Below are 110936 nucleotides of genomic sequence, written 5' to 3'. Positions count from 1 at the left end.
CAGTCGCGACATCTCGGAGACCGTATTGTTCCCCATGCTGCCCAGCCAGCGTCAGGGCATCGAGGATTTGCGCCTCGTCCGTTTCACCGACGATGACGGCGGCATCACCTATTACGGCACCTATACCGCGTTCAGCGGCGCGGCGGCGCGGCCCGAACTGCTCTCGGGCACCGATTTCCGCAGCTTCCGCATGTGTGCGCTCACCGGCGACGCGGCGGGCGCCAAGGGCATGGCGCTGTTTCCGCGCCGGATCGACGGACGCTATGTCATGCTCGGCCGGCAGGACAGCGAGAGCATCTGGCTGCATATATCCGACGATATCCTCCACTGGGAGGGCGGCGGGAAGGTCGTCTCGCCCCGCTACCCATGGGAATTCGTCCAGATGGGCAATTGCGGATCGCCGATCGAGATCGACGAGGGCTGGCTGGTGCTGACTCACGGCGTCGGCACGGTGCGCAACTATTGCATCGGCGCCTGCCTGCTCGACAAGGCGGACCCGTCGAAACTGATTGCCCGCACGCCCGAGCCGATCCTGACGCCGAGCCCGGACGAGCGCGACGGTTATGTCCCGAATGTCGTCTATAGCTGCGGCGCGATGATCCATGGGCGCGACCTGATGATCCCGTACGGCGTGGCCGACAATTTCGCGGCCTTCGCGACGACCACGGTCGACCGGCTGCTACGCTGCATGGAATAGGCTGGAGCGTCGATTCGAGAGGTTGGCTGCTGTGGGCGGCCCTCACGCCATCGGGATCTCACGCACGAGAAAAAATTTGCGGAACGATGTCGATTCCCGACAAGGTCGTTCGTCGTCCCGATGAGACGCCAAATGGGGCCGGCTCAAACAAGGAGACAGACGATGCGGGTTATGGTGTTCATGATCGCCACCGAGGACAGCGAAACGGGCCTGGCCCCCACGCCCGAGGCGCTGGAGGCGTGGGAGGCGATGGACCGGTTCACCGAGGAACTGGTCAATGCCGGCGTCATGGTGGCCGGCGCCGGTCTCAAGCCCACCGCCGAGGGCAAGCGCATCGTCTGCGATGGTCCCGGCCGCACGGTCAGGGACGGGCCGTTCGCCGAGAGCCGCGAGATGGTCGCAGGCTTCTCGATCTGGGAGGTCAAGGACATGGACGAGGCGGTCGCCTGGGCGAAGCGCTGCCCCAATCCCATGCCGGGCCGGAGCGAGATCGAACTCCGGCCGTTCTACGAGGCAGCGGATCTGGCCGATTTTCTGACGCCCGAGGAGTTCTCGACGCCTCGCGACGGAGAGCGCGGGAGGCTCGGCGTCGCCTGATGCCGCCGGCTGGAGCCGGTCGGAGAGCCAGCGTTTCTCCCCTGCGGTCATGGCCGAAAAGGCGGTGTGACCGGAGGGGAGATGCGCCCAGGCGATTTCGCATCGAACGGGCCTGGCCCATCACGGGCCTGGCCCATATGGTGCGGATGTCGACCTTGCTGGGGAACTGGCGCAGGACCCGCTGGTCACGGCCCTAGCCGAGAGGCCCATGACCGGCGTCTGACCTTGCGGGTGGGGCGCAGATACCGCGTGTCGCGGGCCGAACGCGGGCAGCGATCCCCAGCGCCTCGAAATCCGGTTGATCGGGCAGCCCGAGCATGTGGTCCCGCGACACGCCGGATGGAAATCGCCGCTGAAGTCCGATCAGGCCACATCACGCTACCGTGCCGAGCGCCACCCGGGCGCACCACGGCATAGACAGCATCTATGAGATATATACCAAAATGGCATCTGGCATGATGGGAGCATTCTCACGATGCTGAACCGATTGCGGACATCATCCTCGTCCTTGGCGTGCCGGACAAAACCGCAAGATGCAGGGCGAGCATTGCGAGGGCAGGCATATGGGCGGAGTTCGCGTAGGTAAGAGGCTGATAGGCGCCCAGGCGCCGGTCACCATTGGGTGGGAAAACATACCCCGGGTGGAAGGCGGCCCGCTGAAGCAGTTCATCTTCACCTGGTTCCAGCCCACAATGCTGTTCGCGCTGATCGCGTTCTGGTATTACGCGCCCAATTCCATCGCCAAGGCATCGACCGCCATCGGCATCGGCATCGGCTTCAAGGTTCTGCTGCTGGCGCTCGAATGGGTCAACCCGCGCTACGAGAGCTGGCGCCTGACCTGGAAGGAACTGGTCACCGACCTGTTCTATGTCGGGCTCGGCTATACCCTGCTCAACCTGGTCGAAAGCTATATCGGCAGCGACGCCGTGATCGAGGCCGTCCAGCACAGTTTCAACTGGGACAAGCTGGCGTGGTTCATGGGCTTGCCGCTGCTGGTGCAGGCCTTCCTGATCTCGTTCACCTTCGATTTCGGGCAATATTGGATGCACCGCGGGATGCATAACTGGTACCCGCTATGGCTGCCCCATTCGGTGCATCACTACATCACCCAATTGAACATCAACAAGGGCGCGGTCGGCAATCCGGTGGAGCTCTTTCTGATCGGGCTCGGCATCGGAGGCTTCTTCGATTTCCTGCCGCGCGCCGCCCTGCTCGCCGGCGCGATAGGCCTGGCGGTCGGGACCTACCAGCACATCAATGTTCGCTTCAACACGCCGCGCTGGTGGCGCTTCCTGTTCAACACCACCGAGCATCACAGCCTGCATCATTCGCAGGACTATGAAGCCACCCGCAGCAATTATTCCGGCACCTATATCTTCATCGATCGCATGTTCGGCACCTGCGTGGACGGCGAGGCGGAACTGCTGGGCATGGAAGGCGGGCGCCGCATGTCGATCCGCGAGCAGATGACCTATCCCTTTGCCGAGGGCTGGAAGACGATCAAGGAACGATTTGGCCGGCCGCTGGCGGTGCCGGCCGAGTGATGGAACTGCTCCGCTTGCACAGGCTTCCTCCATCTATTCGTCATGCCCGGACCGGGGCTGCCACGAGCGGCCCGGCTTGAGCCTCGCCACCCAGGGCGGCGTCGAAAAGCTCTCTCGACAGGAGATCATGTGAACCCGCGTTTCATCGACTGGATCTGGCACGTCAGGGGCAGCCTGGCGCTTGCCCCCGAGCAATCGAGCGATGAAGCCTTTGCCAGGCTCGGCCCCCTGTTCCGCCAGGCCGGTACCAGCCACGATCGGACCAAAGACACGCTGACGTTCCGCAAGAAGGACCAGGCGGCCCAAGACAAGATGTCCATTTTCGATGGTGGCGTCTTGCAGATCAAAAAAGGCGTGGCCGGGTCCATACTGCACTATCATCTGACCAGCCGGGCATTGCTGTTCTGCTTTCTGGCACCATTGCTGTTTCTGGGCTTCGCTCAGCTTACCATCACCGTTGTCAATCTCGAAAAATCGTCGACCGAAGCCGCGGGCAAGTCCGGGAAAGGTTCGGATACGTCGAAAAAGCCCGAAAAAAAGCATGCGGAACTGCCGCAGAACCCGATCGACAAAGCCCTGGGCGCACCTGCACCCGAAAAGCCTAAAAAAGAAGGCGCCGGCAAGTCCGAAGGGAAAGACAAGAAACCTTCGCCCACGTCCGCCTATGTCTTTGCGGCGATCTTCGCTGCTCTCTATCTCGTCGGGCGAATCCTCGAAGACAGGTTGGTCAAGGCGCTGTTCAAAAAGAGCCTGCTGGGTTCATAACCCTGTTCGAGCCGCTTTGCGGCCTAGCCGTTAGCCCTCTTCCCGCCTCCGTCTTGCGCCGGCGCCATGTCCGGCGCCCCAGTCGTGTCGCCGTCGTCACTCGGCCCGTGGCGCTACCGGGTAGATAATGAAGCGATCATGGACCTGGGGCTGCTCCGGGACATCCAGCACTGCCTTCAAACCCGTTTGCAGTTCGCCGATGCTCTCGACCGGCAATTCGAGGCGGTGCTCGTCGGGGTGCGTCGCTGCCTCGTGCGGATAATCGCGCCCGGGCGTGCGCGTCATCTCGATATGCGCGCCGAGCACTGCGGCAATGGGATGCGTGGCGGCGAAGGCTGCCAGGCGGTCGATGCTGGCGCGTTCGTCCGGCATGAAATTGACCGGCACGTACAGGCGGCCGGGATAGAGGACGTCGCCCGACAGCAGGATCTTCAATCTGGGATCGTAGATCATGATCGAGGCCGCCTGGTGTCCCGGCGTCGGCACGATGTCGAGAACGCGGCCGCCAAGGTCGAACCGGGCTATCTCGTTCGGCCAGTTCCCGATGCCGAAGAACCCCGCCACGTCCGCCGGCTTGAGCCCGATGACGATGGTATCGGGGCGATCGCGAAACGCGGCATCGCCCGCGATATGATCGCCGTGGCTGTGACTGTGCGCGACCACGAGGGGGATACTGGTGCGATGATGCGCAGCCAGCCACTCTTTCACGAGGCGGTCGACAACCGGTCTGATCCGGCCGCCTTCGGCGCCGGTATCGACCAGCAGCACCTTGTCGCGCCCGAAGATCAGATACAGGAATGGCGCCTCGAAGTTGGTCTTGATCGATTGCCGGATGACGAACGTGTCGCGATCGAGCGACTGGACCTGGGCATCCGGCTCGTTCGGCTGCGTACCGTCGATCCAGCTTTCATGGAACAGCTCGGGCAACGGAGCGCTGTGGGCGCTCACGGCCGAAGCGAACAGCGAACCGGCTGCCAGGCACGCTTTGGCTGCCATGCCCAGTTGGTGAAATGCCAGGCCGGATGCCATCCTGTCGGAGACCTTTCACGATACGCGTTTGCCGATGGTCTCACCCTGGAGGGCCCGCCCGTGGCGAGCCCTCCAGGGTGATGACCTTCGTCAGTAATGGAAGCGGAAGTCGATGCCGACCCGCCGCGGCGACAGCACGCCAAAGGCATAATAGCGCTCGACGACGTCAGTCCGGACCTGATTATAGGAGCTGACGTCGTTCTCGACCGAGGTGACGGCATATTTGTCGAAGATGTTGTCCGCGAAGATGCCGATATCGACCAGTTTCGAATGATAGGTGATCGATGCGCGGTGCGTGGTATAGTCCGGGATGATCTCGCCGTTGCCGGCAAGGCCGATGCGCGAATAGATGTCGCCCGTATAGGTTGCGGTCCAGTTGAACTCCAGGTCACGATCGTCGGCCAGTGGCTGGGTATAGGTGATCCCGGCGCTGCCCGCGTGCTTGGTCGATCCGGGCAGGCGGCCGCCGTTCGGGGCGTCATATTGGACACCCTGGCTGACGACCACGCCCGGCGCGGTCTCGGTCAGGTGCGCGTCGGTATAGGAATAGGTGCCCTGCACCAGGAGCCGCGGTGTGATCTTGAACTGGCCGGTGAATTCCACGCCCTGCGACACGGCCTTGCCGCCGTTCACGGTAATGCCCACGGCACCGTTCACCGTCTGGCTCGCGACCTGGATGTCGTTCCAGGCGACGTGGAAGCCGTCCAGGCTGAACTGAAGGCGTTTGTCGAACAGCGAGGCGCGGACACCGATTTCAATGTTGCGTGTCTTGTCCGGGCCATAGGCCAGCTCGCCGGGAAGCGCGCAGACGTTCTGGCCCGGCGGCAACGGCAATACACAAGGCGCGACGCGGTTCACATTGCCGGTGCGATAGCCGGTGCTGTAGGTGAAATAGGCCAGTAGGTCGTTGCTGAACTTGTACGACGTGTTCGCCTTCCAGACGACGCCGTCATCACCCGTGCTGCCCGACTTGATACGGCTCGGTGCGAACTGGATCAGCGGATAGGGCGTGCGGGTCAGACCGCCACCGAACAGCGGCGTGTCGGTGCCTCCGATCGCGAACGCATCATATTTGAAATAACGGATACCGCCGGTCACCTGCCACGCATCGGTGATATGGAAGGTACCCTCACCATAGACCGCCTTCTCCTTGGTGCGGGTGTTGACGAAGGAGATATATTCGAGGTCGTCCGGTCGGTTGACTCCGGCGAAGGCCGCGAAGCCGGGCGTGTGCTCCTGGTAGTTATTATAGTATCTCAAATTGTTGTAAAAACCGCCGATCACCCAGCTGAACGGGCCGCCATGCGTTGAAACCAGGCGAACCTCTTCGTTGAACTGGCGATAATAGGCGGTCGAGTCGTTGTAGGACGAGAAAGCCGGGAAAGCCTCATAGCCATAATCAAGATCGAGCAGCAGGTCGGTATTGTCGCGGTGCGTGACGATCTTCTGGTTCGTGAAGGCGGTCGTGCTGACGAGCTGCGCGAAATCGAACAGGTTGACGTTGAACTCAGCCGCGTAGAGATCGGCCTTGCGGCTCGTGGGCTCGAGGTAGCGCCACGGACCCTCATATTCGCCGGTGCCCAGCACCCCGGCGCCATTGGCCTGACGACCGCCCGTCGTGGTTTCCTGATGGGCATAGGTCAGGTAGAGTTTGATGTCCGGATTGGCCTCCAAAAGGAGCTGGTTGCGTGTCGTGAACGTCTGTTCGTAGTTCACGTCCTTCTTGCTGTAGAAGTTGGCTGCTTGCTGCGCCGCCGTGCCGAACGAGCCCCCCGCGCCGGTCGCGCTGCGGCCCGGCTGCGGGTCCGATATGCCCGGCTTCTGCAGCAGATAATTGTAATCGATGAAGCCGGGGCTGTCGAAATAGCCGGTAGCGGTGCGGAACGCGATGTGATCCGTCACGATCGGCACGTTGACCGCCACGTCGCCATTGAAGCCGAAGCTGCCGCTATGCGACATGCCGAACAGGCGGCCATGCGCGTCGACGGACCAGTCGTCCGTGTCCGGACGGTTGGGCATGTAGCGCACCGCACCCGCAAGCGTGCCGAGCCCGTAAAGCGTGCCCTGCGGACCCTGCAGCACTTCGACGCGGGCGATGTCGATCAACTTGAAGTCGTAATAAAGCGGGACTTCTCCGAGATAGACGCCCACCGCGCTCTCGCGCTGCGAGCCGGTGACGCTCGTGTCGCTTGAGTTGATGCCGCGCATGATGATCGTGCCGGTCGACGCCGGCCCGGTGTCCACCACCGTCAGGCCCGGCGTGAAGACGGCCAGCGACCTGATATCATCGATGCGCTGTTTGGAGAGCTGCTCCGAGCTGACCGCGCTGATGTTGATCGGCGCGTCCTGCAGCGTCGTCTGGCGACGGCTGCCGGTCACGACGATCTCATTGGGGTCGCCCTCGGCGCCGCTGTTCGCGGGAGCATCCTGCGCGAACGCAGATGTGGTTCCGACGCCCATCAGCATGGTCGCGCAAAGCAATGTGTTGCGAATCAATGTCATAGTCACTTCGACCCCTTGCGATTGAGCCCGTCGAAAAGTGACATCCCTCCCATTGGCGCTCTGGCTAAGCCGGCGCCTTTTCGGTCGATTTGAGTCTTGTCGTCTTCAATATTCCGCGGCCCTTGCCGCTGCGTGCGACGGGCTTGCCGAGGCTCCGCGAATCCCCCAAAAACAGGTCGTGCATGCCTGGACGGCAGCGTGACGAACCAAGCCGGCCTGCACCCCGCGTATCGCCGACGACCGGCGACACCTTGCCCATAAGAACAGCATTGCAGACCAGCTTCCGATCCACGAACCCCCACTTTCAGCCGGCGATGACCGGCGTTGCCGAACCCTTTCTTTTCCGCCGCCTCACGGAGCAACGATGGAAAGGTATGGATATTACGGAATACGTCAAGCGTAATAATTTTGCAGTTGCTCAGTATGAAGACAGGATGCGCTGCGCTGCACAAAACTGTCATATTTCAAACGACACGACCTGGTCGCCAGTGGCGTTGCCGTGCGCGCACCGCCCCCGAGCTGTCCTTCGAATCGCTGTCCTGCTCTCCGATTCCCGAATCATCGCAAAGCCGAGTCGCCCGGGATGGTGCTATCCGCGTAAATTGGCGGAGGTGACCTGAACGGGCGCCGCGCCGGGCATCTCATACCCGTCCGGCTCGATGGGTCAGGAGCCCTCGTTGCGACAGCTTGCTTCCATCGGCAGGGTATTACCTATACCGCAGTGCGTAATATTTTTAATGGACAAACCGGTCGATTGCAGAGATGCTGCAATGCGAAAGGGGATCGAATCATGATCAAGAGGTTTGGCAGGATGGGCGGAATGGCGCTGATGGCCGGAGCGCTTCTGGTCGCGTCGTGTTCCCAGGCGCCGGGTGACAAATCCGAGCCGCGCCACGAGTTCAATATCGGGTGGTCGATCTACGCCGGCTGGATGCCCTGGCCCTATGCCCAGCAGGCCGGCATCGTGAAGAAGTGGGAGGACAAATACGGGATCAAGATCCACATCGTTCAGGTGAACGACTATGTGGAATCGGTGAACCAGTACACCGCCGGCAAGTTCGACGGCGTGACCGTCGCCAACATGGATGCCCTCACCATCCCCGCCGCGGGCGGCAAGGACACCAGCGCCATCATCGTCGGGGACTATTCGAACGGCAACGACGGCATCCTGCTCAAGGGCGCTGACCGGCTCAGTGCGATCAAGGGCAGGCAAGTCTATCTGGTCGAGCTGTCGGTTTCCCACTATTTGCTGGCGCGGGGACTGGAATCGGTCGGCATGAAGGCCACCGACGTCAAGACCGTGAACACGTCCGATGCCGACATCGTCGGCGCCTTCGGCAGCCCGGACGTCAAGGCGGCTGTCGCATGGAACCCGCAGCTTTCGGTGATGAAGGCAGAACCTGGCGTAAAGCAGGTTTTCAGTTCCGCCGACATTCCCGGCGAAATCCTCGACCTGCTGGTGGTCGATACCGCCACGCTCAAGGCCAATCCGAACCTCGGCAAGGCGCTCGCCGGAATCTGGTATGAGACGACGGCCCTGATGAACCGTCAGGACGCCAAGGGCAAGGAAGCGCGCGCGGCCATGGCGAAGCTGGCCGGCACGAGTCCCGAGGCGTTCGACAGCCAGCTGGCGACGACCTACCTCTATTCCGATCCCAAGGCCGCGGTGGCGGCGACATCGGCTCCGTCGCTCGTGACGACCATGACATCGGTGCGGGATTTCAGCTTTTCCAAGGGGCTGTTCAAGGGCGCGTCGTCCGCCGGCGCGGTCGGCATGGCTTTCCCGGGCGGAAAGACCCTCGGCGATCCCCAGCATGTGACGCTTCGGTTCGACGAGAGCTTCATGAAGCTGGCGGCCGACGGGAAGCTCTGATCGTCCTTGCTCGGTTTTATCGCCCCCTGCTCATCGAAGGTGATGTGACGACATGCGTTGGGTGAATCGTCAAGTTCGCCGGAGCGACCGCATCCTTCTGGGGGCGCTGCCGATCCTGCTTCTGGTGCTGCTTTATCTTTTCATGGCAGCCCAGCGCCACGCCGCGAATCCGGCAGACAAGATCCTCCCGTTGCCCAGCGGCATGGCCCGGGGCATGGCCGCGCTTCTTTTCCAGCCGGACCAGCTTTCCGGTCAGCTGCTCTTCTGGGCCGATACGCTGGCCAGCCTTCAGCGGCTGGGTATCGGGCTCGGGATCGCGACCCTGGCGGCGCTCGTCATTGGGCTCGTGCTGGGCGTTCTGCCGCCGGTACGCGCCACGCTGGGGCCATTGGTGACGGCCATCGCCGTGATCCCGCCGATCGCCCTGCTGCCGATCCTCTTCATCGCCCTGGGACTGGGCGAAACGGCAAAGATCGCCCTGATCGTCATCGGAATAGCGCCCGTCATGGTGCGCGACATCGCCGCCCATGTCGGCGCCTTGCCGAGGGAGCAAATCGTCAAGGCCCAGACATTGGGTGCAAGCAGCTGGCAGATCATGATCCGCGTCGCGCTGCCGCAGGCCATGCCGCGTCTTCTCCACGCGGTGCGCCTGTCGCTCGGTCCGGCTTGGGTGTTCCTCATCTCCGCGGAGGCGATCGCGTCCGATGTGGGCCTGGGCTACCGGATCTTCCTCGTTCGCCGCTATCTCGCCATGGACGTCATCATCCCCTATGTCGCCTGGATCGCCGTCCTGGCGATCCTGCTGGACGTGGCGCTGGTCTTTCTGAGCGAGCGCCTGTTTCCCTGGGCGCATGGAGCGAGCCATTGAGCGCGCTCCTCGGCCTTCGCAACATCTGGGTCGAATATGGCGACAAGATCGTCCTCGAGAGGGTGGACCTCGACGTCGAGGCCGGTTCCTTCGTCTCGATCATCGGGCCTTCGGGGGCGGGCAAGAGCAGCCTTTTGCGCATCATTCTCGGTCAGGAAGTCCCGACCCGCGGAACCATCCTCCTTGATGGGATGCCGCTCACGCCGGAGTGCGGCCCGGATCGGGGCGTCGTTTTCCAGCGCTACTCGGTGTTTCCGCACCTGTCGGTAGTGCGCAACACGGTGTTCGGGCTCGAATGCGCAAAGGCGCCGTTTTCGGCGCGACTGTTCGGCGCGGCGCGGCGCGCGGCGATGGACGAAGCGGTCGAGATGCTGAACGCGGTCGGCCTGGGCGACAGCCTCCACCTCTATCCAGCGCAGATGTCCGGCGGCATGCAGCAGCGGCTGGCAATCGCCCAGGCCCTGATCAAGCGCCCGCGCATCCTCCTGCTCGACGAGCCGTTCGGCGCGCTTGACCCCGGTATTCGCGCGGACATGCACGCGCTCATCACCCGGCTTTGGCGCGACTATGCGCTGACGATCATCATGGTGACCCACGACATCCATGAGGCCTTCGCCCTCGGAACGCGCGTGATCGCGCTCGACAAGCGCCGTCACGATCCGCACGCGCCCCACCGGTTCGGCGCGACGGCCGTCTACGACCTTCCGCTCCGGAACAGGGCCGGCCGCGCGGCCGATGAAGAGCCCGGCATTCCAGCAAATGAAATATTATCAATCAGTTGAGGATTGGACATGAGTACCGAACCCGCCGGCCTGGCCAGGCTCAGCATGAGCCTTCCCGGGGATTTGTTTCGCCAGCTGGATATGATGGTGGAGGAGCGTGGACTGCCGTCGCGCTCCCAGCTCATGGCGGAACTGATCCGTCAGGCCCTCGCCCAGCACGAGGCGTTCACCCGGCCCGACGACATGCTCGCCGGCACCATCACGATGGTCTATCGCGGCGATCGCGGCCGTGTTCGGCATCAGCTGGCCCAGACGCAGGCCCGTTACCTCAAGGAGGTCATCTCCTCCCAGCACGTGTTTCTGGAGGATGACCAGTCGCTCGAGGTTCTGCTGGTGCAGGGCCCGGCCGTGAGGCTGAAGGAATTGTGCGACGCGCTCCGGCGCGTCCGCGGCGTGCAGCAACTCGAACTCGTCGCGACCACCGCTCTCCTGCCGCCCCTGCATGAACAGGAAGCCGAAAACGCCAAGGCTGCAGGAGCCGCCGCATGACCGATATTCTGGCGAATCCGCTGGCTGCGCGCGATCATGCCCGCGGCATGGCGGGCATATTGGTGGAAGCGATGCCGGTGCTGCCGCCGGTTGCCGACGACCTGCCGGACGGCGTGCCCGCGGACGCATTGCTGTGGGAAGAAACGATCGCGGCGGGCGGCTATGCCACGCGGCGCCTCGCACGCGGCGCGCGTTTGCGACTGATCGACCTCAAGGGCGACGCCTGCGCTTCGCTGCTCCTCTTCAACGCCGAGATGCCGACCGAACGGCTCAACGTCGCGGACACGGTGAAGGTGCAATGGAACGCGTATCTCGGCCAGGGCAAGCTGCTGCTGTCGGACATGGGCCGCGTCCTCATGAGCATTCTGCAAGACGATGCCGGCACCCATGACAGCTTTTGCGGGGTCTCCAACGCCGCGGCCAACGCCGCCAGATATGGCAACGGAAACAATAGCGGCCCCTGTCCCAGCGGACGCGACCGGTTCCTCCTCGGCGTGGCCAAGCATGGACTTCAGCGCCGGGACGTCCATCCCTGCGTGACTCTGTTCAAGGGTACCAGGATCGAAGCCGACGGGGCGATCGTGCCACAGATCGGGCCGTTTCCGCCGGGCCGGACCATGGTCCTGCGCGCGGAAATGGACGTGATCGTCGTGATGGCGAACTGCCCGCATGTTCTTGATCCGCGGAGTGACTGGACGGTGACGCCGTTGCGCGCGACCGCCTGGCGTGGCCCCGTCACGCCCGCCGACGATCCCATCCGCAGCGCGACGCCGGAGGGCCTGCGCGCCTTCGAGAACGTCGAAGACTATTTCCGCCGCTAACAAGGAACAGGCCTGAATGAGCGTTGATCCCCATTTGTCCGGTCTCTCCGGCACCGTCGTCCACGACGTCGTCGTGCCCGCGCGGGCGCCTTGGCTGCATCATGTCGCGGCCGGCCAGACCCTCCGAATCGTCGACCTGGAGGGCAACCAGGCAGTCGATTTTCTCCTCTACGCCGCCGCCGACGATGCGGAACGCTACAGCGCGCAGGATACGGTCGCGGCGCAGGGCAATCTGTTCCTTCGCCAGGGCACGGTGCTGCGATCGAACGAGGGCCGGCGGATGATGACCATCGCCGCCACGTCCGTCGACTATCACGACACTATCGGTGGCGCATGCTCCTGCGAATCCAACACGCTGCGCTATGGTCATCACACCAAGGCCGAGCATGCCTGTGTGGAAAACTTCCTCGAAGCGAACCTCTCCGAAGGGAGAGGCAAGCGCGACATCGTCTCCAACATCAATTTCTTCATGAACGTGCCGGTCGAAGAGGACGGCTCGCTCGGGATCGTCGATGGAATCTCCGCGCCCGGGCTGACCGTGGACCTGCGCGCGGAGATGGATGTCGTCGTCGTCGTCTCCAACTGCCCGCAGATCAACAATCCCTGCAACGGGTTCAACCCCACCCCCGTCCGCATGATCGTGACCGCATGACCTTCGATACTGTTCTGATCGCCAACCGGGGCGCGATCGCTACCCGCATCATCCGCACGCTCCGGCGCATGGGCCTGCGCTCGGTCGCGGTATATTCCGAAGCGGACGAGGGCTCGCTTCACGTTTCCCAGGCGGACGAGGCTGTCTGCATCGGCGGCGCGCGTCCATCGGAAAGCTATCTCAACATCGCCGCGATCCTGGACGCGGCGCGCCGAACCGGCGCCGGCGCCATCCATCCGGGATACGGCTTCCTCGCGGAGAATGTGGACTTCGCGGAGGCTTGCGCCGCCGCCGGCATCGTCTTCATCGGCCCCACGCCGGACAATATCCGCACCTTCGGCCTGAAGCACAGCGCGCGCGCGCTCGCCGCCGCCCATGACGTTCCGCTGGCGCCCGGCACGGACCTGCTTACGGATGAAGCCGAAGCGGTGCTGGCCGCGCAGCATATCGGTTTCCCGGTGATCCTGAAGGCGACCGCCGGCGGCGGCGGCATCGGCATGCGCATCTGCGAGGACCAGGAGGCCGTCCGCGAAGGATTTGCCGCCGTGGCGCGTCAGGGCCTGGGCAATTTCGGCGACGCGGGTGTCTTCCTCGAACGCTATGTCAGGCGGGCCCGGCATATCGAGGTGCAGATATTCGGCGACGGCAAGGGCCGGATCATGCCACTCGGCGAACGCGATTGCTCGCTTCAGCGCCGCAACCAGAAAGTCGTCGAGGAGGCTCCGGCCCCGCTGCTGCCCGATACCGTGCGCCGAGACCTCATCGCGGCCGCGGTCCGGCTTGGCGCGGCGGCGCGATACCGGTCGGCGGGCACGGTCGAGTTCCTCTACGACGCCGGGCGTGAGCAGTTCTTCTTCCTGGAGATGAACACCCGCCTCCAGGTCGAGCACGGCGTCACCGAGGAGGTGATGGGCATCGATCTCGTCGAATGGATGATCCGCGGCGGAGCCGGGGATTTCGCCTTTCTCGATGCCGAGCCGCCCAGGCCGCAGGGTCACTCCGTCCAGGTTCGCCTCTACGCGGAGGATCCGGCGCTCGACTATCGCCCCACGTCCGGCACGCTGACCGCTGTCGAATTTCCCGCTGATATCCGCGTCGAGACATGGTGCATGGCGGGCAGCACGGTCAGTGCCTGGTACGATCCGATGCTGGCGAAGCTGATCGTGCACGCGCCGACCCGCGCGGAAGCGGTTCTGGCCGCGCAGGCGGCCGTCGAGCACAGCCGCGTGGACGGGATGGAGACGAACCTGCGATGGCTCCGCGACGTGGTGCGATCCCCGGCATTCGTCAGTGGCGAGGTTTCGACTCGCGTCCTCGACGATATCGCCTACACCCCCCGCAGCATCCGGGTGATCAGCGGCGGCACGGCGACCACCGTGCAGGACTGGCCGGGCCGGCAAAGGCTCTGGGCGGTCGGAGTTCCCCCGTCCGGGCCGATGGACGACCAATCCTTCCGTCTCGGCAACCGGCTGCTCGGAAACCCGGAAGGAACGGCGGGCCTGGAGGTCACTTTCACGGGGCCGACGCTGTCCTTCACCGCGCCCGCGCGCATCTGCCTGACAGGCGCTGACTTCGGCGCGACGCTCGACGGCGTTCCGCTTCCGCGCGGCGAGGCGATCACCGTCGGCACCGGCCAGACGCTGGTTCTTGGCCGCGCCTCGGGCGGCGGCATGCGGGGCTATCTGCTCGTCGCGGGCGGGTTCGACATCGCGCCCTATCTCGGCAGCCGCAGCACGTTCGAACTCGGCCAGTTCGGCGGCCATGCCGCCCGCCGGCTGCTGGCCGGCGATACGCTGCATCTGGCTGGCGAGGCCACCGGGGAGCCGCTCTCCTCGGTGCAACTCCCCGATCTGTCGACCAACTGGACCATAAGAGTACTCTATGGCCCGCACGGCGCGCCCGACTTCTTCACGGACGATGATATCGACGTGATCGTGGCTGCCGAATGGCAGGTCCATTACAACAGCAATCGCACTGGTGTCCGCCTAGTCGGGCCCAAGCCGCGATGGGCCCGCGCGGACGGCGGCGAGGCGGGCCTGCACCCCTCCAACATCCACGACAATCCCTATGCGATCGGCGCCGTCGACTTTACCGGCGACATGCCGATCATCCTCGGCCCGGACGGCCCATCTCTCGGCGGCTTCGTCTGCCCCTTCGTGATCATCGCCGCCGATCGCTGGAAGATCGGGCAGTTGGTCCCCGACGACAGGATCCGCTTCGAGCCGGTCAACATCGATGACGCGACCATGGCGGACACCTTGCAGCGCAAGCTGATCGCCACGGGCACGATGCCCGGCTCGGGTCCCGCCCGGCCGCTGGACACGCTCTCTCCCGTGCTTGCCGAGATCGCCGAACGGCCGCGCTGCCCGCGCACCGTCTATCGTCAGCAGGGCGACCGGAACATTCTCGTCGAATATGGGCCGATCGTGCTGGACATCGAGCTGCGCATCCGGGTGCACGCCCTGATGACGGAGCTGGAGCGGCTCGCGCTGCCCGGCATCGTCGATATCGTGCCAGGCATCCGCTCGCTGCAAGTCCATTTCGACGGTGCGGTGATGAACCAGCGCGCAGCGCTGGCCGCACTGATCGCCGCGGAGGAGCGGCTGGGGGACCTTGAGGACTTCACCATCCCCTCCCGCATCGTCCATCTGCCGCTGAGCTGGCGCGATCCGGCGACGATCGAGACGATCGAGAAATATATGGGCGCGGTCCGCGCCGACGCACCCTGGTGCCCGGACAATATCGAATTCATCCGGCGGATCAACGGGCTGCCCGACGTCGCGGCGGTGGAGAATTTGATCTTCGAGGCGAACTACCTCGTCCTGGGCCTGGGCGACGTCTATCTTGGTGCGCCCGTGGCGACCCCGGTCGATCCGCGGCACCGGCTCGTCACGACCAAATACAATCCGGCGCGCACCTGGACGCCACCCAATGTCGTGGGCATCGGCGGCGCCTATATGTGCATCTACGGCATGGAAGGTCCGGGCGGCTATCAGCTCTTCGGCCGAACCATCCAGGTCTGGAATACCCATCGCCAGACCGATGCCTTCATCGAAGGAAAACCGTGGCTGCTGCGGTTCTTCGATCAGATCCGTTTCTATCCCGTGAGCGCGGAAGAACTCACCGACTGGCGCCGGGACTTTCCAACCGGCAGGCGCTCGATCCGCATCGAGGAATCGGAATTCCGTCTCGCCGACTACCGCGCTTTCCTTGCGCGGAATGCGGCGCCGATCGCAAGTTTCGAGGCACAACGACAGGTCGCGTTCGAGGAGGAGCGCAGCGAGTGGCAGCGGCGTGGCGAGTTCGACCGGATCACCGACCTGGCGGAGGTCGAGGCACCCCAGGCCGGTCGCGTCGACATCCCCGATGGTGCCGACCTGGTCGAGGCGCCCTTCGGCGGGAGCGTCTGGAAGCTGCTCGTTGCGGTCGGAGACGAAGTGAAGGCCGGTGATACGATCGCTGTACTCGAAGCCATGAAGATGGAATGCGCCGTCGGCAGCCCCACCGCGGGAACGGTCGCGGCGCTGTACGTCCGGGAAACCCAGTCGCTCCAACCCGGCGCCCCGATGGTGGCGCTCACGAGGCATGGATGACCATGATGGATCGTCGTAGCGCGGCCGGAATCGCCGCCGCCGTCAAGACAGGACGGGCGAGCGCCGTCGCGGTGGCCGAAGAGACGATGGCGCGCATCGCCGCCTATGATGCGGTCCAGCCGCAGATCTGGATCAGCCGCGCGACACAAGAAGAGTTCGTTGCGGCCGCCCGCGCCGTCGACGCGCGCGTGGCCGCCGGAGAAGTCCTGCCGCTGGCCGGCGTCCCGTTCGCGGTGAAGGACAATATCGACGTCGCGGGGTTCGAGACCACGGCGGCCTGCCCTGCCTTCGCCTATCGCCCACAAGCCTCCGCCACGGTGGTAGAGCACCTGCTGGCGGCCGGGGCCCTGTGCGTCGGCAAGACCAATCTCGACCAGTTCGCCACCGGGCTGAACGGAACGCGCAGCCCCTATGGCAGTCCTCGCAACGCCTATAACCTCGCCTATGTCAGCGGCGGATCGAGCTCTGGCTCCTCGGTCGCCGTGGCGGCCGGGCTGGTGCCTTTCGCGCTTGGGACCGATACTGCGGGTTCGGGCCGCGTGCCGGCCGCCTTCCAGCATTTGATCGGGTTCAAGCCGAGCAAGGGGCGGTGGAGCACGCGCGGCCTGGTGCCGGCATGCCGCACGCTCGACTGCATCACTGTCTTCACCGACGATATAGCGGACGCACGCCTCGTCGATCAGGTGATAGCGGCCTTCGATCCGACCGATCCCTGGTCCAGGGCGCTGGCGAACCGGCCGCTCGGACGCAAGACCATCGGCGTCCCGCGCCGCGACCAGCGCGTCTGGTTCGGCGATGTCGAATCCGACTATCTCTACGACCGCGCGCTGGAGAAGCTCGCGGGGCTGGCGGAAATCGTCGAGATCGACCTCGCGCCGCTCAAGGAAACCGCGCAGCTCCTGTACAGCGGCCCCTGGGTGGCCGAACGGACCGCCGCGATGGCGGGCATCCTGGCCGACAATCCCGATGCCGTCGATGCGACTGTCCGCGCCGTGGTCGAGCCGGGCGCGGCGATGAGCGCGGTCGACCTGTTCAACGGCATCTACCGCCTGGCCGAACTCAAGCGCCATGCGGACACGCTCTGGACGGACATCGACATGCTGGCGTTCCCGACCACTGGCACGACCTACCGAGTCACGGAACTCCTGGCGGCGCCGGTCGCGCTCAACAGCAATCTCGGCTTCTACACCAACTTCGTGAACCTGCTGGACATGGCCGCTATCGCCGTGCCCGCCGGAATTCGCGCCAATGCCACCGGCTTCGGCATCACGCTGATCGGCCCGGCGGACAGCGACGTCGCGCTGCTGGACGCGGCGGATGCGTACATCTCCGCGGCCGATCTTCCGTCACCACCACCACTAGACCTGGAGGGCAAAATGCAGACCGTGAAACTCGCCGTTGTCGGCGCCCATCTCAAGGACATGCCCCTTCATTGGCAGCTCACCTCCCGGGAGGCCGGGTTCGTCGGGGCCTTCGAAACCGCGCCGACCTACCGGCTCTACGCCATGGCGGACAGCGTGCCGCCCAAACCCGCGCTGGTCCACAGCGAGGATGGCGGGCCAATCGCGGTCGAGGTCTATGAGCTGGGCGTTGCCGAATTCGGCAGCTTCGTCGTCGAGGTGCCGGCACCGCTCGCCATCGGCACGGTGACGCTGGCCGACGGCAGCAGCGTGAAGGGCTTCGTCGCCGAGCCGCGCGCGCTGACGAATGCCGAGGACATCACCAGCCTCGGTGGGTGGCGCGCCTATATCGCGCAGCGCGGCTGACGGCACACCGAAGGCAGTCACCAGGATGAAAGGGCAAGATATGCGCAAGCTTAGGGGAATGGTCATGGCAGTGGTGGCGGGCTGTGCTTCGATTGCGTCTGCTGCGGGAGCGCAGACTGAGCACGTCATCACGGTGCCGGGCTTCGCGGACTTCCTGGCGGTCGATGGAGACACGGTCTGGGCGACGAACCATGGACGGGTCGAGCGCTGGTCCAGGCAGGGCAAGCTTGCCGAGGTCGCCATGTCGAAGCCCTGCGGCGCCATGACCATATTCCGCCATGCCCTGTGGGTCGCCGACTGCAAGGACGGTACGATCGTTCGGATCGACACACGCACGGCGCAGAAGACCGCCACGATCCCCACAGGCATCGCCAATCCCGCCGGGGAGCTCAACGTGGTCGCAGGGGCGGGATCCATCTGGGTCGCAAGCGACGAGAAAGGCGTGGTGGCCCGCATCGATCCCCGGAGCAACCGTGTGACGGCGTCGATCACGGTGGATCCCGGAACCTATTATCTCGCGTTCGGCCATGGATCGCTCTGGGCAGTCAGCAGCAAAGGCCAGTCCGTTCAGCGCATCGATCCGCGGACGAACACCGTCGTCAAACGCACGAGCCTGGGCAAGGAACCCGGCTTCCTCGCCGCGGGCGCGGGCGCGGTCTGGGTCCAGGAGCAGGGCGACGGCACCGTCGCTCGCATCGATCCGCGGAGCGGCGACGTATCCGGCCGAGTCAAGGTCGGCGCGGCGCTGAAATATGGGGACATCGACACGGGTGGCCGAATGGTGTGGCTGCGCACCACCGAGGATCAGACCTTCGCCGTGATCGATCCGAAAACCCTGACGGTTCGTGCCCGTGTGGGAAAGCCGGAAGGTAGCGGAGCGCTACGCTATACGCGTACGGGCCTGTGGACATCGGCCCATGACGTCCACACCCTGACCTGGTGGCCCAAGCCGGCCCAGTTCAAAAAATGATTGGGTCCGCAGCCCGGAGACCGGGCCGCGGAACTAGGTTGAAAGCTTAGCGGGCGGACGCCAGGTGGACCGGCGAAGCAATCGCGGCATGCGCCGTGCGGGTTTCGATCTGGGCGCGGACATCCGCAATCACCGCGGTGCGGCAGTCTTGCGCCTGACGTTCGAGAGCGAGATGCACGCTCGCAAGACGCTCGCCGCATACTGCGCGCGCGGCCTGGTCCATGCGGATGGCGAGGCGCTGCTGCCCGTCGGCGGTCGAGAGATCGAGCCCTTTGAGATTGAGCGTCGCCTTGTCCCGGGCGAAAGGGTTGTCGGTGGCGGATGCCGAGGTCGCGAAGGCGACTGCGGCCAGGGCGATGAGGCCAGTTTTCATCATCTTCTCCTATGCGTAACGGGCGTCGCTCTCCGGCGACTGCGGCCCACATAGTGCCAGGCAATGAAAGTTACAATACTGATCGAAGATTTGTGGTTTTATTACTTAGCTTGAGGCTGGGTATTACTTGGCGCTCACAACCAGCATGGCAAGTTGCTCGACCTGTCCAAGCAACCCGATCGGCAGATCAACCTCGGCCGTGGCGTTGGCCTGGGTTTCGGCGTCGACCACTGAAACAATGATCGTTCGCGCAAAGGGGGCGGACCATGCACGTACGGTATCGACCGGCACGCGAACGCGCCATTTGCGCGTGCCGTTGGCGGGAACCGCGCGCCCGTTGATGCTCACCGCCGATGCCGCGTTCGCGCGGTACCCCGTCACGAGCAGGCAATTCCCGGCCTCGCAGGCTACCAGCCGCGTCCTGGGTTCGGTTGCGGCATAGGCCGGCGAAGAGAAGCCGGCGACAAGCCCAGCGACTGGGATTGCGGCCAGCCCCAATATCCGCGCGCGAGAATAGGACGGCATGGGCATGGCGTGTTCTCCTGTTCAGTCGAGATCGATGCCGGCTTCTTCGAAGAAGCGTTGGACGGGCTCCAGGATCGCTGCGTGCTGCTTCCACCGCGCAACCGAGTCCCGGTAGATCGGTCGGCGGACCTGCGCGGCGCTGGGGGTCGAAACCGGGGCATGGTTGGTGTGGAACGACAGGCAGTCGTCCGACCATGCGAGTCCGCAATGGGCCAGGAGCCGCCGGGTTTCCCCTTCCTGGTCGGCGACCAGATCCTCGTAGCGCACTTCGATCACGCGGCCCGGCAGGGCCTCGCGCCACAGGCTCATCAGCCGATCGAAGCGGACATAATAGGCGGCGATGTCGAGGAGATCGTAGCTATAGTCGTAATAGCGCGAGCTGACCGCGAACAGATTGCGGAAATTGCTGAGCACGGTGTCCATGGGATGGCGGCGCAGGCAGACGATCCTGGCCGAGGGCAGCGCCTGCGCGATGAACCCCGCATACAGAAAATTGCCCGGAAACTTGTCCGTGAACCGGAGGGCGGGGTCGCGTCGGTGATGACGTGCGCGCTGCAGGTAATCGCGCCCGACCGCCCCCATGTCGCTGATCGTGGCCGCGGCGATCGTTTCGGGGTCGATTACCATGGGGCTGCGCGTGCCCGCCCCCTTCTTCACCGCGAGGGGCATGGCCTGTAGCTCGCCCGCGCTTTCGACGTCCGGATGCGACGAGAGGATACGGTCGACCAGAGTGGTGCCGGTGCGCGGCATGCCGATGATGAAGATCGGCGCGTCCGCGGGCACCTGGGTCGCAGGCGCCGCCGCCTGCTTCGGCCAGTTCGCTTCGATTGCGTCGAAGACTGCGGCGTCGCGCGCGAAGCTATAGGGTAGCGTCCTGCGATGTTCGGCATTCGCCGCGCAAAGCCTGTCCAGCGCCTCGCCCGGCCGGCCGATATCCTCCAGCTCCTTCGCCAGCGCATAGCCGAGCAGCAGTCTCCCGCGCCCGTCCCGCGACCCGGCATGTGTCCGAACGAGCCGCTCGACGTGATTTCGCGCCGGCGTCTGCTTGCGCAGCCCGGCGAGGAGGTGATGGGCGCGGGCATCCCCCGGCGCCAGGGCGATCAACGCCTCCAGCGCTGCGTCGGCCTCGTCGGTCCGGCCCAGAAAATTGAGGGTCGCCGCCAGATTGTAGCGATATTCGGTGTTTCGGGGCTCGAGCCCCACCGCTTCGGTAAAATGGGTGAGCGCCGCCAGATGGTCGCCAAGGCGGGCATAGACGCAGCCCATCGTATCGCGGCTGAGCGCATCGCTGGGCAGCGCCTGTTCGGCATCGTGGAGCGTCGCTGCCGCATCGCCGTCCCGGCGAACGAGCGTGAAGAGCTTGGCCAGTTGCGCGCGATATTCGCCCTGCGGATCGAGGGCTACCGCCCTGCCGACATGCTGGATGCCGGCCTGAACGCGACCGGCGCTCGATTCCGCGATGCCCAGGAGAAAGTGCCCTTCGGCATCCTTGGGATCTTCGGCCACCAGCGTCGCGGCAAACTGGTGGGTCGCATTGAGGTCACCCCGGGAAAGCGCGCGGCGCGCCGCGCTGATCTGTCCCGGGCGCGCGGCCGTCATGCGGTCGCCGTGCCTCCCACGCTATCCCGGGCCTCGCTGCCAGGGACATCGCCGGGCGCCAGCGGTCCGCTCGCAGGCAGCCCGCCGGCAGACCCGGATGCTGCCCGCCAGGCCTTGTAGGCATCGATCATCGGCTGGAAGGGGAACAGCGTCTGCTCCCAGATCGACAGGCGCCTGCGGTCGTCCTGGCCCACAAGCACGCCTTCGCCGTCGCGATAGGTGCCGAATATGCGATCGAGCAGGATCAGCGAATTGCCGAAGTTGGACCGGGTGCTGTCATAGTCGGTCGAATGATGCAGGCTGTGGTGCCGGATCGTCGTGAAGAAGAACGAATACCAGATCGGCGGGTCGGAGCGGACATTGGCGTGGGCGAAGGTCGACACCACATTCATCGTACCGAATGCAGCGAACATGGCCGTTTTATCCAGGTCGAACAGCGCAACCACGCTGAGGCTGATCAGAAACAGCTCGATGGGATTGCCGACGGCGCCCTTTGCCGCATTCAACTGCGTGATGTGATGATGCGGCGCGTGGGTCAGCCAGAACGGATGCCAATTATGCATCAGCCGGTGCATCCAATATTGGCCGAACTCGATGAGGAAGATCACCAGCATGACCTGCACGAGCCATGGCAGGTGCATGGCCCATTCGGTGGAAATGCCCAGCGATGCCTTGGCGGCCTTCAACGGGTCTTCGGCCACTTTCTCGGCGATCCACGCAATCACGGTCGCATACAGGACGGAATAAAAAAGGTCGGTGAAGAACTCCTGCTTGTTCATGCGCCAGCCGGCATGCCGCTCATTGACCAGCTCGAGCAGCAGGACGGTTATCGTGATGAGGGGCGACACCATGATGAGCGTCCAGGGATTCTTGAGCAACGCCTCGGGGCCGAATGCCCAGAATATCAGCACCATGGCGATCATCGCGGGCGGGATCAGGTTGAAGACCTTGTTCTTCATGCTTTGCATCGCCGCAGCTCCGGTCAGAGCCTCCAGTCTGCGCTGCGATGCGTCATGAGGGCAGGCACAAACTTACGATGAAAGGCATAGATGGATTCTATGACCTCTGCTGTGCGCGGATGCGCCTGATCACCTCATCCCAAAAAAGCTGCGTGGCGGTGTCCCGCGCCGGCTGGGAGCGAGCGAGGAGAAAAATGTCGTAGAATGGCTCGAAGTCGGCATGGAGCATCGGCCAGAGCTTTCCCTTGGCCACGTCATTCTCGGCAACATAGATCGGGAGGAATCCGATGCCGACCCCGTGGACGATCAGGCGCCGCGCCTCGTTTATGTCCTCCGCCAGTCCGTTCACTTCCGTGCCCAGCCGATAGCGGCGGCGCAGCTGGGTGATCAATTCGATCTCGTCGTCGCCGGTCAGCACGAACCCCTCATCCTTGAGCTCGTTGAACCGGCTCACACGGTGGCCGAAATAGGGGTGGCTTCGTGCGCAATAGAGCTGTTGGCGCTCCACCAGCAACGGTTCGTACATCAGGCTTCCGCGAACGCTGTTGTCATAGCCGACGCCGATCTCCACTTCGCCCCGCTCGAGCGCATCGAGCACCTGGCGCCATGGCGAGACCCGGATCTCGATGTGGATCTCGGGATTGCGCCGGTGGAAGCTGGCAATGGCCTCGTCGAACTCGAGCGACACGAGTCCCGACACGATCTGGATGCGGACGATGCCTTCGACGCGCTTCGTCGCTTGCGCGATCTGGTGCGGCACCATCCTGGCCGATTCCAGCATGTCCTCGCACAGCGCCATCATCGCCTTCCCGGCCGCGGTCATCTCCACGCCGTTGGCGGTGCGGCGCAGCAGGCTGGCGCCGACATGCTCCTCGAGCCGTTTGAGCGCGGCGCTGATGCTAGGCTGCTGTCGATTGAGTTGCCGCGCGGCCGCCCCGATGCCGCCGGCCCGAACGATGTCCACGAAAGTCCGCATCAGGTTCCAGTCGACACGGCTCGCGAACTTCTTGTCAGTCAACGGCGTCGGATCGCTCATGCATCGCCTTCCCTTACCCGGCCGACCTGCCGCCCAGCTGTGCCTGCGCCATCACGGATCGCACGGGTCGCCGCCTGGTCATAGATCAGATTGATGCAAAACATAATATCAACGTGTCTGCCGCTATGCCCGTTCGGGCCTGTTACCTGTTATCGGCGGAGGAAATGACCGAGTCCTACCTCCTCCCAGTCGTCGACATCTCGATGCTCGACAGCGACCGCTTCGAGGCCGGCTGGCCGTTGCCCGCGACCTCCAGGATTCCCCAAGGGGACCGAATTGGGACCGTCAAGCAGTCATTCGGTTAAGAACCTGACTTCGCAATGGAAATTTCAGATGTTGGCGGAGCGGGAGGGATTCGAACCCTCGATACGCTTTTGACGTATACTCACTTTCCAGGCGAGCGCCTTCGACCACTCGGCCACCGCTCCGCATTCCCTGGAACGCAGCCCCCTAGAGGGTGACGGGCGGGCGCGCAAGCCGCGGGCGATTGCGCGGGCGCGGGGCTTCATGCCAGGATGGTGCCATGCTGATCCCCCTCCTCGCGCTGCTCGCCGGCGCCCAGGCCGCGCCCGCACCGCCGGCGCCGCCGCTTCCCTCCGATGCGATCGCCGCCGACTGGCGCCCGATCCCCGATGACGAGCTGATGGTCGTGACCCTGGGCGGCAACCGCGTCGTCATGATCCGGCTCGCCCCGCGCTTCGCGCCCGAGCATGTCGCCAATGTCCGCAAGCTCGCGCTGGCGCATTGGTGGGACGATACCAGCGTCTACCGGGTGCAGGAAAACTGGGTGACCCAATGGGGCGACGCGACCGAGAAGAAGCCGCTCGCCCCCGGCGTGGTCGAACCGCTGGCGACGGAATTCGATATCCCGGCGTTCGACGCGGCGCAGCGGCTGAGCCGCGGCGACGCCTATTCGACCGCCTCCGGCGTCACCGCCGACGGCTGGCCGATCGCGACCGACGGCAAGGCCGCCTGGATGCCGCATTGCTACGGCACGGTCGGCGTGGCGCGCGACGCCCTGCCCAAGACCGGCAGCGGGGCCGAGCTGTTCACCCCGATCAGCGGCGCGGCGCGGCGGCTCGACCGCAACTACACCATTGTCGGCCGCATCATCGAGGGCATGAAATACATGTCGGCCATGCCGCGCAGCGACGCCGCGATGGGCGTCTATGCGACCGAGCCCGAGCGGACGACGATCGTCTCGGTACGGCTGGCGAGCGAGATGCCGGCGGACGAGCGGCCGAAATTCGAATATCGCTCGACCGACAATGCGCGCTTCGCGGCTTACATCAAGCTTCGGGAGAACCCGGCGGCCCCGACGGTCGGGTTGGGCGGTATCGACATCTGCGACCTGCCGCTGGCGACTCGCCGCGTTGGGGCAAAATAGCGCGTTCGGAATAATCGGCCGTTCGATTCAAAACCCGTCGAATCGCCGCTAGGGTCCTGCTCGACTCGTGCCGCACTGTGCGGTCCGTGTCGGCTCTTTCAACCTGTTAATCGCGGAATCGCACCTGTTTATTCACCTGTTCCCCGCCTGTTAATCGAATAACAGGTGGATCGGTTCAAGTCACTGATTCAGAACAGGAAAATAGGACGCAAAATCCAACATAACAGGTGCAGAAAAAATAAATGCCAAAAAACAGGCGGAACAGGTCCGCCCTGTTGGAGAAATTGCCGTCAGCGGCCGATCCAGTCGGCAACCTCCGCCGCGACCTGGTTGGCCGCCTGGTTGATCGCGACGCCCGCCGGGCCCGGCTCGATCGCCGAAACCGCCACACGCGCCTCGAACCGGCGCTTCTCGACGACATTGCCGTCCTTGCGGGTCAGCGCCGCGTCATAGGTCACCACCGCCTGGCGCGATCCCGCCTCGATACCAAAGGCGCGGAGCTCGCCGGACAGGCGCGCGCCGGGATCGGCCATCGACTGGGCGCCGAGCACCACGCGGCCGGTCTTTGCGCTCACCGTGTCGGACAGCAGCCGGGCGAACAGCCGGGCGGGCGGCTCCACCCACTGCGCGTTGACGATATAGGCAAGGTCGGTCGCGCTGGTCTGTACCGGTACACGCTGGGTGGCGAGCGCCTGGGAGACGGCCGGCACCAGGATGATGATCGTCCCCGCCGTCGCGGACGACTGGGTCTGGCCTGCCGGGATCGACGCAGCCGACGTGATGGTCAGCAGCGAGGGCGGCGGCTTGGCGCCGAAGCTGATGCAGCCGGCAAGCGGTGCCGTTGCCAGCAGCGCGAGCGCGGGCCTGAGGGTGCGCCAGAGGGCGTTGGTGCGCATCATGGACCTCATTTCGTCTTACCCTTGTAATCCGGAAGCTTCGGTCCGCCGACCAGCGAGCCGGCGCCGCCCTGATCGATCTTCTCGGCGACCGAGGTGAGCGCGGCCGACATCACGCGCAGATCGCGGACGAGCTGCCCGACCTCCGGCATGGTCTGTTTGGAGAAGGACTGGATGCCGGGCCGCGCATCGTTGAGCACCGTGTCGAGCGTCTCCATGCTGTGCTGTGCGGACGCGACCGCCTTGTTGAGGTTCTGCATCGCCGGCTTCACATCGCCGGCCATCACCCCATTGGTCGTGTCCGCAAGCTTGCCGATCTGCTGCGCTGCGTCGCCGGCCTTCTGGATCGCGACTCGGGTCTCGGCGATCGTCGCCGCGATCTCCGGTCCGCGATCGGCCAGTGCACCGGTCAGCCTGTTGGTATTGGCCAGGATGCCGGTGATCGAAGCCTGGTTCTTGTCCGACAGCATCTCGGTCAGGCGTTCGGTCAGGGTCGACAGCCGCTCGAGCAGCTTCGGCGCCGAGTTGAGCAGTGCGCCCAGTCCGCCCTGCTTGGGCGGAATGACCGGCACGCCGAACGGACAGTCATTCTCGGGCTTGATCTCGGGGCAGCTGATCGGCGGCATGCCCTTGATCGCACCGTCGAGCTGGATCTCGCTGACGCCGGTGAAGCCGACGCCCTGGATCGTCGCGGTGGTGCCCTGCAGCACCGGCGTCTCGTCGTTCACGCTGATGCGCACGCGGACGAACTGCGGATCGGGCTTCCACAGCGCGATCTCCTTCACCTGGCCCGAGGGCACGCCCGAAAAGGCGACCGTCGATCCCTTGTTCAGCCCGTCGACCGACTGCTTGAAGAAAATGTCATACTCCTTCTCGGAGCTGCCACTCAGCCGCGCGATCCACACGGTGAAGATGGCGAGCACGGCGAGCAGGATCAGCACGACGGCGCCCACCAGGACATGGTTCGATCGGGTTTCCATCAGTCCTTAGCCCCTGTATGTTCGGTCGCCCTTTTGGCCGCCTGTTCCGCATGCTGCTTGTGCTCAAGCGTTGCGGTGGCCGCCCGGCCGCGCGGGCCCCTGAAATATGCCTGGATCCACGGATGGTCCAACGCGAGAAGCTCGTCGATCGTGCCGACCGCGATCACCTTCTGGTCCGCGAGCACCGCGACACGGTCGCAGATCGCGTACAGCGTATCGAGATCATGCGTGATCAGGAAGACCGTCAGCCCCATGGTCTGCTGGAGCGAGGCGATCAGCTCGTCGAATGCCGCGGCGCCGATCGGGTCGAGCCCGGCGGTCGGCTCGTCGAGGAACAGCAGTTCCGGGTCGAGCGCCAGGGCACGCGCCAGGCCGGCGCGCTTGCGCATGCCGCCCGACAGCTCGGCGGGGAATTTCGGGCCGGCATCGGCCGGCAGGCCGGTCATCACCACCTTGTAGGCGGCGATCTCGTCGAGCAGCGCCTGGTCGAGCTTGGGATAGAATTCGCGCAGCGGCACCTGGGTGTTCTCGGCCACGGTCAGCGTGGAGAACAGCGCGCCACCCTGGAACAGCACGCCCCAGCGCTTGCGGATATTGACCGCTTCATTCTCGTCGAGGTTGACCGTGTTTTCGCCGAACACCGTGATCTCGCCCTCGTCGGGCACCTGCAGGCCGATGATCGACCGCATCAGCACCGACTTGCCGGTGCCGGAGCCGCCGACCACGCCGAAGATCTCGCCGCGCTTCACGTCCAGGTCGAGCCCGTCATGCACGATCTGTTCGCCGAAGCTGTTCTTCAGTCCCCGCACGCAGATGACGGTCTCGCCGCTCGCGCCCGGGCTCATGTCCAGCCGATCCAGGTGAAGAAGACGGCGAAGAAAGCGTCGAGCACGATCACCAGGAAGATCGCCTGGACGACCGCGGAGGTGGTGCGCAGGCCGACCTGCTCGGCATCGGCCTCGACCTGCATGCCCTGGAAGCAGCCGGCGATGGCGATGATCGCGCCGAACACCGGCGCCTTGACCAGCCCGACCCACAGATCGGTGATCGGCACGACCTCGCGGATGCGCTGGACGAAGGTGATCGGCGGGATGCCGAGCGAGATCCAGCAGAACAGCCCGCCGCCGATGATCGAGATGAGCGAGGCGTAGAAACCGAGCAGTGGCATCATCACCACCGCCGCGATGACGCGCGGCAGCACCAGCGCCTCCATCGGCGACACGCCGATCGTGCGCATCGCGTCGATTTCCTCGGTCAGCTTCATCGTGCCGATCTGCGCGGCGAAGGCGGAGCCCGAGCGGCCGGCGACCATGATCGCGGTCATCAGCACACCGAGCTCGCGCAGGGTGATCCGGCCGATCAGGTTGATCGTGAAGACTTCGGCGCCGAACTGGCGCAGCTGGACGGCGCCCTGCTGACCGATGACGATGCCGATCAGGAAGCTCATCAGCCCGATGATGCCGAGCGCGGTGACGCCGACCACCTCGAAGCGCTGGACCGTCGCGTTGAAGCGGAAGCGGCGATAGCGGATGACGTTGCCGAACGCGATCACCGTCGCGCCGAGAAAACCGAGCAGGCCGTACAGCGTTCTCAGCCCTATCACGATCGCGTCGCCGACCTCGCCGACCACGCGGACGAAGCCGGACTCGACGGCCGGCCGCATCGCGACGTGCTGGTCCGCTGCCTCGACCTGCTGGAGGAGGTGCATGCTGTCGGGGTTCAGCCCTTCGATCCGGGCGCCGTGCTGGGCGGCGAAGCGGTGGATCAGCCAGGCGCCGATCGTGTCGATCCGGTCGATTCCGCTCAGGTCGATCACCCCGACCGGGCCGCTATGGCTGCGCAGCCGCTCGGGCAGGTCGCCGATCTGCGCCAGCGAGAGATTGCCGGTGAAACGCAGGACGCCGCCGTCAGCGGCGCTGTCGTTCGAGAAGGCGGCCATCTCGTTCATCGCGGGCACCATTGGTGCAATCGCGCTGGATCGGCAAGCCGCACCGTGCATAGGGTGAGGCGATGCCGATACCCGCCCCGCACAAGCTTGCCATCTACGACATGGACAAGACGATCACGCACGCGCCGACCTGGACGTCGTTCCTTATCCGTACGGCGCGGCATCTGGCCCCGTGGCGGCTGGCCCTGCTGCCGCTCGCCGGCGCGGCGGCCGGTGCCTATGCGGTGAAGGCGATCGATCGCGCGCGGCTGAAACAGATCACGCAGCGCCTGCTGCTCGGCCACAGGATGCGCGACACCGACGCAAGGCGGGCGGCCGAGCGGTTCGCTGATTCGGTCGTTGCCTCCGGCATCTTCGCCGGCGCCCGCGCGCAGATCGCCGCGGACAAGGCGGCGGGATACCGGCTGGTGATGGCGACGGCTTCCTACCGCTTCTATGCCAGCGCGATCGCGCAGCGGCTCGGCTTTGACGACGTGATCGGCACCGAGGTGGAGCGCGCCGGCGACCGGCTGCGCGCGCGGATCGCGGGGGAGAATTGCTACGGCCCCGCCAAGCTCCGCATGATCCAGGCCTGGATGGCGGCGAACGCTATCGACCGGGCCGATGCGGCGATCCGTTTCTATTCCGATCACGTGTCGGACGCGCCCGTGCTCGACTGGGCCGACGAACCGTTCGCGGTTAACGCGCATGGGCCGCTCAGGGCGCTCGCCCGGGAAAAGGGCTGGCCGATTATCGACTGGGAGCGATAGTGGCCCAGAATCTGTTCCAAAATTCGCGGAAGGGCGAATTTTGGAGGCGGTACCGCAAAAATGCGCTTACGGCGCATTTTCAAACAGACTCTCATAGCAGCATATCCACGCTGTGGATGATCAGGCCGACCAGCCCGCCGACCAGCGTGCCGTTGACCCGGATATATTGCAGGTCCTTGCCGACCGCATTCTCCAACCGGCGCGTGATGGTACGCGCATCCCAGCCCCGTACCGTCTCGGAGACGAGCCGGACGATGCCGTCGCCATAGTCGGCGGCCATGCCGACCGCGGTGCGGCGGACGAAGCGGTTGATCGTCGCGCGCAGCATCGCATCGCGCTGGACCGTCTCGCCAAGCTGGCGCAGCGCGTCGCCGAGCTGCCCGGTCAGCGCTGCATCGGGGTCGCGGGCGATGCGCAGCATGGCGGCGCGCGCCTGCTCCCACAGCCCGTCGAGCCAGCGCTGCATGGCGGGGTTGTCGATGATCTCGGCCTTCAGCGCCTCGACCCGGGCGCGCATCTTCTCGTCATGCTGCAGGTCATAAGCGAGCGCGGCGAGGCCTTCCTCGGCCTTGGCGCGGAGCGGATGGCCGGGGTCCTCGGCCATGTCGTGGATCAGATTGTCCAGGCCATCGATGATCTTGTTGGCAAGCGTCTCGTCGAGCCCGGTCCAGCGCATCACCGATCCGGCGCGCTCATGCACCATCGCGCGGATCATATGCTCGTTCGCCGCCAGCACCTTGGCCGCCCAGCGGATGATGCCGTCGAGCAGGGGCGCGTGCCGTCCCTCGGCGATCGCCGCGGTCAGCGCCTGGCCGAGCAAGGGCGACATGTCGAGCGCGCGCAGGCGCTGGCCGATCGTGGTCTTGACCATGCCGCCCAGCCTTTGCTGGTCGAACGCGTCGAGCATGTCGGCGGCGAGGCGCGAGGCGCCCTTGCGCAAGCGCCCTTGCGTCCCAGCGGGGCTCGCCAGCCAGCGGCCCGCCGCGCCGGCGACATCGACCTGGCGCATGCGCCGCGCAACGACGCCGGGCACGAGGAAATTATCGCGCAGAAAGGCGGCGAGCGTTTCGCCGATGCGATCCTTGTTGCGCGGGATGATCGCGGTGTGCGGGATCGGCAGGCCGAGCGGATGGCGGAACAAGGCGGTGACCGCGAACCAGTCGGCCAGGCCGCCGACCATCGCCGCCTCGGCAAAGGCCCGGATGAAACCGATGGCGGGATGGACGGGGCCGATCGCGCGGGCAGCGAGGAAGGTTCCCGCCATCAGCACGAGCAGCCCGGTGGCGATCCAGCGCATCCGGCGCAGGCCCGTAGGGGTCGGTTCCCCGTTACGAGGTACGCGGGCGAGCAGCTTCATGTCCGAAACAATCCCCGAAAGCCGGGATTGTTCAAGTGCGGAGTCGATTCGGCATCCGGCCCCGACGAGTCACGGGGCCGGATCCACGCCTCATTCGGCGGGCTGGGGTTCGTCGTCACCGGAACGATGGACGATCGTCGCCGGCTTCCGGCCGATCTGCGGAGTCGGTTCATGGTCGATCACCGGCCGCCCATCGTCGCCCGGACGATAGGTGAGCAGGCGGCGGCCGAGCTTCGGCCCGATCCAGCGTTCGATGCCCACCGCCAGGCTGAAGCTCGCCGGAACGATCAGCAGGGTCAGCACGGTCGAGAGGGTGAGGCCGCCGATCACGACGATGCCCATCGGCGCGCGCCACGATCCGTCACCGCTCAGCGACAGCGCGGTCGGTACCATGCCCGCGACCATCGCGACCGTGGTCATGACGATCGGCTGGGCGCGCTTGTGCCCGGCGTCGATGATCGCGACCGCGGTATCGACGCCCTTGCCCATTTCCTCCAGCGCGAAGTCGATCAGCAGGATCGAATTCTTGGCGACGATGCCGAGCAGCATGAGGATGCCGATATAGACCGGCATCGACACCGGATTGCCCGTCACCAGCAGCCCGAGCAGGCCGCCGAGCGGCGCCACCAGCAGCGACAGCATGTTGACGAAGGGCGGCAACAGGCGGCGGTACAGCAGCACCAGCACGGCGAAGACGAGGAAGATGCCCGCCACCACCGCGACGATGAAGTTGTTGATCATCTCCTGCTGCCACTTGGCCTGGCCCAGGGTCAGCTCGCTGATGCCGACCGGCAGGTTCTTCATCGCCGGCAGGGCATGGATCTGCTTCATCGCTTCGCTTGAGACGATCTGCTTGCCATTGGGGCCGTTGCCGCGGTCGGCGCCGATGGTGATCTGACGCTGCTGCGCGACTCGGTCGATCTTGGTCGGGCCGGCGCCGAAGCCGATCTCGGCGACGAGGCTCAGCGGGACCGAACTCCCGGTCGAGGTCTGCACCGGCAGGTTCTGGATCGTCGACAGTCGCTGACGCGCATTCTGGTCGAGCGCGACGCGGATCGGGATCTGGCGATCGGACAGCGAGAATTTCGCGCTGTTCTGGTCGATGTCGCCCAAGGTCGCGATGCGGATCGCCGAGGACAAAGCCTGGGTCGTCACGCCGAGATTGGCGGCCAGGTCCATGCGCGGCGAGATGACGATCTCGGGCCGCTTCAGGTCGCCGGTGATGCGCGGCGCGACCAGCGAGGGGAGCTTGCCCATCTGCTCGACGATCTTCACCGCGGTCGCGGTCAGCTGCGCGGGGTCGTCGCCGCCGAGCGTGATGGTCAGGTCGCGGCCGCTGCCGCCCCAGCCATTGTTCGACCGGAACGAAACCCGGGCATCGGGGATCTTCGCCAGCTCCGGTGCGAGCGACCGCTCGAACTCGGTGCTCTTCATCGTCTTCTTCTCTTTGAAGATGGCGGTGACTCGGCCGTTGCCGACAAAGGCGCGCGAATAGACCGATTCGACGTCGGGCTGCTTCTGCATGAAGTCGGCGACGCGTCGCACGACAAGCTTGGTTTCGTCGAGCGTGGTGCCGGGCACCATCTCGACGTTCACGGTGCTGGCGTCCTGGTCCTGGTCGGGCTGGAAGGTCATCGGCAAGGTGCCGAACAGCACGATGGTCAGCGCGAACGAGGCGACGCCGCCGACGATCGCCGACCAGCGATGCCGCAGCGTCCATTTCAGCGTGGACATGTACATGTCCATCATGCGGCCTTCGCCATGCTTGGCCTGTCCATGCGCCTTCAGGAAATAGGCGGCGATCATCGGCGTCACGAGGCGCGCGACGGCAAGGCTCATCAGCACCGAGACGACGACGGTCAGGCCGAAATTCTTGAAGAACTGGCCCGAGACGCCCGGCATCAGGCCGACCGGCAGGAACACCGCGACGATCGACATGGTGGTGGCCAGCACCGCCAGGCCGATCTCGTCCGCGGCATCGATCGATGCCTGATAGGCCGTCTTGCCCATGCGCATATGTCTGACGATGTTCTCGATCTCGACGATCGCATCGTCGACCAACACACCCGCTACCAGGCTGAGCGCGAGCAGGGTCATCTGGTTCAGGTTGAAGCCGAGCAGATCCATGAACCAGAAGGTCGGGATCGCCGACAGCGGGATGGCAAGCGCCGAGATGATCGTCGAGCGCCAGTCACGCAGGAACAGGAACACGACGAGCACGGCGAGTACCGCGCCCTCGATCATCGCCTCCATCGCCGAGTGATATTGCTGCTCGGCATATTTCACTTCGTTGAAGATCAGCTGGAAATGGACCTTCGGATTGCGCTTCTCGAGCGCGGCCAGCTTTTCCTTGGCGCCCTTGTACACCGACACGTCCGACGCGCCCTTGGAGCGTTGGAAGTCGAAGCTCAGCACCTGGCGGCCGTTCATCTCGGAGGCGGAGCGCTGCTCGGCATAGAGATCGCGAACTTGGGCGATGTCCGCCAGCTTGACCGTGCGGCCGCCGCCGACCGCGATCTGGGTCTGGCCGAGATCATAGGCGTTCCTGGCGTTGCCGAGCACGCGGACCGACTGTTCGGAACCCGCGATCTCGGCGCGGCCGCCGGCGGCGTTGAGGTTCACCTGGCGCAGCTGCTGGTTGACCTGGCTCGCGGTCAGGCCCTGCGACTGGAGCTTGGCGGGATCGAGGATGATGCGGATCTCGCGCGATACGCCGCCATTGCGGCTGACCGTCGCCATGCCGGGAACCGACAGCAGCTCCTTCGCGACATTATTGTCGATGTACCAGCTCAGCTGCTCGATCGTCATGTCGGTGCCGACCGCGGCATAGCTGGCCAGGTCGTCGCCCGAGGTGTTGGCGCGCGACACCTGCGGCTCGAGGATACCGTCGGGCAGGTCGGATCGGATCTGCTGCACGGCGCTGCGCACATCCTCGACCGCGCGGTCGATCGGCGTGCCGATGTTGAGCTGGACGACGGTCACCGAGCTGCCCTCGGTCACCGTCGAGTTGATCTCGTCGATGCCCTGCAGGCTGCGGACCGCGGCTTCGACCTTCTGGGTGACCTGGTTCTCCAGTTCGGTCGGCGCCGCGCCCGGCTGGCTGATCTGGACGATCACCACCGGGAAATCGATGTCCGGATTGTTGTTCACCTCCATCGTGCTGAAACTGACGATGCCGGCGACCGTCAGCATGAAGAACAGCACGATCGACGGAACGGGGTTCCGGATCGACCAGGCGGAGATGTTGCGAAAGCTCATGGCGGTCAGCCTTGCGTTTTCTGGAGGACTGGCTTGATCTTCTGCCCGGCGTTCAGGAACGCGCCGGCCGAGAGCACGACGCGCTCGGTGCCGGTCAGGCCTTCGGCGATCGCGACGCCGTTGTCGGAGACCTCACCGAGCTTCACCGAACGCCGGGTGACCTTGTTGTCGTTCCCGACGACGTACACGAAATTGCCCTTCGTATCGCTTTGGATCGCCGAGTTGGGCAGCTGCGGCAAGTCGGTGGAACCGCGGCGGATCGTCGCCGAGGCGAAGCCGCCGGGTTTGAGCGCGGGGTTGTAGCTCAGCGCGATGCGGGCGATGCCCTGGCGGGTCTGCGGGTCGATGACCGGCGAAACCTGCCAGACCTGGCCCGAAAAGGCGGTGTCGCCGCCGACGGGCACGACCTCGGCGCTCACGCCGAGCGGAAGGCCGACCAGATCGGCCTCGCTGAGCTGAGCGCGCATTTCCATCTCGCCGCCTTTGGCCATGCGGAACAACGTGCCGGAGCCCGAGCTGATCACCATGCCAGGCTCCACGCTGCGGGTCAGCACCAGGCCGGCGGCGGGGGCGCGGATGTCGAGGCGGCCGGTGCGGGCATTCTGCTCGGCGAGCTGCGCCTGGGCGACACGCACGCGCGCCACCGCGGCGTCGCGGGTGGCGGCCTTGCGCTCGAGATCGGCCTTGGAGATGAAGCCGCGATTGACCAGCGCCTGGGCGCGGTCGAGTTCCGACTGGGCGATCGCCGCGTCGGAACGCGCGACATTGACCTGCGCGGCGAGCGACGCGCCGGTCTGGGTCTGCACGGCGCGGTCGACCGTCGCGAGCACCTGGCCCGCGCCGACCCACTGGCCCGGCTCGACCAATACCCGCGTGACCATGCCGCCTTCGCCGGCGACGCCGATCGGCATCTCGCGCTTCGCCGCGAGCGATCCCGTGGCCGAGATGATCCGCGCCGATGCCTGGCGGCCCGGAATCGCGACCGAGACGGTCGGCAACTGCTCGGTCTTGCCGCCGGCCGCGGCGGCGGCCGTGGCCGCGCCGTCGGCCTTGCCGCCCGACATGGCGAAATAGACGCCGATGACGATCAGGACCGCCAGGATCGCCGCGCCGATGATCCACCAACGGCGATTCGACCGACCCTCGCCCGGCAACGCCAGGTGATCGTCAGAACCGAAGGTCGGCTGCCCGTAATTCATGTGCGTCACTTTCCCCGTCCCGCCCCAATGGCGTCGTCATTATCGTCAGACTGTATTATAGAAATAAGTCACCGACCTCAAGGGGTCGTTTTCCGCGAGAGCGCCCATGGCCGTTTCGGGCCATTTTCGCAAGAGTCCGGCTTTATCCTGGTAAAGAAACAGTTGCATCTCGGCAGCATGAGAGCGACGTTCGCCGCGGCGACGCGTCAGCGCGCCGCAATCTAGGGGAGTAAGCGATGCCAAACTCTTTTTTGGGCTGGATTCTGATTGGTCTGGTAGCCGGGATTCTCGGCAAGGTGATCATGCCGGGTAAGGATCCTGGAGGATTCATCGTTACGATACTGATCGGCATCGCAGGTGCGTTACTCGCCGGCTATCTTGCGCCGATGATGGGTCTGAACATCAATGGCGTCTGGTGGCATACATATCTTGCCGCCACGGTGGGGGCGATCGTCCTGCTGGCGCTCTACCGCGTGGTGATGACGCGCAGGGCGCGCTGACCGGCCGGCCCGTTCAGCTCAGGTTGGCCCGCGTCGCCATATGAAGGGCGCGCGGGCCAATCGGCCCGGTCTGATTCGGGAGTATTATCGATGCGTTATCTTGCGACCGCCATGGCGCTCGCCGCCCTGCCGCTCACCCTGTCGCCCGCCGCGGCGCAGGTGACCCCCACCATCGTCGCCGACGGTGCGATTCTCGACGTCACCGCCCAGGGCGAAACGACCCGCGTGCCCGATGTCGCGACGATTCGCGCCGGGGTGGTGACCCAGGGTGCGACGGCAGCGGTGGCGCTGGCCGAGAATGCCAAGCGCATGGCGGCCGTGCTCGACGCGCTGAAGCGCGCCGGCGTCGCGCCGCGCGACAACCGCACGGCGAGCGTGTCGCTCAGCCCGCAATATCGCTATACCGACGGGCAGCCGCCGGTGGTCACCGGCTATCAGGCGAGCAACAGCGTCTCGATCCGCTTCCGCGACATCGCCAAGGCGGGTGCGATCCTCGATGCGCTGGTGACCGAGGGCGCGAATCAGATCGATGGCCCGACTCTGTCGATCGACCAGCCCGAGGCGGCGCTCGACGAAGCGCGCGCCGATGCGGTGAAGCGTGCCCGCACCCGCGCCGAACTCTATGCGCGTGCCGCCGGCCTCACCGTCTCGCGGATCCTGTCGATTTCCGAAGCGGGCCAGAATGACGGCAGCACGCCGCAGCCGATCATGTTCAGCAATCGCGCGATGGCGGCGGGCATGGACGCCTCGACCCGGGTCGTGCCCGGCGAAACCGAGGTGACGGTCTCGGTCAACGTCCGCTTCCTGCTCAAATAAACGAAACGGGCCGCCCGGTTGCCCGGGCGGCCCTTCTTTCACGCTGGCCTGGTGTTTAGCGGACGCTGCCGCGGCGAACCAGATTGACGATCGCGAGCAGGATGATCGCGCCGATCAGCGAATAGACGAAGGTCGTCACGGTGATGACCTGGTTGATTCCGCCTCCGAAGAGGAAGGATGCGATCACCGAACCGATGATGCCGACCACGACGTTCAGGATAACACCCTGTTGCCCGTCGGTGCGCATGACCATGCTGGCGAGCCAGCCGACGACGCCACCAACTACGAGCCAAACAATAAGACCCACCATGTTTCCCTCCGTTGTTCCCGGCTAGTCCGGGTTCGGACTGGAAAGACTCACGACCGCTTGCATTTGTTCCGCGTGCGTTTCGCTCGATTGAACGACGACGCCCCCGCAACCATTCCGGAAGAATGGCGCGGGGGCGCGGGACTTCAGCGATTCCGACGCGACGGCGTCAGTATTTCTGCTGGCGCTCGTACAGCGACCGGTAATGCTGGATGCGCGTCACGCGCAGGCCCGGCATGCCCGAACGGTCGATCGCGCGCTGCCAGCCGGCGAATTCCTCGACGGTCAGGCCGTACCGGTCGCACACCTCGTCGACCGACAGCAGCCCGCCATTCACGGCGGCCACGACCTCGGCCTTGCGGCGCACGACCCAGCGGGTCGTCTCGGGCGGGGGCAGCGTGTCCAGGGTCAGCGGCTCGCCGAGCGGGCCGATGACTTTGGCGGGGCGTATCTTCTGGTTTTCGATCATTCTCAACCTCGATCGGGGCGGGGGGCCCCCTCTCTTCTTCTACAACGTCATTACGCGGGCGGACTTGAACACCGGCTAAAGCGGCTCGGTAAACGCCGGGTTCATTCCTTCCTGTTCCCGAGTCAGCATTTCGGCGACCGGCAGGTTGAACGCGCCATGTTCCGGCGCGAACCAGCTGCGATGGCTGAACGCCGGCACCAGATGGGCGTGGCGCAACGCGGTCGGGCTCGCTGCCTGACGCGCGGCGATCCCCACCATCAGCACCGCCAGGTCGGGCGGGAGGACGGTGACGCTGGCGTCAGCCTCGAACCGGGAAAAACTCAGATCCATAGCGCCCTTTCCGGCGACAGAGACTCGATCGAGACCGGTTTAGGGGAAGGGTCTGAAATTCCGGTAAAGCCCATCTAAAGAGCTTGGAAAGGCGTGCGGCTTTGCATCGCGGGCCGCGCGCGCCTATCTGGCGCGCATGATGACCGAGGGCGATTTCCAGCTTGGGCCGGACCTGACCGGCAAGCGCATCGTCGTCGCGATGTCGGGCGGCGTCGACAGCTCGGTGGTCGCGGCGCTCGCCGCGCGCAGTGGTGCCGAGACGATCGGCGTGACGCTCCAGCTCTACGATCACGGTGAGGCGGTGGGCCGCGCCGGCAGCTGCTGCGCCGGTCGCGACATCCGCGACGCGCGCGCCGTGTGCGACCGGCTGGGCATCGCGCATTATGTGTTCGACCATGAATCGAGCTTCCGCGATCAGGTGATCGACGGGTTCGCCGACGAATATCTGCGCGGCCGCACGCCGATCCCCTGCGTCCGCTGCAACATGGGCCCGAAATTCACTGACCTGTTCCAGGTCGCGCGCGACCTCGGGGCGGACTGCCTGGCGACCGGCCATTATGTCCGCCGGGTCGAAGGAGCCGCGGGCGCCGAACTGCACCGCGCAGTCGATCCGGCACGGGACCAGAGCTATTTCCTGTTCGCGACGACTCGGGATCAGCTCGATTATCTGCGCTTCCCGCTTGGCGGGCTGCCCAAGACCCGGGTGCGCGAACTCGCGGCCGAACTTGGGCTCGGCGTCGCGGCCAAGCCCGACAGCCAGGACATCTGTTTCGTGCCCGATGGCGACTATGCCTCATTGGTCAAGAAGCTCCGGCCCGAGGCCGATACAAGCGGCGAGATCGTCGACGAGGGCGGGCGGACGCTGGGGAAGCATCGCGGACTGATCCACTTCACCGTTGGCCAGCGGCGCGGGCTCGAGATCGGCGGAACTCCCGAGCCGCTCTACGTCGTGCGGCTCGAGCCGGAGAGCCGCCGGGTGGTGGTCGGGCCGAAGACGGCATTGGCGGTCGAGGCGGCGCGGCTGTCGGAAATCAACTGGATCGGCGGCGACCATCACGGACCGCTGACCGCCAAGGTGCGATCGCTGGCCAAGCCGGTAGCGGCGCGGCTGATCGGCGACCGGGTGGTGTTCGATGCGCCGGAATACGGCGTCGCGCCGGGGCAGGCGGCGGTGCTGTATGCTGGCGAGCGCGTGCTCGGCGGTGGGTGGATCGAGGAAACCGAGCGGGCTGTCATCGCAGTGGCTGCTTAGTCCCTTCTCCCAGCGGGAGAAGGTGGCGCGTAGCGCCGGATGAGGGCGAGTAAGGAAGCGGGCGGTCACCCTCACCCTCCCAAGCTTCGCTTGGGCCCCTCCCTCTCCCGATGGGAGAGGGGTTTTTAGCGCAGCTTGAGCGGCGTGCCTTTGAATGGCTCGGCCTGGCAGCCGAGCACCGGATCGTACGTCGCCGAACGGCTGGCGATCAGCGGCACATAGGCGGTCACCGTCTTCGTCGCGGGATCGTCCGACAGGCGGATCGCTTCCATGCCGGGTTCGAAATCGGCGCGGCAGCTCTTCAGGTCGCGGTTGCCGATATAGCGGCAGGCGCAGGCGACTCGGGCGGCATAGCCGGTGCCGAGCTCGAGCTGCGGGGTGAGCGAGCGGGCATAGAGGAATGCGGCGGCGAGCAGCGTCAGCAGCACCACTCCCAGACCGACCGCGATGCGCCTTGCCTTCATGGGCGTGCACCCTATCGTGGCGGCGATGCTGCGCAAGGCCGCCTTTCTCGCGCTGGTGCCGGTGCTCCTGGCGAGCGCCGATACCGCGCCGCCCGCGCGGCCGACCTACACCGTCACGGTCTGCCCCGGCGCCGACCTGGCCAGGTCGATGGCACCGATCCGATTGTTGTTTTCAGGCCACCCCGAAACACGCGCCGTGCTGGTGACTGCTGACGGGTGCCCGGCGCTCAAGGCCTATGCGCCGGGTTATTCGGACAGGAATCGCTTCATCAGCTGGTCGATGGCCAAGACGGTGACCGGCATGCTGGTCGGCGCGCTGGTGACCGACGGGCGGTTGAAGCTCGACGCGCCGGCACCGATCGCCGAATGGCATAAGTCCGGCGATCCGCGCGCGGCGATCACGCTGCGGCATCTGCTGCAGATGTCGCCGGGCCTCCAGCATATCGAGGTGGGCGATCCGGTCGAGAAATCGGATACCAACCAGACGCTGTTCGTGAGCCATACCGCCGCCATGGCCTCGGCGGCGATCGACCATCCGCTCGAAACCAGGCCGGGCGCCAAATTCCGCTACAGCTCGTTGACCAGCATCATCCTCGCCGAGATCGTCGCGCGGACCTTGACCGACAGCCGCGATCCCCGGGTGCGCGCCAGAATCTATACCGAGTTCGCCGAGGCCCGGCTGTTCCGGCCCGCGGGCATCACCAGCGCGGTGCTCGAATATGACGGCGCCGGTACGCAGGTCGGCGGGTCGCTCCTGCACATGACACTCGACGATTGGGGACGGATCGGCAGTCTGCTGCTCGACGGCAAAGCGAACGGGCGGCAGGTGATCGATCCGGCCTGGCTCGCCTTCATGAAGACGCCCTCGCCGACCAATGCCGAATATGGCGCGCAGACCTGGCTCAACCGGCCGGGCGGGGCGGAGGGCAAGGCGACCTTGTTCCCCGGCAAGGGCCCGGCGAGCGCGGTCGCGGCGGACGGGCATCTCGGCCAACTGGTGATCGCCAGCCCGGAGAGCGGGCCGGGCCGCGGGATCGTCGTGGTGCGGCTGGGCAATACGCCCGACAAGCGCAACGCCGCGCTGATGCAGACGCTCGGCGATGTCGTGGCAGGATTCGACCGGCCGGTGGGGGCGCAATGATCGGGGCGATAATGGCGGCGATGGCGCTTCAGGCCGGGGCGCCGTCAGCCGAGGCAGAGCTGCTTGGCCGCCGGCTCGCCGATGCCGGAACGCTGGCGGCGCTGGTGCCGCTGATCGCCGCCAAGGAGACCGAGGAGCTGGTCGCCGAGCACAAGGAGCTGAGCGACGACGAGAAGGCCGAGCTGCGCGCGACCGCGCAGGCGGTCGCGGCCAGGGACAAGGGCCGGCTGCTCGACGCCGAAGGCCATGCCTATGCCGCAGCGCTCTCGGTCGAGGATCTGCGGGCGCTGGTCGCGGCGGCCGAAACCAGCGCGGCCATCCATCAGCGCGCGGCGATGCCCGGGGTGATCGCCGCGACGATGAAGTCGGTGGGCACGATCGACTTCAAGCGCGACGTGCTCAAGCTCTTCTGCGCGAACACGGGCAAGGTCTGCGCTCCGATCGAGTAGGATTCTCCAACAAAAAGAGCGGAATCGCGCATTCTTTTTTTCTTCCGCTGTTATGTTGGATTTTGGGCCAGAATTTCTGCCTGTTACCAAAGGCTTGCCTGGCTTTTCCCTGTTATCGGATAACAGCGGAAAACAGGGGCGTGTTTGCGTGAAAATGCCGCTGTTTTACCGCTGATGACGTCCAAAAATCGTCCAACAGGTTCGACAATAAGAAAGAGCGGTCCCGGCCGATGCCCGAACCGCGCTTCGCTGCCACGGCCGCGCCGCGATGTGAATCGATGTCAGGCCTTGCCGGCGCGCAGGAACTCGACCGCATGGTGCGCACCGCGCGCCGACATCGCCATATAGGTGAGCGACGGGTTCTGGCAGCCGGACGAAGCCATGCACGACCCGTCGGTGATGAACAGGTTCGGCACGTCATGCGCCTGGTTATAGCCGTTGAGCACCGAGGTCTTCGGATCCTTGCCCATGCGCGCCGTGCCCATTTCATGGATGCCGAGGCCGAGGCCGCCATAATGCTCGCGCTGGGTGATGTCGGTGCAGCCGGCCAGTTCGAGCATCGCCCGGGCATCACGATTGCACTGGTCGATCATCTTCAGGTCCTGGGCCCCGAGCGCCGCGTCGATATGCGGGATGGGAATGCCCCATGTGTCGGTGCGGGTCGGGTGAAGCGTGACGCGATTCTCCGGGCGAGGCAGCATCTCGCCGAAGCCGCTGAGCGTGAGCGACCAGGGCCCCGGCTTGCGCAGCTTCGCCTTCAGCGCCGCACCGGTGCCGGGCTCGTCGATACCGCGCTGCCAGCTGGTGCGCAGCCCGCGCCCCTGGAAGCCGTAGCCGCGGGTATAGCCGTCGCCCGGCTCGGTCAGGTTGCGATAGCGCGGCACGTAGAAGCCGTTGGGGCGGCGGCCATGATGATAGATGTCGTCGAAGCCGGGATAGGTGCCGGTCGCGCCCATCCCGCTGATATGATCGGTCAGGTTGCGCCCGACCATGTCGGAGCGGTTGGCGAGGCCGGTCGGAAAGGCTTCCGAGGTCGAGGTCAGCAGGATCTGCGCTGTGCCGATGGTCGAGGCGCAGAGGAAGACCAGCTTCGCCTCATGGACGGTGCCGACCTTCGTGTTCCGGTCGATCACGCGCACGCCCGATGCCTTGCCGGTCTTCGGGTCGTAGACGATGCTGTGCGCGATCGCGTCGGTGACGATGGTCAGGTTCCCGGTGTTCTTCGCGGCCGGCAAGGTCGCGCTGAGGCTGGAGAAATAGGCGCCGTACGAACAGCCGCGTTCGCACAGCGACCGGTATTGGCAGGCGCCGCGGCCGAGCGCTTCATGCTCGGGTGTCGGCGCGGTGAGATGAGCGCAGCGGCCGGTGATCAGCTTCCGCGTAGGGAAAGCCGCCTCGATCTTGCGGCCGAATTCCGCCTCGACCGGGGTCAGCGCCATCGGCGGGAGATATTTGCCGTCCGGCAGTTGCGACAGCCCCTCCAGCGACCCGGAGATGCCGGCAAAGGTCTCCACATGGTCGTACCATTTCGCCATGTCGGCATAGCGGATCGGCCAGTCGGTACCATAGCCGTCCTTCGCGTTGGATTCGAAATCCATCTCGCTCAGCCGATAGGACTGCCGCGCCCACATCAGCGAGCGGCCGCCGAGATGATAGCCGCGAATCCAGTAGAAGGGCCTGTCCTCGGGCGTCGAATAGGGGTGGTCGCTGTCCTTCGCCCAGAAATGCTTGTTGGCGGTGGAGAAGGCATAGCATTTGCTCTGCACCTCATAGTCCGCCTCGATCTCGGATTCCGAGACCTGGCCGTAATTGTCGAGCTCCCAGGGCGAGAGCGAGTCGGTGTAGTCGCTGCCATGCTCGATATGCTGGCCGCGCTCGATCACCAGCGTCTTGAGTCCGCGTTCGGTCAGTTCCTTGGCGGCCCAGCCGCCGCTCATGCCCGATCCGATGACGATCGCGTCGAAGCTCATGCCCTTTCCCCGATGACCATATCAGACGGCCCAGGCGCGGGTGTCGGGGCCCATCTTCACGCCCGGTTCCCACGCGCCCGGCGACAATTCGTAGCGAAGCTCCTGAGTCGCGCCGCTTTCCGAGAAATAATAGCCGGTCAGGGCGAGGTTCCTGAAACGATGCCAGGCCGGGTCGTCAGCGGCGAAGGCGGCGATATCGAAGGCGGCGAGCCGGGCGTCGCGCTCGGCCGCGGCGAGCGCCGCGAACCCCTTGCCGGTCGCAGCGCGGGCCTCACTGTCGATCCGTGCCAGCACCGTGCGAAATCCGGCGGCGGTGGAGGGTGCTGCCCAATTGGTCATCATCGCGTCGATGAAGGCGGGCACCCCGGCTTCGAGCGCGCCCGGCGTGTCGGTACGCGGGATGAAGGCGGCGCAGACCGAGTCGAGCACGGCGCGCTCGGCGGGCGTGAAGAAGGCCTTGGTGGGAGCGGTCGCAAAGGCGATGTCGGGCAGGCCGGCCATGGCGCCGCCGACGAGCAGGATCGCACGCCGCAGAAGCGCGCGGCGATCTAGCGCGGAGCTGTCGAGCCTTGGGCCGTCGGCCATTCCATCACCCTCTCATCGCACAGGGCGCTTGTGCGCCTCCCGCTTGCGCGCCAGACTGCCGGGTGGGGCTGACCTTGTCCAGCCTTATGCGTTACCGGTACCAAGCAAAGAGCGCTGGCCGTGGGGAGGATCGATGATGAGACAAATGCTGCGCCTGCTGGCGATTCTCCTTGGTGCGCTGACCCTGGTGGGTGGGGGTGCCGCGTGGGCGAAAGAGGCGCCGCGCGTCCTGATCTTCACCTATTCGACCGGCTATCGCCATGTCTCGATCGAGCCGGGCGTGGCCGCGCTCCAGGCGATGGGCAGGAAAATGGGCGTGACGATGACGACCAGCGCCGATCCGGCGGTCTTCAGCACCGATGGGCTGAAGGGCGTGGATGCGATCATCCTGATCAGCAACACCAGCAAGAAGGACGATCCGACCTCGGAATGGCTGACCGGCACGAAGCGCGACGCGTTGCAGGCCTTCGTCCATCGCGGCGGCGGGATCGTCGGCATCCATGCCGCGGCGGATTCGCATTTCAACTGGCCCTGGTACGGCAAGATGATGGGCGGCTATTTCCAGCGTCACCCCAAGGGCACGCCCGAGGGAACCGTGACCGTGATCGATCCGACGCATCCGGTGATGAAGGGGCTGGCGCCGGTCAGCCGGCATGTCGACGAATGGTATTATTATGACGATTACGACCCGCGGCTGCATTTGCTGGCGACAGTCGATCCGGCCTCGATCGGCGAGGCGGACGCGAACCCCAATCCGGTGGCATGGGTGCACGAGTTCGAGGGCGGACGGGTGTTCTACACCGCGATGGGGCACACCGACGAATCGTACCGGGACCCGTGGTTCCTGCGGCAGCTGGAGAATGGGTTGAACTGGGTGATGCGGCGGTAGGGGTGCCTTTCTCCCCTCCCTGAAAGGGAGGGGTCGGGGGTGGGTAGGCGAGCGAAGCTCGCCGTTCTACGCTGGCCTGATGCGACGCATTCCGAGAGTCATGGTCGACCGGGCACGGTCGTTGCGGCGCGAGGCGACAGAGGCCGAGCGGACGCTCTGGCGGTTGTTGTCACGGTACCGCCCTTCGTTCACCCGGCAATTGGTGATCGACCGTTACATCGTCGATCTGGCGTGCCGCGCCGCGAAACTGGCGATCGAGTTCGACGGCGGGCAGCATCATGAACAGACGGCCTATGATGCGGAGCGGACGGCGGTGCTCGAGGGGCTTGGGTGGAAAGTCATTCGCCTGTGGAATAGCGATGTGATGGCCAATCCGGAGGGCGCCGCCGAGTATATCCTGTCGGAGGCCGCCGAGTGCCTCGGCGGTACCCACCCCCAGCCCCTCCCTTCCAGGGAGGGGAGAGTCAGGCGGCCGCGTTTTGGCTAGGGGCGGAGCGATCTGGCTCGGTCTGTCATCAGCTTCGGAACGCGGCGCATTTGGCTAGCGTAGAGCGGCGAGCTTTGCTCGCCTACCCACCCCCGGCCCCTCCCTTTCAGGGAGGGGAGAAGTCAGCCCCGCTCCAGCCCCAATATCCGCCGGTTGCGCGCCGCATCCGGCGCAGCTCCCGCGAAGTCGTCGAACGCCCGGTCCGCCTTGCGGATCATGTGCGCTTCGACGAACGGCGCGCCTTCGGCGGCGCCCTGTTCGGGGTGCTTGAAGCAGCATTCCCATTCGACCACCGCCCAGCCGGCATAATCGTATTTGGTGAAGGCCGAGAAGATCGCGCCGAAATCGATCTGGCCGTCGCCGAGCGAGCGGAAACGGCCGGGGCGGTCGGCCCAGTCGGCATAGCCGCCATAGACGCCGGCGCGGCCATTGGGGCGGAACTCGGCGTCCTTCACATGGAACATGCGGATGCGGTCGTGATACCGGTCGATGAAGTCGACATAGTCGAGCTGCTGCAGCAGGAAATGGCTCGGATCGTAGAGGATATTGGCGCGGGGGTGATTGCCGACCGCGGTCAGGAAACGCTCCCAGCTGATCCCGTCATGCAAATCCTCGCCCGGATGGATCTCATAGCACGCGTCGACCCCATTCTCCTCGAACACATCGAGCAGCGGCAGCCAGCGCGTCGCCAGCTCCCTGAAACCTTCTTCGACCAGCCCGGCGGGGCGTTGCGGCCAGGGATACATCGTGTGCCAGAGCAGCGCGCCGGAGAAAGTGGCGTGCGCGTTCAGCCCCAAACGGCGGCTGGCGCGGGCGGCCATGCGGACCTGTTCCCTGGCCCATTCGGTGCGCTCGGCCGGCTTGCCGTGCACTTCGGCGGGGGCAAAGGCGTCGAACAATTCGTCATAGGCGGGGTGGACCGCGACGAGCTGGCCCTGGAGATGAGTCGACAGCTCCGTGATCGCGACGCCGGCCTCGGCGCAGACGCCGGCGACCTCGTCGCAATAGTCCTGGCTCTCGGACGCCTGTTTCAGGTCGAACAGCCGCGCATCCCAGGTCGGGATCTGCACCCCGGCATAGCCGAGACCGGCCGCCCATTTCGCGATCGAGCCCAGCGAATTATACGGCGCTGCATCGCCGGCGAACTGCGCCAGGAAGATGGCGGGACCCTTCATGAATCGTCTCCAAGATCGGTCCAGGTGCCGCCGCCGGCGCTGCTGTCATGAGCGGCCTGGATGAACCGCATGCCGGCAACGCCGTCGGCGAGGCTGGCATAGCAAGGCAAGGCAGGCGCGTTGCCGCGTACCGCGTCGGCGAAATCGCGATAGATATTGGCGAAAGCCTCGAGATAACCCTCGGGATGGCCCGAGGGCACGCGGGTGACGCGCATCGCCGCCTCGCTCAGATAAGTCCGATCGACGCCGGGCGTCCAGATCTCGTCCGGCCCGCCGCGCCTTGCGACGCGCAGATGGTTGGGATGCTCCTGATGCCAGTGGATCCCCGCCTTTTCGCACCAGACCGATATCTCCAGCCCGTTCGAATCGCCGGTGCAGATCTGGCTCGCGACGAGGGTGCCGCGTCCGCCGCCCGAGAGGTGGAACATCGCCGCACCGTCATCGTCGAGCAGCCGGCCGGGGACGGCGGCGCGCAGCTCGGCCGAGAGGCGCGTCATGCGCTCGCCGGTGAAATATTCGACCAAGTTGAAGGCGTGCGTGCCGATATCGCCGAACGCGCCGGCCAGGCCCGAGCGCGCCGGATCGATGCGCCATTCGGCCTGCTTGCCGACGGCGTCGCCGGCCTCCGCCAGCCATCCTTGGGTATAGCGCACCGCGACGCGCCGCACCGCGCCGAGGTCTCCCGCCGCGACGAGTGCGCGCGCCTGGCGCACCATCGGGTAACCGAGATAGGTGTGCGTGACGCCGACCAGCCCACCGGTGCGTGTCGCCGCCGCCTGAAAGGCGAGCGCTGCGTCGAGCGTATCGGTCAGCGGCTTGTCGGTGAGCACCGGAAAGCCCGCCTCCAGCGCGGCGATGGCGACGGGCGCATGGACATGGTTGGGGGTGACGATCGCGATGAACTCGGCGCGCTCGTCCTCCGGCAACGCCTTCTCGCCGTCGAGCAGCGCCTGGTAGCTGGCATAGCTGCGGTCGGGCGCAATGCCCGCCGCGACGCCCGAACGCTTCGCGCGCTCCGGATCGCTGCTCAGCGCGCCGGCGACCAGCCGGCAATTGCCGGCGATATCGGCGGCGGTGCGGTGGACCGGGCCGATGAAGGCGCCCTCTCCACCGCCGACCATGGCGTATCTGACCGGCCCGCTTGTCATGCGGCCAGTGTCTTCAGATAGGCCAGGCTTTCGGCGATCGCGGCGAGCGGGGGCTGCGCCCAGGGCGCTTCCTGCTCGACGAACCAGCTCTTGATCGGCGCCGCCCTGGCCGCGGCGAAGACCGAAGGCCAGTCGATGCTGCCCTTGCCGATCGGCACGGTGGTCAGGTCGTCGGCGATCCGCCCGGCCTTGCGCTCCTTCGTCGCGATGTCCTTGACGTGAAGCAACTCGATCCGCGCGCCATGCTCCTTCAGCACATGCGCCGGATCATGCCCGGCCGCGGCGACCCAGCCGAGATCGACCTCGAACGCGACGAGCGCGGGATCGGTGTGTTCGAGCAATTCATGGAAGGCGTTCTTGCCGTCATAAACGAGGAATTCGGCCGGATGGTTGTGATAGGCGAAGCGCATGCCGAGCGCCTTGGCCCGCGCGCCGACCTCGTTCATCCGCGCGGCGTTGCGCCGCCAGTCGTCGAGCGTCATCGCTTCGGCAACGGCGTGGATCCAGGGGCGGTTCGGATCGAGCGGTTTCGTCGAGGCGGGAGAGGAAGCGACGAAATAGGTCACGCCGACGTCGCGCGCGGCGGCGAGCTTGGCTTCGAACTCGTCCATCAGGTCGCGCATCGAATAATGGCAGGAGATGCAGTCGAGCCCCGCGGCGGCCACGCCTTTACGGAAATCGGCCGGCGAGAGGCCGACCCAGCCGGCGGCCTCGACTCGGTCATAGCCGATCGCCTTTACCGATTTCAGCGTGCCGGCGAAGTCCTTCGCCAGATCGTCCTTCACTGCCCAGAGCTGAAGCCCCGGCGGCAGCCCGAGCGGCATGGCGCGGGCATTGATGGGCAGAAGCGCGGTGGCAATGGCAGCGCCTGTGGCGCCGAGAAAAGTGCGGCGATCGAGCATCGGACCCCTCCTGAGGGAGAAGCGGGCTGGCGCCGCCTTGTTGCACGATGTTGTGCGCTCCCATCCTATATGATGGACCGGGGAATAGCGGCGATGCAAGCCGCAAGAACAACCGTCCGCCGCACGTAAACGCGGCGCGACCGATTCAGAGCGTGCCGGTCCACACCCCGATCATGATGATGAGGGGGAAGCTGGCGAGGATGACGGGCATGATCTGCTTCACGGGATGTCTCCTGCGCGCGGGGCAGCGCCGGGTGACCGGCGCTGCCCTTTTGCGGGTGGTGGAAAGGCGGGTGCCGCTCAGAAACGATACCCCGCGCCGAGCAGGACCTGGTGACGCGAAACATCGTCGCCATAGTCGCTGAAGCGGTACTCGGCCTTGGCGTAGAGATGGTCGCCCAGCATCTGCTCGACGCCGGCACCGAGGCGGTAGCCGTCTTCGTTGGTGCTGACATGGGTGACGGTGCCGCCGGTGGTCGAGCGCAGGCGGAACTGGCTGTTGGCATAGCCCGCCTTCACATAGAGCAACGTGCTCGGCGCGACTTTCGCGCCCAGGCGCAGCGACGCGTCGAGATCGCGGCCGGTGGTCAGGTGCAGGTTGGTGCCGCCGATCAGCGCGTCGGCGCTGCCCGACACCTGCCAGCCGATGCCGGCCTCGGCGCCGATGGTGAAGGTCGAGCCGATCGGCAGGTCGTACCCGATCGCGCCGCCGACGCGCACGCCGTGCACGCTGTCCTGGCTGGTCGGCAGGCCGTCGGCCTGAGTCGAATCATAGCCGAAGGTCGCTTCGATACGGGGACCGGTGAAGCTGCTCGCCTCGTCCTGCGCAAAAGCAGGGGTTGCCGCGAACGCAGCGGCGGTGGCGAGAAGGAGGAAGGTAGAACGCATTGCAGGTGTATTCCCTTGGATGTTCTCCCGGTCATCGTACCGGGCTGTTGTCAGCGGCTCGGATTGGCCGCGCTGGGGGGCCGCTAACGGGAACGGATGCGGAATGAACCCCGGTCGCGACCGGTGCGACGAAGCTGCGGCGGAGGCGGGGTGCGGTCGGACGAATGCGACCGGAATGGGGGTATCCACTCCCTGTTCCTTCCCCGGCGAAGGCCGGGGTCCAGTTGGAAAGGCTTCCGTAACGGCGTGCGCCGCCAGTTTACTGCTGTCCCCCGACTGGGCCCCGGCCTTCGCCGGGGAAGAAGTAAGGGGAGAGGCGGAAGCAACCAGCCCCAAACGCAAATCGGCCACCCGAACACGAGGTCCGGATGGCCGATGCTGGCGCCGCCAGTGAGGGGCAAAGGCGAACGCGGCGTACCGTCGTCGCCGGGGGGGCTTGGTTAGACGGTACGCGACTCTATTGGCGCATCCGCATTTTCTTGTCCGCAGCGCTGCGACGGCGGTGCGACGAATCTGTTGCGGTGCGGCAAGGCCAAAAGAAGAAGGGGATTCACGCGAAGACGCGAAGGCGCGAAGAGGGTTCGGCAGGATAGCTCGCCTGTTCACCAGAAATGCGCCGATCAGGCAGCGATGGGACCAGGGCGACTGGCCTCTCGCGCGACTTCTTCGTACCTTCGCGTCTTCGCGTGAATCTATCGCGGCCTATTACGAGAGGCCGCGCGTCGTTATTCAAGCTACGCTTTCAGTCGGTGGCGCACCTCGCCCCAGTGGCGCGGGCCGACGCGGACAACCGCGCCGGATTTGAGCTCCAGCACCATGTGCCGTCCGATCGCGCTGATCCGCAGCACCGAGCCGGGCCGGACAAAGGCCGAGCGATGGACGCGGATCATCTGCGCCGGATCGAGCCCCTGTTCGAGCGCGCCCATGGTGATGCGGATCATGTGACTGCGTTCGGGCGTGTGGAGCAGCGCATAGTCCTTGGCCGCCTCGATCCATTCGATCGTGTCCACCGGCACCCGGATCTCGCCGCGCGAGGTGGGGATCCAGAATTCCTCCTGATAGTTGCCGCGCGCGGGCGGCACCTCCGCCTCGTCGTCATTGTCGGCGACGCCCCCGACCGGCGTTTCGGCCGGCGCGGTCGCGGCCAGCCGGCGCAGCACCGAACGGATTCGGGCGAGCAATTCGCGCGGCTCGAACGGCTTCATGATATAGTCGTCGGCACCGAGTTCGAGCCCGACGACCCGATCGATCACGTCGCGCCGGGCGGTGAGCATGACGATGCCGATCGTCGGGTTCAGCGCGCGCAAGCGGCGGGCGATACTGAAGCCGTCCTCGTCGGGCATGGTCACGTCGAGCACGACCAGGGTGGGCATGCCGCGCCCCAGGATGACATCGAGATCGGCGCCGCCGCCGGCCTCGTCGACATCCATGCCCTGCTCGCGCAGATAGGCGGCGACCGGCTCGCGCAGGTCCTCCTCGTCATCGACGACGACGATGTGGGGGACGATGTGGGAGACGATGTGCGGATTGGCTTGGGTGGTCATGCGAGATCCATCTGCTTGAGGAACCGATGCACCGCATCGGGCATGAAGGGTTTTTCGAGGACGGGGCGTTTGACCCCGTCGAGGAAGCGCGCGGCCGCGACGCCCAATGTATCGCCGGTGGCGAAGGCGACGCGGTCGAGCAGGTCGGGGCGTTCGGCCGCGATCCAGGCATATAGCTGCGGTCCATCGATGCCGGGCATGCGCAGGTCGCTGATGATCAGGTCGTACTGGCCGCCCGCGAGCTTCTCCCGCGCCGCGCCGCCGCCGACCGCGATGTCGCAGGCGAACCCTTCGATCGAGAGGAAGTCGGCGAGCGATTCGGCGATCTCCTGCTCGTCGTCGACGACCAGGGCTTTGCGTGCGGGAACCTCGACCTCGGGGGCGGGCTCCTCCGCAACGGCGGGCAGGGGGCGATCGGCGTCGATCGGCAGGGTCAGGCGGAAACAGGCGCCGCGGGGGGCGGGCACCAGCTCGAGCCGGCCGCCATGCGCCTCGGCCAACCCTTGAGAGAAGGACAGGCCGACGCCGGTGCCCTGGCCCTGCGGCTTGGTGGTGAAGAAGGGCTCGAAGACGCGGCGGCGCGCCTCTTCCGGGATGCCCGGGCCATTGTCGGCGACCTCGAGGATGACGGTGCCGGGATCGTCGCCGATCGAGGTGCGCATTGTCAGCGCGCGATCGGGCACGCCGGCCTCGACCAGCGCCTGTTGCGCGTTGACGATCAGGTTGATGATGATCTGGTGGAGCTGGTCCGAATCCGCCGAGATGTTGGGCAACGCGGGCGCGAGATCGCGGGTGGCGGCGATGCCGTCGTTGCGCAGGCCGTATTCGGCAAGGTCGTAGGCGGCATTGGCCACCGCGTTGAGATCGACCGGTTCGCGCTCGGGGCGTTTCTGGCGCGCCATGGCGAGGAAGGTCTGGACGATGCGCGCGCAGCGATCGGCGGCGCGGCGGATCTTCTGCGCGCGCTCGGCCAGCTCGCCGCCGCGCGACTGGCGCTCCATCATCACCGCCTGGGCGACGACGATCGACAGCGGGTTGTTGAGCTCGTGGCTGACGCCGGCGAGCAGCGAGCCGAGCGCTGACAATTTCTCGGTCTGGTAGAGCGCCTCGCGCGAGCGGGCCAGATCGGCCTCGGCGCGCTTGCGTTCGGTCAGGTCGAGGGTGAAGCCGCCGGTCCGTGCAACGCCCGCGCCGGTGATCGGGAAGACCATCGACAGGACATGGGCGACGTCCCCCATGCCCTTGAGCGCGATCTCGGCGCTGGCGACCTGGCCATTCTGGGCAAGCTCCTCCAGCCGGTTGAGCTCGCCCGTGATGTCAGGTGGGAAAATCTCGTCGGTATGCGCGCCGTGCAACTCCTCCGGGGTCCGGCCGAGCGCCTTGGCGAATTCCGGATTGACGCGGATATAGCGTCCCTCGCCATTCTTCAGGTGCATCGCGACCGGCGCGTTCTCGAGGAAAGCGGAAAGCTGCGCCTCGCTTTCGGCGAGCCGTTCCTCCGAATGGGCGCGTTCCAGCACGGCGAGCGTGCGATCGGCGAGGTCGCGGACCAGATCGACCTCGCTGTCGGTCCAGACCCGGGGTGTGTCCTGCTGGACCGAGAGCACCGCGACGATCGCGCCGGCGCGCATCATCGGCAGGGTCAGCACGGCCGCGATCTGGAGCGAGTCGAACAGGGGCCGGTTGCTCTCGTCGAAACGGGGGTCGGTCGCGACGTCGTTCACCCGGACCGGCAGGCCGCTCATATGCGCGGCGGCCAGCCTGGTGCCGAGCGCGGCCGAGGGGTAGCGCTGGTTGACGATGCTCGGCAGGCCGGTGGTCCATTCCTGCAGGATGCAGAGCGTGGTGCCGTCATCGTCGGTCTCGGCGAAATTGGTGCGCATCGCGCCGAGATGCTCGCCAAGTGCGGCCAGGGTTTCGGCGAGGATGTCGCGCGCGCCGTTCTGCTGGCGGATGCGGTCGTTCCAGGACAGCAGAAAGGCCTGGTTGCGCTCGCGTTCCTGCAGCGCGGCCTGGGCATAAGCGCGTTCGAGCGCCACCCAGGTGCGTTCGGCGATGTCGCGGATCACCTGGATCTCGCTGTCGCGCCAGCGCCGCGCTTCCTTGTGCTGCACCGATAGCGCCGAGCGCATGCGACCGCCCTGGACCAAAGGCACGCTGACAAAGGCCTGGATGTCGGCGCCCTGGTACCGCGCGACCACGGGCGGCTCGAGCCGGGGGTCGGTGGCGACGTCCTCGTAGCGGATGATCTCGCCGGCGGTCCATTCGCGGTCGACCGCGGCGCCGACGCTCTGGAGCAGGAAGCTGTTGCCGCGGATGCTGGAGACGCCATCGCGCCACTCGCCCGTCACGGTGAACATCTTGCCGCTGGCGTCGCATTCGGCATAGGTCGTGCGCGTGGCGCCGAGATGCTTGCCCAGCCATTCGAGCGTGGTCGCCATGATCGCCTCGGGCGAGGCCTCGCCGCGAACCCTGTCGCTCCAGTCGATCAGAAAGGCCTGGTGCCGTTCGCGTTCGAGCAGCTCGGCCTCGGCACGGGCACGTTCGAGCATTACCCAGACGCGTTCGGCCAGGTCGCGGAGAAGCTGGATCTCGCCGTCGCGCCAGCGGCGCGGCGTGCTGTTCTGCACCGACAGGGCGGAGCGGACCTTGCCGTTCTCGATCAGCGGGATGCTGACGAACGCCTGGATCTCCGCCGCGAGATAAGCGGGCACGCGGGCTTCCTCGATGCGCGGATCGGTGACGACATCGTCATAGCGGACGATCGCGCCCGCAACCCATTCCTGCTCGACCGTGTCGCCGACCTCGTCGAGCGAGAAGCTGGTGCCGGCGATGCTGATCACGTCCCGACCCCATTCGCCCAGGATATCGAAGGTCCGCCCGCCGGTATCGCTTTCGGAGAAGGTCGCGCGGCTGACGCCGAGATGGCTGCCCAGCGCCTCGAGCGTCGTCTGCATGATCGCATCGGGCGAGGCCTGGCCGCGCACCAGGTCGCTCCAGGCGAGCAGGAAGGCCTGGTTGCGCTCGCGTTCCTGCAGCGCCGCCTCGGCGCTGGCGCGGGAGAGGGTGGCCCAGACGCGCTCGGCCAGCTCCTCGCACAATTCGATCTCGTCGCGGGTCCAGATCCGCGGGGCACTGTCGAGCACCGCCAGCATCGCGACCGGCCGGCCTTCCTTGACGATCGGCACGTTGATGCTCGACCGCGTGCCCATCAGGTCGGCGGCACGCTGCACCGGATCGTCCGGGCTGCGGCCGAGCGTGCGGTTGTCCTCGATCGCGTGGCTCTGGTGCCAGTCGTCGCGCTGGGCGAGGCTGGCAAAGGCCTGGTTCAGCGCGAAGCGGTTGGCCGCGCCATCCTGGGGCACGCCGCCCATGGCGTGGAAGACCTTGAGCGTCTTCGGGTCGCCCCCCTCGTTCCCGCCATAGAGCAGATGCGGAATGCCGAGATGCTCGGCCAGGATGCGCGACAGGCCGGTCAGGATCGCATCGGCATTGTTCAGGTCGCGCGACTGGTCGTGGAAGGCGCGCAGCACTGCCTGGCGCCGGTCATGCGCCTGCTTGTCGCTGAAATCGATCTGGACTCCGCACCAGCGCACCACCGTGCCCGAGGCGTCGCGGATCGGTACCGCCTTGCTGAGAAAGGGGCGATAGCTCCCGTCGGGGCAGCGCATCCGCAGCAGCACTGTCGAGGTCTCGCCCGCGTCCCAGGATTGTTTCCAGGTCTTCAGCGCGAGCGGCAGGTCGTCGGGGTGGCAGATCTCGCTGGGGTCGCCCTGCTCGGCGCGTGTGCCGCCGAACATCTCGTGCCACTGGCTGTTGGCCCAGCGCAGCACGGCATTCTCGTCGCCGACCCAGCACAGGCCGGGCAGGTTCTCCGCGAGCATGCGGAACTGCTCCTCGCTTTCGCGCAGTTCGGCGATGGCGCTGAGCTGGGACAGCGCATCGAGCGATTCGGGGTCGCGAATGGCGTCGGTGCCGGGTCGATCCTGCATGGTTGCTCTGCCCCTCTTGGCCGGCATGATAGCGCCATTTCGGCGCTTTACAGAAGGGCGGGTCTGCGGCCCGGTCGCGGGCGATGTCGGCTTCGTCGCAGCTTCGTCGCTTTCGTCGCAAGCCGCAGCCACCACGCCGCTGGAGGGCGCAGGATTAATGCCATGGAAAGTGTATCCGCCGGCTTCGGCATCAATGCACCAAAGGGCGCAGAATCCCTTCGAAATCTTGCAGTGGGGTGTTTCGCGTCGATCTGTCGCGACCGGCTGGCCGACGAACTGCTGGTGTTCTCGCGCGGCCGGCCGGAGGTCGATATCGGGGTGCACGAGATGCAGCGCGCGGCGCTGCTCCCGGCGCTCCGGACCGGAGACCTCTCGCTAGCGGTCTTGCCGGGCACGCCCGAGCCGGGGACGCATTCGATCGGGCTGTGGCACGACCGGGTGCTGGTCGCGATGCCGGCGGGCCACAGGCTGGCGGCGTCGCAGGCGATCATGCCGGCGGATTTGCGCGACGAGATCTTCCTGACCTCGCAGCAGCAGTTCGGCGGCGACATGCACCGCTTCCTGGCGCAGCGCATCCTGCCGATCGGGCCAGCGCTCAACACGACGATCATCGATCTCGGCCCGCCCAAACTCCTCGATCGGGTCGCGCAGGGCCAGGGTATCGCGCTGATCAGTGGCAGCCATGAGGAATTGCTGGGCGATGGCGTCGTGGTGCGGCCGGTCGATGCGGCCGGCGCGCTGTTCCCGGTGCGCGCCTATTGGACCGAGGAAGGGCCGGCCGAGCCGCTGGCGGGCCTGATCGGCAGCCTGAGGGCGCGAGCGCGTCCGGTGGGTGTCGCACGATAAGGGGTGCGATCAGGGCGTCGCAGCGCCCTTGCCGTCAAAGGCGATCGTGACGCGCAGGCCGGGCGCATTGTCGGTCAAGGCCAGCGTCGCGAAATGGGCGCGCGCCACGGCCGCGATCAGGCTCATGCCCAGGCCATGGCCGGGCTCCGACCGGCTTGCCTCCAGGCGGATGAAGCGCTCCAGCACGCGCTCCCGGTCTTCGGCCGGAACGCCCGGACCGTCATCGGCGGCGATGAATGTGGTCACGCCCTCGTGCTCGGCCAGCGCGATGCTCACGGTCGTGCCGCGCGGGGTATGGTGCAGCACATTCTCGATCAGGTTGGCGATCATCTGGGCGAGCAGGTGCCGGTCGCCGACGACCGGGAAGGGCCTTTCCGCCAGGGTGACGATGACATGGCCGCTCGCTTCGGCATCGGCGCGGAACGCATCCGCCACGCGCCCGACCACCTCGGCAAGGTCGACCGGGCGAAACGCCGAGCGGACCTGATAGGTCTCGATCTCCGAGATGCGCAGGATGGCGGAGAACAGGTCGAGGATCTCCTCGCCCGATTCGGCCGCGGCCCGGATCGCCTCGCGATAGCCCGCGGCGTCAAGGTCCTGCGCCAGCGCCATCTCGAGCGCCTGTTTCTGGCGCGAGAGCGGGGTGCGCAGGTCATGCGCAATGTCGCTCGACACCTGCTGGAGATTCTCGAGCAGCGCCTGGTTGCGGTCGAGCATGCGGTTCAACGTCTCGGACAGCCGGTCGAACTCGTTGCCCGACATGTCGTGTGGCACGCGGCGGTCGAGGTCGCCGTCGATAATCGCCTCGGCCGTCGTGCTGATCCGGTCGAGCCGCCGGCGCACGACGAGCCCGAAGATCATGGCACAGCCGACCCCGATCACCAGGATGATGCCGAACGCGATCAGGAAAAGCTGGATGATGGTGGCGTCGATCTCGTCGATCGGCGTACGATCGGCGGCGACCACCAGCGAACGGCCTCCCTCGAGCGGCGTCACCAGCGCCTGGGCGATCTCGTCGCTGTTTTCCTGCAGGTCGGTATAGGGCAGCAATTCATGCCAGCCGGGCGCGGCGAGCTTCGCGTTGAACTTGCCCGCGATCTTCCGGCCCGACCGGTCGAACAGCATATAGCCCATGCCGCTGGTGCGGTGGCCGTCCTCGCGCCGCTCGATCGCGGTGATCAGCGCGGGAACGCCGCGCTGCTCCACGGTCATCAGCAGATGGTGAGTCTCCGCCTCGATCCGCTGGTCGAGCTGCTTCTCCAGCGCCTCGTGCGAGACGAAATAGACGAGGCCGCCAAGCGCGACCGTCGCGACGCTGAGCGCGAGGCTGGCAAGCAGCGCCAGCCCGAAGATCGAGCGGGGCAGGCGTCGCATCACTCGGCGCGGATCGTGTAACCGGCGCCGCGGACGGTGACGATCGCATCGCTGTCGAACCCGGCGTTCAGCTTGGCGCGCAACCGGCTGATATGAGTCTCGACGATGTTGGTGCGGGGATCGAAGTCGAAATCCCAGATCCGTTCGAGCAGCATCGTGCGCGTCATGATCCTGTCCGAATTGCGCATCAGTTCTTCGAGCATCAGCACTTCGCGCGGCTGCAGGTCGACGCGCCGCCCGCCGCGTTTCACCGTGCGCCGGCGCAGGTCGAGTTCGATATCGCGCACGCGCAGCACCGTTTCGGAGGTTGTCGGCGCCGCATTGGGCCGCCGCGCGATCACGTTCAGCCGCGCCAGCAGCTCGGTGAAGGCGAAGGGCTTGACCAGATAATCGTCGGCGCCGCTTTCCAGCCCTTCGACGCGATCGGAAATCTTGCTCATCGCGGTCAGCAGCATGGTCGGCGTGGCGATGCCGGCCACACGCAGCATCTTGAGCACGGTCAGGCCATCGAGCCCCGGCAGCATGCGGTCGAGCACGATCGCGTCATAGGACTCCTGCGAGGCGCGGAACAGCGCGTCATGCCCGTTGGCGACGGTCGCGACGACATGGCCCGCCTCGACGAGGCCGCGCGTGACATAGTCGGCGGTGTCGCGATCGTCTTCTGCAACCAGGATCTTCATGGCAGGATAATCATCGGACATGGCCTTGACGCGCCGGGTGTGTGCTTTCCGTACCGGGGGGCGCGGACTCAGTCCAACCCCAGCCCCCGCCCAGCGCGCGGAACAGCGCAACCTGGCTCTGGGCGACCCTCAAATCCGATGCCGCAAGCAGCGCGCCGGTGTCGTTGCGCGTCCGCTCGGCGTCGATCACGATGAGATAATTGTCCGCGCCGAGCCGGAAGCGGGCGTTGGAGCGGATGATCACCTTTTCCGACTCGCCGAGCGCGGTCCGCAATGCCGCATTGCGCTGCTGTTCCGCGTCATAATCGGCAAGCGCCGTCTCGACCTCGCGCAGGGCGCGCAGCATGGCGACATCCCAGGCGGCAAGCGCTGCCTGCTCGGTGCCCCTGGCCGAGGCGATCCTCGCCCGGGCGCCGGTCTGGTTGGGAAACGCCCAGCTGACCAGCGGCGTCAGGAATGCGGTGAGGTCGCCGGCGAGCAGCCCGGCCGATCCGCCGAGCTGAATCCGCGGATAGAGATCGGCGGTGGCGACGCCGATGCGCGAAGTGGCGGCAGCGAGCCGGTGCTCGGCCTCGCGGATATCGGGGCGCCGCGCGATCAGCGCGGCGCCGTCGCCGACCGGCAGCGCCTGACGGACGACCGGGATGGTCTTGCAGCCCAGAGCGAGCTCCGCGGCGCCGGCCGGCGGCAGGCCCTGCAGCGTGGCGAGCTGGAACAGCGCGCGCAGCCGATCCGCCTCGAACGCCGGCACGACGGCGCGGGCGCGATCGAGCAATGCCTGGGCCTGCGCCAGTTCGAGCGGCGACACCTCGCCTGCCCGAAGCTGCTCGCTCACCAGGTCGTGGCTCTTCTGCTGCGCGGCGAGCTGCGCTTTGGCGACCCGGCCGTTCGCGATCGCGCCGCACGCATTCACATAGGCAGCGACCGTATCGGCAATGACGGCGACGCGGATCGAGTCGCGCGCTGCCTCGCTCGCCTCGAGATCGGCACGGGCGGCGCCGGTGGCGGAGCGCAGCCGGCCGAACAGGTCGACCTCATAGGCAATTGTCGCGGCGATGTCATAGCTCGATTTCGGCACGACCGCGGTGCTCGGCTGGCGCGATGCCGGGCTCGGCCCGGCGCCGCTTTCGATCACGGTATTGGGGAGCTGTGCCGCCTTCGCGCTGCGCACCGCGGCACGGGCGACCTCGAGATTGCCCAGCGCCACCCGGATATCGGCATTGGCGGCGAGCGCCCGGCGGACATGTTCTTCCAGCACGGGGTCGGCGAACAGCCGCCACCAGTCCTCGGGCACCGGGGCCTGGGCGATGCCGGCGCCGGTCGCGCCGAGGAACTTGCCCTGCGCCTGGGGCGGCGCGGCCGGGCCGGCCGGGCCGGGGCGGGAGCCGCCGGCACAGGCCGCGACCATGGTCAGGCCGGCCAGGACCGGCAGGGTGCGAAGGCGCGTCATCATGCCGGAATCTCCTTTCCTTCGACCGAGTCGGCGGTTTCGTCGTCGGGCCTGCGTTCCTCCCGGCCGAACCGGGCGTAGAGCGCGGGCATCAGCAGCAGGTTGAGCGCGGTCGAGCTGATCAGGCCGCCCAGGATGACGAGCGCCATGGGATGCTCGATCTCATGCCCCGGCGCGTCGCCGCGCACGACCAGCGGCATCAGCGCCAGCGCCGCGCAGGACGCCGTCATCAGGATCGGGATCAGCCGCTCCTCGGCGCCGCGCACCAGCAGGCGCGGCCCCCAGGCCTCGCCTTCCTCATGTTCGAGATGGCGATAATGGCTGATCAGCATGATGCCGTTGCGCGCCGAGATGCCGAGCACGGTGACGAAGCCGACCAGCGAGCCAAGCGACATCACCCCGCCCGACAGCAGCACCGCGACGACCCCGCCGACCAGCGCGAAGGGCAGGCTGATCCCGACCAGCGCAGTGACCCGCAACGAGCGGAATTCGAGCCAGATCAGCAACAGGATGCCGACCAGGCAGAGCGCCCCGAGCAGCATGAGCTGCCGGCGCGACTGCTGCAGCGCCTGGAACTCGCCGATCACTTCTGGATGATAGCCGGTGGCGAAGGGGTAGGCATCGACCCGTTGTTGCACCGTGCGCGCCACGCTGCCCAGGTCCGATCCCGAGATGTTCATCGTCACGTCGATGCGGCGCGACCCGTTCTCGCGCTTGATCTCGTTCGCCGCCGGCATGACCAGCACATCGGCGACCTGATCGAGCCGGACCGAGGTTCCGGCCGGGGTCTGGACGATCGCATTGCGGATCGAGGCGATGTCCGACCGGGCCGAGGCCACGCCCCACACGACCACATCGGCGCTGCGGTTGCCCTCATAGAGTTCGCCGACCTTGGTACCCTGGATCAGGGTCGCGGCGGCGCGGCGGACATCGCCCGTGGTCATGCCGTAGCTTGCCAGGGCGCCGGGGCGCGCGCGAATCTGGATCTGGGGGATCTGGGTCTGCATCTCGACCTTGAGCTCGCTCGCGCCGTCGATGCCCTCCAGCTTGCCCTTGAGCTTGTCCGCGGTCTGCCGCAGCGTGGCGACATCGGGGCCATAGATGCGGACCACGATGCTGGCGCCGGCGCCCGACAGCACTTCCTTGATGCGTTCGCGCAGATAGGTGAGCACGTCGCGGTACAGGCCGGGATAGCCGTCGATCACTGACTGGATCTTCGCGACCGACTTGTCGTAATCGGCGCGCTCGTCGAGGCTGATCCACAACTCGGTGAAGTTCGGGCCGTAGACTTCGTCGCCTGCCTCGGCGCGGCCGATATGCGACCCGAAATTGCGCACGCCGGGAATCTCGCGCAGCTCCTTCGAGGCGCGGATGGTGATGCGCTCCATCGCCTCGACCGAGGTGCCGGGCTTCTCGACGAAATGCATCAGGAAGTCGGTCTCGCGGAAATTCGGCAGGAACTGGTCCTTGAAGGTCGCATAGCCGATGCCGGCACCGATCAGCCCGGCCGCGATGATGCCCATCGCCAGGCTCGGGCGGCCGATGATGCGCGGCAGGAAGGCGCGGTACCGCCCCTTGAGCTTCTGCACGAGCTTCGGTTCGTCATGGACCTTCGCGGCCTTGGGCAACAGGAACAGGCACAGCGCCGGCGTGACGGTGAGCGCGACGAGCAGCGAGCAGCCGATCGCCAGCACATAGGCGGTTGCCAGCGGCCGGAAGAAGGTGCCCGAGACGCCGCCCAGGAAGAAGATCGGCAGAAACACGAGCATCACGATCAGGCTGGCGAAGACGACCGCGCTGCGCACTTCGAGCGAGGCGCCGAGCACCACCGCGAAGGCGGACCTTGGCGAGCCCGCCTCGCGGTTGAGCCGCAGGCGCCGCCCGATATTCTCCACATCGATGATCGCATCGTCGACGATCTCGCCCAGCGCGATGACCAGGCCGGCGATGACCATGGTGTTGATGCTCATGCCGCTGCGCGCCAGCACCAGCGCGGCACCGAGCAGCGACAGCGGGATGGCGACCAGGCTGATCGTCGCCGAGCGCCAGTCGCGGGTGAACAGGATCAGCACGATCGCGACCAGGAGGCAGCCGATCCACAGCGCCTCGGTCAGATTGCCGATCGAGCGTTCGATGAAGGTGGCGGGGCGGAAGATGGTCGAATCGACCTCGACGCCCTTGAGGCCGGGCTTGAGCTCGGCAAGCGCCGCCTCGACGCCGCGCGTCACCGCCAGCGTGTTGCCGCCCTGCTGCTTCTCGACGATCAGCAGGATGCCCGGACCGTTGTTGATGATCGCACTGCCGATCGGCGCGGCATGGCCTTCCGTGACGACAGCGACGTCGCCGAGCCGGATCGCGGCATTGTTCGCCAGCTTCACCACGGTCTGGGCGAGATCGTCCGCGCCGACGATCGGGGAGAGATGGCGGACGGCGATGCGCTGGTTGGGTGTGTCGACGAAGCCGCCGCCCAGGGTGACCACCGCGTCGCCTGCGGCCTTCTGCACTTCGGCGATGGTGACGCCCATCTGCTGCAGCCGGGCGGGGTCGATCAGCACCTGGAGCTGGCGGTCGCGCTGGCCCCAGACGGCGACATTGGCGACACCGGGCACGCCCATCAGCTTGGGGCGGATCGTCCAGCGGACCAGCTCGGACAGCTGGATCTGGGTGAGTTCCTTCGAGGTGATGCCGATCTTCATCGCGCGGCTGGTCGCCGACAAGGGCGGCAGCATGGTCGGCGGGCGGACATTGGTCGGCAGGCGTGGCGCGGCGACCGCCACGCGTTCCTGCACGAGCTGCCGCGCGCGGATGATGTCGGTGCCCTCCTTGAAGATCATCTGCACCGAGGAAAGGCCGAGCACCGACTTGGAGCGCAGGGTGGCGAGGCCGGGCGTGCCGTTCACCGCGAATTCGAGCGGCGTAGTGACCAGTGCCTCGACCTCTTCGGTCGACAGGCCGGGCGCTTCGGTCTGCACCTCGACCATCGGCGGGGCGAATTCCGGGAAGACGTCGAGTGGCACGTCCCGGCTTGCCTGGATACCGAAGATGACGAGGACGAGCGCGATCGCGATGACGAGCACGCGCTGCCGAAGCGCGGTCGTGATGAGCCAGTTCAGCATGCCGCCCTCACTTCGCGCCGAATTCGGTGCCGAACAGCTCGGCGGCACCAGCCGTGACGACTTCGTCGCCCGACTTCAGGCCCATGGCGAGAAGCGCGGTGCCCGAGGTGATCGAGGCGACCTGGACTCGGCGCCGCTCGAAGGCGTGCGGTGCGACCCGGGCATAGACCCATTCGCCGCCATAAGCGTCGTGCAGGATCGCCGAGGCCGGGACGGTCAGCGCCCGCGTGACGCCGCCGGTCGCCGGCAATTCGACCGCGACGCGCTGGCCGACGCCGAAGCCGCCGATATTGGGGATGGCATAATAGAGATCGATGCTGCCGACCGTCGCATTGGACGAAGGCGGCGCGGCGACGGGGCGGCCGGTGAGCGCCCGCGTGTCGCCGAGCGAACGGATCGTCGCGCGGCCGGCCCGGTCGATCCTCCCCATGTCGGCCGCGAGCACGGTCGCGCGCACCCATAGGGTCGATTGGCGCCCGAGCGACGAGACCGAGGCGCCGAGCAGCCGGCGTTGCGTGCGCGCGGTGGCCAGGTCCGCCTGGGCGACCGCCGCCACCGCCGCGGCATCGTCTCGCGCCTTGGTGCTGCCGGCCTGTTCCTGCACCAGCGCCTCGGCGCGCTGTGCGTTGATCTGCGCGATACGCGCCTGCGCCGCGGCACGCGCCACATCGCCATCGGCGCGCGCCTGGTTGCCGGCCAGCGCCATGAGATCGGTCGCGGTGGTGATCGGCACGCCCCCGCCGGAAGCTGGCGGCACCACGATCTCGCCGTGCGTGGAGACGATCGCACGATCCTCGCCGGTGCCGGCCCGGGCGATGGCGATGCCCAGCCGCCGCTCCGCTTCCTCGGTGAGGGTGATCTTCATCAGCTCGGTCTCGTGCGCGACCGGGTCGACTTTGGCCGGCTTGCTGTCGCCATGGCCCGAACCGCCACTGCCGCATGCGGACAAGGTCAGCAGGATCGAACATGATCCCATGAAGCAGCGTGACATCGACATTGGCTGGTCTCCGCGAACGGGATGGATTGGGCAGGGAGAAGAGGGTGCCGCTGTCCGGACAGCGCATCGCAGGAGAACGAGATCACCGCTGCGCCGGCCTGTCGGGCGTGGATGGCGCGGGTGCGCCGTTCGTGCTGCTCTTCTCCGGATCTGCTTCGACCCCGGGGGCCTAGGCGATCGACCCTTCGTGACGGCCTACCGGAACTATACAAAATGCGAAGCTTGCGCGCGCCGCGGACGCGGCCACTGTCGTGATGGTGCAGGAATTCCGTACGCGCGAAAGCGGGCGCCTTTGTTAGGCGGCGATGGCCCGTACGGCGGATGGTGGTGGGCCCGTCGGGATTCGAACCCGAGACCTACAGATTAAAAGTCCGTTGCTCTACCAACTGAGCTACGGGCCCCGACCAGGGACGCGCGTTACGAGCGGCGCGGGCGGCGGTCAACCGCGCGTGCGCGCGCCGCGAGCTGGCGGACCGTCAGGCCAGTGACCGGATCGCGCCAGGCCGGGACCAGGCTGACCAGCGGATCGAGCACGAAGCGGCGCTGGCGAAAGGCGCGGTGCGGCACCGTCAGCTCGGCATCCGACCAGATGCCGCCCGACCAGAGGATGATGTCGAGATCGACGACGCGGGCGCCCCAGCGCCGGCCGGAACGGCGGCCGAAATCGCGTTCGATCGATTTGAGTCGGGCGAGCAGCTCGGGCGGCGATTCGGGCGAATCGAGGATCAGCGCGGCATTGGCGAAGCGGCGCGACGAGGGGCCGAGCGGGGGCTTGGGGAAGAAGCGCGACACCGCGACGACCGGCCCGAGCGTGGCGATCGCCGCGCGCAGTTCCGCCTCGGGCCGGCCATGGCGGCCCGGGCGGTTCGATCCGATCGCGATGGCATATCTTGTTATCGGCACGCGGACGTGCGTAGCGCCATGTGATGTTCGCCCCAAGCCCGATCCCCGACACCGAGCCGTCCCGCGATTGCCCGCTCTGCCCGCGCCTTGCGGCGTATCGCGAGACGGTTCGGGCCGAGCAGCCCGACTGGTGGAACGCACCGGTGCCGGCATGGGGCGATCCCGAGGCCTGGCTGGTGATTATCGGCCTGGCGCCGGGCAAGCAGGGCGCCAATCGGACCGGACGGCCCTTCACGGGTGACGGATCGGGCGCACTGCTGTTCAGGGCGCTCGGCAACCATGGGCTGGCGAGCGGCGACTATGAGGGTACGCCCGACGATTCGTTGCGGCTGAACGGGGCGATGATCCTCAACGCCGTCAAATGCCTGCCCCCGCAGAACAAGCCGGCGCCCGAGGAGATCCGCACCTGCCGGCATTTCCTGGAGGGGCAGGTCGCCGCCTTGCCCAGGGCGCGGGTGTTCGTGGCGCTGGGGCAGATCGCGCATCAGTCGGCGGTGAAGATATTGGGCGGGAAGCTGCCGAAATGCCGCTTCGCGCATCTCGCCGAGCACCGCGTGCCCGACGGACGCCTGTTGATCGATAGCTATCACTGCTCGCGCTACAACCAGAATACCGGCCGGCTGACCGACGAGATGTTCGATGCGGTGTTTGCCCGGGCGCTCGAGCTGCGGCCCGGTTAAAGCGCCAGCACCAGCACCGCGACGAGCAGGGTAACGATGCCGAGCAGGAAGATGCGATCGGCCCAGGCCTCCCAGCGATCGAGTTCGAGCGGGGAGCGGATCGAGAGATAGGACAGGCCGCAGCTCGCACTGAAGCAGACCGCGCTGAACCACGCGACCTCGTCGGCGAAGGATTTCTGCGCCTGGTTGGTGATGTGCAGGCCGGCGATGATGAGCAGGGTGATGCCGAGCAGATTCGACGCGGCGTTCAGGATGTGCGTTGTCTTCTGCATCAGCGCGGCCATGGCCATGCCAAGCTGAACCCGGTCGGAACGGTGCGCAGGTTCAGCGTGCGACGATCCGATAGCTGAGCTTGACGTCCTCTCGCCCGGCCCGCCCGGGAAGGCGCGCGTCCGCGCTGTCGATCGACCGTGAGGCATCCGGGGCGCTGCGCGCGATGACGTGCAGTTCGGTCGTGCCCGCGGGGGGACCAAGGGTGAAATTCTGGCCGGCCGCAGGCAGCCTGAGCGGCCGCCCCGGGCCGACCGCGACGGTCTGGCCGCGTGCCGGGACGATCTTGTTCAATGTGCCCGCGGCGTCGAGCTCCCAGATCTCGATGATCGCGTCTCGGTCGGTGGTGATGGTGAGCCCCAGTTGCTCCCCGATCGCATAGACCGGTTCGGCGCGGTTGAACGAAACGCGGAGGCCGATCGGGCGGGTATCGGCGCTGCTTTTCGCCGAGCCGCCGGCAATGCCGCGCCCGACATCGTCCTGCGTCGGCAGAGCGGCGGCCACGGTCGCGGCGATCAATCCGATGGCGGCGGCACGGATCAGGAGATTCATGTCATCAGTCCTTCTTCGCCTGCGCGGCACGCAGGGCCCTCGCCTTGACCAGCCATTGTTGCGCCTCGTTCGGATCCCGCGGCTCGATCGTCCCGTCCATCAGGACATAGCCGATATCCTCCGCGGCGGCAGCCGATCCTGCCGCCGCCGCGCGCTTCAGCCACACGAGCGCGGCCGCGACCGTCGAGCGATCATCGGGTCGCGATTGCCACAGGCGGCGGCCATGGGCTGCCATGCCGTCGACATCGCCAAGATCGGCCGCACGTTTCCATTCGTCGCCGGCCATCGCCTCGCTGCCGTTGAGGGCGAGCGTCTGGGCGAAGAGGAAGTGAAGGCGTGCGTCGCCCGGCTGCCGATGCGTCGCGCGCTCGCATGCCCGGACGGCGCGCGCGAGATCGGCCGGCGGCGGCGCTTGCGCAGGCAAGGCGGCGGCGCTGGCGCGGCAGGCGCGCGCGTCGCGCAGGTCATAATATCCCCAGGCCGCGGCGATGCCGCCTGCGCTCAACGCCACGCCCGCCAGCGTCCCGAACACGATGCGGTGGCGCTTGCGGGAGTCGATCACGCGCCACAGGATGGCAGCATCATATACCGTTTTGCAGGGCAGCAGACGCAGCTCGCCGCGTTGTTGTGCCTGTTCGAGGCCCTCACGGATCGCCGGATCGGCATCGAGCCAATTTTCGGTGGGGAAGGCGAAGTCCAGTGCCTCACTCCGCCCGGCCACATGAGCGATCACTGCCTCCACCTTGGCGGCGAAGCCCTCGACGCCACCGACCGCGCCGCTGCCGCGTGGGACGATGCAGCCGGTGGCGATGACCGGTGCGGCCGATGCCCCGGGGCGCCGGGCACGCTGGTCGGCGATCGCCAGCGCGAGGCCATAGCTCTTCCCGCCAAAGCCCTTGCCGCTGAAGACGACCGTGACGCCGTCGAGCCGGCCGGCGGGCGGATCGGCGGCGCGCGCGTCCAGCAGGATGTCGATCACGTCCGGGTAGCCCGGGGCAATCGCGAAGCGTTCGTTGCGGTCGAGTGCCACGAGCCGCTCGACATGCAGCGTCGGAAACTCCACGCCGCGCGGACCGACGACCGGGAAGGACGCGCTGCGGACGATCGGCGTGGCCACTACCTTGCTCAATACAGGTCGATGATCAGGCGATGCTCGCGCAGCCGCTCGCGCGGGCCGGTGGTGTCGTCCTCCCAGAAGCCGTCAAGGCCGCCATGCCGGTCGAGCACGCCTTCGAGCCACACCAGGCCGCCGCTGTCGGAGACCTTTATCGAGATGCCGGCCGGCAGTTCCTCGAATGCCTCCGCCGTCAGTTGCAAGGTGATCATCCAGCGGCCGGTGGCTGCGTTGTGGACCATGCGCATCGAGACGCCCGAGGCCGAGAAGGTCTCGAAATCGCTGTCGCTATCGGCCGCCATCCGTTCAAGCTCCGTCGAAAATCCGCGGTCGGACCAGCGGCGTTTCGCGGCCGCGAGCGCCTCGGCGCGCAGCCGCAGGAAGATCGAGCGCGCGGCCGGCGAGATCCACACCATGCGTGCGAGATCGTCGGGCAACTCGGCCGAACCTCTCAACGCCTCCCGCACGCGCAAGGCGAAGGCGAGATCGTCGAACGGTTCGTCCGGTTCGACCTGCCGGTCGAGAACCTCGGCCATAAGCCGGGACATGGTTGCTTTCATCGTCTCTTCTCTCTTCTTTCCTGTGTCGACACGGCGGGAACCTTCCCGTTCCGGTGTCAGATTTCATCCCATGAGGAGCGATAGCCCGTCGGTCCGCCGAAGCCGTCCGCCGCCTTCGCGGTCAGGCAATCCCGCAGCGCCTCGAGCGCGCGTTCAAGCACGCGGTAAAAACGCCGGCGCTCGATCGACAGCCGCTGGCAGAAGCCCGCCACGCTGAATTCGACGGGATCGCCCAGCTTGAAGTTCACGTCGACGAACCGGCGCTGCTCATCTTCCAGCTCGTCGAGGCACTCGGCGAGATTGATCGCCAAATCTTCCACGTTCGGCAGCGCCTCGACGAGCGTCGGCGGGCGGCGTTCATATTCGCCCTCCTCCTCCATTTCCTCGGTGCCGCAATCCGGGCAGAATTCGTGGAAATAATCCTCGATGCTCTCCAGCGTGCGGGGCAGGTTGCGGTCGGTCGCGTGATGCTCCCTGATATGCGCGGCCAGATCGATGAAATGATCCATCGTGCAGCGGCCCGCGGCATGGCTGGTCGCCCCGTCATCATCCCGCGCGAGCGTGCGGCTGATCGCATCGAGCCGCCCCCAGGTTTTGCCGCGATGCTCGGTGCCGCCGATATAGGCGTCCCGCATCCGCGTCAGGCCGCGTTTGAAGACGAGGGTGCGGACCGCGGCGGCCTGGTCGCCGCCGATCATCGCGCCGGCCTGTTCGAGGCATTGCCGAAGCGGCGCCGGATCGGCGAACAGGCTCATCGCAGTGCTGAACAGCGCATCACGGCCCTGGCGCCGTGCGTCGAAATCCTTGAGGACCGCGGCGATGAACTCGTGCCAGCTCGCGTCGCTTGCTGCCCCGGCTGAAGCGATCTCGGTGAATATTGCCTCGCTATGGCGAAGAGCGATCACTCGAATCGTGTCCCTGAAATAGGGCCAGCGATAGGCAAGCCATTGCAGTTCTTCCGCAGTCGTCCGCATGAATTGCCCCCCGGCTATTGCGCGGCGGACGCTCCTATGGCGCTTTGGTCGAGTCAATCCCGAACAATGGAGCGGCAAACGACTGATTGAACCAAAACCGATCTTGTCGATCGTCGAAGCGGAGCGAATGGTGATTGGCCAATGGGCGGGGCGGTTCGAGCCGACACTTCCGAATTCTTGAGGTCCGGTCGAATCGGTGACGCGGCGATCCTGCCCGAAGCGTCGAAACGCCTCGGGCAGTGCGGTCGCCATCAGCATTCGCTCGAGCTGATCGTGCCGTTGATGTTGCAGGCCGATCTGCTTCCGATCGCGATCGCGGTGACGGCTTTTCCGGATTTCACCCGGATGGTCGGGTGTCCGCCAATCTGCACGTCCCCGGTGACCTGGCCGCTGATGTCGCGGACACACGCTTCCTCCGTCACGTCGATCGCGGCGTGATCACGCCTGACGGGGCGGCATTCCTCCAGGACATAGCCATTGTTGCGACCAATGACGGTAGCGCGGCTGCCGATCGCCACGGCGGTCACCACGCCTTGCTGCTGGACCGCGATGTCGGGGCTCTCGGAGGCCGGCGCGCGGCATGCGTCATGCGCCATTGCCGGGTCCGTTGCCGCAACGAGGGCGGCGGCGATCGTCAGGCCGGCGGCCAGCCTTGTATAGATGGTACGGGTCATGATCTTTCCCCTGATGCGGCGAAGCGAATTTCGCCTGGCAAAAGGGATTTGCGGGGGGCGATCGCCATTCTGTGCGCGCCGGCAGCAGAAAAATTATCAGCGGTTCCTACCCGGGCAAACGACATCAGCCCCCCGCACAGCAATCGTGCGGAGGGCTGATTCAGATGGCGGATCGAGGGATGGGATGCGGTCAGGGCTATCGATGGCACTGGGTGCCATCGATAGCCAGTGTCGGATCAGCAAGGGTTGGAGCTGATCGAGCCGTTGAGGTTGCAGGCCGTGGAGTGGCTGATCGCAACGGCGGTCGTCACCTTCTTGCGGGTGGCCTTGATCGTGAGGTTCCCGCCGATGTTGACGTCGCCCGAGACCGAACCATTGGCGTTGACGGCACGCGAATGCTCGATCGCCACCGCGGTGACGACACCGCTTTCGGTTGCGGTGATGTCGGCGTTGCCGCCGATGACCACGCCGTCACCCTTTGCCGCAGAGGCGGGGGCGGCTGCGACCAGGACCAGGATCAGCGCGGTGCCGGTGATGAACTGGGTCTTCATAATCCGTTCCTTCTCATTGAAGAGCGTGTTGACCGGCCGGGTGTCCCCCCGCCGTATCCTGGTGTTGGGAGGGGGCTTTTCGGGTTGTGCGCGACCCATTGGAAATTTTCTCGATCGGCGTCGCGCGCCGCGTGCGTGCACGGATGTATCTGGCGCCGCACGCACAGGTGCCTGCCTCCCCCTCCCATCCACTTGTTACCAAGGCAAAGGAGGATCCGATGAGCATGTTTTTCCATCTCGCAACCGCCGCAACCGCCATCGCGCTGCTGCCGGTGGCAGCCGCCAACGCCAAGGGCGACACCGTGCAGATCGGCGGCAACGCCACCCTCAACTCGACCACCGGCACGACGACATCGGTCGCGCTGAGCCCGGGCGCGGTCGCGCTGACCTCGACCGGGTCCGTCACCCGCTCCCATGTGGGTGGGTCGGCGACCACCAATGCGTCGGTCGGAACACAAACCGCTCTCGCGGCTGCCCCCCGTTCGCAGGCGAAGATCCTGGTTGGATCGATCGACGGCGCCAATACCGGCGGTTCGGCGCGGACCAACGCCTCCGCCAGCTCGGTCACCGCCGTCACCATCATGCCGGGCTCCACCGTCTGCGCCGCGATCGGCAATGTCGGGGCGGGCGGGTCGAACGCCGGCGGACATGCGGGCCATGTGCTGGTCTATAATGTCGGGTTCGCGCGCAAGGCCCGGTATCGCCAGGGCAATTCCGGCGCCGTGTGCTGAGGTTGCTTTTCGTTCTTGCAAACCAGGGAGACAGAAAATGACGAAATCCGCTGTGACATATATCGTTCTGCCGCTGCTCGCGGTGCTTGCCTGCAATCCCGCACAGGCCCGCTTCGCCGGCAGCCAGGATGGCCCCCCGCCGGCTGCGGCCGATTCGGGCGAGGATCGCGGCGTCACGTCGATCACCGCGACGGGCGCCGGCCAGCGCGCGAAGATCGCCCGGTTGCGGGCGATGGCCGGTGGTGCGCAATATCGCCCGTCGGTCAAGTGCGAGAGCGACATCACGAACAATGCCGAATGGTCGGGTAACACGACAATATTGGTGACGGGAAGCTGCCCGGCCTATATGCGTAATCGTCAATAGAATATCGGGGGGCCGGGAATGCGCAATTGGAGTTTCGTCACGGCGATCGCGGCGTTGATCCTGTCATCCCTGCCCCCTCTATTTCCTGTCTTGGGCCAGAAGGCTGCGTCGACTTATTCGCGGTCGAAGTCCATTCCCGAGGCCGCGACGTCGAACTTCGATCCCGCGCTGCGTTGCATGGACGACCTGCTTGCCCGGTCCAACGTCGGATCGAACGTCCCCATCTACATCCGCAAGCTCACCAAGGAGGATGCGGTCGGGGCGACGACGCGCGACATGATGATGGCCGCCATCGCCCGCATGTCGGAGCATAGCCGGCTCTTCACCGTATATGTCGATCCGTCGGACGAGGAGCTGGATCCCGCCGTGCTGAGCAACAGCGCCGTGATCGTCGGTGGATCGATCACCTCTTTCGACAAGGCCGTCGGATCGGGCGGCACCGCCGCCGGACTCAATTTCGGCCCGGTCGGGTTCGGCGTTCGCAATCAGAAGATGGATTCGGTCATCTCGCTGACGCTCTATCTGCAGAATCGCAAAGGTGCGGTCATCCCGCTGACGACGCAGAGCATATCGATGACGCTCAAGTCGAAGTCGAAGGGCGGCGATCTCAGCGGCAATGTCGGGTTGCTGGGCGGCTTTCTCGAAATGGAATTCTCGCGCGACGAAGGGCCGATGCAGGCGGTGCGCGCGATGATCGATCTCAGCCTCATCCAGTCCGTCGGTGCCTGGGCCAGCGTGCCCTATCAGCGTTGCCTGGCCATTCGCCAGTCCGACCCCGATGCGATCCAGAGCGCGCAAAAGGCGTTCGACAAGATGAAACCGCCGCAGCGGCTGGCGCAGATCGCGCAGGGCCTGACGGCACGCGGCCTATATGGCGGCCCGGCCGACGGCACGATGACTCAGCAGCTGCGCCAGGCGATCGCCGAATTCCAGATGCAGCAGAATTTGCCGTCGCTGGGATTGCCGACCTTCGAGGTCTATTACCGGTTGTACGCGGGATCCTATGGCACGCTGGCCGCACCGTCCGTTCCGACGGGGCCGAAGAATCCGCTTGGCCTCCGCATCGCGCCCTATGGCCCGAATTTCATCCCGCGCAACGGCGCGCTGTGGATCCTGAACGACGAGCGGGCCAGCTTCGCGGTCACCTCCGTCGAAAAGGCGCATGTCACCTGCTTCTATACCGATGCGAAGAAGCGCTCGACGCGGATATTCCCCAATGCCCAACGCCCCAGCGACATCCTGCTGCCGACCGAGACGCTGATCCTGCCGGGACCGGGCGATATCTATACCATCGTTGCCGAGGTGTTGAACGTGCCCGAATACATCACCTGCGCCGCCGGCAGGGAGCCGAGCAGCGCATGGATGCCGGCCGAGCTGCAGGCCGATCTCCGGTCGCCGGCACCGTTGCCGGTGGCGGACTCGGCCGCGCTCGAGCAGCGGCTGCGGACGCTCGCATCTGCACCCTCGGTCACCCGCCTGTCGTTCCAGAGCGTCTGCCAGATGCCCGGAGGCGGCTACGAGACGGATTGCACCCCGCGCCCCACCCCGCCTCCGGCGAAGACTCCGGCGACGAAATAGCCCGAAACTGGCGGCCGGTGCCGCTCCTGCCCTATTGGTACAACCGGACCTCGACGCGCCGGTTGCGCGGGTCGGAGGGGGGCAGCTTGCCGAGCGGCTGGGACATGCCCATGCCCATCGGGCTCAACCGGTCGGCGGGCACGCCCATCCGCTCCAGTTCGGCGACGACGCTTTCGGCGCGGCGTTGCGACAAGGCGCGGTTATAGGCGGCGTTGCCCTGGCTGTCGGTGTGGCCGACGATCATGAAGACGTGCCCGGCCCCGGTTTCCGAGGCGATCACCGCCGCGATGTTGAGCAATTGGGGCCGCGACGACGGGATCAGCCGCGCCGAATCATAGTCGAACCCGATATTGTCGAAATTGAGCGTGGGACGGGCGACGGGAGCCGCGCCGGCCGCAGGCGGCGGCGAGGCTGGCGGCGTGACGTAGAGCGGCTCGTCGGTATCCTGGTGGTTGTTGATGATCAGCGAGCGCGTGCGTGGCGCGGGCGCGCCCCGCGATGACGCCTCGTTCGCGCGGATCTGCGCCTCGATACCGGCGCGGATTTCCTCCACCGACATCTGCTGAGCCCGTGCGGCCGCCATCGGCACCGCAAGGCTTGCCAGAGATATGGATGCCAAAACGAAACGAATTGTCATAGCAGTCCCCCTAATACGAGCGCGGGGCGACCCCATCTCCGCGTCCGTGACGAAATTCGAAGTAGAGTATCTATGCGACCACCCGAACATCTGTCGAGCGAATGAATCGCTCCACTTTGGTTTAATCGGTCCATGTCGAAAATGACTTCAACGCGGTGGCCATGAGCTCGGGGAATTGTTATCCCGACTCTCCGGGGGGTATCATGGCGAGTCGCGGGCAATATTGGGCGATGGCTGCCGGAATGCGTGCGGTCCGCGCGCTGGCGGTGCTGACGCTCTGTCTGCTTGCGACATTGCCGGCCGTCGCGCAACGGCCGCAGACCCGCGTCGCGCTGGTGATCGCCAACTCGGCCTATCAGAATGCCACACCGCTGCCCAATCCGGTTGCCGATGGCAGGCTGATCGCCGCCACGCTGAAGGGCGCGGGCTTTCAGTCGGTGACCTTGCTGGAGAATCAGGACCGGATCGGCATGGAGCGGGGGTTGCGCGCCTTCGCCGCCCAGGCCGAGCGCGCCGAGGTCGCCATGCTCTATTATGCGGGCCATGGCATCGAATATAATGGCGAGAACTACCTGATCCCGGTCGACGCCAAATTGCAGTTCGACCGCGATCTTGAGCTGGAAGCGGTGAAGCTTTCCACCATGATCAGCATGAGCGAGGGCGCCAGCCGCCTGCGCATCATCGTGCTCGATGCCTGCCGGACGCCCCCGTCGGGCCTGAAGAAGACCGTCGCGTCGCGCAGCCTGGGCCGCGGCCTTGCCCCGGTCGAGCCGGAGGGCGACAGCCTCGTCGTGTATAGCGCGAAGGCGGGCACCACCGCGGCGGATGGAGACGGCGGCAACAGCCCCTTCGCCAAGGCGATGGCGCGCCGGATGCTGCAGCCGGGGCGGGAGATCAGCCTGTTGTTCCGCGACATTCGTGACGATGTGCTGAAGGCGACCGGACGTGCGCAGGAGCCCTTCACTTATGGTTCGCTGTCGAGCCAGGAATTCTATTTCATCGACCCGCCCAGGGTCGCGGCCGTCGCCGCCGGCCCGATCGATATGGAGGCGGAGGCATGGGGCCTCTGCCGCGGCGGCGCGTCCAGGGCGCCGTGCGACGCCTATATCGGGCAATATCCGCAGGGCCGCTTCGTGTCGCTCGCCAAGACGCGTGCCGCCGATTTTGCCGCTGGCGCGTCTGTCACGACGGCGGCGACGTCTGTCCGCCCGCCCGCGCCTGTCCGGCTGGAAGCGGTTCAGCAACTCGGGGTGCAGGTCCAGGCGAACGACGATGGCAGTGCGATCATGGTGCGCTCCGTCGCAACGAGCGGACCGGCGTTCGGGCAATTATTTGCCGGCGACATGATCGTCGGGATCAATTCGAGCGGATTGCAGCGCGATGTGTCGCCGGCGACGCAGCTCGGCGGCGCGCTGGATACCGGCCGCATCAAGCTGCTGGTCAGGCGAGGCTCGACCAACACGGTGGTGATCCTGCGCAAGCAGTAAGCAAACGATATCGGGGGATATGAAACGTGCGACTTGCCAAAGCTTCGATGATGATGATGTGCGGCGCCCTGGTGCTGGGCGGCACGACCGCAGCCCTGGCGAAGGGAGTCGCCTATTCGGCGCGCTACAAGGCCAAATATCCGGCGGTCGCCGATGGCGGCTCGATCGCGGTGGTCAATTTCAACGGGAAGGACGGGGATAATTTCGCCGACGCCCTGGCATCCGAGCTGCAATCGGCCGAACTCGACGGCGCGCCGATCTTCCAGGTCAAGACGATCGACAGCATGAACTATCGGTCGACCGGCGACATTTCCAAGGCCGAGGTGGCGACCGCCATTCGCACGGGGCAGAAGCTGGGCGTGAGAACGGTGTTCACCGGCACGGTATCGTCGGCCTCGGTCAACACTACCAACTACACCAAGGAGGAATCGGTCTGTACGGAAAGCGCCGGCCTGTTCAAATGCAAGAAGACCGAGACGCGGCAGGTCCCCTGCAACAAGGTGGTCGGCCAATATACCGTCACGCCCCGGGCGATCAGGGTCGAGAACGGGTCGGTCATCTTTGCCGAGACCATTTCGACCCAGGGGGAATATTCGGTCTGCAACGGGCAGCTTCAGGGCAATGCGAGCCTGAGCGATCTGTTCGGCGGCCTGTTCGGCAAGAAAAGCGCAACGCCCGCGCCGCCGCCGGTCGCATCGCCGGACGCCTTGCTGGCCAAGCTGCGCCAGGACGCGACCGGGGCCATCCGTCGCATGGTCGCCCCCTATAACAAGACCGTCAACGTCACGCTGAAGGACAAGGCAACCGGCCTCACCAAGCCGGAGAACCAGCAATTCACCAACGCGATCGCCTTTGCCAATGTTGCGCGCATGGACCGCGCGTGCGGCATCTTCGAGACGTTGTCCACGGATGCCAACAAGGCCAATGTGGCGCTGCTCTACAATCTGGGCGTTTGCCAGGAGGTGCTGCTGCCGGACGAGCCGGCCGCGGCGCTGGAATATTATGCCAAGGCCGACCAGCTCCTGGACAAGCCCGACAAGCTCGTCTCGGACGCCTATGTCCGGATGAAGGCCATGGTCGGGCAGAGCCGTTCGATCCGGTGAAAGCCTGGGCGGCAGCGGCCGGGTTCGCGGGTACGAACGCCTGAACCGTCGCGCGTGGCGGGGCGGGAGCGGATTCCACCCGGCTTTCGTGCTATGCCAGCGATCTCTTGCTAGGAGTGTCGCCATGCATATCGCCGCGATCCTTGCGCTACCGGTCATGATGGCCGCAGCGCCCCTGCCCGACCCGGCCGCGGTCAAGCCGGTCTGCCAGAACAGCAGCACCCAGAAGGTCGAGCAGCGCAGGACACCGCTCCGCCCTCACAGGCTGGACGCGGAGCCGCCTGCCAAGCAGGTCCTGACCGTGCTCAGGACGGTGGACGGTTGCTCGAATCCGGTGGTGATCCGCGAGGATGTGGGCGCGCCGGCGCGGCCCTAGATATCCTGGGTCAGCCGCCCGTACAGGTCGGGCCGGCGATCGCGGAAGAAGCCGAAGGCCGCGCGGTGGCGCTTGACCCGGTCGAGGTCGATCGTCGCGACCAGCACGCCGGTTTCGTCGGCGCCGAACTCGCAGAGCAAGTCGCCGCGCTCGTCCGCGATGAAACTGTGGCCGTAGAAATGCTGGCCATGCTCGGTACCGATTCGGTTGGCGGCGACCACCGGCACGACATTGGACACGGCATGGCCGACCATCGCGCGGCGCCATAGCCGCGAGGTGTCGAGATCCTGGTCGTGCGGCTCGCTGCCGATCGCGGTCGGGTAGAACAATATTTCCGCGCCCATCAGCATCATCGCGCGGGCGGTTTCGGGATACCATTGGTCCCAGCATACCCCGACGCCGAGCATCGCGGATGGGCCGGGCCAGACCTTGAAGCCGGTATTGCCGGGGCGGAAATAGAATTTCTCCTCATAGCCCGGGCCGTCCGGGATGTGGCTCTTGCGATAGACGCCCATCACGCCGCCATCGGGGCCGATCATCGCCAGGCTGTTGTAATGATGCGGGCCGTCAGCCTCGAAGAAGCTGGTCGGGATGGTGACGCCGAGTTCTGCTGCCAGCTTCCGCATCGCCAGCACCGCCTTGTGTTCGCCGACGGGCTTGGCATTGGCGAACAGGCCCTCGTCCTCGACCCGGCAGAAATATTCGCCCTCGAACAGCTCGGGCGGCAGGACGACCTGCGCGCCTTTCGACGCAGCCTCGCGGACCAGCTCGGAGACATGGGCGATGTTCGCGTCGATATCGCTCGAAAAGGCGAGCTGAAGCGCGGCGACGGTGATTTCGGTCATGCGGGCCCTCTTAGCGGCTTTCGCGTGGAAACGTCAGGCCGGAATCTGCTGGCTGATGCAGTGGAAGCTGCCGCCGCCGGTCAGGATCGCGTCGGCGTGCAGGCCGATGACGTGGCGATCGGGGAACAGGGCCTGGATCGCCGCGACCGCCAGCGCGTCGTTGGTGGCGCCATATTGCGGCACGATCACCGCGGCGTTGCCGATATAGAAGTTCATATAGCTGGCCGGCACGATCTCCTCGTCGCGCAGCACGCGGCCGGGCGAGGGCAGGCGGACGATCTCGACATCGTGGCGCGCGGCGTCGCGCGCCGCGTGCTGATAGACCAGCCAGTTGGGGTCATTGTCGTCGGGCTCGGGAATGGCGAGCCGGCCCGGCGCGACGAAGCGCGCGAGATTGTCGACATGGCCGTCGGTATGGTCGTGCATCAGCCCGTCGCCGAGCCAGATCACCTGGGAATAGCCGAGGTCCTCGGCCAGCCGCGCCTCGATGTCCGCGCGCGACAGGGCCGGATTGCGATTGGGGTTGAGCAGGCATTGCTCGGTGGTGACGACCAGGCCGGTCCCGTCGCCATCGATCGCGCCGCCCTCGAGGATCCAGTTGCAGGTCTCGGTCGTGATGTGCCGCCGTTCGGCGAGGCGCAGGCCGATATCGTCGTCGCCGGGCAGGTCGTATTTCCCGCCCCAGCCGTTGAAGCGGAAATCGCGCGCATGGCCATCGCCGGTGACGATCGCCGCGGTATCGCGCAGCCAGATGTCGCCGAACGGCTCGACCACCACCTGCGCGGTGTCACCAGCCAGCGCCCTGGCGGCCTTGGCGGCCTCTTCGTCGGCGGCGACGAGCAGCACGCGCTCGCCCTTGCCGTCGGCATGGACGGCGCGGGCAAAGGCGGCGACCTCCTCGCGGGCCGGGTCGAGATCCTCCGCCCACAGATCGGGGTGGCTCGGAAAGCCGATCCAGACGGCCTTGTGGTGCGCCCATTCGGCGGGTGGGGTGACGGTCTTCACTTCGCCTCCGCGCGACTCTTGTCGCGGACCGCGCGGAATTCGGCGGTCGGATACCAGTTAGGCCAGGAACTGCCGTCCGCAAGGGTGCGGCCCATGGTGTAATAGAGCTTCACGTCCTGCAGCGCCGCGCCCCAATTCCAGGCGGGATCATATTCGTCCTGCGGCTTGTGATAGCGATTGGTGTTGTAATCGTCCGCCGCGGCCTTGCCGGCGGCGGGGCCGCCGACGATCAGGTCCTCGCCCGCGCTGCCGTCGAGCATCGGCACGCCGAGCTTGGCGAAGCTGAAATGGTCGGAGCGGTAATAATAGCCGCGCTCCGGCGACGGCTCGGGGGCGATATGCCGGCCCTGCGCCGTCACCATCGGCTTGACCATGTCCTCCAGCTCGGACTTGCCGGCGCCGGTGATCACGAAGTCCTTTGCCTCGGGGTAGATCTTCAGCGCGTCCATATTGACCCCGCCGACGGTCTTGCCCAGCGGATAGACCGGGTTCTCGGCGTAGAATTTGGAACCGAGCAGGCCCGATTCCTCGGCAGTGACGGCGAGGAACACCTGGGAGCGCCTGGCGGCACCCGCCTTTGTGTTGGCCTCGGCCATCGCGACCAGGGCTGCGACGCCCGAGGCATTGTCGACCGCGCCGTTGCAGATATCGTCGCCTTTGACCGCGTCGCAGCGGCCGAGATGATCCCAATGCGCCGAATAGAGCACGACTTCGCCGGGCCGCTCGGTGCCGGGCAATATGCCGATCACGTTCTTCGAGGCCTGGCGCCGGATCGTGTTCGTCAAGCTGACATTGGCCTTCACGCCGAGCGACACGGCCTTGAAACCTTTGACCTTCGCGGCGGCGGAGAGCGCGGCGAAATCCTTGCCGGCGCTGGCGAACAACGCTTCGGCCGCCGGCTTCTGGATCCAGCCGATCGCCTTGGACTGGTCCATATGGTCGCCCGGCGTATCCTGCTGGAGCTGCGGTCCGGTCCAGCTCGACTGGACCACGCCCCAGCCATAGGCGGCGGGCTCGGTATCATGGACGATGATCGCCGCCGCCGCGCCCTGGCGCGCGGCTTCCTCATATTTGTAGGTCCAGCGGCCATAATAGGTCATCGCGCGGCCGCCGAAATCGCCGTCGAGCGTCATGGTCTGCCAGTCGGGATCGTTGACCAGGATGACGACGGTCTTTCCCTTCACGTCGAGCCCGGCATAGTCGTTCCAGCCCCGCTCGGGCGCGTTGATGCCATAGCCAACGAACACGACGTCGCTGTCCTTGACCTCGGCCTTGGGCACCACCTGATAGGTCGCGATGACCATATCGGTGCGATAGGCGAGGCTCACCGGCGTCTTGCCGCCGGTGAAGGTCAGGGGCGAGACGTCCTGGCCGGTGATCTCGACCAGCGGCACGTTCTGGAACCAACTGCCGTTGTTGCCGGGCTTCAGGCCCGCTGCCTTGAAGCGCTCGACGATATAGGCGGTGGTCTTGTCCTCGGCGGGGGTGGCCGGGGCGCGGCCCTCGAAGTCGTCGGACGAGAGCATCTTCGTCACGTCTTTCAACGTCTGGAGTGGAATCTCGGGCGAATCGGGCGCCGCGGCAGTGAGGACGAACGCAGCGGACAGCAGGAAAAGGGCGCGCATCATGGCTCCTCGGGGGTCTCGTGATCGGGCCGCGTTCTGGCAGCGCGGCGGGACCGGTGCAAGCGGTGCGAAAATAACCGGAATGGAGGGAGATGCGTGTTTGCTTGAGCCTGCGGTCTAGCTATGCTTCCGGATAAGAGCTTGAATTCGGGGGCAGCATTGAAAAAGTGGATTTTGGCAGCGGCGATGGCCTCTGCGGCGATGGTTGTGGTGCGGCCGGCAGCGGCAGCAAGCGACGCGGCGATGAAGTTCGGCGCGCGCGATTCAATCGAAAGCATCAGCCTTTCGCCGGACGGCAGCATGATTGCGTTGATTCAGCCCGGCCCAGGGCGATCTTCGCTGTTGTACGTCGTCAATCTGGTCGGCACGCCGCAGATGAAGCCAATCCTGGCTTCCAAAGGTGACCCCGAACGTCTCGTATGGTGCGCTTGGCCCAGCAACACGCGGCTGATCTGCAATTTCTTCGTCATCGAGACACTAAACGGCAAACCCATGCCTTATACGCGGCTGGTTACGCTGAAGCCGGATGGTTCGGACATGAAGCCGTTGAGCGCGCGCGGCACCTCGAATGCGTTGGGTGTTGCGTTGGGCGGCGGCGGCATCGTCGACTGGCTCGGCGACGATAGCGGTGCGGTGCTGATGACGCGAAACTTCGTGCCGGAACAGACCGTGGGCTCGATCATGGCGAGTTCGAAGCAGGGGTTCGGGGTTGAGCGGGTGGATACCACGAGCCTCGCGCGCAAGACCGTGGAGCAGCCGAAGAACAGTGCATTCGACTATATATCCGACGGACATGGTGAGGTCCGGGTGATGGGAATTCAGCCCGCAACCAGCACCGGCTATGATGGCAAGCGGCTCGTCTACACCTACCGAAAGAAGGGGAGTCGGGACTGGTTGCCGCTCGGCACGGCGGAGATCACAAGTTCCGGGTCGACCGGCTTCACGCCCTACGCCGTCGATTCCGATCTTGACGTGGTTTATGGAGCCGCGAACGAGACCGGACGCACCGCGATCTACAAGATCTCGCTGGATGGCAGCCTGAAACGCGAATTGGTCTATGAGCGGCCCGACGTCGATGTTGACCGGCTTGTTCAGATCGGCCGTCAGCACCGCGTCGTTGGTGTCACCTACAGCGATGAAAAACCCAGGACGGCGTTCTTCGATCCTGCCCTCAAGGCATTTTCCGCGTCACTGTCCAAGGCCCTCCCCGGCAAGCCTCTGATCAGTTTTGTCGATGCGAGCGCGGACGAAAAAAAGCTCCTGCTGTGGGCGGGAAGCGATTCCGATCCAGGCCGTTTCTATTTGTTCGATAAGACTACCAAGGGCTTGACCGAGGTCATGTCGGTTCGACCGCAGCTTGCGAAGACACCGCTGGCGGAAATGAAGTCCGTGAAGTTCCCCGCGGCAGACGGGACGATGATCCCCGCCTATCTTACGCTTCCGCCCGGTAGCGATGGCAAGAACCTGCCGGCGATCGTGATGCCGCATGGCGGACCGGAAGCGCGCGATGAATGGGCGTTTTCCTGGTTGCCGCAATTTTTCGCCAATCGGGGCTATGCGGTGTTGCAGCCCAATTATCGCGGTTCGACGGGCTATGGCGATGCCTGGATGAAGGAGAACGCCATCAGGTCGTGGAAGACCGCGATCGGGGACGTCGATGATGGCGGACGGTGGTTGTTGAAAGAGGGCATCGCAGCCCCGGACAAGGTGGCGATCGTCGGCTGGTCCTATGGCGGCTATGCCGCGCTGCAATCAGGCGTGCTCGATCCAGGCCTGTTCAAGGCGATCGCGGCCGTTGCCCCGGTGACGGATTTCGGGGTCATGCTGGAGCGCAGCAAGGACTATTCCGACTATAAGCTGACTCAGCTTCGGTTCGGTTCAGGGCCCCATCTCGTCCAGGGCTCACCCGCGCGGAACGCGGATCGTATCAAGGTGCCGGTCCTGATGTTCCACGGCGATATGGATCTGAACGTCGCGATCGAGCAGTCGCGAATCATGGAGTCGCGGTTGAAGAACGCCGGCGCCAGTGTCGAGTTGGTCGAATATAAGGGGCTCGATCACCAGCTCGTCGACGACAAGGTCCGTGCCGAGATGCTCGACAAGATCGATACTTTTCTGCGGGCGACAATGAAGTTGGGTCCTACGCCGAATTGAGGCACATCATGATTTGGCGCGCGATCGGTGGAAATAGGGGCGATGACCGCTTGCGCCGTCGCGATTCTTGCTGCGCAGCCGACAGCGGCGGCAAATGATGCCGCCGCGCGGTTCCGGCTACGCGAAGATATCCGGCAGATCAGCCTGTCGCCGGTTGGGAAGGCGATCGCCTATATCCAGCCCATCGCGTGAGGGGTGCTGTCCTGTATGTCGTCAAACTCGGCCCCCACGGCCCTTATGGCCGGGCCAAGATGAGCCTCGAGCATCTCGCCGCACGCTATAGGGCGCTGGGCGCTGCGGGAAAGCAGGCGGAACAGGTCGAGTTCCTCAACCTCGATCATTACCTCGACGACAGCAATGTCCGCGCCGGCATGCTCTAGAAGATGGACGGCTTGCTGCGGAGTTCGATGCAATTCTGATACAACGAAAAAGGGCGGCCCCTCGCGGGACCGCCCTTGTTTCTGTGGTCGGAGAACCGATCGATCAGCGCGAGTAGAACTCGACGACCAGGTTCGGTTCCATCTTCACCGGATAGGGCACTTCGTCCAGGGTCGGCACGCGGGTGAAGGTCACCTTCGCGGTGCCGTCCGGCGCGACGTAATCGGGAATGTCGCGCTCGGCGAGGCTCTGCGCTTCCATCACCAGCGCCATTTCCTGCGCCTTGGAACCCAGCGTGATCTCCATGCCCGGGAACACGCGGCGCGACGCGATGTTGCACTTCACGCCGTTGACCTTGATGTGGCCGTGGCTGACGAGCTGGCGCGCGGCGAACACGGTCGGCGCGAACTTGGCGCGGTACACGATCATGTCCAGACGCTGCTCGAGCAGGCCGATCAGGTTCTGGCCGGTATCGCCCTTCATGCGGGCGGCCTCATGATAGCATGCCCGGAACTGCTTCTCGGTCACGTCGCCATAATAGCCCTTGAGCTTCTGCTTGGCGCGCAGCTGGATGCCGAAATCGGAAACCTTGCCCTTGCGGCGCTGGCCGTGCTGGCCGGGGCCGTATTCGCGCTTGTTCACCGGGGACTTCGGACGACCCCAGATGTTCTCGCCCATACGGCGATCGAGCTTGTACTTGGCGCTGGAGCGCTTCGACATGTGTATTACCTTTGCAAGTGCCAACAACAAGACCGGCGCCCTTGGAGGTGCCGATCGATATCCGGTCATCGCTCTGCCGTTGATCGTCAGATCCGACAGGGCCGCCGCTTCACCGGAGTGCGGGGCCTTTTGCGAAGGGGCGGCCTCTTGCAGAAAGAGTCGCCGCGGTCAACCTTATAAAGGGCGACCTTAAAGCGGGCCCGTACCCATGCCGACACGGCGATCGGTGAATCTGCGCGCCGCCTCGGCGTTCGCCTCGTCGATGCTCTTCCATTCGGTTTTGGTGTGGCACTGGCGCTTGCCGCCAAGGATCGAACCGGTGGTTTCGGTGCGGCGGCAGATCTTCTTGTCGGGATCGGCAGGCTTGTCGTCCTTGGCGAGCGCCGGGGCGGACGAGAGAATGAGACAGCTCAGCGCCAAGGTGGCGAAAACACGCATGATAGGCTTCCCTCTGGACTAAAAAACGATTCGCTAGTCGTCGCAACGCAGCATTGCCGAAGAGGTAGCTTCAAGCGCGCTTGCTCGCAAGAGCCCAGAAAACGGCGATTAAATGACGGAACAACTGGTTCCGGAACGGCCATTTATTGGTGGGCGCTGCAGTGCTGGACACCAGCCATGGCGGCGTTATCACGCGGCATGACTGACGCGATCCTGCCTGGGCCCGATTGTTCTACTATGCTTGAAGTGCGTGCGGGCGTCGATCAGGTCGATCGTGAACTGGTCGCCCTGTTGGCGCGCCGCTTCGCCTATATGGACGCGGCCGCCCGCATCAAGACCGAGCGTGGTGCGGTGCGCGACGAGGCGCGCAAGGCGCAGGTGATCGCCCATGCCCGCGCCGCGGCCGAGGCGGCGGGCCTGCCCGGCGCCGCGATCGCCGAGCTGTGGGACCGGCTGGTCGAAGCCTCGATCGCTTATGAAATGGCGGCGTTCGACCGGCGATAGTCAGGCGTCGGGGGAAGGGCGCGGTGGCCAGAATTTCCCCTGCCGCCAGGGGGCCTCCGGCGGATACTCTTCATTGGCCAGCGCGAAGTTGAGATAGCCGAAATAGGACGCGATCAGCCGTCCGTCGCGCGGCACCACCGCCGTCCTGCCGTGCAGGAAACGCGTATTGTCCAGCATCAGGATATCGCCGCGTCGCCACGCCACCGCCGCCATGATCTCCTCGCCTACGTCCCTGACGATATGAGTCCAGGCAGGTGGGACGAGCGTACCGTCGTCGAACAGCGGAAAATCCCAGCGATCGATCCCGTAGCGGGCGAACAGCAGGAAATTGCCGAAAGCCAGGCGATCGGTGAACATCGGCCTGTGCAGGAAGGGGCGGCTGAAGCTGCGCTGGATCTGGTCGCCGTCGCGCCGGAAGGTGAAGGGGCAGTGCGCGGGCGGGTCGGCAAGCTGCGCATCCGACGGTTCCGTGGTGCCGAACCAGGTGATCAGCTCATCGGGTGTCGTATGCCGCGTATAACGCAGCCGCCGCGCGGCCATCTCCTCGCGAAGCGCGGGCGGGAGCCGCTCGACCAGGGCGCTGCCGTCGCAGACTGTCGTCGCGCCCAGCCGGCGCGGCGGGTTGAGGCAGGCGAAGAAACACACGTCAGGCTTCCACGGCTCGCGCGACAATTCGGGATGGAGCGGGAAAGCCGCGGTGCCCAGGCTGACCGACTGGATGTTGCGCGAATCGTCGAGCACCTGCCGGCTGCGGCTTTCGTTGAAGACCGAGCCCGAACAGAATTGCTCGGCGAAGCGCGCAAAGATGTCGAGATCGGTGGTGAAGCCGCGCAACAGCAGCGCGCCGTAGCGCTTATAGGTCTGGATGACCGTGTCGACCGGAACCTCGAGCGGGCTCTTCTCGCCGCTGGCGCGGATGGTGAGATAGGGGATGGCCGCATCGGGCGGAATCAGGTCGGCCATCGGTGGGTGTCGGGCTCTCGCAGCGGTGAAGCCACCGGCATAATCGCAATCGGCGGCCCGGCATAGCCGGCGTGCCATCCTGCTCTCAGGATTGCCGCGGCGCCTTCGATCGCTTCGCACCGGCCAGCGCCGACAACACCCCGCGCATCGTCCGCACTTCCTGGCTCGACCAGCCCGGCTTGGTCAGCAGGGTGCGCAGTGTCCGCTTCGTCACCGGCGTCCGGTCGGGCGGATAGAAGAAATGGGCCGCCTCAAGCATCGCATCGAGCTGAAGGATCATGCCCTCCAGTTCTTCGTGCTGCGCCGGCTCCGGCAGATCGGTTTCGGGCGGGGAAGCGAGCGCGATCCGTTTCGACCATTCATAGGCGACGAGGATGACCGCCTGAGCGAGGTTGAGCGAACCGAATTCGGCGTTGATCGGCACGGTGATGATGGTGCGGGCGAGCGCGACATCGTCGCTCTCAAGCCCCGAACGCTCCGGGCCGAACAGGATGGCGGTGCGGGCGGTGGAGGCGTGGATCGCCGTCGCCGCTTCGTCCGGGGTTATGACGGGCTTGGTCACGCCGCGCTTGCGCACGGTGGTCGCATAGACATGAGCGCAATCGGCGACCGCCTCTGCGACGCTGTCGAACATCTGCGCCTTTTCCAGCACCACATCGGCGCCCGACGCGGCCGGGCCGGCCGAGGGGTTGGGCCAGCCGTCGCGCGGGGCGACGAGGCGCATCTCGGTCAGCCCGAAATTGAGCATGGCGCGGGCCGCCTTGCCGATATTCTCGCCAAGCTGGGGGCGGACAAGCACGATGACGGGGGGCGGGGTGAGGGATGGAAGTGACACCTGTGTCTCTTCCTCTCCGTTCGTCCTGAGTAGGGGCTGAGCTTGTCGAAGACCCGTATCGAAGGACTTGCGCGCGAGGACCCGGATGGCTTCCCAATCCCCGGCGATCAACGCCTCCTTCTTTGCACGCGTCCAGCCTTTGATCTGACGTTCGGCTTCGAGTGCCTCAAGGCGGGAGGGGAAATCCTGCGACCAGGCGAGAGATACGGGGCGCCGATTCTGGGTATAGCCCTCGACTTCGCCGCGATCGTGATGGCCCAGGCGTTGCTCGAGATTGTCGGTATGGCCGGCATAATAGCTGCCGTCGGAGCAGCGCAGGATATAGGCGTAGAAGCTCAAAACCTGTCCTTCGATACGCGTCTTCGACTTCGCTCAGCCGCTACTCAGGACGAACGGTGGTGGAAGGCAAGCCTTTCCGCACCCCTCACCCCTTGCCCACCTCGTTCACATTGCCGGCGAATTCCTCGAAATCCTTGGCCTCGCGGAAATCCTTGTAGACGCTCGCGAAGCGGATATACGCGACCGAATCCAGGCCCTTCAGCCCATCCATCACCATTTCGCCGATGCGTTTCGAAGGGACCTCGTTCTCGCCCTGGGTCTCGAGCTGGCGCTGGATGCCGGAGACCAGCTTCTCGATGCGCACCGCGTCGATCGGGCGCTTGCGCGCCGCGATCGAGACCGAGCGGAGCAGCTTTTCGCGGTCGAACGGCTCGCGCTTGTCCTCGCTCTTGATCACGGTGAGCTCGCGCAGCTGGATGCGCTCGAAGGTCGTGAACCGCGCCGCGCAGCCCTCGCACTGGCGGCGGCGGCGGATCGCGGCGCCGTCCTCGGTCGGACGGCTGTCCTTTACCTGGCTGTCTTCATGGCCGCAGAACGGACACCTCAAATCACACGCCTTCCGGATAGATCGGGAAGCGCGCGCACAACGCCAGCACGCGCTCGCGCACCGCGGCTTCGACCTGGGCGTCGCCCTGCTCGCCATTCTTGCGCAGGCCGTCGAGCACGTCAGCGACCATGTTGCCGATCTCGCGGAACTCGGCGGGGCCGAAACCGCGCGTGGTGCCGGCGGGCGAACCGACGCGGATGCCGCTGGTCTTGGTCGGCGGCAGCGGATCGTTGGGGATGCCGTTCTTGTTGCAGGTGATGCCGGCCCGCTCGAGCGCCTCGTCGGCATCCTTGCCGGTGACGCCCAGCGGGCTGAGGTCGATCAGCGCGAGATGCGTGTCGGTGCCGCCCGAGACGACCTCGGCACCGCGCTCCTTGAGCGTGGCGGCGAGGATCTTGGCGTTCTCGACCACCGCCGCGATATAGCTCTTATATTCGGGCTGAAGCGCCTCGCCGAAGGCGACGGCCTTGGCGGCGATGACGTGCATCAGCGGGCCGCCCTGAAGGCCCGGAAACACCGCCGAATTGATCTTCTTGGCGATCGCCTCGTCATTGGTCAGCACCATGCCGCCGCGTGGCCCGCGCAGGGTCTTGTGCGTGGTGGTGGTCACGACATGCGCGTGTTCCAGCGGCGAGGGATGCAGGCCGCCCGCGACGATGCCGGCGAAATGGGCCATGTCGACCATGAAGATCGCGCCGACCTCGTCGGCGATGGCGCGGAACTTCGCGAAATCGATCTGGCGCGGATAGGCCGATCCGCCGGCGATGATCAGCTTCGGTTTGTGCTCGCGGGCGAGGCTCGCGACCTGGTCGAAATCGATCAGATGGGTGACCGGATCGACACCGTACGCGATGGCGTTGAACCATTTGCCCGACATGGCCGCCTTGGCGCCGTGAGTCAGATGGCCGCCGGCGTCGAGGCTGAGGCCCATGATCGTCTCGCCTGGCTTGACCAGCGCCAGCATCACCGCGCCGTTGGCCTGCGCGCCCGAATGCGGCTGGACGTTGGCGAAACCGCAGTTGAACAGCTTCTTCGCGCGCTCGATCGCCAGCGTCTCGACTTCGTCCGACGGTGCGCAGCCCTGGTAATAGCGCTTGCCCGGATAACCTTCGGCGTACTTGTTGGTGAAGACCGATCCTTGCGCCTGCAACACTGCCTTGGAGACGATGTTCTCGGAGGCGATCAGCTCGATCTGGGTCTGCTCGCGCTTCAGCTCATGGGTGACGCCGCCGAACACCGCCGGATCCGCCTCGGCAAGGCCGCGGGTGAAGAAGCCGTCGGGCTGGACGTCGTGCAGGGCGTTGCGGGGATTGGTGCTCATGCGGGTTCCTTCGCGAAGCTGGGCGCGCCGAGCATCTCGACGCGCGGGGTATGCCGGCCACCGGCGAAATCGGTGGTCAGGAAAGCGGTGATACAGGCCTTGGCCATGTCCTCGCCCGTCAGCCGGGCGCCCATGGCGAGGATATTGGCGTCGTTATGTTCGCGGCAGAGCGCCGCCGACAACGGTTCGCCGACCAGCGCGCAGCGCGCGCCGGGATGGCGGTTGACCGCGATCGAGATGCCGATGCCCGATCCGCACAAGGCGATGCCGCGCTCGGCCTTGCCCGCCGCGACATGCTCGGCAAGCGCATAGCCATAATCGGGATAATCGACGCGCGCGTCCGAATGGGGCCCGAGATCGGCGACCTCATGACCTTCCTGCCCAAGCCACGCGACCAGCGTTTCCTTCAGCGCGAAGGCGGCATGATCGGATGCTATGGCGATGCGCATGAACGGCGCGCTCCTTCTCGGCGAAAGCGGATGCGGCGGCCTTTACGCAAAGCGCGCGGCGAACGCTACCCGCTAGCGGATGCTTTATCGCCGGACGCGCAACCAGCCCCGGTCGCGCGCCGTGGCGGCGAAGCTGGCGCTGACCGGAATCTCGGCGCCGTCGGCGAGCAGCAACAGCCAGCGCCGCCCGTCGCGCCGTGCCCCGGCCACGCCGCCTGCCGCGATCCATGCGCCTCGATGGACTTGCGCGCCGTCATAATCGGCGACCTCGGCCAGGGCGTCGCCGAAGCGGTGCAGGACGAGCAGGCTGCGGCCGCCCGCGAGATGCAGGCGGCAATAATGATCCTCCGCCTCGATCGCGTGGAGCGCCGCGGGGTCGGTCAGGCCGGCGCGATCGAGCAGGCCATCCGGCGTGACCGCTGAGGGCGGGGTTGCGACGGAAGCGGCGGCGGGCGTCATCCGGCGGCCGATGCCGGCGATGATCAGGACGAGGAAGATCGCGGCGCTGATCGCCAGCGCTTCGGACCAGGTGCGCGACGGTTGGGGCGCATAGTCGATGCCGAACAGGCGTAGCGACAGCGAAATCTCGATCGGCAGCGGCAGGTTGAGCACCAGGGCGCCGATCGCCGCCGTGCGCGGCCAGTCGCCGGGGCGGCGGACGAGCAGGGCGAACCACACCTGCCATTTCAGCACGTTCCATCCGAGCAGCACCGCCCAGAAGGCGATACGCGTCCAGAGCGGCATCTCGCCGGTGCCGAACGCGCCGACCACGACCATCAAAATGCCGCCCGCCAGGCCGGCGATGGGCAGGACCGGGAAGCCCGGCAGGGTCAGAGCGCGATTCGCGAAGTTCCGGACATGCTTCGCGAAGCCGGCATTGCGGGCCCGGCTCGGCAGACGGAAAGCGGGGCGGGCGCTCGGCATGATGCAAGGCTGCCACCCTCTCCGGGCCCGTGCAATCATTCAAAGGAGTTCGATGTGACGAGATTGTTCTGGATGCGTGCCGCTGCTGCGGCGCTGGCGGTTGCCCCCATCACCGGTGCCGCGGCGCAGGCGGTCGACCCCGCGATGATCGAGGCGGAACGCGCCGCGATCGCCAAACTCGGCTGGATGGACGGCACCTGGCGTGGCCCGGCCCTGACTCAATCGCCCGGCGGCGAACACAAGGTGACCCAGACCGAGCGGATCGGCAATTTCCTGGGCGGCACGATCAAGGTGATCGAGGGCAAGGGCTTCAACCCCGACGGCTCGGTCGGCTTCAATGCCTTTGCGGTGATCTCCTATGATCCGGGGACCAAGGCCTACACCTTCCGCTCCTATGCGCAGGGCCGCGCGGGGACCTTCTCGATCGTGCCCCAGGGCAGTGAGGGTGTTCGGGGTTATGTCTGGGAAATCCCGGCGGGTCCGGCGACGATCAGATACACCGCGACCTTCGAAAACGGGAAATGGCATGAGGTGGGCGACCGCGTCGTGCCGGGCCAGGCGCCGCAGCGTTTCTTCGACATGCAGCTGACCCGGGTCGGCGACACCGACTGGCCGGCCGCCGGCGGCATGACCGAGAAATAACAACCGGGGGTGCGCGCGGGATTGCCGCGCATACCACGCCCGGCTAGCGTCGCGGCCGTGACGGAGTCGACCCAAGCCGCCCTGCAACAGGCCGATGCGCGTCTGAAGCTGGTCGAGGCACTCGTCCGGACGGGACATGAGGACCGGACGGCCTTTCGCGATCTTTATTCGCTCACCTCCGCGAAGCTTTTCGGCATCTGCTACCGTATCTGCGGCGAAAGGCAGGCGGCGGAAGATGTGTTGCACGACGTGTATCTGACGATCTGGAAACGCGCGGGCGCTTATGAGCCGCACCGCGCGAGCCCGATCACCTGGCTCGCCACGATCGCGCGCAACCGCGCGATCGACTGGCGCCGGGCGCAGAACGTGCGCCGATCGACCCCGATCGAGGACGCGCCGCCGATCCTGGACGAGGCACCGCTCGCCAGCGAGACGATGGTCGCAGACGAGGAAGCGCACCGGCTGCACGGCTGCCTCGAGACGCTCGAGGATCGCCAGCGCGGCGCGATCCGCACCGCCTTTTTCGACGGCGTCACCTATGCCGAACTGGCCGAGCGCGAGTCCGTGCCGCTGGGCACGATGAAGAGCTGGGTCCGGCGCGGCCTCGCCAGGCTCCGGGAGTGCCTCGAGCGGTGAGCGACGATCGCACCCCCCAGTCCCCCGGCGAGTCGCCGGGTGACGATGCGCCCGACGTGGCGGCCGCCGAGCTGGCGCTGGGCATCATCGACGGCGAGGAGCGCGCGGTCGCGCTGCGCCGTGTGCTCGCCGAACCGGGCTTTGCGCAGCAGGTCGAACGGTGGCGGCACTATCTTGCCCAGTTGTTCGATCTCTGGCCCGCAATTCCCGCGCCCGCGGGCGTGCTGGAGCGGGTCGAATGGACGATCGACGGCCCGGCCGCGATGGATGTGCCGACCCCGCCGAACCGCCGTTTCTTCTGGCCGGCGGCAGCGGGCATTTCGAGCGTCGCGGCGGCGGCGTTGCTGCTGTTCATCGTGATGCGGCCGATCGAGCGTGCACCTCGCCCGGTGCAGCCGGCTGCGAAGCCGACTGCGACGATCGCTGCTCCATCGCCAACCATGCTGGTCGCCTCGATCGCCCCGGTCGAGAAGGGCGTGCCGGTGACGGCGATCTACGATCCGGCTTCCGGCGCCCTGCGCTTGACCCCGACTGCGCTGGCCGATGCCAATCGCAGTGCCGAGCTGTGGGTGATCGGCGGTGACGGCGTGCCGCATTCGCTCGGCCTGCTGCGTCAGGCGGGCGCGTCGAGCCTCGCGGTCAACGCGGCCAATCGCGCGCGCCTGGCGGCGGGCGCGACCCTGGCTGTCTCGCTCGAACCGATCGGCGGTTCGCCGACCGGCCTGCCGACCGGACCGGTCGTCGCCACGGGCGCGCTCTCCCAGGTCTGAGTCCTGATCCGAAAAAATTTGCGGGTGCATGCATCCGACTGGACTCCACGCGCGTATTAGCTTCGTCTTTCCTTCCCAAGCGAAAGGCGAGTAACTTAGGGGCCGCACATTCCCCCTCCTTTGCGGCGCCGTGCGTACGGACCTGCCGGCCCCCTTCGCCGGCAGGTCCTTTGCGCTTATGCAGCCCGATCAGCGTTGCTTCTTGGCTGTGGTCGCGGTGAAATCCGGGTCCTTCTTCGCCACCCAATCGACGAATTTGCGCACATTGGGGTTCGCCAGCAGGCCCTCCACATCCATCCCGTGGCGCTGCAGTTCGGCATTGGTGAAATTGGCGGTCAGCGTCTGCTGGCAAATCGGGTGCATGGGCACGACGTCACGTCCGCCCCGGCTCTTGGGTACGGGATGGTGCCAGACGATGGTCTTGCCGGTCGGCCTGCCGCAGAGCCAGCAGACGACCACCTCCGCCGGAGCCTCCTCCTCGCGATGCAGGTCTCCATAGGGATCTTTTCTGGAATTCCTGCGGGTCATGGGTCGATCCGAATGCCTGAATGTGCGCTGCCCGCCTATAGCGGCGCGGTCGGCCTTACCACACCCGCCTTTCCGACCCCGTTGCGATTGCCGCGTGAATTGCTGCTAAGGCGCCTTCCCGATGCTCAGGAAATCTCCCCGCAAGGCCGCCATCGCCCTCGGCCTGATCGTTCTGGCGGTGACGGCGGGTGCCCTTTGCCTGCTGGTGGCGCTGGGCTGGTTCGCGCCGCCGCCAACAAGGGTCGGCTGGCCGGCGGCGCTGACGACATTGGCCGGCGACGGCGTACGGGGCCATGCCGATGGTGCGCCGACAAAGGCGCGCTTCATCGATCCGTTCGCGGTGGCGATCGATGCGCGGGGCGCGCTGTACGTGGCGGACGCCAGTCGTATCCGCAGGATCGATCCCGACGGAAATGTCACGACCTTGCCGGGATCGTTCGACACGCCCTCCGGCCTTGCGCTCGACAATGCGGGGAACGTCATCGTCGCGGACACCGGCAGCAACAGGATCCGCAGGATCAGCCCGGACGGGGCCGTGACCACCATCGCGGGGGACGGGACGGCGGGCTATCGCGACGGCCCGGCGGCGCAAGCGCGCTTCAACGGCCCGATCGGCGTTGCGGCCGACGACAAGGGCAATGTCTATGTCGCGGACAGTTATAACGATCGCATCCGCCTCGTCACCGCGGACGGTCAGGTGCGGACCCTGGCGGGCCAGGACGCCCCAGGCTTTGCGGATGGACCGGGTTCGATGGCGGCGTTCGATACGCCGACCGGGATCGCGCTCGACCGGCATGGCGCCGTGCTCGTCGCGGACACCGGCAACGACGCGGTCCGGAAGATCGAGCCGGATGGCCGCGTCTCGACGCTCGCCCATACGGATCCCAGTGATGGCGCCGGCTTGCTGAACGGGATCGTCGGCCTGGTGCCGACATGGGACGGCTTCCTCTACCTGGCCTCCTTCGATCGCGGACGCATCGTGCAGATGGCACCCTCGGGCGCGCTCCGCGTGCTCGCGGGCACGGGATCGACGATCGACGGCAACGCCGCGCTGGGGCTGACCGGTCCCGCCGGGCTCGCGCTCGATCGGGCGGGCGCGCTCTATGTCGCCGATGCGTCGGCCTATGCGATCCGCAAGCTCAGTCCGCGCGTCGCCGGCGCCGCAGCGACCGCCCCGGTCATGCCGGACCCTGCGCTGCCGGCGCTGGTGCAGGCGCGCATATTCCCCTGGCCGTTCAGGCCCCAATTGGGTTGGCACGAAGTGGTCGGCGACATGGGGGAGGTGCGCGGCAATTATAAGGGCGAAAGCCGCGATCATCTCCATGCCGGCCTCGATATCAGTGCCCCGGTCGGAGCGACGGTCGTCGCGTCCGCGGAAGAGACGGTGCGCGATCCACTGCCCAATTGGGGCGTCGAAGGCTTATCCGAAGGCCTGCGCCTCGATCAGATGACGTACATCCACATGCGCGTCGGACGCACCGCGACCGGCGCGCCGCTCGATCCGGCGCGCTTCCAGCTCGTCCGCGATGCGGAGGGCCGAGTCACCAGGGTCCGGGTCAAGCGCGGCACCCGCTTCCGGGTCGGCGATCCGCTCGGCACGATCAACCGCATGGCGCATGTCCATCTCGAACTCGGACCGCCGCGCGCCAAGGTCAATGCGCTGTTGCTGCCCTTTCCCGGCTTTGGCGATCATGTCGCGCCGCATATCGACGACGTGCATATCCTCGATGCCATGGATCGGCGCCTGACCGAGGTGGAGAACGGGCGCCTCATTGTGCCCGCCGCCGGGGGCGCCGTCAGCATCGTTGCCGAGGCCTGGGATCAGGTCGACGGCAATGCCCCCCGCCGCCGCCTCGGCCTGTACCAGGCAGGCTTCCAGATCCTGAAGGCCGACGGAACGCCGGTGCGCGGTTTCGAACAGCCACGCATCACGCTCGAATTCGATCGCATGCCGACCGCGCCCGATGCGGCGAAGATCGCCTATGCCCCCGCGAGCGGCGACGCGGTCCATAGCGATCAGCGGACCCGCTTTCTCTACGTCGTCACCAACCTGGTGCGCCACGGCCGCGCGGCGCCGGGCGGCTGGAACCCGGCGGATCTGCCGCCCGGCGATTACACCATCCGCATCTACGCCGCCGACCGGGCAGGCAACGTCGCATCGACCGGACGCGATCTCCGGATCGCGATCCGCTGAGCCCATATTTGGAGGCGCGCGAAGCGACGCTAAGCCACCGTTCCGCCGCGTCCTCCTCCCGATGCCCTTTCATTTTGGACGCGGGGCCGTCATGGAAGCGTCATCGGATTGTCCTAGCGGGGCGTGGGCCCCGCTTGTCGCAGGTCCGCGAGGAGAGTTTCCATGGCCGTCGCCGATCGATCGCCCAACGCTTCCAAGAACCCCAATGCTTCCAGGAACGGGGCCGTGCGCGCTGCCGTGCACCGGCATGATCATCTGTCGAAGCAGGGCCTGCTCGAACGCGCCTTTACCTTCGCGTTTCGCGGTCTCGTCTATGCGCAGATTTGGGAAGACCCGGCGGTCGACATGGAGGCGCTGGCGATCACGCCCGACAGCCATGTCGTCACCATCGCCTCGGGCGGCTGCAACGTCCTGTCCTATCTGACCGCCAATCCGCGCGCGATCACTGCGGTCGATCTCAACACCGCGCATATCGCGCTCAACAAGCTGAAGCTCGTCGCCGCGCGGCGCCTGCCCGGATACGAGGCGTTCCACCGCTTCTTCGGCAATGCCAACAGCCGCGCCAATATCCTCGCCTATCGCACCTATGTGCGCCCGCAGCTCGACGAGACGACGCGGCGCTATTGGGAAGGGCGCGACATGATCGGCCGCCGCCGCATCGGCGGCTTCGCGCACGGCGTGTACAAGCGCGGGCTGCTCGGCAATTTCATCAGCGTCGCGCATATCCTGGCGCGGCTGAACGGCCTCAACCCGAAGGTGCTGCTCAAGGCCAATTCGATCGAGGAGCAGCGTGAGATCTTCGACCGCGAATTCGCGCCGATGTTCGACAAGGGCTTCATCCGCTGGCTGACCGATCAGCCGGCGTCGCTGTTCGGCCTGGGCATCCCGCCCGCGCAGTACGAGGCGCTGGCCGGCGACGAGAAAATGGCGACGGTGCTGCGCGAGCGGCTCGAAAAGCTCGCCTGCGATTTCGACCTGAAGGACAATTATTTCGCCTGGCAGGCGTTCAACCGCGGTTATGGCGAGGGTCCGGCAGCGCCGCTGCCGCCCTATCTTCAGCGCGAGCATTATGAAGAGATCGTCGAGCGCGTCGACCGGATCGAAGTGCGCCACATCAACTTCACCGATTATCTGCGCAGCCGTGAGGATGCGTCGCTCGATCGCTACATCCTGCTCGACGCGCAGGACTGGATGACCGACGAGCAACTGACCGATTTGTGGACCGAAATCACGCGCACCGCGAAGCCCGGCGCGCGGGTGCTGTTCCGCACCGCGGGCACTGCGACGATCCTGCCGGGCCGGGTGCCGGATGCCGTGCTGGGGCGCTGGGAGTACCGCGCCGAGGACTCGCTCGACTATACCAAACGCGACCGGTCCTCGATCTATGGCGGCGTGCACCTGTACGTGCTGGGCGACGCAGCCTGAACATGGATTCAGGCCATGCGGGTCACATGGATGCGATCTACCGGACGCAGCGCCATTTCTACGACCTGACCCGCAAATATTACCTGCTCGGCCGCGACCGGCTGATCCGCGAACTCGCCCCGCCCCCCGGCGGCAGCGTGATCGAGATCGGCTGCGGCACCGGGCGCAACCTGATCGTCGCGGCCCGGGCCTGGCCGAACGCGCGCTTCTACGGGATCGATATTTCCGAGGCGATGCTGGAGACGGCGCGGAAGAATGTCGCCAGGGCGGGGCTGGCCGACAGGATCGTCTTCGCCCAGGGCGATGCGACCGCGTTCGATGCCGAGGCGCTGTTCGGCGTCGCCCAGTTCGACCGGGTGTTCCAGAGCTATACCCTGTCGATGATCCCCGACTGGCTCGGTGCGATCCGCGAGGGCGCCGGCAAGGTGGCGCCGGGCGGTCGGCTCGACATCGTCGATTTCGGCCAGCAGGAGGGGCTGCCCAAGGCGTTCCACAAGCTGTTGCTGGCATGGCTGGCCAAGTTCGACGTGTCGCCCCGCGCGACCTTGCGGAACGCGGTGGAGGAGATCGCCGCGGCGCAGGGGCTGGGTGCCGCGTTCAAGCCACTCTATCGCGGCTATGCCTGGTCGGCGCGACTGAGCCGCCCAGCGGTGGCGCCTTTGCGAGAACAAAAGGCTGGGGCTTTTGATGAGCGACGCTATCCGGACGGCAAAGATTTTTCGTGGTTAGCGAGCGATGGTGACGGCCACGTTGCCGTTCTGGTAACTGCTGGCAAGGCGCCTGTGCCGTCCTCAGCTTTTTCGCGCGCGGATATACTGGCTGAGGACCATGAGGAACTCCTCTGGGAGATGCCCAAAATTTGCGAAGCGCAGCTAGTGATGCCTGGTTATGAGCGCGCCGACTTCCCCCTGCTTGCCGAACGCGGTCTGACGGTTTTCGACTGGACGGACATGCACCGCGTCGCCGTCGACTACGTCCATGCATACGAAGTGGTCGCGCGGCCCGGCGTGGCCATTACCGTCGACGATCTTCCCGAGAAACTGCGTCCGGTCGCACGCGATCTCGTGTTTCCCGATATCCGCTTCAGCGACGTACGATCGTTCGACCCACGACACTGGGTCAAGACCCTCGACGCGCTTTGGCAGGGCTAGTCTGCCGTTCGCCAGAGCTTTGCATGCGATGCTCAGTCGGGGGCACTGGGCCGGACTTAGCGCCGGATCGATGGGCGTTCGATTCAACTGTGCCGCGGACCATGCCAGCGTTGGATCGGGCGGCGCGCACTCCCGGCCCCGTCCCGCTCTTTCTCAACTTGAAGATTGCAGGATAATTCGCGCGCTGTTTTCCGCGATAACAGCGGTGGCGGCCCGTTGTTTTTCCGCTGTTATGCCCCTGTTACGGCGTAACAGGGAAAATGGCCTTCAAGTCATTGGAAGTGCTCCGGAAATTCGGGCGCAAAATCCAACATAACAGCGGTAAAAAAATTTCGGCGAAATAACAGGGAAAAACAGCACCTTTTGTTGGATTCGGTGCGCGCTGGACCGGCAGCCCGGCGCTCGCCCTATGCCCGGAGCAGAGCATCCCCCTCTGTCTCGGGGACCTGCCCGCTGCGGGCCGACACGGTCACCGTCGTCGCCAGGTCCATCGTCACATTGCCCAGCGTGCGGAAGATGTCGGGGATGGTCTCGACCGCGACCAGCAGGCCGAGCGGGGCGACCGGCACGCCCATCGCGATGCAGATCGGCGCGATCGAGGTGACGAAGCTGATCTGCCCCGGCAGGCTGACCGCGCCCATGGTGGTGATTGCGGCGACCGCCACGCCGGCGGCGAGCTGGACCGGGCCGATCGGCACGCCGAACCAGTAGGCGACATAGATGGCGACCGCGAGGTTCATCGGCGGGCCGGTGACGCGGAAGATCGCGACGGCGAGCGGCAGGACCACGCCCGAGGTGGCGACGGGCACGCCGAGCCCCTCCGCCCCGCGCAGCATCGCCGGCAGCGAGGCGAGCGAGGATTGGGTGCTGATCGCGACCGCCTGGGACGGCGCGGTCGCGCGGACGAAGCGCGCCAGGCCGATCCGTCCGCCGATCGCGCCGATCGGGAAGGACGCGATCCAGACGATGATGCCGATCGCCGAGATGATCAGGACATAATGGAGCAGCGCGCCGAACGCGGCCGTGCCGGCCTTCGCGCCGACGACATAGGACAAGGCCAGCACGCCGATCGGCGCGAGCCACAGCACCCAGCCGATGACGATCAGCATCGTGTCGGCCACTGCCTGGAAGAATTTGGTGAGCAGCAGGCGCGGCTCGGCCGGCAGCCGGGTGAGCGCGAAGGCGAACACCAGGGTGAAGAGGATCAGCGGCAGGAAGGCGTTGTTGGCGGCGGCGGCGACCGGGTTGCTGGGTACGATCGAGGCGATGAACTCGGAAAAGGGCGGGATGTCGCCGACCGGCGGGGTCTCGCCGAGCGCGGTGCGGAGCGCGGCCGCTGCCTCGGAGGGGAGCGGGAACCAGCCGAGCAGCAAGGGCGTCAGGATCGCGGCGAGCGCCGAGAAGGACCAGAGCAGGCCGATGAACAGGGCGAGCGCACGGCCGGCGACCCGGCCGGCGCGGGCGGCCTCCGCCGTCGCGGCGACGCCGGTGACGAGCAGGGACACGACCAGCGGGACGATCGTCATCTGCAGCGCGTTGAGCCAGGCAGTGCCGACCGGCTGGGCGACGACGATGCCGGTATCGGCGGCGGAGGGCGCCCAGGCGGCGATGCCGATGCCGATGGCAAGACCCACAACCAGGGCCAGGAGAATGCGGGTTGCTTGCGACATGCTCGCCCTTCGACCTATCCGGCGCTATCACGCCGCCTCATGGATTGGGTTGCATAGCTGAACGGACGCGGGACGATGGCAAGAAAATATTTCGGTACCGATGGCATTCGCGGCGCGACCAACATTTCGCCGATGACCGCGGCGATGGCGATGAAGGTCGGCATGGCGGCGGGCGCGCATTTCGTGCGCGGCGACCACAAGCACCGCGTGGTGATCGGCAAGGACACGCGGCTGTCGGGCTATATGCTGGAAAACGCGATGGTCGCGGGCTTCACCAGCGTCGGCATGGACGTGGTGCTGGTCGGCCCGATGCCGACCCCCGCGGTCGCGATGCTGACTCAGTCGATGCGCGCCGATCTGGGCGTGATGATCTCGGCCAGCCACAACCCTTATGCCGATAACGGCATCAAGCTGTTCGGGCCTGACGGCTACAAGCTGTCCGATGCCGACGAGATGGCGATCGAGGCGCTGATCGACGGCGAAGTGCCGCTGGCCGCATCGCCCGATATCGGCCGGGCACGGCGCGTCGAGGATGCCCGCGGGCGCTATATCCATTTCGCGAAGTCGACCTTTCCCGGGCATCTGCGGCTCGACGGTCTGAAGATCGTCGTCGATTGCGCCAATGGCGCTGCCTATCAGGTCGCGCCTTCCGCTCTGTGGGAGCTGGGCGCCGAGGTGATCGCCATCGGCACCACGCCCAATGGCAAGAACATCAATGACGGGGTCGGCTCGACCGCGCCGCAGGTGCTGTGCGAGACGGTGGTCGCCTCCGGCGCGGCGATCGGCATCGCCCTCGACGGCGATGCCGACCGGCTGATCGTGGTCGACGAACAGGGCCATGTCGTCGACGGCGACCAGCTGATGGCGACGATCGCGAGCGGCTGGGCGCGGCAGGGAAAGCTGGCCAATGGCGGGCTGGTCGCGACGGTGATGTCGAATCTCGGGTTGGAACGCCATCTCGCGGCTCAGGGCATCGAGCTGATCCGCACCAAGGTCGGCGATCGTTATGTGCTCGAGGCGATGCGCGCGCAGGGCTATAATGTCGGCGGCGAGCAGTCCGGGCACATCATCCTGTCCGACTATGCGACGACCGGCGACGGGCTGGTCGCGGCGCTGCAGATCCTGGCCGAGCTGGTCGAGAGCGGCGTGCCGGCGAGCGAACTGCTCCACCGCTTCGAGCCGTTGCCCCAGCTGCTCAAGAATGTGCGCTTCAAGGGCGGCAAGCCGCTCGAAGCGGACGCAGTGAAGGCAGTGATCGCCGAGGCCGAGGCCGAGCTGGACGGCAAGGGCCGGCTGGTGATCCGTCCCTCCGGGACCGAGCCGGTGATCCGGGTGATGGCCGAGGGCGATGACCCGGTGCAGGTCGAGCGGGTGGTCGACCGGATCTGCGACGCGGTGCGGGTGGCGGCGGGGTAACTCCCCTCCCATTTGTGGGAGGGGAGAAGAGGGAACGGAATTACGATGCTTGAGATGCGCCCCGATTGCGAACGCTGCGGCACGGAGCTGCCCGCCGACGAGGCAGGCGCGTTCATCTGCTCGTTCGAATGCACTTTCTGTGCGACCTGCGCTGAGGCGATGGACGATCGCTGCCCCAATTGCGGCGGCGAGCTGATGGACCGGCCGGCCCGGGTGGACGAGGCGCTGGTGCGCTATCCCGCATCGACCGAGCGGAAGTTCAAGGGCCGGGCGTGACGCCGCGCATCCTGATCATCGCCGGCTCCGATTCGGGTGGTGCTGCCGGCATCCAGGCCGACATCAAGACCGTCACCATGCTCGGCGGGCACGCGATGACCGCGATCACGGCGATCACCGCGCAGAACACGCTGGGGGTGCAGGGGGTGCACCAGATCCCGACGGCGATGGTGATCGCCCAGATCGATTCGGTCATCAGCGACATCGGCGTGGACGCGGTGAAAATCGGGATGATCGGATCGGTCGAAACCGCCAGAGCGGTGGCGGATCGGCTGGAGGCAATGCCGGGCGTACCGATCGTCTTCGATCCCGTCATGGTCGCGACTAGTGGCGCGACTCTGGCTGACGAGGCCACGATCGCCGCCTTCGCCCGGCTGATGCGTATCGCCACGGTGACCACGCCCAACCTGCCCGAGCTCGACGCGCTGGGCGGCGAGGCGGCAGTGCGCGATTGCACCGGCGCGCTGCTGGTGAAGGGCGGGCACGGTGACGGCGCGGAGGTGATCGACCGGCTGCTGCTCGCCGATGGCGGCGAGATTCGCTGGACCGATCCGCGGATCGAGACGCGGCACAGCCACGGCACGGGCTGCACCCTGGCGAGCGCCATCGCGACCGGAGTCGGGCGTGGCCTGACCCTGGCGGATTCCGTCGCGCGGGCGCGATTGTTCGTCCGGCTGGCGTTGCGCGAGGCGCCTGGCTTCGGCAGCGGGCATGGTCCGATGGGCCACCAGGCAGTGCGGCTCGACAGCGATCTAGGCGGCGCGATGCTCAACCAGGTCACCCTGCCGCTTGCCGATTACAACGCGAGCGCGGCCTTTTACCGCCTGCTTGGCCTGCGCCAGATCGTCGAATCGGCGCCGCGCTATGCCCGGTTCGAAAGCGCCGGCGGCGCCACGCTGTCGATCGAGACGGCGGACGAGATCGCGGGCAAGCCGGTGGTCTTCCTCGAATGCGGCGATCTGGAAGGACTCGTCATGCGGCTGCGAGAGGCCGGCATTGCCGTGTCCGATCCCATCCTCGAAGACTGGTGCTGGCGCGAGGCGCGGCTCGCCGATCCCGCCGGCAATGCGATTTGCCTCTATCAGGCTGGCGAGAATCGGCGTTTTCCGCCATGGCGTTTGCCGTGACCCGCCCTTCGCTCAAGCATGAAAAGCTCTGCCTCGCGCCGGTCGCGGGCGTGGACGAGGCCGGGCGTGGGCCGCTCGCCGGACCGGTGGTGGCAGCGGCGGTGATCCTGCCGGCCAGGGGCGTGCCGCGCGGAATCGACGATTCGAAGAAGCTCAGCGCCGCCGAGCGCGGGCGGCTGCATGATCGACTGCGCGACTGCGCGGTGGTGGGCGTGGGCATCGTCGAGGCGGACGAGATCGACCGGCTCAACATCTATTGGGCGACGATGAAAGCCATGACCTTGGCGGTCGAGGCGCTCGGCCAGGTCCCCGCGCATGTCCTCGTCGACGGCAATCGCCTGCCGCGCTGGACTCATCAGGCGACCGCGATCGTGTCGGGCGACGCGATCTCGCTGTCGATCGCCGCCGCATCGATCATCGCCAAGCACACCCGCGACACGATCATGATCGCGCACGCCGAATCGCACCCGCATTATGGATGGCATTCGAACAAGGGCTATGGCTGCCGCGCGCACCTCGATGCGCTGCGAATTCATGGCCCGACGCCGCTGCACCGGCGCAGTTTCGCGCCGGTCGCCCAGGCCTGGCTTGATTTTTAGGCCATATCCCGGTCTGTGAGTCTTTTCGGCCACACACCACGGATTGAGTCCCTGTGGATAACTCGACTCAACATCTGGATGGCTTCCTAAAATGTTCCGGTTTGTTAACGATTTGGCAACCGGAATCGTTAACTAAACTCTGCTTGACCCGAGTCCGTACATCCGCAGGGATGCGCCGCTCTTCCAAGGGGGTGACTAAAGATGGGTGTGATCGAGAAGGTTAAGGCGCGCGCGATTGTGCCGGTGGCAGACGCGTTGCCGAAGGCCGAATTGCCGCGAGCCGAACTCCCACTAGACAGCATCATCATGCAGGATTGCATCACCGCGATGCGGGCGCTGCCGGCCAAGTCGGTCGACCTGATCTTTGCCGACCCGCCCTACAACCTCCAGCTCGGCGGCGACCTCAGCCGGCCCGACGGCAGCCATGTCGATGCGGTGACCGACGATTGGGACAAGTTCGATTCGCTTGCCATCTACGACAAGTTCACCCGCGCCTGGCTGACCGAGGCGAAGCGCATCCTGAAGGACAATGGCGCGATCTGGGTGATCGGCAGCTATCACAACATCTTCAAGGTCGGCAGCGCGATCCAGGACCTGGGATACTGGATCCTCAACGACATCGTGTGGCGCAAGGCCAACCCGATGCCCAACTTCAAGGGCACGCGCTTCACCAACGCGCACGAGACATTGATCTGGGCGTCGATGGGCGAAAAGGCGCGCTACACCTTCAACTATCGCAGCATGAAGACGCTGAACGACGAGCTGCAGATGCGCAGCGACTGGGAATTCCCGATCTGCGGCGGCCAGGAACGGCTCAAGCGCGACGGGGTGAAGGTGCACCCGACACAGAAGCCCGAAGCGCTGATCTATCGCATCCTGCTGGCGTGCACCAAGCCCGGCGACGTGGTGCTCGATCCCTTCTTCGGCACCGGTACGACGGGTGCGGTGGCCAAACGCCTGGGTCGGCGCTGGATCGGTATCGAGCGCGAGGCGGATTATTGCGCCGCCGCGCGGGAGCGGATCGAGGCAGCGCTGCCGCTCGACGAATCCTCGCTGGTGACGATGCAGTCGCCCAAATCCGCGCCGCGCGTCGCCTTCGGCACGATCGTCGAGAATGGCATGCTTACCGCCGGCGCAGTGTTGACCGATTCGAAGCGCCGCCACCGCGTGACGGTGCGTGCCGATGGGTCAGTGATGAGCGGCGATATCACAGGCTCGATTCACAAGCTTGGTTCGACCCTGCAGAACGCGCCGGCCTGCAATGGCTGGACCTTCTGGCATTACGAGACGCCCGAGGGGCTGAAGCCGATCGATGCGCTGCGGCAGGAATATCTCCTGGCAACGCAGCCCTGATCATCTCCGTCACCCCGGACTTGTTCCGGGGTCCACCGTGCCGCAAGAATCGATCGCTCATTGCTTGCGGAACAGTGGATGCCGGAACAAGTCCGGCATGACGAAGGAAGCGACATGAAAAACGCCCTCCACCTCCGCCCCGTCCAGTTCGTCGACACCCCCGTGGGCCGCGACGGCGAGGTTGCGCGGCTGGCGGGCGGGATGACCTGGTTCTCGGCCTATGAGGTGATCGAGGGCGGCAAACGCCGCACCGTGCCGATCGCCGAATTCGAGGCGGCGCTCGGTACGAACGAGCAGGCAGTCAAGCTCCATGCGGCAATCACTGCGCCGCGCCCCGCACTGACGCTGGGCGACCGCGTGCTGCGGTTCGACCAGCCGAGCGTCGCGGCGATCCTCAACGTGACGCCCGACAGCTTCTCCGACGGCGGCAAGCTGACCGACCCGGCGGCAGCCGCCGAGGCCGGGTTCGACCTCTCGGTCAAGGGCGCGACGATGATCGATGTCGGGGGCGAATCGACCCGGCCCGGCGCGCCGCTGGTGTGGGAGGGCGACGAGGTGAAGCGCGTCGTCCCGGTGATCGAGCGGCTGGCGAAGAGCGGTGCGCTGATCTCGGTCGATACCCGAAAGGCGGTGGTGATGGAGGCGGCGCTGGCCGCGGGCGCCGCGATCGTCAACGACGTGTCCGCTTTGTTGTGGGACGACCGAGCGCTGGACATGGTCGTGCGGGCCGGCTGCCCGGTTATCCTGATGCACTCGCCCGATCCGAAAAAGGGCCCGCATGGCGGCGAGGGGTATCGCGATGTGCTGACCGAAGTGTTCGACTGGCTCGAGGTACGCGTCGCGGCGGTGGCCGCGGCGGGGGTCGATCGGGCGAAGATCATCGTCGATCCCGGCATCGGCTTCGGCAAGTCGCTGCAGGACAATCTCGCGCTGATCAACGGGCTGGCGCTGTTCCACGGCCTGGGGTGCCCGATCATGCTCGGCGCCAGCCGCAAGCGGATGATCGGGGCGCTGTCCAACGAGGCGCCGGCCGACCAGAGGCTCGGCGGGTCGATCGCGCTGGCGCTCAAGGGGATCGAGGCGGGCATGCAATTGCTCCGCGTGCATGACGTGGCGGAGACGGTGCAGGCGCTCCGCATATGGCGCGGGCTGAAGGACGCCGCGCTGGTCGCGCGGATCACCTGACCGGGGCAAGCGCCCAGATATAGCAGGCCATCGCCGCCAGGCCGAACAGGGTGCGCGCGGCGTGGAGCCGGCCCCAGCGCTTGATCAACGGGCGGATCGGCACCGGATCGTCCTCGGCCTTGATCGCGGCGAGCCGGTTGTTGACCGGCAGGATGATCACCAGCGTCCAGGGCAGGTTGGTCAGCATCAGCAGAGCGCCGAGCAGGAACGGCCATTGGCCCCCGGTCCACCAGGCGGCTGCGCCAAGCCCCGCGCCGATCAGCGCGAGCGGTGCCTGCATCAGCGTGCCGCGCTTGTAGGCGGGCAGCCATTCCGTCAGCAGCGCGCGGTCGTCGAGCTTCAGCCGGGCAGGCTGCTCGGCGACATTGATATAGAAAGCTGCCCCGGCGAACAGCGCTGCGACGGCGATGGCGAGAAGCCCGGTCATGCCGGCCTCGGCAGGTCGACCACGCGGTGGGCCTTGGCGGGATCGCCGCCGGGCCTGGCGACCGCCACGCCCGCGGCGGCGACGGAGGCACCGGCCAGGCCGAGTTCGATCAGGGTAAAGCGCGAAATCTCGTTCGGCATGCGGATATCCTCCCGGCTTCTCACGGGAGTCGCGAGCCGTGGAGAATCCTATAGCATTTCCGGCAACGAGTGACGAGGTGATACCGGGAACGTCCGCTCAGGCCGCGTTGTCGATGCCCAGTTCGCCAAGCTTGCGGTAGAGCGTCGAGCGGCCGATCCCGAGCCGGCGGGCGACCTCGGTCATGCGGCCGCGATAATGGCCGATGGCGAGGCGGATCACATCCGCTTCGATCTCTTCCAGCGCGCGCAAATTGCCGTCGGCGTGGAACAGGGTGACTCCGCCGCTGGTCGCCATCGGCGAGGGCCCGGGCGTGGTGTGCCGCTGTGAGCCGAGCGCCGCGATCTGCGGGAAATCGAGCCGGGTCAGCGCGTCGCCGTCGCAGAGCACGGCGGCGCGGAACAACGCGTTCTGGAGCTGGCGGACATTGCCCGGCCAGTCATATTTGCCGAGCAGCGCCAGCGCATCGTCGGTGATGCCGAGTTCGCGCAGGCCCGGCTGCTCGGCGATTCGTGCGAGCAGGTGGCGGGCGAGCGCGGGAATGTCGCCGGTGCGTTCACGCAAGGGCGGGATCGTCACCTGGACGACGTTGAGGCGATAATAGAGGTCCTCGCGGAAACGGTCGGCCTCGACTTCCTCGATCAGCCGCTTGTTGGTCGCGGCGATCACGCGGACATCGACTTCGCGGGTATGACGCGCGCCGATCGGCTGGATCTCGCCCGATTGCAGCACCCGGAGCAGCTTCACCTGCGCTTCGAGCGGCATTTCGCCGATCTCGTCGAGGAACAGGGTGCCGCCGTCAGCTTCCTGAAAACGGCCGATCTTGCGTTCGAACGCGCCGGTGAAGGCGCCCTTCTCGTGCCCGAACAATTCCGATTCGACCAGGTTGGCGGGGATCGCGCCGCAATTGACTGCGATCATCGGCTTCTTGCCGCGCGGAGAGGCTGCATGGATCGCCTCGGCCACCACTTCCTTGCCGACGCCGCTTTCGCCCTCGATCAGCACGGGTACGCGCGCACGGGCTGCCTTGGCGGCGATGGCGAGCGCGGCGCGGAAATCGGGCGCCGAGCCGACGATCTCGTCAAAGGCGAGCAGGGCGGGAATCTTCTCGGTCAGCGGGCGCAGCTCGCCCGCGGCCTTGCCGGCGACGGCGGCGTCGAGCGCGCAGAGCAGGCGTTCCGGGGCGAGCGGCTTCACCAGGAAGTCGCTCGCACCGGCGCGCATCGCCGCGACGGCATGCGCCACGGAGCCGTTTGCGGTCAGCATCAGGAGCGGCAGCGCGGGGCGGCGCTGGCGGATTTCGGTGATGAGCGCGGTCGCGTCGGCGTCCGGGGCCCAGTGATCGAGCAGGATCGCATCGAGCTGCATGCCGTCCTGCGTGCCCAGCATGGCGATCGCCATTTCGCCGTCATTGGCGAAGACGGCGCGCCACCCGCGGCGCGCTGCGAGCGCAGCGACGAGACGGCGCTGCGCCGGTTCGTCGTCGATCAGCATCAGCAATCGCTGTCCGTTGCGCGTCATTCCGCTTGTCCAATCGTCCCGGTTCAAGCGGTAACCATAGACCTTAGGTGTAAAAGCGCCCTTAAACGCCCCAAGGCGGGACTTGAGGGACAGCGCATCGCCCGCTAAGCAGCCCGCACGGAGTTACAGGCAGGGGACGACCGATGGCCGGAGACGGCGAGATCAAGGTTCACGAAGCGACCTACCATCAGGTCATCGCGCTGCTGAAATGGGGCGCGGTTGGCTGTTTCCTGATCGCCTTTCTGGTGATCTGGCTGATCGCCGGTTAAGCGGCCGCGGGTGAAGATCGCAGTCCTCAAGGAGCAGGCCGACGGCGAACGCCGCGTCGCCGCGACCCCCGAAACCGTCAAGAAGTTCATCGCGCTCGGTGCCGAGATGGCGGTCGAATCGGGGGCTGGTGACACGGCGTCCTGCGCGGATGCCGACTATAAAGCGGCGGGCGCGAGCGTCGGCACGCGGGCGGCGACCCTGAAGGGCGCCGACATCATCCTCGGGGTGCAGGGGCCTGATCCCGACAGCCTGAAAGGCGCCGTACCGGGCGCCTGGCTCGCCGCGAGCCTCAATCCCTTCGGGGAGCGCGCGCGCGTCGAAGGCTATGCCAAGGCCGGCATAGAGGCGCTGGCGATGGAGTTCATGCCGCGCATCACGCGCGCTCAGTCGATGGACATCCTCTCCTCCCAGTCGAACCTGTCGGGATACAAGGCAGTGCTCGACGCCGCGGCGGAATATGGTCGCGCCTTTCCGATGATGATGACGGCGGCGGGCACAGTCTCCGCCGCGCGCGTCTTCGTGATGGGCGTCGGCGTCGCGGGGCTGCAGGCGATCGCCACCGCGCGGCGGCTCGGCGCGCAGGTCTCGGCGACCGATGTGCGCTCGGCGACGAAGGAGCAGATCCAGTCGCTCGGCGCGAAGCCGATCTTCGTCGAGAATGTCGTCGGCATCGAGGGAGAGGGATCGGGCGGTTATGCCGGCGAGATGAGCCCGGAATATCAGGCGGCGCAGGCCGAACTGGTCTCGGGCCATATCGCCAAGCAGGACATCGTCATCACGACGGCGCTTATCCCCGGACGTCCGGCGCCGCGCCTCATCTCGGCGGCGCAGGTCGCATCGATGAAGCCGGGCAGCGTGATCGTCGACCTAGCGGTCGAGCAGGGCGGCAATGTCGAGGGCGCGGTCGCAGGCGAGGTCGTGACGGTCTCCGGCGTGAAGATCGTTGGCCATCGCAACGTGCCGAGCCGGCTCGCGGCGGATACATCGGCCCTGTTCTCGCGCAATCTGTTCAACTTCCTCAGTGCCTTCTGGGACAAGGAAGCGGGCCGGCCAGTTCTGGACGAGGAGATTGGCGACGCGATCCGGCTGACCAAAGACGGCAAGGTCGTGAACGCAAGGCTGCTCGGGTGAAAGTGCCACGGGCTCAGCGTGCGACAGGGCTATTGCTTTCGTTGTTCCTATTTGTCGGCGCAGCGCCTGATCCCAGTCCTTATGAGACGGAGTATGTCGTAACCGCAGAGATCGACGCGGCCGGCTGGCAGACGCACGCGTTGAAGAATGGCGATGACGTATTTCGGCAGCGTTTGAGTTTCGCGAATCTCGCGGTGGCGGATGTCGCTCTGACGGAAGCTAATAACGGTGAAGAATTTATTCCTTCCGGTGAACAATACTTCAGGGCGGCGACCGATGGGCCGGAGCTTTGGTGTACGGCCAACATGAAGATGCCGAGCAACGGGTTTGCCCGAGACGTCATCGGGCGTGTGTATAGCCAATACTGCATCTTGGACGCCAATAAGGATGGCGTGTTCGACAGCTTTTTTAAACGCGCTCGAACGATACCTGTGTTTCCAAATGTTCGTGGAAAGATCACGCCAAATCCGCGTCCGATCCGACCTCTGCGTTTGACACGTGTCGATCCCGCTACATTACGAACAAATTACTATGTCGGCGTATCATTTTTGCGGGCAAGCGGGAAAGATAAGGCTTATCCGCAATTTATTATGTTCGCCAGCAGCGATTCGGGCCGTTTTCCTCTCACTGGATGGGCGCGCGGTACGGCAGAATCAAAGCAATTGTTGAATGTCGAGGATGCGGTGATCGAAGTGACAGTCGCCTCGGGTGGATTTGCGGCGAAGGTGGTTCGGCCGTTCATGACAGGACCGCAGCGTATTCGCGGCACAAACTGCGGCCTAATCAACGGTTGCTAGCGAGGGGCTATCATGGACTTCATCTCGATCCTGTCGATCTTCGTCATGGCCTGTTTCGTGGGCTATTACGTCGTGTGGTCGGTCACGCCGGCGCTGCACACGCCGCTGATGGCGGTGACCAATGCGATCTCCTCGGTCATCATCGTCGGCGCGCTGATCGCCAGTTCGGCGGCGGCGGGCGGATCGGCCTCGTCGAAATGGCTCGGGCTGCTAGCGGTGGTTTTCGCCAGCGTGAACATCTTCGGCGGGTTCGCCGTCACCGAGCGGATGCTCGCCATGTACAAGAAGAAGGAAAAGCCCGTCGCGAAGTGAGCGGTGTGAGGTTTTTGGGGGTTTAGCACATGCACGAAGCAGCACCGGTCAATCCCTGGGTAGCGCTGGCGTACCTGATTTCGGGCGTCTGCTTCATCCTGGCGCTGCGCGGCCTGTCGTCCCCCGCCAGCTCCCGGCGCGGCAATCGCTACGGCATGATCGGCATGGCGCTGGCCGTCGGCACGACGCTGTTCATCCATGAGGTCGCCTCGCTGCCCGAGATCCTGATCGCGATCGCGATCGGCGCCGCGATCGGTATCGTCACCGCCCGGAAGATCGCGATGACCGACATGCCGCAGCTCGTCGCGGCCTTCCACTCGCTGGTCGGCATGGCCGCGGTGCTGGTCGGCGTGGCGGCTTTCCTCAATCCCGAAGCCTTCGGCATCATGGGCGCGGACGGCGAGATCCTCACCGTCAGCCGGATCGAGATGGGGCTCGGCGTCGCGATCGGCGCGATCACCTTCTCCGGCTCCGTGATCGCTTTCCTCAAGCTCAACGGCAATATGGGCGGCAAGCCGATCATGCTGCCCGGGCGTCACATCATCAATCTCGGCGTGCTCGCCGGCATTCTCGGGCTGATCGCCTATTTCACTCAGGACCAGAGCCCCTGGATCTTCTGGACCGTCATGCTGCTCAGCTTCGCGATCGGCTTCCTGCTGATCATCCCGATCGGCGGCGCCGACATGCCGGTCGTGGTGTCGATGCTCAACAGCTATTCGGGCTGGGCGGCGGCGGCGATGGGCTTCACCTTGCACAACACCGCGATGATCATCACCGGCGCGCTGGTCGGATCGTCGGGCGCGATCCTCAGCTATATCATGTGCCGCGCGATGAACCGCAGCTTCATCAGCGTGATCGCGGGCGGCTTCGGTGGCGACAGCTCGGCCGGCGGTGCGGCGGCCGCGACCGACCGGCCGTGGAAGCGCGGGAGCGCCGAGGATGCGGCCTTCCTGATGCAGCAGGCCGAGCAGGTCATCATCGTGCCCGGCTACGGCATGGCGGTCGCCCAGGCGCAGCATGCGCTGCGCGAGATGGCCGACAAGCTGAAGGAGCACGGTGTCCGCGTGAAATACGCGATCCATCCGGTCGCGGGGCGCATGCCGGGGCATATGAACGTGCTGCTGGCCGAGGCGAACGTGCCCTATGACGAGGTGTTCGAGCTTGAGGACATCAACAGCGAGTTCGCGCAGACCGACGTCGCCTTTGTCATCGGCGCCAATGACGTGACCAATCCGGCGGCGAAGACCGACAAGACCTCGCCGATCTACGGCATGCCGGTACTCGACGTGGAGAAGGCCAAGACCGTGCTGTTCGTGAAGCGCAGCATGGGCGGCGTGGGCTATGCCGGCGTCGACAACGACGTCTTCTACATGGACAACACCATGATGCTGTTGGCCGACGCCAAGAAGATGGTCGAAGAGATCGTAAAATCCCTGGATTGAGCACGGGCGCTCGATCGGCTTCCAGGAGGCGTCCCATCGCCTGGTCGCGTCCGCGCCCAGCGCCGGGAAGGCATCGATTGCATCCATTTCGGTTGGAAGTGCTGCGCCGGTGTCGCAGGCTTTGAGCGGTTTCGGCGCTCATACATCCATTATGGACGTACTCATGGCTAACCCATTCCTTCCAAGTGCGTATTTTTACAGGATTCCGGGCCGAGGGGGCGACCGGACCGCACGATGGTGGGGGCTATGATGCATTCGGCGACGGACGCGACCTACACCATGACCGTTCCCGCGCTGATCGTCGCTGACGACGGCGCGGAGGCAATGGCCGCGCTGGAAGCGATCTCGCTCGCCGGCGGCCGCTCGCTTGGCCGGGTCGGCTGGGCGGACGCTGCGGAGCGCCTCCAACAGCATAGCGTGCTGGGCCTGCTGGTCGTCGAAGCCGAGGATGTTCCCGATGCCACCATTGCTGCCGTCCTGCCGCTTGTCGATGCCCTTGCTCGGGCCATCGACGCGCGCGTCGTGGTCTCCTTCGCCCGCCATCAGATCGATCTGGTCGCGGCCCATCTGTTCGGCGACCATGTCGACCTGCTCTGCTCCCCCTCGGTCGCCGACCGGGTGGCAGCACTCGCGGTCGCACTGATGCCGCGCAACGGCCGGCTCCAGGACTCGCGGCGCGACGCCGAGTCGATGCGCCTGAGACAGCTGAACAAGGAGATCGCGCGGATCGCGGAGATCATCGCCCGCCTGAACAACGAGGGGGAAGGCGAGTCCGTGGACGGCGGTGCGGGCCTGAAGGGTCATTCGACCGATCGCGACGAGGCGCCCGAGCATGATTCGCCACCGGTCACCGCGCGCGACGTGCGCGAGGTGATCCGTGCGCGACGGCTGCGCGACCAGTTCTTCGAGCGCGGTATGTTCGAGGATCCCGCCTGGGACATGCTGCTCGACCTGTTCGCGGCCGAGCTGGAGCAGACCCAGGTGTCGGTATCGAGCCTGTGCATCGCCGCCGCGGTCGCGCCGACCACGGCGCTGCGCTGGATCGCCAAGATGACCGAGGCCGGCGTGTTCGTGCGCCACGCCGATCCCTTCGACAAGCGCCGCGCGTTCATGGCCCTGTCGCCCAGGGCGCGGGACGGGATGCGGGACTATTTCGCGGCGGTGAAGCGGGGCGGCCCGGTCGCTTGAGGCTTGCTCCCAACGCTTGACCCTTGCTCATCGCCGCTGGCGGTGGCAACGCGCGCTATTCCAGAGCAGCGATTTTCGAATCGCCGGGTAGCGCCGGCGCGGAATTGCCTGTGAGGGCGATTAGCTCAGTTGGTAGAGCGTCTCGTTTACAC

The 110936-nt window shown here is 66.2% G+C and carries 107 protein-coding genes, 3 tRNA genes and 1 pseudogene (2 of these 111 only partly in view); 53 read left to right on the top strand and 58 right to left on the bottom strand.

What is annotated here, in order from left to right; translation table 11 throughout:
- From AC1RT8_RS18125 to AC1RT8_RS18110, 4 genes are all read left to right on the top strand, one after another.
- Nucleotides 1–697: the 3' portion of a glycoside hydrolase family 130 protein gene (locus AC1RT8_RS18125; RefSeq protein WP_493077166.1), read on the top strand. It extends 599 nt beyond the left edge of the window; only the last 697 of its 1296 coding nucleotides appear in the window; the start codon falls outside the window, past its left edge; it ends in the stop codon at nt 695–697.
- Nucleotides 698–859: 162 nt separating this feature from the next.
- Nucleotides 860–1294: a YciI family protein gene (locus AC1RT8_RS18120; protein WP_493077164.1), complete on the top strand. Its 435-nt coding sequence runs from the start codon at nt 860–862 to the stop codon at nt 1292–1294.
- 563 nt (nt 1295–1857) lie between these two features.
- Entirely contained in the window at nt 1858–2838 is a 981-nt protein-coding gene (locus AC1RT8_RS18115; protein WP_493077162.1) for a sterol desaturase family protein, read from the top strand.
- Between the two features lie 129 nt (nt 2839–2967).
- Entirely contained in the window at nt 2968–3603 is a 636-nt protein-coding gene (locus AC1RT8_RS18110) for a hypothetical protein (RefSeq protein ID WP_493077160.1), read from the top strand.
- 96 nt (nt 3604–3699) lie between these two features.
- Here AC1RT8_RS18110 and AC1RT8_RS18105 read toward each other — a convergent pair whose 3' ends face one another.
- A complete protein-coding gene (locus tag AC1RT8_RS18105) occupies nt 3700–4599 on the bottom strand; it encodes an MBL fold metallo-hydrolase (RefSeq protein WP_493077158.1) in 900 nt (299 codons plus the stop codon).
- Nucleotides 4600–4722: 123 nt separating this feature from the next.
- Entirely contained in the window at nt 4723–7092 is a 2370-nt protein-coding gene (locus AC1RT8_RS18100; RefSeq protein ID WP_493077156.1) for a TonB-dependent receptor, read from the bottom strand.
- A gap of 832 nt (nt 7093–7924) precedes the next feature.
- On the opposite strand from AC1RT8_RS18100, the gene AC1RT8_RS18095 reads away from it, so the two are divergent.
- From AC1RT8_RS18095 to AC1RT8_RS18055, 9 genes are read left to right on the top strand one after another with little or no spacing between them, the layout of a single operon-like run.
- Entirely contained in the window at nt 7925–9007 is a 1083-nt protein-coding gene (locus AC1RT8_RS18095) for a putative urea ABC transporter substrate-binding protein (protein WP_493077154.1), read from the top strand.
- Between the two features lie 52 nt (nt 9008–9059).
- Nucleotides 9060–9875: an ABC transporter permease gene (locus tag AC1RT8_RS18090; protein ID WP_493077153.1), complete on the top strand. Its 816-nt coding sequence runs from the start codon at nt 9060–9062 to the stop codon at nt 9873–9875.
- On the top strand, nt 9872–10657 hold the full coding sequence (locus tag AC1RT8_RS18085; RefSeq protein WP_493077151.1) for an ABC transporter ATP-binding protein: 786 nt from the start codon (nt 9872–9874) through the stop codon (nt 10655–10657). The genes AC1RT8_RS18090 and AC1RT8_RS18085 overlap by 4 nt, the downstream gene beginning before the upstream one ends.
- A 9-nt stretch (nt 10658–10666) precedes the next feature.
- Complete coding sequence (locus AC1RT8_RS18080; RefSeq protein WP_493077149.1) at nt 10667–11146, top strand: CopG family ribbon-helix-helix protein; 480 nt, start codon at nt 10667–10669, stop codon at nt 11144–11146.
- Complete coding sequence (locus tag AC1RT8_RS18075) at nt 11143–11967, top strand: urea amidolyase associated protein UAAP1 (RefSeq protein WP_493077147.1); 825 nt, start codon at nt 11143–11145, stop codon at nt 11965–11967. The genes AC1RT8_RS18080 and AC1RT8_RS18075 overlap by 4 nt, the downstream gene beginning before the upstream one ends.
- Nucleotides 11968–11983: 16 nt before the next feature.
- Complete coding sequence (locus tag AC1RT8_RS18070; protein WP_493077145.1) at nt 11984–12619, top strand: urea amidolyase associated protein UAAP2; 636 nt, start codon at nt 11984–11986, stop codon at nt 12617–12619.
- Nucleotides 12616–16212 carry an urea carboxylase gene (uca, locus tag AC1RT8_RS18065; RefSeq protein ID WP_493077143.1) on the top strand — a complete coding sequence of 1199 codons (3597 nt, stop codon included), beginning with the start codon at nt 12616–12618 and terminating at the stop codon, nt 16210–16212. The genes AC1RT8_RS18070 and uca overlap by 4 nt, the downstream gene beginning before the upstream one ends.
- Nucleotides 16209–17978, top strand: a complete 1770-nt coding sequence (gene atzF, locus AC1RT8_RS18060; RefSeq protein ID WP_493077141.1) for an allophanate hydrolase — start codon at nt 16209–16211, stop codon at nt 17976–17978. The genes uca and atzF overlap by 4 nt, the downstream gene beginning before the upstream one ends.
- 40 nt (nt 17979–18018) lie before the next feature.
- Nucleotides 18019–18948: a Vgb family protein gene (locus tag AC1RT8_RS18055; RefSeq protein ID WP_493077139.1), complete on the top strand. Its 930-nt coding sequence runs from the start codon at nt 18019–18021 to the stop codon at nt 18946–18948.
- A 46-nt stretch (nt 18949–18994) separates the two neighbouring features.
- Here the strand turns inward: AC1RT8_RS18055 and AC1RT8_RS18050 are convergent, their stop codons facing one another.
- The 6 genes from AC1RT8_RS18050 to AC1RT8_RS18025 form a co-directional block, all read right to left on the bottom strand.
- A complete protein-coding gene (locus AC1RT8_RS18050) occupies nt 18995–19321 on the bottom strand; it encodes a UrcA family protein (RefSeq protein ID WP_493077137.1) in 327 nt (108 codons plus the stop codon).
- A gap of 123 nt (nt 19322–19444) precedes the next feature.
- Nucleotides 19445–19852, bottom strand: coding sequence for a hypothetical protein (locus AC1RT8_RS18045; protein WP_493077135.1), 408 nt, complete (start codon nt 19850–19852; stop codon nt 19445–19447).
- Between the two features lie 15 nt (nt 19853–19867).
- Complete coding sequence (locus tag AC1RT8_RS18040; RefSeq protein ID WP_493077134.1) at nt 19868–21445, bottom strand: tetratricopeptide repeat-containing sulfotransferase family protein; 1578 nt, start codon at nt 21443–21445, stop codon at nt 19868–19870.
- Nucleotides 21442–22404 (bottom strand): sterol desaturase family protein, encoded by a 963-nt coding sequence (locus AC1RT8_RS18035; RefSeq protein WP_493077132.1) that lies wholly within the window; start codon nt 22402–22404, stop codon nt 21442–21444. Before AC1RT8_RS18035 ends, AC1RT8_RS18040 begins: the two co-directional genes overlap by 4 nt.
- 97 nt (nt 22405–22501) lie before the next feature.
- Nucleotides 22502–23440, bottom strand: a complete 939-nt coding sequence (locus AC1RT8_RS18030) for a LysR family transcriptional regulator (RefSeq protein WP_493077131.1) — start codon at nt 23438–23440, stop codon at nt 22502–22504.
- Nucleotides 23441–23777: 337 nt separating this feature from the next.
- Nucleotides 23778–23868, bottom strand: a tRNA-Ser gene (locus tag AC1RT8_RS18025).
- Nucleotides 23869–23963: 95 nt separating this feature from the next.
- Here AC1RT8_RS18025 and AC1RT8_RS18020 point away from each other — a divergent pair.
- Nucleotides 23964–24827, top strand: coding sequence for a peptidylprolyl isomerase (locus AC1RT8_RS18020; protein ID WP_493077129.1), 864 nt, complete (start codon nt 23964–23966; stop codon nt 24825–24827).
- A 290-nt stretch (nt 24828–25117) separates the two neighbouring features.
- On the opposite strand, the gene AC1RT8_RS18015 is transcribed toward AC1RT8_RS18020, so the two are convergent.
- Genes AC1RT8_RS18015 through AC1RT8_RS18000 form a run of 4 tightly spaced genes read right to left on the bottom strand, consistent with a single transcriptional unit; the run spans nt 25118 to nt 28651 of the window.
- Nucleotides 25118–25723, bottom strand: a complete 606-nt coding sequence (locus tag AC1RT8_RS18015; protein ID WP_493077128.1) for an ABC-type transport auxiliary lipoprotein family protein — start codon at nt 25721–25723, stop codon at nt 25118–25120.
- Nucleotides 25724–25731: 8 nt separating this feature from the next.
- On the bottom strand, nt 25732–26703 hold the full coding sequence (locus tag AC1RT8_RS18010) for an MlaD family protein (protein ID WP_493077126.1): 972 nt from the start codon (nt 26701–26703) through the stop codon (nt 25732–25734).
- Nucleotides 26703–27548, bottom strand: coding sequence for an ABC transporter ATP-binding protein (locus AC1RT8_RS18005; protein WP_493077125.1), 846 nt, complete (start codon nt 27546–27548; stop codon nt 26703–26705). The genes AC1RT8_RS18010 and AC1RT8_RS18005 overlap by 1 nt, the downstream gene beginning before the upstream one ends.
- Nucleotides 27545–28651 (bottom strand): ABC transporter permease, encoded by a 1107-nt coding sequence (locus AC1RT8_RS18000; protein ID WP_493077124.1) that lies wholly within the window; start codon nt 28649–28651, stop codon nt 27545–27547. The genes AC1RT8_RS18005 and AC1RT8_RS18000 overlap by 4 nt, the downstream gene beginning before the upstream one ends.
- A gap of 62 nt (nt 28652–28713) precedes the next feature.
- On the opposite strand from AC1RT8_RS18000, the gene AC1RT8_RS17995 reads away from it, so the two are divergent.
- Entirely contained in the window at nt 28714–29400 is a 687-nt protein-coding gene (locus AC1RT8_RS17995) for an HAD family hydrolase (RefSeq protein WP_493077122.1), read from the top strand.
- A gap of 91 nt (nt 29401–29491) precedes the next feature.
- Here the strand turns inward: AC1RT8_RS17995 and AC1RT8_RS17990 are convergent, their stop codons facing one another.
- The 3 genes from AC1RT8_RS17990 to AC1RT8_RS17980 all read right to left on the bottom strand — a co-directional run bounded on the left by AC1RT8_RS17990 (nt 29492) and on the right by AC1RT8_RS17980 (nt 35214).
- Nucleotides 29492–30757 (bottom strand): DUF445 domain-containing protein, encoded by a 1266-nt coding sequence (locus AC1RT8_RS17990; RefSeq protein WP_493077120.1) that lies wholly within the window; start codon nt 30755–30757, stop codon nt 29492–29494.
- Nucleotides 30758–30847: 90 nt separating this feature from the next.
- Nucleotides 30848–34015: an efflux RND transporter permease subunit gene (locus AC1RT8_RS17985; protein WP_493077119.1), complete on the bottom strand. Its 3168-nt coding sequence runs from the start codon at nt 34013–34015 to the stop codon at nt 30848–30850.
- Nucleotides 34016–34020: 5 nt separating this feature from the next.
- Nucleotides 34021–35214, bottom strand: a complete 1194-nt coding sequence (locus AC1RT8_RS17980; RefSeq protein ID WP_493077117.1) for an efflux RND transporter periplasmic adaptor subunit — start codon at nt 35212–35214, stop codon at nt 34021–34023.
- A 236-nt stretch (nt 35215–35450) separates the two neighbouring features.
- Here AC1RT8_RS17980 and AC1RT8_RS17975 point away from each other — a divergent pair, with 236 nt between their 5' ends.
- Complete coding sequence (locus AC1RT8_RS17975) at nt 35451–35714, top strand: GlsB/YeaQ/YmgE family stress response membrane protein (protein ID WP_493077115.1); 264 nt, start codon at nt 35451–35453, stop codon at nt 35712–35714.
- Between the two features lie 90 nt (nt 35715–35804).
- Complete coding sequence (locus tag AC1RT8_RS17970; RefSeq protein WP_493077113.1) at nt 35805–36530, top strand: SIMPL domain-containing protein; 726 nt, start codon at nt 35805–35807, stop codon at nt 36528–36530.
- A gap of 55 nt (nt 36531–36585) precedes the next feature.
- Here the strand turns inward: AC1RT8_RS17970 and AC1RT8_RS17965 are convergent, their stop codons facing one another.
- The 3 genes from AC1RT8_RS17965 to AC1RT8_RS17955 form a co-directional block, all read right to left on the bottom strand.
- A complete protein-coding gene (locus AC1RT8_RS17965; protein ID WP_478034248.1) occupies nt 36586–36837 on the bottom strand; it encodes a GlsB/YeaQ/YmgE family stress response membrane protein in 252 nt (83 codons plus the stop codon).
- A 169-nt stretch (nt 36838–37006) separates the two neighbouring features.
- Nucleotides 37007–37306, bottom strand: coding sequence for a CtrA inhibitor SciP (gene sciP, locus AC1RT8_RS17960; RefSeq protein ID WP_272624352.1), 300 nt, complete (start codon nt 37304–37306; stop codon nt 37007–37009).
- A 75-nt stretch (nt 37307–37381) separates the two neighbouring features.
- Nucleotides 37382–37636 (bottom strand): hypothetical protein, encoded by a 255-nt coding sequence (locus AC1RT8_RS17955; RefSeq protein ID WP_493077111.1) that lies wholly within the window; start codon nt 37634–37636, stop codon nt 37382–37384.
- A gap of 139 nt (nt 37637–37775) precedes the next feature.
- Between AC1RT8_RS17955 and mnmA the strand changes: the two genes are divergently transcribed.
- Entirely contained in the window at nt 37776–38888 is a 1113-nt protein-coding gene (gene mnmA, locus AC1RT8_RS17950; RefSeq protein ID WP_493077300.1) for a tRNA 2-thiouridine(34) synthase MnmA, read from the top strand.
- Between the two features lie 125 nt (nt 38889–39013).
- On the opposite strand, the gene AC1RT8_RS17945 is transcribed toward mnmA, so the two are convergent.
- On the bottom strand, nt 39014–39352 hold the full coding sequence (locus tag AC1RT8_RS17945; protein ID WP_493077109.1) for a hypothetical protein: 339 nt from the start codon (nt 39350–39352) through the stop codon (nt 39014–39016).
- Here AC1RT8_RS17945 and AC1RT8_RS17940 point away from each other — a divergent pair.
- Nucleotides 39351–40493, top strand: a complete 1143-nt coding sequence (locus AC1RT8_RS17940; protein ID WP_493077108.1) for a serine hydrolase domain-containing protein — start codon at nt 39351–39353, stop codon at nt 40491–40493. The genes AC1RT8_RS17945 and AC1RT8_RS17940 overlap by 2 nt on opposite strands.
- Complete coding sequence (locus AC1RT8_RS17935) at nt 40490–40942, top strand: hypothetical protein (RefSeq protein ID WP_493077106.1); 453 nt, start codon at nt 40490–40492, stop codon at nt 40940–40942. The genes AC1RT8_RS17940 and AC1RT8_RS17935 overlap by 4 nt, the downstream gene beginning before the upstream one ends.
- Before the next feature lie 281 nt (nt 40943–41223).
- Here AC1RT8_RS17935 and AC1RT8_RS17930 read toward each other — a convergent pair whose 3' ends face one another.
- Nucleotides 41224–42912 (bottom strand): GMC family oxidoreductase, encoded by a 1689-nt coding sequence (locus AC1RT8_RS17930; RefSeq protein ID WP_493077105.1) that lies wholly within the window; start codon nt 42910–42912, stop codon nt 41224–41226.
- Nucleotides 42913–42933: 21 nt separating this feature from the next.
- A complete protein-coding gene (locus tag AC1RT8_RS17925; RefSeq protein WP_493077103.1) occupies nt 42934–43497 on the bottom strand; it encodes a gluconate 2-dehydrogenase subunit 3 family protein in 564 nt (187 codons plus the stop codon).
- A 136-nt stretch (nt 43498–43633) separates the two neighbouring features.
- Between AC1RT8_RS17925 and AC1RT8_RS17920 the strand changes: the two genes are divergently transcribed.
- Both AC1RT8_RS17920 and AC1RT8_RS17915 read left to right on the top strand, forming a co-directional pair.
- Nucleotides 43634–44386: a ThuA domain-containing protein gene (locus AC1RT8_RS17920; protein WP_493077102.1), complete on the top strand. Its 753-nt coding sequence runs from the start codon at nt 43634–43636 to the stop codon at nt 44384–44386.
- A gap of 100 nt (nt 44387–44486) precedes the next feature.
- The gene (locus tag AC1RT8_RS17915) at nt 44487–44873 is read left to right on the top strand and encodes an endonuclease domain-containing protein (protein WP_493077100.1); all 387 of its coding nucleotides are present in this window, start codon (nt 44487–44489) and stop codon (nt 44871–44873) included.
- 122 nt (nt 44874–44995) lie between these two features.
- Here AC1RT8_RS17915 and AC1RT8_RS17910 read toward each other — a convergent pair whose 3' ends face one another.
- The 6 genes from AC1RT8_RS17910 to AC1RT8_RS17885 form a co-directional block, all read right to left on the bottom strand.
- Nucleotides 44996–46048, bottom strand: coding sequence for a sugar phosphate isomerase/epimerase family protein (locus AC1RT8_RS17910; protein ID WP_493077098.1), 1053 nt, complete (start codon nt 46046–46048; stop codon nt 44996–44998).
- The gene (locus AC1RT8_RS17905) at nt 46045–47196 is read right to left on the bottom strand and encodes a Gfo/Idh/MocA family protein (protein ID WP_493077096.1); all 1152 of its coding nucleotides are present in this window, start codon (nt 47194–47196) and stop codon (nt 46045–46047) included. Before AC1RT8_RS17905 ends, AC1RT8_RS17910 begins: the two co-directional genes overlap by 4 nt.
- Nucleotides 47193–48098, bottom strand: a complete 906-nt coding sequence (locus AC1RT8_RS17900; RefSeq protein WP_493077094.1) for a sugar phosphate isomerase/epimerase family protein — start codon at nt 48096–48098, stop codon at nt 47193–47195. The genes AC1RT8_RS17905 and AC1RT8_RS17900 overlap by 4 nt, the downstream gene beginning before the upstream one ends.
- Nucleotides 48099–48398: 300 nt before the next feature.
- Nucleotides 48399–48986, bottom strand: a complete 588-nt coding sequence (locus AC1RT8_RS17895; protein ID WP_372857744.1) for an outer membrane protein — start codon at nt 48984–48986, stop codon at nt 48399–48401.
- Between the two features lie 734 nt (nt 48987–49720).
- Nucleotides 49721–50530, bottom strand: coding sequence for a response regulator (locus AC1RT8_RS17890; protein ID WP_493077091.1), 810 nt, complete (start codon nt 50528–50530; stop codon nt 49721–49723).
- Complete coding sequence (locus AC1RT8_RS17885) at nt 50527–54522, bottom strand: GAF domain-containing protein (protein ID WP_493077089.1); 3996 nt, start codon at nt 54520–54522, stop codon at nt 50527–50529. The genes AC1RT8_RS17890 and AC1RT8_RS17885 overlap by 4 nt, the downstream gene beginning before the upstream one ends.
- 162 nt (nt 54523–54684) lie before the next feature.
- On the opposite strand from AC1RT8_RS17885, the gene AC1RT8_RS17880 reads away from it, so the two are divergent.
- On the top strand, nt 54685–55368 hold the full coding sequence (locus AC1RT8_RS17880; protein WP_493077087.1) for a LysR family substrate-binding domain-containing protein: 684 nt from the start codon (nt 54685–54687) through the stop codon (nt 55366–55368).
- Nucleotides 55369–55377: 9 nt separating this feature from the next.
- Here AC1RT8_RS17880 and AC1RT8_RS17875 read toward each other — a convergent pair whose 3' ends face one another.
- The 7 genes from AC1RT8_RS17875 to folK all read right to left on the bottom strand — a co-directional run bounded on the left by AC1RT8_RS17875 (nt 55378) and on the right by folK (nt 63888).
- The gene (locus tag AC1RT8_RS17875) at nt 55378–56742 is read right to left on the bottom strand and encodes a sensor histidine kinase (protein WP_493077086.1); all 1365 of its coding nucleotides are present in this window, start codon (nt 56740–56742) and stop codon (nt 55378–55380) included.
- A complete protein-coding gene (locus tag AC1RT8_RS17870; RefSeq protein WP_493077084.1) occupies nt 56742–57422 on the bottom strand; it encodes a response regulator in 681 nt (226 codons plus the stop codon). The genes AC1RT8_RS17875 and AC1RT8_RS17870 overlap by 1 nt, the downstream gene beginning before the upstream one ends.
- Nucleotides 57423–57432: 10 nt before the next feature.
- Nucleotides 57433–58875 carry an efflux transporter outer membrane subunit gene (locus tag AC1RT8_RS17865; RefSeq protein WP_493077082.1) on the bottom strand — a complete coding sequence of 481 codons (1443 nt, stop codon included), beginning with the start codon at nt 58873–58875 and terminating at the stop codon, nt 57433–57435.
- Complete coding sequence (locus AC1RT8_RS17860) at nt 58872–61988, bottom strand: efflux RND transporter permease subunit (protein ID WP_493077080.1); 3117 nt, start codon at nt 61986–61988, stop codon at nt 58872–58874. The genes AC1RT8_RS17865 and AC1RT8_RS17860 overlap by 4 nt, the downstream gene beginning before the upstream one ends.
- Before the next feature lie 7 nt (nt 61989–61995).
- Entirely contained in the window at nt 61996–62985 is a 990-nt protein-coding gene (locus AC1RT8_RS17855) for an efflux RND transporter periplasmic adaptor subunit (RefSeq protein ID WP_493077079.1), read from the bottom strand.
- A gap of 325 nt (nt 62986–63310) precedes the next feature.
- Nucleotides 63311–63386 (bottom strand) — tRNA-Lys (locus AC1RT8_RS17850).
- A gap of 16 nt (nt 63387–63402) precedes the next feature.
- A complete protein-coding gene (folK, locus tag AC1RT8_RS17845) occupies nt 63403–63888 on the bottom strand; it encodes a 2-amino-4-hydroxy-6-hydroxymethyldihydropteridine diphosphokinase (protein WP_493077077.1) in 486 nt (161 codons plus the stop codon).
- Nucleotides 63889–63911: 23 nt separating this feature from the next.
- Between folK and AC1RT8_RS17840 the strand changes: the two genes are divergently transcribed.
- Nucleotides 63912–64568 (top strand): uracil-DNA glycosylase, encoded by a 657-nt coding sequence (locus AC1RT8_RS17840; RefSeq protein ID WP_493077076.1) that lies wholly within the window; start codon nt 63912–63914, stop codon nt 64566–64568.
- Here the strand turns inward: AC1RT8_RS17840 and AC1RT8_RS17835 are convergent.
- The 7 genes from AC1RT8_RS17835 to AC1RT8_RS17805 form a co-directional block, all read right to left on the bottom strand.
- A complete protein-coding gene (locus AC1RT8_RS17835; protein WP_493077075.1) occupies nt 64565–64840 on the bottom strand; it encodes a hypothetical protein in 276 nt (91 codons plus the stop codon). The two genes, AC1RT8_RS17840 and AC1RT8_RS17835, sit on opposite strands and share 4 nt — an antisense overlap.
- Before the next feature lie 52 nt (nt 64841–64892).
- Complete coding sequence (locus AC1RT8_RS17830; protein WP_493077073.1) at nt 64893–65390, bottom strand: DUF4384 domain-containing protein; 498 nt, start codon at nt 65388–65390, stop codon at nt 64893–64895.
- A 4-nt stretch (nt 65391–65394) separates the two neighbouring features.
- Entirely contained in the window at nt 65395–66507 is a 1113-nt protein-coding gene (locus tag AC1RT8_RS17825) for a hypothetical protein (protein WP_493077071.1), read from the bottom strand.
- A gap of 8 nt (nt 66508–66515) precedes the next feature.
- Nucleotides 66516–67052 (bottom strand): hypothetical protein, encoded by a 537-nt coding sequence (locus tag AC1RT8_RS17820; protein ID WP_493077069.1) that lies wholly within the window; start codon nt 67050–67052, stop codon nt 66516–66518.
- Nucleotides 67053–67120: 68 nt separating this feature from the next.
- Entirely contained in the window at nt 67121–68038 is a 918-nt protein-coding gene (locus AC1RT8_RS17815) for a hypothetical protein (protein ID WP_493077068.1), read from the bottom strand.
- Between the two features lie 251 nt (nt 68039–68289).
- Complete coding sequence (locus AC1RT8_RS17810) at nt 68290–68712, bottom strand: hypothetical protein (protein WP_493077067.1); 423 nt, start codon at nt 68710–68712, stop codon at nt 68290–68292.
- 236 nt (nt 68713–68948) lie between these two features.
- Entirely contained in the window at nt 68949–69263 is a 315-nt protein-coding gene (locus tag AC1RT8_RS17805; protein ID WP_493077066.1) for a hypothetical protein, read from the bottom strand.
- 218 nt (nt 69264–69481) lie between these two features.
- On the opposite strand from AC1RT8_RS17805, the gene AC1RT8_RS17800 reads away from it, so the two are divergent.
- From AC1RT8_RS17800 to AC1RT8_RS17790, 3 genes are all read left to right on the top strand, one after another.
- Entirely contained in the window at nt 69482–69994 is a 513-nt protein-coding gene (locus AC1RT8_RS17800) for a hypothetical protein (protein ID WP_493077064.1), read from the top strand.
- A 37-nt stretch (nt 69995–70031) separates the two neighbouring features.
- Nucleotides 70032–70358, top strand: a complete 327-nt coding sequence (locus AC1RT8_RS17795) for a hypothetical protein (RefSeq protein ID WP_493077062.1) — start codon at nt 70032–70034, stop codon at nt 70356–70358.
- Nucleotides 70359–70535: 177 nt separating this feature from the next.
- Nucleotides 70536–71936, top strand: coding sequence for a DUF4384 domain-containing protein (locus AC1RT8_RS17790; protein WP_493077061.1), 1401 nt, complete (start codon nt 70536–70538; stop codon nt 71934–71936).
- Between the two features lie 31 nt (nt 71937–71967).
- Here AC1RT8_RS17790 and AC1RT8_RS17785 read toward each other — a convergent pair whose 3' ends face one another.
- Nucleotides 71968–72519, bottom strand: a complete 552-nt coding sequence (locus AC1RT8_RS17785; RefSeq protein WP_493077060.1) for an OmpA family protein — start codon at nt 72517–72519, stop codon at nt 71968–71970.
- Between the two features lie 257 nt (nt 72520–72776).
- On the opposite strand from AC1RT8_RS17785, the gene AC1RT8_RS17780 reads away from it, so the two are divergent.
- From AC1RT8_RS17780 to AC1RT8_RS17770, 3 genes are all read left to right on the top strand, one after another.
- Nucleotides 72777–74060 carry a caspase family protein gene (locus AC1RT8_RS17780; protein WP_493077058.1) on the top strand — a complete coding sequence of 428 codons (1284 nt, stop codon included), beginning with the start codon at nt 72777–72779 and terminating at the stop codon, nt 74058–74060.
- Between the two features lie 26 nt (nt 74061–74086).
- Nucleotides 74087–75163 (top strand): hypothetical protein, encoded by a 1077-nt coding sequence (locus tag AC1RT8_RS17775; RefSeq protein ID WP_493077056.1) that lies wholly within the window; start codon nt 74087–74089, stop codon nt 75161–75163.
- Nucleotides 75164–75323: 160 nt separating this feature from the next.
- Nucleotides 75324–75539, top strand: a complete 216-nt coding sequence (locus AC1RT8_RS17770) for a hypothetical protein (protein ID WP_493077054.1) — start codon at nt 75324–75326, stop codon at nt 75537–75539.
- Here AC1RT8_RS17770 and aguB read toward each other — a convergent pair.
- From aguB to AC1RT8_RS17755, 3 genes are read right to left on the bottom strand one after another with little or no spacing between them, the layout of a single operon-like run.
- Nucleotides 75536–76384 carry an N-carbamoylputrescine amidase gene (aguB, locus tag AC1RT8_RS17765; RefSeq protein ID WP_493077052.1) on the bottom strand — a complete coding sequence of 283 codons (849 nt, stop codon included), beginning with the start codon at nt 76382–76384 and terminating at the stop codon, nt 75536–75538. The genes AC1RT8_RS17770 and aguB overlap by 4 nt on opposite strands.
- Before the next feature lie 33 nt (nt 76385–76417).
- Nucleotides 76418–77389, bottom strand: a complete 972-nt coding sequence (locus tag AC1RT8_RS17760) for an agmatine deiminase family protein (protein WP_493077051.1) — start codon at nt 77387–77389, stop codon at nt 76418–76420.
- Nucleotides 77386–79014: a M28 family peptidase gene (locus AC1RT8_RS17755; RefSeq protein WP_493077049.1), complete on the bottom strand. Its 1629-nt coding sequence runs from the start codon at nt 79012–79014 to the stop codon at nt 77386–77388. Before AC1RT8_RS17755 ends, AC1RT8_RS17760 begins: the two co-directional genes overlap by 4 nt.
- Before the next feature lie 123 nt (nt 79015–79137).
- Here AC1RT8_RS17755 and AC1RT8_RS17750 point away from each other — a divergent pair, with 123 nt between their 5' ends.
- Genes AC1RT8_RS17750 through AC1RT8_RS17740 form a run of 3 tightly spaced genes read left to right on the top strand, consistent with a single transcriptional unit; the run spans nt 79138 to nt 81548 of the window.
- On the top strand, nt 79138–81168 hold the full coding sequence (locus tag AC1RT8_RS17750; protein ID WP_493077047.1) for an alpha/beta hydrolase family protein: 2031 nt from the start codon (nt 79138–79140) through the stop codon (nt 81166–81168).
- A gap of 42 nt (nt 81169–81210) precedes the next feature.
- Complete coding sequence (locus AC1RT8_RS17745) at nt 81211–81360, top strand: hypothetical protein (protein WP_493077046.1); 150 nt, start codon at nt 81211–81213, stop codon at nt 81358–81360.
- A complete protein-coding gene (locus AC1RT8_RS17740) occupies nt 81357–81548 on the top strand; it encodes a hypothetical protein (protein ID WP_493077045.1) in 192 nt (63 codons plus the stop codon). The genes AC1RT8_RS17745 and AC1RT8_RS17740 overlap by 4 nt, the downstream gene beginning before the upstream one ends.
- A gap of 103 nt (nt 81549–81651) precedes the next feature.
- On the opposite strand, the gene rpsD is transcribed toward AC1RT8_RS17740, so the two are convergent.
- Complete coding sequence (rpsD, locus tag AC1RT8_RS17735) at nt 81652–82266, bottom strand: 30S ribosomal protein S4 (RefSeq protein WP_372857725.1); 615 nt, start codon at nt 82264–82266, stop codon at nt 81652–81654.
- A gap of 189 nt (nt 82267–82455) precedes the next feature.
- Nucleotides 82456–82704 (bottom strand): hypothetical protein, encoded by a 249-nt coding sequence (locus tag AC1RT8_RS17730; RefSeq protein WP_493077043.1) that lies wholly within the window; start codon nt 82702–82704, stop codon nt 82456–82458.
- A gap of 198 nt (nt 82705–82902) precedes the next feature.
- Here AC1RT8_RS17730 and AC1RT8_RS17725 point away from each other — a divergent pair, with 198 nt between their 5' ends.
- Complete coding sequence (locus tag AC1RT8_RS17725; RefSeq protein WP_493077299.1) at nt 82903–83208, top strand: chorismate mutase; 306 nt, start codon at nt 82903–82905, stop codon at nt 83206–83208.
- On the opposite strand, the gene AC1RT8_RS17720 is transcribed toward AC1RT8_RS17725, so the two are convergent.
- The 6 genes from AC1RT8_RS17720 to AC1RT8_RS17695 all read right to left on the bottom strand — a co-directional run bounded on the left by AC1RT8_RS17720 (nt 83209) and on the right by AC1RT8_RS17695 (nt 88586).
- Nucleotides 83209–84171: a TauD/TfdA family dioxygenase gene (locus AC1RT8_RS17720; RefSeq protein WP_493077041.1), complete on the bottom strand. Its 963-nt coding sequence runs from the start codon at nt 84169–84171 to the stop codon at nt 83209–83211. It lies immediately after the preceding gene.
- Between the two features lie 85 nt (nt 84172–84256).
- Entirely contained in the window at nt 84257–85345 is a 1089-nt protein-coding gene (locus AC1RT8_RS17715) for a TrmH family RNA methyltransferase (protein WP_493077040.1), read from the bottom strand.
- An 85-nt stretch (nt 85346–85430) separates the two neighbouring features.
- Nucleotides 85431–85892: a transcriptional regulator NrdR gene (gene nrdR / locus AC1RT8_RS17710; RefSeq protein WP_493077038.1), complete on the bottom strand. Its 462-nt coding sequence runs from the start codon at nt 85890–85892 to the stop codon at nt 85431–85433.
- Between the two features lies 1 nt (nt 85893).
- Nucleotides 85894–87213: a serine hydroxymethyltransferase gene (gene glyA, locus AC1RT8_RS17705; protein ID WP_493077037.1), complete on the bottom strand. Its 1320-nt coding sequence runs from the start codon at nt 87211–87213 to the stop codon at nt 85894–85896.
- The gene (gene rpiB / locus AC1RT8_RS17700; RefSeq protein ID WP_493077035.1) at nt 87210–87662 is read right to left on the bottom strand and encodes a ribose 5-phosphate isomerase B; all 453 of its coding nucleotides are present in this window, start codon (nt 87660–87662) and stop codon (nt 87210–87212) included. The genes glyA and rpiB overlap by 4 nt, the downstream gene beginning before the upstream one ends.
- 84 nt (nt 87663–87746) lie before the next feature.
- Nucleotides 87747–88586 (bottom strand): LytTR family DNA-binding domain-containing protein, encoded by an 840-nt coding sequence (locus AC1RT8_RS17695; protein WP_493077033.1) that lies wholly within the window; start codon nt 88584–88586, stop codon nt 87747–87749.
- Nucleotides 88587–88640: 54 nt separating this feature from the next.
- Between AC1RT8_RS17695 and AC1RT8_RS17690 the strand changes: the two genes are divergently transcribed.
- The 3 genes from AC1RT8_RS17690 to AC1RT8_RS17680 are packed head-to-tail and all read left to right on the top strand — an operon-like array spanning nt 88641 to nt 90634.
- The gene (locus AC1RT8_RS17690; RefSeq protein WP_493077032.1) at nt 88641–89228 is read left to right on the top strand and encodes a DUF1579 domain-containing protein; all 588 of its coding nucleotides are present in this window, start codon (nt 88641–88643) and stop codon (nt 89226–89228) included.
- A gap of 57 nt (nt 89229–89285) precedes the next feature.
- Nucleotides 89286–89864, top strand: coding sequence for a sigma-70 family RNA polymerase sigma factor (locus tag AC1RT8_RS17685; protein ID WP_493077030.1), 579 nt, complete (start codon nt 89286–89288; stop codon nt 89862–89864).
- Nucleotides 89861–90634 carry an anti-sigma factor gene (locus AC1RT8_RS17680; RefSeq protein WP_493077028.1) on the top strand — a complete coding sequence of 258 codons (774 nt, stop codon included), beginning with the start codon at nt 89861–89863 and terminating at the stop codon, nt 90632–90634. Before AC1RT8_RS17685 ends, AC1RT8_RS17680 begins: the two co-directional genes overlap by 4 nt.
- A 189-nt stretch (nt 90635–90823) precedes the next feature.
- On the opposite strand, the gene AC1RT8_RS17675 is transcribed toward AC1RT8_RS17680, so the two are convergent.
- The gene (locus AC1RT8_RS17675) at nt 90824–91162 is read right to left on the bottom strand and encodes a hypothetical protein (protein ID WP_493077027.1); all 339 of its coding nucleotides are present in this window, start codon (nt 91160–91162) and stop codon (nt 90824–90826) included.
- Nucleotides 91163–91283: 121 nt separating this feature from the next.
- Between AC1RT8_RS17675 and AC1RT8_RS17670 the strand changes: the two genes are divergently transcribed.
- The 3 genes and pseudogenes from AC1RT8_RS17670 to AC1RT8_RS17660 all read left to right on the top strand — a co-directional run.
- Entirely contained in the window at nt 91284–93356 is a 2073-nt protein-coding gene (locus tag AC1RT8_RS17670) for a hypothetical protein (RefSeq protein WP_493077025.1), read from the top strand.
- Between the two features lie 162 nt (nt 93357–93518).
- A complete protein-coding gene (locus AC1RT8_RS17665) occupies nt 93519–94781 on the top strand; it encodes a BtaA family protein (protein ID WP_493077024.1) in 1263 nt (420 codons plus the stop codon).
- A gap of 2 nt (nt 94782–94783) precedes the next feature.
- Nucleotides 94784–95428, top strand: a pseudogene (locus tag AC1RT8_RS17660) (class I SAM-dependent methyltransferase); the annotation flags it as partial.
- 911 nt (nt 95429–96339) lie between these two features.
- Here AC1RT8_RS17660 and AC1RT8_RS17655 read toward each other — a convergent pair.
- The gene (locus AC1RT8_RS17655) at nt 96340–97602 is read right to left on the bottom strand and encodes a dicarboxylate/amino acid:cation symporter (protein ID WP_493077022.1); all 1263 of its coding nucleotides are present in this window, start codon (nt 97600–97602) and stop codon (nt 96340–96342) included.
- Between the two features lie 75 nt (nt 97603–97677).
- Between AC1RT8_RS17655 and glmM the strand changes: the two genes are divergently transcribed.
- The 6 genes from glmM to folP all read left to right on the top strand — a co-directional run bounded on the left by glmM (nt 97678) and on the right by folP (nt 103558).
- Nucleotides 97678–99018, top strand: a complete 1341-nt coding sequence (glmM, locus tag AC1RT8_RS17650; RefSeq protein ID WP_493077021.1) for a phosphoglucosamine mutase — start codon at nt 97678–97680, stop codon at nt 99016–99018.
- A gap of 45 nt (nt 99019–99063) precedes the next feature.
- A complete protein-coding gene (locus AC1RT8_RS17645) occupies nt 99064–99294 on the top strand; it encodes a DUF1272 domain-containing protein (protein WP_372857699.1) in 231 nt (76 codons plus the stop codon).
- Entirely contained in the window at nt 99291–100421 is a 1131-nt protein-coding gene (gene thiD / locus AC1RT8_RS17640; protein WP_493077020.1) for a bifunctional hydroxymethylpyrimidine kinase/phosphomethylpyrimidine kinase, read from the top strand. The genes AC1RT8_RS17645 and thiD overlap by 4 nt, the downstream gene beginning before the upstream one ends.
- Entirely contained in the window at nt 100406–101020 is a 615-nt protein-coding gene (gene rnhB, locus AC1RT8_RS17635; protein WP_493077019.1) for a ribonuclease HII, read from the top strand. The genes thiD and rnhB overlap by 16 nt, the downstream gene beginning before the upstream one ends.
- 201 nt (nt 101021–101221) lie before the next feature.
- On the top strand, nt 101222–102373 hold the full coding sequence (locus tag AC1RT8_RS17630; RefSeq protein ID WP_493077017.1) for a site-specific DNA-methyltransferase: 1152 nt from the start codon (nt 101222–101224) through the stop codon (nt 102371–102373).
- Between the two features lie 114 nt (nt 102374–102487).
- Entirely contained in the window at nt 102488–103558 is a 1071-nt protein-coding gene (folP, locus tag AC1RT8_RS17625; protein ID WP_493077015.1) for a dihydropteroate synthase, read from the top strand.
- Here the strand turns inward: folP and AC1RT8_RS17620 are convergent.
- The 3 genes from AC1RT8_RS17620 to AC1RT8_RS17610 form a co-directional block, all read right to left on the bottom strand.
- Nucleotides 103551–103985: an anthrone oxygenase family protein gene (locus AC1RT8_RS17620; RefSeq protein WP_493077013.1), complete on the bottom strand. Its 435-nt coding sequence runs from the start codon at nt 103983–103985 to the stop codon at nt 103551–103553. The genes folP and AC1RT8_RS17620 overlap by 8 nt on opposite strands.
- On the bottom strand, nt 103982–104125 hold the full coding sequence (locus tag AC1RT8_RS17615) for a hypothetical protein (protein ID WP_493077011.1): 144 nt from the start codon (nt 104123–104125) through the stop codon (nt 103982–103984). The genes AC1RT8_RS17620 and AC1RT8_RS17615 overlap by 4 nt, the downstream gene beginning before the upstream one ends.
- Nucleotides 104126–104222: 97 nt before the next feature.
- Complete coding sequence (locus tag AC1RT8_RS17610) at nt 104223–105644, bottom strand: sigma-54-dependent transcriptional regulator (RefSeq protein ID WP_493077009.1); 1422 nt, start codon at nt 105642–105644, stop codon at nt 104223–104225.
- Between the two features lie 143 nt (nt 105645–105787).
- Here AC1RT8_RS17610 and AC1RT8_RS17605 point away from each other — a divergent pair, with 143 nt between their 5' ends.
- The 7 genes from AC1RT8_RS17605 to AC1RT8_RS17575 all read left to right on the top strand — a co-directional run.
- Nucleotides 105788–105913: an aa3-type cytochrome c oxidase subunit IV gene (locus tag AC1RT8_RS17605; protein ID WP_372857685.1), complete on the top strand. Its 126-nt coding sequence runs from the start codon at nt 105788–105790 to the stop codon at nt 105911–105913.
- A 10-nt stretch (nt 105914–105923) separates the two neighbouring features.
- Nucleotides 105924–107045, top strand: coding sequence for an NAD(P) transhydrogenase subunit alpha (locus AC1RT8_RS17600; RefSeq protein WP_493077007.1), 1122 nt, complete (start codon nt 105924–105926; stop codon nt 107043–107045).
- Complete coding sequence (locus tag AC1RT8_RS17595; RefSeq protein WP_493077005.1) at nt 107042–107842, top strand: hypothetical protein; 801 nt, start codon at nt 107042–107044, stop codon at nt 107840–107842. Before AC1RT8_RS17600 ends, AC1RT8_RS17595 begins: the two co-directional genes overlap by 4 nt.
- Nucleotides 107843–107854: 12 nt before the next feature.
- Complete coding sequence (locus AC1RT8_RS17590; RefSeq protein ID WP_301083971.1) at nt 107855–108154, top strand: NAD(P) transhydrogenase subunit alpha part 2; 300 nt, start codon at nt 107855–107857, stop codon at nt 108152–108154.
- 29 nt (nt 108155–108183) lie between these two features.
- Entirely contained in the window at nt 108184–109596 is a 1413-nt protein-coding gene (locus tag AC1RT8_RS17585) for an NAD(P)(+) transhydrogenase (Re/Si-specific) subunit beta (protein WP_493077004.1), read from the top strand.
- A 249-nt stretch (nt 109597–109845) separates the two neighbouring features.
- Nucleotides 109846–110784 (top strand): hypothetical protein, encoded by a 939-nt coding sequence (locus AC1RT8_RS17580; RefSeq protein WP_493077003.1) that lies wholly within the window; start codon nt 109846–109848, stop codon nt 110782–110784.
- Nucleotides 110785–110898: 114 nt separating this feature from the next.
- A tRNA-Val gene (locus tag AC1RT8_RS17575) sits at nt 110899–110936 on the top strand; it runs 38 nt beyond the window's last position.

The organism is Sphingomonas sp. GW821-FHT10F11 (assembly GCF_058809095.1).
The sequence above is the reverse complement of the archived record's forward strand: the minus strand, read 5'-3'. Positions and strand labels throughout refer to the sequence as shown.

What these genes read in the sequence shown, in the direction of transcription:
- AC1RT8_RS18120 (WP_493077164.1), top strand. Translation starts at nt 860, where the DNA reads ATGCGGGTTATGGTGTTCATGATCGCCACCGAGGACAGCGAAACGGGC.
- AC1RT8_RS18115 (WP_493077162.1), top strand. Translation starts at nt 1,858, where the DNA reads ATGGGCGGAGTTCGCGTAGGTAAGAGGCTGATAGGCGCCCAGGCGCCG.
- AC1RT8_RS18105 (WP_493077158.1), bottom strand. Translation starts at nt 4,599, where the DNA reads ATGGCAGCCAAAGCGTGCCTGGCAGCCGGTTCGCTGTTCGCTTCGGCC.
- AC1RT8_RS18100 (WP_493077156.1), bottom strand. Translation starts at nt 7,092, where the DNA reads ATGGGCGTCGGAACCACATCTGCGTTCGCGCAGGATGCTCCCGCGAAC.
- AC1RT8_RS18095 (WP_493077154.1), top strand. Translation starts at nt 7,925, where the DNA reads ATGATCAAGAGGTTTGGCAGGATGGGCGGAATGGCGCTGATGGCCGGA.
- AC1RT8_RS18090 (WP_493077153.1), top strand. Translation starts at nt 9,060, where the DNA reads ATGCGTTGGGTGAATCGTCAAGTTCGCCGGAGCGACCGCATCCTTCTG.
- AC1RT8_RS18080 (WP_493077149.1), top strand. Translation starts at nt 10,667, where the DNA reads ATGAGTACCGAACCCGCCGGCCTGGCCAGGCTCAGCATGAGCCTTCCC.
- AC1RT8_RS18075 (WP_493077147.1), top strand. Translation starts at nt 11,143, where the DNA reads ATGACCGATATTCTGGCGAATCCGCTGGCTGCGCGCGATCATGCCCGC.
- AC1RT8_RS18070 (WP_493077145.1), top strand. Translation starts at nt 11,984, where the DNA reads ATGAGCGTTGATCCCCATTTGTCCGGTCTCTCCGGCACCGTCGTCCAC.
- uca (WP_493077143.1), top strand. Translation starts at nt 12,616, where the DNA reads ATGACCTTCGATACTGTTCTGATCGCCAACCGGGGCGCGATCGCTACC.
- atzF (WP_493077141.1), top strand. Translation starts at nt 16,209, where the DNA reads ATGACCATGATGGATCGTCGTAGCGCGGCCGGAATCGCCGCCGCCGTC.
- AC1RT8_RS18055 (WP_493077139.1), top strand. Translation starts at nt 18,019, where the DNA reads ATGCGCAAGCTTAGGGGAATGGTCATGGCAGTGGTGGCGGGCTGTGCT.
- AC1RT8_RS18050 (WP_493077137.1), bottom strand. Translation starts at nt 19,321, where the DNA reads ATGAAAACTGGCCTCATCGCCCTGGCCGCAGTCGCCTTCGCGACCTCG.
- AC1RT8_RS18045 (WP_493077135.1), bottom strand. Translation starts at nt 19,852, where the DNA reads ATGCCCATGCCGTCCTATTCTCGCGCGCGGATATTGGGGCTGGCCGCA.
- AC1RT8_RS18040 (WP_493077134.1), bottom strand. Translation starts at nt 21,445, where the DNA reads ATGACGGCCGCGCGCCCGGGACAGATCAGCGCGGCGCGCCGCGCGCTT.
- AC1RT8_RS18035 (WP_493077132.1), bottom strand. Translation starts at nt 22,404, where the DNA reads ATGAAGAACAAGGTCTTCAACCTGATCCCGCCCGCGATGATCGCCATG.
- AC1RT8_RS18030 (WP_493077131.1), bottom strand. Translation starts at nt 23,440, where the DNA reads ATGAGCGATCCGACGCCGTTGACTGACAAGAAGTTCGCGAGCCGTGTC.
- AC1RT8_RS18020 (WP_493077129.1), top strand. Translation starts at nt 23,964, where the DNA reads ATGCTGATCCCCCTCCTCGCGCTGCTCGCCGGCGCCCAGGCCGCGCCC.
- AC1RT8_RS18015 (WP_493077128.1), bottom strand. Translation starts at nt 25,723, where the DNA reads ATGCGCACCAACGCCCTCTGGCGCACCCTCAGGCCCGCGCTCGCGCTG.
- AC1RT8_RS18010 (WP_493077126.1), bottom strand. Translation starts at nt 26,703, where the DNA reads ATGGAAACCCGATCGAACCATGTCCTGGTGGGCGCCGTCGTGCTGATC.
- AC1RT8_RS18005 (WP_493077125.1), bottom strand. Translation starts at nt 27,548, where the DNA reads ATGAGCCCGGGCGCGAGCGGCGAGACCGTCATCTGCGTGCGGGGACTG.
- AC1RT8_RS18000 (WP_493077124.1), bottom strand. Translation starts at nt 28,651, where the DNA reads ATGAACGAGATGGCCGCCTTCTCGAACGACAGCGCCGCTGACGGCGGC.
- AC1RT8_RS17995 (WP_493077122.1), top strand. Translation starts at nt 28,714, where the DNA reads ATGCCGATACCCGCCCCGCACAAGCTTGCCATCTACGACATGGACAAG.
- AC1RT8_RS17990 (WP_493077120.1), bottom strand. Translation starts at nt 30,757, where the DNA reads ATGAAGCTGCTCGCCCGCGTACCTCGTAACGGGGAACCGACCCCTACG.
- AC1RT8_RS17985 (WP_493077119.1), bottom strand. Translation starts at nt 34,015, where the DNA reads ATGAGCTTTCGCAACATCTCCGCCTGGTCGATCCGGAACCCCGTTCCG.
- AC1RT8_RS17980 (WP_493077117.1), bottom strand. Translation starts at nt 35,214, where the DNA reads ATGAATTACGGGCAGCCGACCTTCGGTTCTGACGATCACCTGGCGTTG.
- AC1RT8_RS17975 (WP_493077115.1), top strand. Translation starts at nt 35,451, where the DNA reads ATGCCAAACTCTTTTTTGGGCTGGATTCTGATTGGTCTGGTAGCCGGG.
- AC1RT8_RS17970 (WP_493077113.1), top strand. Translation starts at nt 35,805, where the DNA reads ATGCGTTATCTTGCGACCGCCATGGCGCTCGCCGCCCTGCCGCTCACC.
- sciP (WP_272624352.1), bottom strand. Translation starts at nt 37,306, where the DNA reads ATGATCGAAAACCAGAAGATACGCCCCGCCAAAGTCATCGGCCCGCTC.
- AC1RT8_RS17955 (WP_493077111.1), bottom strand. Translation starts at nt 37,636, where the DNA reads ATGGATCTGAGTTTTTCCCGGTTCGAGGCTGACGCCAGCGTCACCGTC.
- mnmA (WP_493077300.1), top strand. Translation starts at nt 37,776, where the DNA reads ATGACCGAGGGCGATTTCCAGCTTGGGCCGGACCTGACCGGCAAGCGC.
- AC1RT8_RS17940 (WP_493077108.1), top strand. Translation starts at nt 39,351, where the DNA reads ATGGGCGTGCACCCTATCGTGGCGGCGATGCTGCGCAAGGCCGCCTTT.
- AC1RT8_RS17945 (WP_493077109.1), bottom strand. Translation starts at nt 39,352, where the DNA reads ATGAAGGCAAGGCGCATCGCGGTCGGTCTGGGAGTGGTGCTGCTGACG.
- AC1RT8_RS17935 (WP_493077106.1), top strand. Translation starts at nt 40,490, where the DNA reads ATGATCGGGGCGATAATGGCGGCGATGGCGCTTCAGGCCGGGGCGCCG.
- AC1RT8_RS17930 (WP_493077105.1), bottom strand. Translation starts at nt 42,912, where the DNA reads ATGAGCTTCGACGCGATCGTCATCGGATCGGGCATGAGCGGCGGCTGG.
- AC1RT8_RS17925 (WP_493077103.1), bottom strand. Translation starts at nt 43,497, where the DNA reads ATGGCCGACGGCCCAAGGCTCGACAGCTCCGCGCTAGATCGCCGCGCG.
- AC1RT8_RS17920 (WP_493077102.1), top strand. Translation starts at nt 43,634, where the DNA reads ATGAGACAAATGCTGCGCCTGCTGGCGATTCTCCTTGGTGCGCTGACC.
- AC1RT8_RS17915 (WP_493077100.1), top strand. Translation starts at nt 44,487, where the DNA reads ATGGTCGACCGGGCACGGTCGTTGCGGCGCGAGGCGACAGAGGCCGAG.
- AC1RT8_RS17910 (WP_493077098.1), bottom strand. Translation starts at nt 46,048, where the DNA reads ATGAAGGGTCCCGCCATCTTCCTGGCGCAGTTCGCCGGCGATGCAGCG.
- AC1RT8_RS17905 (WP_493077096.1), bottom strand. Translation starts at nt 47,196, where the DNA reads ATGACAAGCGGGCCGGTCAGATACGCCATGGTCGGCGGTGGAGAGGGC.
- AC1RT8_RS17900 (WP_493077094.1), bottom strand. Translation starts at nt 48,098, where the DNA reads ATGCTCGATCGCCGCACTTTTCTCGGCGCCACAGGCGCTGCCATTGCC.
- AC1RT8_RS17895 (WP_372857744.1), bottom strand. Translation starts at nt 48,986, where the DNA reads ATGCGTTCTACCTTCCTCCTTCTCGCCACCGCCGCTGCGTTCGCGGCA.
- AC1RT8_RS17890 (WP_493077091.1), bottom strand. Translation starts at nt 50,530, where the DNA reads ATGACCACCCAAGCCAATCCGCACATCGTCTCCCACATCGTCCCCCAC.
- AC1RT8_RS17885 (WP_493077089.1), bottom strand. Translation starts at nt 54,522, where the DNA reads ATGCAGGATCGACCCGGCACCGACGCCATTCGCGACCCCGAATCGCTC.
- AC1RT8_RS17880 (WP_493077087.1), top strand. Translation starts at nt 54,685, where the DNA reads ATGGAAAGTGTATCCGCCGGCTTCGGCATCAATGCACCAAAGGGCGCA.
- AC1RT8_RS17875 (WP_493077086.1), bottom strand. Translation starts at nt 56,742, where the DNA reads ATGCGACGCCTGCCCCGCTCGATCTTCGGGCTGGCGCTGCTTGCCAGC.
- AC1RT8_RS17870 (WP_493077084.1), bottom strand. Translation starts at nt 57,422, where the DNA reads ATGAAGATCCTGGTTGCAGAAGACGATCGCGACACCGCCGACTATGTC.
- AC1RT8_RS17865 (WP_493077082.1), bottom strand. Translation starts at nt 58,875, where the DNA reads ATGATGACGCGCCTTCGCACCCTGCCGGTCCTGGCCGGCCTGACCATG.
- AC1RT8_RS17860 (WP_493077080.1), bottom strand. Translation starts at nt 61,988, where the DNA reads ATGCTGAACTGGCTCATCACGACCGCGCTTCGGCAGCGCGTGCTCGTC.
- AC1RT8_RS17855 (WP_493077079.1), bottom strand. Translation starts at nt 62,985, where the DNA reads ATGTCGATGTCACGCTGCTTCATGGGATCATGTTCGATCCTGCTGACC.
- AC1RT8_RS17840 (WP_493077076.1), top strand. Translation starts at nt 63,912, where the DNA reads ATGTTCGCCCCAAGCCCGATCCCCGACACCGAGCCGTCCCGCGATTGC.
- AC1RT8_RS17835 (WP_493077075.1), bottom strand. Translation starts at nt 64,840, where the DNA reads ATGCAGAAGACAACGCACATCCTGAACGCCGCGTCGAATCTGCTCGGC.
- AC1RT8_RS17830 (WP_493077073.1), bottom strand. Translation starts at nt 65,390, where the DNA reads ATGAATCTCCTGATCCGTGCCGCCGCCATCGGATTGATCGCCGCGACC.
- AC1RT8_RS17820 (WP_493077069.1), bottom strand. Translation starts at nt 67,052, where the DNA reads ATGTCCCGGCTTATGGCCGAGGTTCTCGACCGGCAGGTCGAACCGGAC.
- AC1RT8_RS17815 (WP_493077068.1), bottom strand. Translation starts at nt 68,038, where the DNA reads ATGCGGACGACTGCGGAAGAACTGCAATGGCTTGCCTATCGCTGGCCC.
- AC1RT8_RS17810 (WP_493077067.1), bottom strand. Translation starts at nt 68,712, where the DNA reads ATGACCCGTACCATCTATACAAGGCTGGCCGCCGGCCTGACGATCGCC.
- AC1RT8_RS17805 (WP_493077066.1), bottom strand. Translation starts at nt 69,263, where the DNA reads ATGAAGACCCAGTTCATCACCGGCACCGCGCTGATCCTGGTCCTGGTC.
- AC1RT8_RS17800 (WP_493077064.1), top strand. Translation starts at nt 69,482, where the DNA reads ATGAGCATGTTTTTCCATCTCGCAACCGCCGCAACCGCCATCGCGCTG.
- AC1RT8_RS17795 (WP_493077062.1), top strand. Translation starts at nt 70,032, where the DNA reads ATGACGAAATCCGCTGTGACATATATCGTTCTGCCGCTGCTCGCGGTG.
- AC1RT8_RS17790 (WP_493077061.1), top strand. Translation starts at nt 70,536, where the DNA reads ATGGACGACCTGCTTGCCCGGTCCAACGTCGGATCGAACGTCCCCATC.
- AC1RT8_RS17785 (WP_493077060.1), bottom strand. Translation starts at nt 72,519, where the DNA reads ATGGCGGCCGCACGGGCTCAGCAGATGTCGGTGGAGGAAATCCGCGCC.
- AC1RT8_RS17780 (WP_493077058.1), top strand. Translation starts at nt 72,777, where the DNA reads ATGGCGAGTCGCGGGCAATATTGGGCGATGGCTGCCGGAATGCGTGCG.
- AC1RT8_RS17770 (WP_493077054.1), top strand. Translation starts at nt 75,324, where the DNA reads ATGGCCGCAGCGCCCCTGCCCGACCCGGCCGCGGTCAAGCCGGTCTGC.
- aguB (WP_493077052.1), bottom strand. Translation starts at nt 76,384, where the DNA reads ATGACCGAAATCACCGTCGCCGCGCTTCAGCTCGCCTTTTCGAGCGAT.
- AC1RT8_RS17755 (WP_493077049.1), bottom strand. Translation starts at nt 79,014, where the DNA reads ATGCGCGCCCTTTTCCTGCTGTCCGCTGCGTTCGTCCTCACTGCCGCG.
- AC1RT8_RS17750 (WP_493077047.1), top strand. Translation starts at nt 79,138, where the DNA reads ATGCTTCCGGATAAGAGCTTGAATTCGGGGGCAGCATTGAAAAAGTGG.
- AC1RT8_RS17745 (WP_493077046.1), top strand. Translation starts at nt 81,211, where the DNA reads ATGACCGCTTGCGCCGTCGCGATTCTTGCTGCGCAGCCGACAGCGGCG.
- rpsD (WP_372857725.1), bottom strand. Translation starts at nt 82,266, where the DNA reads ATGTCGAAGCGCTCCAGCGCCAAGTACAAGCTCGATCGCCGTATGGGC.
- AC1RT8_RS17730 (WP_493077043.1), bottom strand. Translation starts at nt 82,704, where the DNA reads ATGCGTGTTTTCGCCACCTTGGCGCTGAGCTGTCTCATTCTCTCGTCC.
- AC1RT8_RS17725 (WP_493077299.1), top strand. Translation starts at nt 82,903, where the DNA reads ATGACTGACGCGATCCTGCCTGGGCCCGATTGTTCTACTATGCTTGAA.
- AC1RT8_RS17720 (WP_493077041.1), bottom strand. Translation starts at nt 84,171, where the DNA reads ATGGCCGACCTGATTCCGCCCGATGCGGCCATCCCCTATCTCACCATC.
- glyA (WP_493077037.1), bottom strand. Translation starts at nt 87,213, where the DNA reads ATGAGCACCAATCCCCGCAACGCCCTGCACGACGTCCAGCCCGACGGC.
- rpiB (WP_493077035.1), bottom strand. Translation starts at nt 87,662, where the DNA reads ATGCGCATCGCCATAGCATCCGATCATGCCGCCTTCGCGCTGAAGGAA.
- AC1RT8_RS17695 (WP_493077033.1), bottom strand. Translation starts at nt 88,586, where the DNA reads ATGCCGAGCGCCCGCCCCGCTTTCCGTCTGCCGAGCCGGGCCCGCAAT.
- AC1RT8_RS17675 (WP_493077027.1), bottom strand. Translation starts at nt 91,162, where the DNA reads ATGACCCGCAGGAATTCCAGAAAAGATCCCTATGGAGACCTGCATCGC.
- AC1RT8_RS17670 (WP_493077025.1), top strand. Translation starts at nt 91,284, where the DNA reads ATGCTCAGGAAATCTCCCCGCAAGGCCGCCATCGCCCTCGGCCTGATC.
- AC1RT8_RS17665 (WP_493077024.1), top strand. Translation starts at nt 93,519, where the DNA reads ATGGCCGTCGCCGATCGATCGCCCAACGCTTCCAAGAACCCCAATGCT.
- AC1RT8_RS17655 (WP_493077022.1), bottom strand. Translation starts at nt 97,602, where the DNA reads ATGTCGCAAGCAACCCGCATTCTCCTGGCCCTGGTTGTGGGTCTTGCC.
- glmM (WP_493077021.1), top strand. Translation starts at nt 97,678, where the DNA reads ATGGCAAGAAAATATTTCGGTACCGATGGCATTCGCGGCGCGACCAAC.
- AC1RT8_RS17645 (WP_372857699.1), top strand. Translation starts at nt 99,064, where the DNA reads ATGCTTGAGATGCGCCCCGATTGCGAACGCTGCGGCACGGAGCTGCCC.
- rnhB (WP_493077019.1), top strand. Translation starts at nt 100,406, where the DNA reads ATGGCGTTTGCCGTGACCCGCCCTTCGCTCAAGCATGAAAAGCTCTGC.
- AC1RT8_RS17630 (WP_493077017.1), top strand. Translation starts at nt 101,222, where the DNA reads ATGGGTGTGATCGAGAAGGTTAAGGCGCGCGCGATTGTGCCGGTGGCA.
- folP (WP_493077015.1), top strand. Translation starts at nt 102,488, where the DNA reads ATGAAAAACGCCCTCCACCTCCGCCCCGTCCAGTTCGTCGACACCCCC.
- AC1RT8_RS17620 (WP_493077013.1), bottom strand. Translation starts at nt 103,985, where the DNA reads ATGACCGGGCTTCTCGCCATCGCCGTCGCAGCGCTGTTCGCCGGGGCA.
- AC1RT8_RS17615 (WP_493077011.1), bottom strand. Translation starts at nt 104,125, where the DNA reads ATGCCGAACGAGATTTCGCGCTTTACCCTGATCGAACTCGGCCTGGCC.
- AC1RT8_RS17610 (WP_493077009.1), bottom strand. Translation starts at nt 105,644, where the DNA reads ATGACGCGCAACGGACAGCGATTGCTGATGCTGATCGACGACGAACCG.
- AC1RT8_RS17605 (WP_372857685.1), top strand. Translation starts at nt 105,788, where the DNA reads ATGGCCGGAGACGGCGAGATCAAGGTTCACGAAGCGACCTACCATCAG.
- AC1RT8_RS17590 (WP_301083971.1), top strand. Translation starts at nt 107,855, where the DNA reads ATGGACTTCATCTCGATCCTGTCGATCTTCGTCATGGCCTGTTTCGTG.
- AC1RT8_RS17585 (WP_493077004.1), top strand. Translation starts at nt 108,184, where the DNA reads ATGCACGAAGCAGCACCGGTCAATCCCTGGGTAGCGCTGGCGTACCTG.
- AC1RT8_RS17580 (WP_493077003.1), top strand. Translation starts at nt 109,846, where the DNA reads ATGCATTCGGCGACGGACGCGACCTACACCATGACCGTTCCCGCGCTG.